The organism is Pseudomonas sp. DW-iso3 (assembly GCF_058725305.1).
The window spans coordinates 409075-523417 of record NZ_JBZXDZ010000002.1; the positions used below are offsets into that span (position 1 = coordinate 409075).

At 58.9% G+C, this 114343-nt stretch carries 96 protein-coding genes and 10 pseudogenes (2 of these 106 running past the window's edge); 42 read left to right on the forward strand and 64 right to left on the reverse strand.

The annotated features are described in order from the left end of the window. The 4 genes from AC4PS7_RS07650 to AC4PS7_RS07665 all read right to left on the reverse strand — a co-directional run. Positions 1-428 carry the 5' portion of a DUF421 domain-containing protein gene (locus AC4PS7_RS07650; RefSeq protein WP_010210444.1) on the reverse strand. 16 nt of this gene lie to the left of the window's left edge, so the window shows 428 of its 444 coding nt (coding positions 1-428); the start codon lies at positions 426-428; the stop codon falls past the left edge of the window. An 8-nt stretch (positions 429-436) separates the two neighbouring features. Then, positions 437-952 carry a hypothetical protein gene (locus tag AC4PS7_RS07655; protein ID WP_010210446.1) on the reverse strand — a complete coding sequence of 172 codons (516 nt, stop codon included), beginning with the start codon at positions 950-952 and terminating at the stop codon, positions 437-439. Positions 953-966: 14 nt separating this feature from the next. After that, positions 967-1188: a PLDc N-terminal domain-containing protein gene (locus AC4PS7_RS07660; protein WP_010210447.1), complete on the reverse strand. Its 222-nt coding sequence runs from the start codon at positions 1186-1188 to the stop codon at positions 967-969. Between the two features lie 208 nt (positions 1189-1396). After that, positions 1397-1696 (reverse strand): hypothetical protein, encoded by a 300-nt coding sequence (locus AC4PS7_RS07665; RefSeq protein ID WP_305470221.1) that lies wholly within the window; start codon positions 1694-1696, stop codon positions 1397-1399. Between the two features lie 249 nt (positions 1697-1945). Between AC4PS7_RS07665 and AC4PS7_RS07670 the strand changes: the two genes are divergently transcribed. Both AC4PS7_RS07670 and AC4PS7_RS07675 read left to right on the forward strand, forming a co-directional pair. After that, entirely contained in the window at positions 1946-2815 is an 870-nt protein-coding gene (locus AC4PS7_RS07670) for an isocitrate lyase/PEP mutase family protein (protein ID WP_042572406.1), read from the forward strand. A 357-nt stretch (positions 2816-3172) separates the two neighbouring features. Continuing rightward, entirely contained in the window at positions 3173-4495 is a 1323-nt protein-coding gene (locus AC4PS7_RS07675) for an OprD family porin (RefSeq protein ID WP_492179262.1), read from the forward strand. A gap of 110 nt (positions 4496-4605) precedes the next feature. Here the strand turns inward: AC4PS7_RS07675 and AC4PS7_RS07680 are convergent, their stop codons facing one another. From AC4PS7_RS07680 to AC4PS7_RS07690, 3 genes and pseudogenes are all read right to left on the reverse strand, one after another. After that, entirely contained in the window at positions 4606-5190 is a 585-nt protein-coding gene (locus AC4PS7_RS07680; RefSeq protein WP_370737450.1) for a methyl-accepting chemotaxis protein, read from the reverse strand. A 3-nt stretch (positions 5191-5193) separates the two neighbouring features. Beyond that, positions 5194-5961, reverse strand: a pseudogene (locus AC4PS7_RS07685) (PAS domain-containing protein); the annotation flags it as partial. A 114-nt stretch (positions 5962-6075) separates the two neighbouring features. Further along, a complete protein-coding gene (locus tag AC4PS7_RS07690) occupies positions 6076-6564 on the reverse strand; it encodes a winged helix-turn-helix transcriptional regulator (protein ID WP_010210461.1) in 489 nt (162 codons plus the stop codon). A 109-nt stretch (positions 6565-6673) separates the two neighbouring features. On the opposite strand from AC4PS7_RS07690, the gene fabF reads away from it, so the two are divergent. The 3 genes from fabF to AC4PS7_RS07705 all read left to right on the forward strand — a co-directional run bounded on the left by fabF (position 6674) and on the right by AC4PS7_RS07705 (position 10437). Next, complete coding sequence (gene fabF, locus AC4PS7_RS07695; protein WP_021493153.1) at positions 6674-7942, forward strand: beta-ketoacyl-ACP synthase II; 1269 nt, start codon at positions 6674-6676, stop codon at positions 7940-7942. A 64-nt stretch (positions 7943-8006) separates the two neighbouring features. Next, on the forward strand, positions 8007-8387 hold the full coding sequence (locus tag AC4PS7_RS07700) for a RidA family protein (protein WP_042572410.1): 381 nt from the start codon (positions 8007-8009) through the stop codon (positions 8385-8387). A gap of 70 nt (positions 8388-8457) precedes the next feature. Beyond that, positions 8458-10437 carry a peptidase U32 family protein gene (locus tag AC4PS7_RS07705; RefSeq protein WP_021493154.1) on the forward strand — a complete coding sequence of 660 codons (1980 nt, stop codon included), beginning with the start codon at positions 8458-8460 and terminating at the stop codon, positions 10435-10437. On the opposite strand, the gene AC4PS7_RS07710 is transcribed toward AC4PS7_RS07705, so the two are convergent. Further along, on the reverse strand, positions 10415-11317 hold the full coding sequence (locus AC4PS7_RS07710; protein WP_010210466.1) for a DMT family transporter: 903 nt from the start codon (positions 11315-11317) through the stop codon (positions 10415-10417). The two genes, AC4PS7_RS07705 and AC4PS7_RS07710, sit on opposite strands and share 23 nt — an antisense overlap. Before the next feature lie 109 nt (positions 11318-11426). Between AC4PS7_RS07710 and AC4PS7_RS07715 the strand changes: the two genes are divergently transcribed. Further along, a complete protein-coding gene (locus tag AC4PS7_RS07715; protein ID WP_042572411.1) occupies positions 11427-11870 on the forward strand; it encodes an Lrp/AsnC family transcriptional regulator in 444 nt (147 codons plus the stop codon). Between the two features lie 10 nt (positions 11871-11880). On the opposite strand, the gene xylB is transcribed toward AC4PS7_RS07715, so the two are convergent. The 6 genes from xylB to AC4PS7_RS07745 form a co-directional block, all read right to left on the reverse strand. Next, positions 11881-13371, reverse strand: a complete 1491-nt coding sequence (xylB, locus tag AC4PS7_RS07720; protein WP_305470218.1) for a xylulokinase — start codon at positions 13369-13371, stop codon at positions 11881-11883. A 7-nt stretch (positions 13372-13378) separates the two neighbouring features. Next, positions 13379-14380 carry a LacI family DNA-binding transcriptional regulator gene (locus AC4PS7_RS07725; protein ID WP_021493156.1) on the reverse strand — a complete coding sequence of 334 codons (1002 nt, stop codon included), beginning with the start codon at positions 14378-14380 and terminating at the stop codon, positions 13379-13381. A gap of 22 nt (positions 14381-14402) precedes the next feature. Beyond that, the gene (locus AC4PS7_RS07730; RefSeq protein WP_010210471.1) at positions 14403-15335 is read right to left on the reverse strand and encodes an ABC transporter substrate-binding protein; all 933 of its coding nucleotides are present in this window, start codon (positions 15333-15335) and stop codon (positions 14403-14405) included. Positions 15336-15365: 30 nt separating this feature from the next. Further along, entirely contained in the window at positions 15366-16343 is a 978-nt protein-coding gene (locus AC4PS7_RS07735) for an ABC transporter permease subunit (RefSeq protein WP_154846800.1), read from the reverse strand. Further along, positions 16336-17868, reverse strand: a complete 1533-nt coding sequence (locus AC4PS7_RS07740; protein WP_176332025.1) for a sugar ABC transporter ATP-binding protein — start codon at positions 17866-17868, stop codon at positions 16336-16338. Before AC4PS7_RS07740 ends, AC4PS7_RS07735 begins: the two co-directional genes overlap by 8 nt. 164 nt (positions 17869-18032) lie before the next feature. Continuing rightward, positions 18033-18575, reverse strand: a complete 543-nt coding sequence (locus AC4PS7_RS07745; RefSeq protein WP_021493159.1) for a cytochrome b — start codon at positions 18573-18575, stop codon at positions 18033-18035. A gap of 181 nt (positions 18576-18756) precedes the next feature. Between AC4PS7_RS07745 and AC4PS7_RS07750 the strand changes: the two genes are divergently transcribed. From AC4PS7_RS07750 to AC4PS7_RS07780, 7 genes are read left to right on the forward strand one after another with little or no spacing between them, the layout of a single operon-like run. After that, positions 18757-19431, forward strand: a complete 675-nt coding sequence (locus tag AC4PS7_RS07750) for a thermostable hemolysin (protein ID WP_021493160.1) — start codon at positions 18757-18759, stop codon at positions 19429-19431. Next, positions 19421-20899 carry an AMP-binding protein gene (locus AC4PS7_RS07755; protein WP_045792116.1) on the forward strand — a complete coding sequence of 493 codons (1479 nt, stop codon included), beginning with the start codon at positions 19421-19423 and terminating at the stop codon, positions 20897-20899. Before AC4PS7_RS07750 ends, AC4PS7_RS07755 begins: the two co-directional genes overlap by 11 nt. Next, positions 20896-21570 carry an iron-containing redox enzyme family protein gene (locus AC4PS7_RS07760; protein WP_042572414.1) on the forward strand — a complete coding sequence of 225 codons (675 nt, stop codon included), beginning with the start codon at positions 20896-20898 and terminating at the stop codon, positions 21568-21570. Before AC4PS7_RS07755 ends, AC4PS7_RS07760 begins: the two co-directional genes overlap by 4 nt. Continuing rightward, positions 21557-22366, forward strand: coding sequence for an SDR family oxidoreductase (locus tag AC4PS7_RS07765; RefSeq protein WP_010210479.1), 810 nt, complete (start codon positions 21557-21559; stop codon positions 22364-22366). Before AC4PS7_RS07760 ends, AC4PS7_RS07765 begins: the two co-directional genes overlap by 14 nt. Continuing rightward, positions 22363-23007 (forward strand): tetratricopeptide repeat protein, encoded by a 645-nt coding sequence (locus tag AC4PS7_RS07770; protein WP_047542020.1) that lies wholly within the window; start codon positions 22363-22365, stop codon positions 23005-23007. The genes AC4PS7_RS07765 and AC4PS7_RS07770 overlap by 4 nt, the downstream gene beginning before the upstream one ends. A 12-nt stretch (positions 23008-23019) precedes the next feature. Next, a complete protein-coding gene (locus tag AC4PS7_RS07775) occupies positions 23020-23682 on the forward strand; it encodes a response regulator (RefSeq protein WP_010210483.1) in 663 nt (220 codons plus the stop codon). Further along, positions 23679-25043 (forward strand): sensor histidine kinase, encoded by a 1365-nt coding sequence (locus AC4PS7_RS07780; protein WP_021493164.1) that lies wholly within the window; start codon positions 23679-23681, stop codon positions 25041-25043. The genes AC4PS7_RS07775 and AC4PS7_RS07780 overlap by 4 nt, the downstream gene beginning before the upstream one ends. A 200-nt stretch (positions 25044-25243) precedes the next feature. Here AC4PS7_RS07780 and AC4PS7_RS07785 read toward each other — a convergent pair whose 3' ends face one another. Next, entirely contained in the window at positions 25244-26044 is an 801-nt protein-coding gene (locus AC4PS7_RS07785; RefSeq protein WP_010210486.1) for an alpha/beta fold hydrolase, read from the reverse strand. A 143-nt stretch (positions 26045-26187) separates the two neighbouring features. Between AC4PS7_RS07785 and AC4PS7_RS07790 the strand changes: the two genes are divergently transcribed. Further along, positions 26188-27045, forward strand: a complete 858-nt coding sequence (locus tag AC4PS7_RS07790; RefSeq protein WP_010210488.1) for an AraC family transcriptional regulator — start codon at positions 26188-26190, stop codon at positions 27043-27045. On the opposite strand, the gene AC4PS7_RS07795 is transcribed toward AC4PS7_RS07790, so the two are convergent. Then, on the reverse strand, positions 27007-28005 hold the full coding sequence (locus AC4PS7_RS07795; protein WP_492179263.1) for a M14 family metallopeptidase: 999 nt from the start codon (positions 28003-28005) through the stop codon (positions 27007-27009). The two genes, AC4PS7_RS07790 and AC4PS7_RS07795, sit on opposite strands and share 39 nt — an antisense overlap. Positions 28006-28095: 90 nt before the next feature. Here AC4PS7_RS07795 and AC4PS7_RS07800 point away from each other — a divergent pair. Continuing rightward, positions 28096-28635: pseudogene (locus AC4PS7_RS07800) on the forward strand (TetR/AcrR family transcriptional regulator); the annotation flags it as partial. Here the strand turns inward: AC4PS7_RS07800 and AC4PS7_RS07805 are convergent. The 5 genes from AC4PS7_RS07805 to AC4PS7_RS07825 are packed head-to-tail and all read right to left on the reverse strand — an operon-like array spanning position 28591 to position 33873. Then, positions 28591-29589: a DMT family transporter gene (locus tag AC4PS7_RS07805; protein WP_492179264.1), complete on the reverse strand. Its 999-nt coding sequence runs from the start codon at positions 29587-29589 to the stop codon at positions 28591-28593. The pseudogene AC4PS7_RS07800 and the gene AC4PS7_RS07805 sit on opposite strands and share 45 nt — an antisense overlap. Further along, a complete protein-coding gene (locus tag AC4PS7_RS07810) occupies positions 29586-30284 on the reverse strand; it encodes an ABC transporter permease (RefSeq protein ID WP_010210492.1) in 699 nt (232 codons plus the stop codon). The genes AC4PS7_RS07805 and AC4PS7_RS07810 overlap by 4 nt, the downstream gene beginning before the upstream one ends. A gap of 7 nt (positions 30285-30291) precedes the next feature. Further along, positions 30292-30996, reverse strand: coding sequence for an ABC transporter permease (locus AC4PS7_RS07815; RefSeq protein WP_010210493.1), 705 nt, complete (start codon positions 30994-30996; stop codon positions 30292-30294). Positions 30997-30998: 2 nt separating this feature from the next. Next, positions 30999-31853: a transporter substrate-binding domain-containing protein gene (locus AC4PS7_RS07820; RefSeq protein WP_029529146.1), complete on the reverse strand. Its 855-nt coding sequence runs from the start codon at positions 31851-31853 to the stop codon at positions 30999-31001. 25 nt (positions 31854-31878) lie between these two features. Continuing rightward, positions 31879-33873, reverse strand: coding sequence for an aminotransferase class I/II-fold pyridoxal phosphate-dependent enzyme (locus AC4PS7_RS07825; protein ID WP_010210497.1), 1995 nt, complete (start codon positions 33871-33873; stop codon positions 31879-31881). Positions 33874-34206: 333 nt separating this feature from the next. On the opposite strand from AC4PS7_RS07825, the gene AC4PS7_RS07830 reads away from it, so the two are divergent. After that, positions 34207-35559: a cation:proton antiporter gene (locus tag AC4PS7_RS07830; RefSeq protein ID WP_045792119.1), complete on the forward strand. Its 1353-nt coding sequence runs from the start codon at positions 34207-34209 to the stop codon at positions 35557-35559. Here AC4PS7_RS07830 and AC4PS7_RS07835 read toward each other — a convergent pair. The 3 genes from AC4PS7_RS07835 to AC4PS7_RS07845 form a co-directional block, all read right to left on the reverse strand. Continuing rightward, positions 35550-35684, reverse strand: coding sequence for a hypothetical protein (locus tag AC4PS7_RS07835; protein ID WP_010210499.1), 135 nt, complete (start codon positions 35682-35684; stop codon positions 35550-35552). The two genes, AC4PS7_RS07830 and AC4PS7_RS07835, sit on opposite strands and share 10 nt — an antisense overlap. 11 nt (positions 35685-35695) lie before the next feature. Further along, on the reverse strand, positions 35696-35857 hold the full coding sequence (locus tag AC4PS7_RS07840; protein WP_010210501.1) for a hypothetical protein: 162 nt from the start codon (positions 35855-35857) through the stop codon (positions 35696-35698). A gap of 69 nt (positions 35858-35926) precedes the next feature. Next, positions 35927-36472, reverse strand: a complete 546-nt coding sequence (locus tag AC4PS7_RS07845) for a hypothetical protein (RefSeq protein ID WP_010210502.1) — start codon at positions 36470-36472, stop codon at positions 35927-35929. A gap of 351 nt (positions 36473-36823) precedes the next feature. Here AC4PS7_RS07845 and AC4PS7_RS07850 point away from each other — a divergent pair, with 351 nt between their 5' ends. The 3 genes from AC4PS7_RS07850 (at position 36824) to AC4PS7_RS07860 (ending at position 39722) form a co-directional block, all read left to right on the forward strand. Beyond that, positions 36824-38233, forward strand: a complete 1410-nt coding sequence (locus AC4PS7_RS07850) for a circularly permuted type 2 ATP-grasp protein (protein ID WP_010210503.1) — start codon at positions 36824-36826, stop codon at positions 38231-38233. 2 nt (positions 38234-38235) lie between these two features. Further along, positions 38236-39186, forward strand: coding sequence for an alpha-E domain-containing protein (locus tag AC4PS7_RS07855; RefSeq protein ID WP_010210504.1), 951 nt, complete (start codon positions 38236-38238; stop codon positions 39184-39186). A 107-nt stretch (positions 39187-39293) separates the two neighbouring features. Then, complete coding sequence (locus AC4PS7_RS07860; protein ID WP_021493172.1) at positions 39294-39722, forward strand: nuclear transport factor 2 family protein; 429 nt, start codon at positions 39294-39296, stop codon at positions 39720-39722. A gap of 118 nt (positions 39723-39840) precedes the next feature. On the opposite strand, the gene AC4PS7_RS07865 is transcribed toward AC4PS7_RS07860, so the two are convergent. The 3 genes from AC4PS7_RS07865 to AC4PS7_RS07875 form a co-directional block, all read right to left on the reverse strand. Further along, a complete protein-coding gene (locus tag AC4PS7_RS07865; RefSeq protein ID WP_050513970.1) occupies positions 39841-40773 on the reverse strand; it encodes an alpha/beta fold hydrolase in 933 nt (310 codons plus the stop codon). An 80-nt stretch (positions 40774-40853) separates the two neighbouring features. Beyond that, positions 40854-43109, reverse strand: coding sequence for an ATP-dependent DNA helicase (locus AC4PS7_RS07870; protein ID WP_047542033.1), 2256 nt, complete (start codon positions 43107-43109; stop codon positions 40854-40856). Continuing rightward, positions 43106-44752: a VRR-NUC domain-containing protein gene (locus tag AC4PS7_RS07875; protein WP_047542035.1), complete on the reverse strand. Its 1647-nt coding sequence runs from the start codon at positions 44750-44752 to the stop codon at positions 43106-43108. Before AC4PS7_RS07875 ends, AC4PS7_RS07870 begins: the two co-directional genes overlap by 4 nt. Positions 44753-44938: 186 nt before the next feature. Here AC4PS7_RS07875 and AC4PS7_RS07880 point away from each other — a divergent pair, with 186 nt between their 5' ends. Next, positions 44939-45163, forward strand: a complete 225-nt coding sequence (locus AC4PS7_RS07880) for a YgdI/YgdR family lipoprotein (RefSeq protein WP_010210513.1) — start codon at positions 44939-44941, stop codon at positions 45161-45163. A 40-nt stretch (positions 45164-45203) separates the two neighbouring features. Here the strand turns inward: AC4PS7_RS07880 and AC4PS7_RS07885 are convergent, their stop codons facing one another. The 10 genes from AC4PS7_RS07885 to AC4PS7_RS07930 form a co-directional block, all read right to left on the reverse strand. Beyond that, a complete protein-coding gene (locus tag AC4PS7_RS07885) occupies positions 45204-46616 on the reverse strand; it encodes a polyurethane esterase (protein ID WP_176332028.1) in 1413 nt (470 codons plus the stop codon). 49 nt (positions 46617-46665) lie between these two features. After that, positions 46666-49776 (reverse strand): autotransporter serine protease, encoded by a 3111-nt coding sequence (locus tag AC4PS7_RS07890; RefSeq protein ID WP_176332029.1) that lies wholly within the window; start codon positions 49774-49776, stop codon positions 46666-46668. 43 nt (positions 49777-49819) lie between these two features. Further along, positions 49820-52777, reverse strand: a complete 2958-nt coding sequence (gene eprS / locus AC4PS7_RS07895) for an autotransporter serine peptidase EprS (RefSeq protein WP_176332030.1) — start codon at positions 52775-52777, stop codon at positions 49820-49822. A gap of 30 nt (positions 52778-52807) precedes the next feature. After that, on the reverse strand, positions 52808-54142 hold the full coding sequence (locus AC4PS7_RS07900) for a TolC family outer membrane protein (RefSeq protein WP_021493178.1): 1335 nt from the start codon (positions 54140-54142) through the stop codon (positions 52808-52810). 2 nt (positions 54143-54144) lie between these two features. Next, positions 54145-55446: an HlyD family type I secretion periplasmic adaptor subunit gene (locus AC4PS7_RS07905; RefSeq protein WP_010210522.1), complete on the reverse strand. Its 1302-nt coding sequence runs from the start codon at positions 55444-55446 to the stop codon at positions 54145-54147. Beyond that, a complete protein-coding gene (locus AC4PS7_RS07910; RefSeq protein ID WP_044287176.1) occupies positions 55443-57194 on the reverse strand; it encodes a type I secretion system permease/ATPase in 1752 nt (583 codons plus the stop codon). The genes AC4PS7_RS07905 and AC4PS7_RS07910 overlap by 4 nt, the downstream gene beginning before the upstream one ends. Positions 57195-57297: 103 nt before the next feature. Next, positions 57298-57666, reverse strand: coding sequence for an AprI/Inh family metalloprotease inhibitor (locus AC4PS7_RS07915; protein WP_010210526.1), 369 nt, complete (start codon positions 57664-57666; stop codon positions 57298-57300). Between the two features lie 49 nt (positions 57667-57715). Further along, positions 57716-59149 carry a serralysin family metalloprotease gene (locus AC4PS7_RS07920; RefSeq protein WP_010210527.1) on the reverse strand — a complete coding sequence of 478 codons (1434 nt, stop codon included), beginning with the start codon at positions 59147-59149 and terminating at the stop codon, positions 57716-57718. 366 nt (positions 59150-59515) lie between these two features. Further along, a complete protein-coding gene (locus AC4PS7_RS07925) occupies positions 59516-60619 on the reverse strand; it encodes a DmpA family aminopeptidase (protein WP_010210529.1) in 1104 nt (367 codons plus the stop codon). Positions 60620-60628: 9 nt separating this feature from the next. Beyond that, entirely contained in the window at positions 60629-61993 is a 1365-nt protein-coding gene (locus AC4PS7_RS07930; protein WP_038850497.1) for an APC family permease, read from the reverse strand. Positions 61994-62193: 200 nt separating this feature from the next. Here AC4PS7_RS07930 and AC4PS7_RS07935 point away from each other — a divergent pair, with 200 nt between their 5' ends. Next, complete coding sequence (locus AC4PS7_RS07935; protein WP_010210532.1) at positions 62194-62979, forward strand: helix-turn-helix transcriptional regulator; 786 nt, start codon at positions 62194-62196, stop codon at positions 62977-62979. Positions 62980-63111: 132 nt separating this feature from the next. On the opposite strand, the gene AC4PS7_RS07940 is transcribed toward AC4PS7_RS07935, so the two are convergent. Genes AC4PS7_RS07940 through AC4PS7_RS07955 form a run of 4 tightly spaced genes read right to left on the reverse strand, consistent with a single transcriptional unit; the run spans position 63112 to position 66885 of the window. Then, positions 63112-64191 (reverse strand): polyamine ABC transporter substrate-binding protein, encoded by a 1080-nt coding sequence (locus AC4PS7_RS07940; protein WP_187516785.1) that lies wholly within the window; start codon positions 64189-64191, stop codon positions 63112-63114. A gap of 60 nt (positions 64192-64251) precedes the next feature. After that, complete coding sequence (locus AC4PS7_RS07945) at positions 64252-64593, reverse strand: cupin domain-containing protein (protein ID WP_187516784.1); 342 nt, start codon at positions 64591-64593, stop codon at positions 64252-64254. A gap of 26 nt (positions 64594-64619) precedes the next feature. Further along, positions 64620-66026, reverse strand: coding sequence for an NAD(P)/FAD-dependent oxidoreductase (locus AC4PS7_RS07950; RefSeq protein ID WP_305378365.1), 1407 nt, complete (start codon positions 66024-66026; stop codon positions 64620-64622). Between the two features lie 49 nt (positions 66027-66075). Beyond that, a complete protein-coding gene (locus tag AC4PS7_RS07955) occupies positions 66076-66885 on the reverse strand; it encodes a helix-turn-helix transcriptional regulator (RefSeq protein ID WP_047542048.1) in 810 nt (269 codons plus the stop codon). A gap of 257 nt (positions 66886-67142) precedes the next feature. Between AC4PS7_RS07955 and AC4PS7_RS07960 the strand changes: the two genes are divergently transcribed. Beyond that, on the forward strand, positions 67143-67415 hold the full coding sequence (locus AC4PS7_RS07960; RefSeq protein ID WP_010210537.1) for a DUF1652 domain-containing protein: 273 nt from the start codon (positions 67143-67145) through the stop codon (positions 67413-67415). 37 nt (positions 67416-67452) lie between these two features. Here AC4PS7_RS07960 and AC4PS7_RS07965 read toward each other — a convergent pair whose 3' ends face one another. Further along, positions 67453-69900: a UvrD-helicase domain-containing protein gene (locus tag AC4PS7_RS07965; RefSeq protein ID WP_176332031.1), complete on the reverse strand. Its 2448-nt coding sequence runs from the start codon at positions 69898-69900 to the stop codon at positions 67453-67455. A gap of 218 nt (positions 69901-70118) precedes the next feature. On the opposite strand from AC4PS7_RS07965, the gene AC4PS7_RS07970 reads away from it, so the two are divergent. Further along, positions 70119-70814 carry a pirin family protein gene (locus AC4PS7_RS07970; RefSeq protein ID WP_010210541.1) on the forward strand — a complete coding sequence of 232 codons (696 nt, stop codon included), beginning with the start codon at positions 70119-70121 and terminating at the stop codon, positions 70812-70814. A gap of 64 nt (positions 70815-70878) precedes the next feature. On the opposite strand, the gene pgm is transcribed toward AC4PS7_RS07970, so the two are convergent. From pgm to AC4PS7_RS07990, 4 genes are all read right to left on the reverse strand, one after another. Continuing rightward, positions 70879-72522: a phosphoglucomutase (alpha-D-glucose-1,6-bisphosphate-dependent) gene (gene pgm, locus AC4PS7_RS07975; protein ID WP_010210542.1), complete on the reverse strand. Its 1644-nt coding sequence runs from the start codon at positions 72520-72522 to the stop codon at positions 70879-70881. 107 nt (positions 72523-72629) lie between these two features. Next, positions 72630-74036 (reverse strand): aminotransferase-like domain-containing protein, encoded by a 1407-nt coding sequence (locus tag AC4PS7_RS07980; RefSeq protein ID WP_010210543.1) that lies wholly within the window; start codon positions 74034-74036, stop codon positions 72630-72632. Beyond that, positions 74033-75442 carry a hypothetical protein gene (locus tag AC4PS7_RS07985; RefSeq protein WP_176332033.1) on the reverse strand — a complete coding sequence of 470 codons (1410 nt, stop codon included), beginning with the start codon at positions 75440-75442 and terminating at the stop codon, positions 74033-74035. The genes AC4PS7_RS07980 and AC4PS7_RS07985 overlap by 4 nt, the downstream gene beginning before the upstream one ends. 705 nt (positions 75443-76147) lie before the next feature. Continuing rightward, positions 76148-77170 carry a zinc-dependent alcohol dehydrogenase family protein gene (locus tag AC4PS7_RS07990; protein ID WP_010210545.1) on the reverse strand — a complete coding sequence of 341 codons (1023 nt, stop codon included), beginning with the start codon at positions 77168-77170 and terminating at the stop codon, positions 76148-76150. A 247-nt stretch (positions 77171-77417) separates the two neighbouring features. On the opposite strand from AC4PS7_RS07990, the gene AC4PS7_RS07995 reads away from it, so the two are divergent. The 6 genes and pseudogenes from AC4PS7_RS07995 (at position 77418) to AC4PS7_RS08020 (ending at position 81295) form a co-directional block, all read left to right on the forward strand. Further along, the gene (locus AC4PS7_RS07995; RefSeq protein WP_028616088.1) at positions 77418-78332 is read left to right on the forward strand and encodes a LysR family transcriptional regulator; all 915 of its coding nucleotides are present in this window, start codon (positions 77418-77420) and stop codon (positions 78330-78332) included. A 152-nt stretch (positions 78333-78484) separates the two neighbouring features. Continuing rightward, a complete protein-coding gene (locus AC4PS7_RS08000) occupies positions 78485-79753 on the forward strand; it encodes a tyrosine-type recombinase/integrase (RefSeq protein WP_492179265.1) in 1269 nt (422 codons plus the stop codon). A 308-nt stretch (positions 79754-80061) separates the two neighbouring features. Further along, positions 80062-80289, forward strand: a pseudogene (locus AC4PS7_RS08005) (hypothetical protein); the annotation flags it as partial. Between the two features lie 380 nt (positions 80290-80669). Further along, positions 80670-80897, forward strand: a pseudogene (locus AC4PS7_RS08010) (site-specific integrase); the annotation flags it as partial. A gap of 71 nt (positions 80898-80968) precedes the next feature. Further along, positions 80969-81079, forward strand: a pseudogene (locus AC4PS7_RS08015) (RraA family protein); the annotation flags it as partial. A gap of 9 nt (positions 81080-81088) precedes the next feature. Further along, positions 81089-81295, forward strand: coding sequence for an RraA family protein (locus AC4PS7_RS08020; RefSeq protein ID WP_238786577.1), 207 nt, complete (start codon positions 81089-81091; stop codon positions 81293-81295). Here AC4PS7_RS08020 and AC4PS7_RS08025 read toward each other — a convergent pair. The 4 genes and pseudogenes from AC4PS7_RS08025 to AC4PS7_RS08040 form a co-directional block, all read right to left on the reverse strand. Then, complete coding sequence (locus AC4PS7_RS08025) at positions 81292-82146, reverse strand: methyl-accepting chemotaxis protein (protein ID WP_492179355.1); 855 nt, start codon at positions 82144-82146, stop codon at positions 81292-81294. The genes AC4PS7_RS08020 and AC4PS7_RS08025 overlap by 4 nt on opposite strands. Positions 82147-82152: 6 nt before the next feature. Further along, positions 82153-83238 (reverse strand): annotated as a pseudogene (locus AC4PS7_RS08030) (cache domain-containing protein); the annotation flags it as partial. Positions 83239-83449: 211 nt separating this feature from the next. Then, positions 83450-84685, reverse strand: coding sequence for an NAD(P)/FAD-dependent oxidoreductase (locus tag AC4PS7_RS08035; protein ID WP_159389956.1), 1236 nt, complete (start codon positions 84683-84685; stop codon positions 83450-83452). Positions 84686-84697: 12 nt separating this feature from the next. Continuing rightward, the gene (locus AC4PS7_RS08040; protein ID WP_159389957.1) at positions 84698-85045 is read right to left on the reverse strand and encodes a RidA family protein; all 348 of its coding nucleotides are present in this window, start codon (positions 85043-85045) and stop codon (positions 84698-84700) included. A gap of 737 nt (positions 85046-85782) precedes the next feature. Between AC4PS7_RS08040 and hisC the strand changes: the two genes are divergently transcribed. The 3 genes and pseudogenes from hisC to AC4PS7_RS08055 all read left to right on the forward strand — a co-directional run bounded on the left by hisC (position 85783) and on the right by AC4PS7_RS08055 (position 88919). Beyond that, positions 85783-86919 carry a histidinol-phosphate transaminase gene (gene hisC, locus AC4PS7_RS08045; protein WP_492179266.1) on the forward strand — a complete coding sequence of 379 codons (1137 nt, stop codon included), beginning with the start codon at positions 85783-85785 and terminating at the stop codon, positions 86917-86919. Next, a complete protein-coding gene (gene hutC / locus AC4PS7_RS08050) occupies positions 86919-87656 on the forward strand; it encodes a histidine utilization transcriptional repressor HutC (protein ID WP_159389959.1) in 738 nt (245 codons plus the stop codon). The genes hisC and hutC (AC4PS7_RS08050) overlap by 1 nt, the downstream gene beginning before the upstream one ends. A 41-nt stretch (positions 87657-87697) precedes the next feature. Next, positions 87698-88919: pseudogene (locus tag AC4PS7_RS08055) on the forward strand (NTP/NDP exchange transporter). Between the two features lie 361 nt (positions 88920-89280). Here AC4PS7_RS08055 and hutH read toward each other — a convergent pair. From hutH to AC4PS7_RS08090, 7 genes are all read right to left on the reverse strand, one after another. Then, complete coding sequence (gene hutH / locus AC4PS7_RS08060; protein ID WP_159389960.1) at positions 89281-90813, reverse strand: histidine ammonia-lyase; 1533 nt, start codon at positions 90811-90813, stop codon at positions 89281-89283. Beyond that, positions 90810-92501: a urocanate hydratase gene (gene hutU / locus AC4PS7_RS08065; protein ID WP_159389961.1), complete on the reverse strand. Its 1692-nt coding sequence runs from the start codon at positions 92499-92501 to the stop codon at positions 90810-90812. The genes hutH and hutU overlap by 4 nt, the downstream gene beginning before the upstream one ends. Positions 92502-92804: 303 nt before the next feature. Beyond that, complete coding sequence (hutC, locus tag AC4PS7_RS08070) at positions 92805-93557, reverse strand: histidine utilization transcriptional repressor HutC (RefSeq protein ID WP_492179267.1); 753 nt, start codon at positions 93555-93557, stop codon at positions 92805-92807. A 119-nt stretch (positions 93558-93676) separates the two neighbouring features. Continuing rightward, a complete protein-coding gene (locus tag AC4PS7_RS08075; protein ID WP_159389962.1) occupies positions 93677-94441 on the reverse strand; it encodes an ABC transporter ATP-binding protein in 765 nt (254 codons plus the stop codon). A 16-nt stretch (positions 94442-94457) separates the two neighbouring features. After that, positions 94458-95168, reverse strand: a complete 711-nt coding sequence (locus AC4PS7_RS08080; RefSeq protein ID WP_149630897.1) for an ABC transporter permease — start codon at positions 95166-95168, stop codon at positions 94458-94460. Beyond that, entirely contained in the window at positions 95165-95893 is a 729-nt protein-coding gene (locus tag AC4PS7_RS08085; protein ID WP_159389963.1) for an ABC transporter permease, read from the reverse strand. The genes AC4PS7_RS08080 and AC4PS7_RS08085 overlap by 4 nt, the downstream gene beginning before the upstream one ends. 55 nt (positions 95894-95948) lie before the next feature. Further along, on the reverse strand, positions 95949-96731 hold the full coding sequence (locus tag AC4PS7_RS08090; RefSeq protein ID WP_159389964.1) for a transporter substrate-binding domain-containing protein: 783 nt from the start codon (positions 96729-96731) through the stop codon (positions 95949-95951). 317 nt (positions 96732-97048) lie between these two features. Here AC4PS7_RS08090 and AC4PS7_RS08095 point away from each other — a divergent pair. Beyond that, positions 97049-97468, forward strand: a pseudogene (locus AC4PS7_RS08095) (NAD(P)-dependent oxidoreductase); the annotation flags it as partial. Positions 97469-97513: 45 nt separating this feature from the next. Here AC4PS7_RS08095 and AC4PS7_RS08100 read toward each other — a convergent pair. Then, positions 97514-98191: pseudogene (locus AC4PS7_RS08100) on the reverse strand (divalent metal cation transporter); the annotation flags it as partial. Positions 98192-98193: 2 nt separating this feature from the next. On the opposite strand from AC4PS7_RS08100, the gene AC4PS7_RS08105 reads away from it, so the two are divergent. From AC4PS7_RS08105 to AC4PS7_RS08115, 3 genes are all read left to right on the forward strand, one after another. Further along, complete coding sequence (locus AC4PS7_RS08105; protein ID WP_492179356.1) at positions 98194-98610, forward strand: LysR substrate-binding domain-containing protein; 417 nt, start codon at positions 98194-98196, stop codon at positions 98608-98610. 221 nt (positions 98611-98831) lie between these two features. Further along, on the forward strand, positions 98832-99221 hold the full coding sequence (locus tag AC4PS7_RS08110; protein WP_159389966.1) for a DUF2946 domain-containing protein: 390 nt from the start codon (positions 98832-98834) through the stop codon (positions 99219-99221). Positions 99222-99384: 163 nt separating this feature from the next. Next, positions 99385-101412 (forward strand): TonB-dependent receptor, encoded by a 2028-nt coding sequence (locus tag AC4PS7_RS08115; RefSeq protein WP_492179357.1) that lies wholly within the window; start codon positions 99385-99387, stop codon positions 101410-101412. A 186-nt stretch (positions 101413-101598) separates the two neighbouring features. On the opposite strand, the gene AC4PS7_RS08120 is transcribed toward AC4PS7_RS08115, so the two are convergent. Further along, positions 101599-101880, reverse strand: coding sequence for a hypothetical protein (locus AC4PS7_RS08120; protein ID WP_159389968.1), 282 nt, complete (start codon positions 101878-101880; stop codon positions 101599-101601). Between the two features lie 245 nt (positions 101881-102125). Here AC4PS7_RS08120 and AC4PS7_RS08125 point away from each other — a divergent pair, with 245 nt between their 5' ends. After that, positions 102126-103100, forward strand: a complete 975-nt coding sequence (locus AC4PS7_RS08125; protein ID WP_159389969.1) for a GlxA family transcriptional regulator — start codon at positions 102126-102128, stop codon at positions 103098-103100. Positions 103101-103283: 183 nt separating this feature from the next. On the opposite strand, the gene acuI is transcribed toward AC4PS7_RS08125, so the two are convergent. Then, complete coding sequence (gene acuI, locus AC4PS7_RS08130; protein ID WP_159389970.1) at positions 103284-104261, reverse strand: acrylyl-CoA reductase (NADPH); 978 nt, start codon at positions 104259-104261, stop codon at positions 103284-103286. 10 nt (positions 104262-104271) lie between these two features. Continuing rightward, on the reverse strand, positions 104272-104916 hold the full coding sequence (locus tag AC4PS7_RS08135) for a TetR/AcrR family transcriptional regulator (RefSeq protein ID WP_159389971.1): 645 nt from the start codon (positions 104914-104916) through the stop codon (positions 104272-104274). A 587-nt stretch (positions 104917-105503) separates the two neighbouring features. On the opposite strand from AC4PS7_RS08135, the gene AC4PS7_RS08140 reads away from it, so the two are divergent. Genes AC4PS7_RS08140 through AC4PS7_RS08150 form a run of 3 tightly spaced genes read left to right on the forward strand, consistent with a single transcriptional unit; the run spans position 105504 to position 110344 of the window. Next, on the forward strand, positions 105504-106898 hold the full coding sequence (locus tag AC4PS7_RS08140; protein WP_159389972.1) for a TIGR00366 family protein: 1395 nt from the start codon (positions 105504-105506) through the stop codon (positions 106896-106898). A gap of 24 nt (positions 106899-106922) precedes the next feature. Next, positions 106923-108425, forward strand: a complete 1503-nt coding sequence (locus AC4PS7_RS08145) for a class I adenylate-forming enzyme family protein (RefSeq protein WP_159389973.1) — start codon at positions 106923-106925, stop codon at positions 108423-108425. After that, positions 108422-110344: an acrylyl-CoA reductase family protein gene (locus AC4PS7_RS08150; RefSeq protein ID WP_492179268.1), complete on the forward strand. Its 1923-nt coding sequence runs from the start codon at positions 108422-108424 to the stop codon at positions 110342-110344. The genes AC4PS7_RS08145 and AC4PS7_RS08150 overlap by 4 nt, the downstream gene beginning before the upstream one ends. 77 nt (positions 110345-110421) lie before the next feature. Here AC4PS7_RS08150 and AC4PS7_RS08155 read toward each other — a convergent pair whose 3' ends face one another. Next, a complete protein-coding gene (locus AC4PS7_RS08155) occupies positions 110422-111408 on the reverse strand; it encodes a GlxA family transcriptional regulator (protein WP_492179269.1) in 987 nt (328 codons plus the stop codon). Between the two features lie 192 nt (positions 111409-111600). On the opposite strand from AC4PS7_RS08155, the gene AC4PS7_RS08160 reads away from it, so the two are divergent. Both AC4PS7_RS08160 and AC4PS7_RS08165 read left to right on the forward strand, forming a co-directional pair. After that, positions 111601-112491 carry an MBL fold metallo-hydrolase gene (locus AC4PS7_RS08160; RefSeq protein WP_159389975.1) on the forward strand — a complete coding sequence of 297 codons (891 nt, stop codon included), beginning with the start codon at positions 111601-111603 and terminating at the stop codon, positions 112489-112491. A 96-nt stretch (positions 112492-112587) separates the two neighbouring features. Continuing rightward, positions 112588-113133 (forward strand): cysteine hydrolase family protein, encoded by a 546-nt coding sequence (locus AC4PS7_RS08165; protein WP_159389976.1) that lies wholly within the window; start codon positions 112588-112590, stop codon positions 113131-113133. Between the two features lie 216 nt (positions 113134-113349). Here AC4PS7_RS08165 and AC4PS7_RS08170 read toward each other — a convergent pair whose 3' ends face one another. Both AC4PS7_RS08170 and AC4PS7_RS08175 read right to left on the reverse strand, forming a co-directional pair. Continuing rightward, on the reverse strand, positions 113350-114228 hold the full coding sequence (locus tag AC4PS7_RS08170; protein ID WP_492179358.1) for a methyl-accepting chemotaxis protein: 879 nt from the start codon (positions 114226-114228) through the stop codon (positions 113350-113352). After that, positions 114208-114343, reverse strand: a pseudogene (locus tag AC4PS7_RS08175) (PDC sensor domain-containing protein) (its annotated part continues 1148 nt past the right edge of the window); the annotation flags it as partial. The pseudogene AC4PS7_RS08175 and the gene AC4PS7_RS08170, both read right to left, overlap by 21 nt.

The window sequence follows — 114343 nt, forward strand, 5'->3', positions numbered from 1 at the left end:
ACGGAAATTTTTCCGTTTCGCTCAAGGATTGCGAATTTGATCTGATTGATCTCCACGATACCTTGAGCAGATCGGGCGGCTTCGAGAATATCGCTTTCATCCAATCGCGCACGCTTGAGACGCTCATGAAGGACATTGCCATGCTCGACGACTATCGTCGGGCCGCCATCAAGCACGCGGGAAAACCAGGGTGAGCGCTGTTTTACAAGCGAGAAGCCAATGTCTATGGCAATCAGCGTTACGATCACCAGTACCGCATTGGTCAGTGAAAAGTCGTCTCCCAGCAGCGCCTGCTGGGTAGCCTCGCCGATCACCATCAAAAGCACCAGGTCGAATGTGGTTAGCTCTGCGAGCGAACGTCTGCCAGCTATCTTGAACAACAGCATCAGCACCAGATAGATGGCAGCTGCTCGTAATACCGAATCCATAATACCCCCTAGGGATAGATGAACTGCGAGAAACCCAATGAGGTGCCGTTTGGCAGCGATACACGCGTCGCGAAACTGCCCACTCCGTCGCTGCGCACAGACAAGTGCACGCTCGCCTGCCCCGCTTTGTCGCTAAGCACCCACAGCTTTACGCCCTCACCTGCGGCACTCGCCTTGAGCGGCTGCGGTTGAAGGGTTTCAATTTCAAAGCCGCGCAACAATTCGCCACTGATTTCAACCTCAACAGGTTCGCGGGGCTTGCCCTGAAGGTGAACGATCAATTTATCGGAAGAGCCATTGCGCAAGAACCGCTGGTACTCGACGCGCAGTTGCCCATCGGCACTGTAAGCCTCTGCGTAGCTCAGCGGTCCTTTCGAGAACAACCCTGCCAAAGTGAGCCCAATTAAACCAACCAAGCCGTACCAGCCCAGTCGCTCGAAGCACCACACCTTGCGTTGCAGGACCATGTCTTCATCGACAGGGTAATTGCGGCTGTGCAGGTCCCGATGAACAGGCTCTTTCATACGGCCCCTTTGACTCAACCTTTACTGTGTTCTGGAGAGGACGGACCTTTGGTGACGCCCCGCGGCCCCGCAATACCCCAGATAGCCAGCCCTATAAGCGGAAATACCAAGACTAGGGCCGTCCAACCTGCCTTGCTGCCTGTGCTGTTATCGCTACGCCAAACGCTGTTGATGACCCATAGGTCCAGCAACAGCAGAATAACTATCAGGCCAATCCAGAAATAGGTAACTTGCATGGCGCACCTCCCGGTTACGGGTTATAGGTCGTTAGGTTTGTCGGGCGGCAACGAGGTTCAGATTTTTTTCAAATGGCGGAGCCTCGATCTGAAAAGACGATAATTTCAGCGCAACTGAATCGAAGAATTAATCGATATTTCAGTGAAAATCAGTTTGGTACGAGGGCATTGCCGGAAGGTCACACATCACGATGAAAACCTCCTTTTATTATTGATAAGTGCCCGTCTCCTCGGCGGGATAAAACTCGCCCTCCTTGCCTATCTTCTCCAGCTGTTCACGCAAAATTCCCTCAACATGGGCCACTGCAGCTTGATTGTCGGTGTTGACCAACTGCACGCATAGACGCCGGACATTCTGATCGTGGGTGCCCTCGCTCATCATCTCGTGGGTGAAAACCTGTTCGCCACGCCACAGACATAGTTGTGTATGAGTGCCGCCGAGCCATATTTCGTTGATTGATCTGAGGTCGGTACTAGCCAGTTGATCCACCGTGATTGTCTTATCCATCGCGCTGTACCTTACTAATGAGTAGGTAACTTTGGACTGACAGCTACTGCGAGTCGTTCCCAGTGTCGGCAGCTCAACCGCGCTGGATGAATTTTTACGGCGTCGATAAGTTAACCCAAGTCAACTGGCTGCCCCCATGCCCCACTAATGCTGAAACGTCATCATCCCGCGCGCTCCTGCATGTTAATCTCGCACCACCACGAATAGACATTGATCGTCACAAGACGATGACCAGAACCAGGAAAGCCCATGCCAAAGATTTCTCACTCAGCCCTGCGCCGCAAATTCCGTGAATTGCTTGCCACCCCAACCTGCGTTGAAACCGCTTCCGTCTTTGACCCGATGTCGGCGCGGATTGCCGCGGACCTGGGTTTTGAAGTCGGCATCCTCGGTGGCTCCGTTGCGTCGTTGCAGGTATTGGCCGCGCCCGATTTTGCGCTGATCACCCTGAGTGAGTTCGTTGAGCAAGCCACCCGTATCGGCCGTGTCGCCCAACTGCCTTTCATTGCCGATGCCGACCACGGTTACGGTAACGCGCTGAACGTGATGCGCACCGTCGAAGAACTTGAGCGTGCCGGTGTGGCCGCGTTAACGATTGAAGACACGTTGCTGCCTGCGCAATTCGGCCGCAAGTCGACTGACCTGATCTCTATTGAAGAAGGCATCGGCAAGGTCCGCGCCGCGCTGGAAGCCCGTGTTGATCCGCAGTTGTCGATCATTGCCCGGACCAATGCCGGCGTGTTGCCGACCGAAGCTGTGATCGAGCGCACCCTGGCGTATCAGCAAGCCGGCGCCGATGGAATTTGCATGGTCGGTGTGGCGGATTTCGAGCATTTGGAGAAGATCGCGAAGAACCTGACGGTGCCGCTGATGCTGGTGACTTATGGCAATCCCAAGCTCAATGATGCCAAGCGCCTGGCGAGCCTCGGCGTACGCGTGGTGGTTGCCGGTCACGGTGCTTACTTTGCGGCGATCAAGGCGACTTACGACAGCCTGCGAGCCCAGCGCCAGTTGACCCACAGCACCGATAACCTCAGTGCCACCGAGCTGACGCACACCTATACCTTGCCGGAAAGCTACGTGGCATGGGCTGAAGAATTCATGGATGTAAAAGAGTAAAGCGCCCCGCTCCGCTTTCCTTATACAAACCAGTTCCAATCAGCCGCCCACGCAAAAAAATCCGCCGCAGACTCTGCGGCGGCAACCAAAGGATTTTGTCGAAGCAGAGCGGCTAAGACAGCCCCCACGCTACACCCGCAGGCGATTAAAAAGAGTGAAGTTTAATTAATCGAGTTTCATCCGGTCCCCCGCTGCAGGCCGCGCAGACTGTGCTTAGAATCAAGCTCGGCAGCCACGCCGAACACAATAAAAAACCCTAACAGCTCACCTGCAAACATCTGCCCATACACCTTTATGCGCCAGCCAATAAGTGCAGTGTTTCTGCGCGCGCGCTCATTATTCCGGGGAAGTCACAACATGATTAAACAGTCGAGCCTGTTAGCACTGGCGGTGTGTGCCGGTATCAGTCAGATGGCGTTTGCCGAATCGGTCACCGACCAAGCGGACTCCAAGGGGTTTATCGAGGGCAGCAGCGTCACCGGGTTGTTGCGCAACTACTACATGAACCGCAATCGCGAAGGCGGACGGGCCGATAACATCGACTGGACCCAGGGCGCGATGCTCAACTACGCCTCGGGTTTCACCCAGGGCACCATCGGCTTCGGCGTTGACGCCTACGCCTATGGCGGGTTGAAACTTGACGCCACCCACGCGGACGCCGGCACCGGCAACCTGCCGACCGACCGGCATGGCGACCCCGAAGACGCCTACGGCTCCGTGGGCGCGGCGGTGAAGATCAAAGTCTCCAAGACCCAGCTCAAATTCGGCGACATGCAGCCCACCGCCCCGGTCTTCGCCACCGGCGGCACGCGTCTGTTGCCGCAGACCGCTACCGGTTTCGACCTGACCAGCAGCGAAATCGCCGGGCTGGACCTGGAAGCCGGGCACTTCACCAGCACCAACAGTGGCATGACCAGCAACCATGATCACGATATCTACGCGACCTACGCCAGTATCGCGGCCAACAGTGCAAGTTTCGTCGGGGGCAAGTACACCTTCAGCCCATCCCTCAGCGCAACGGTGTATGCCGGTGAGTTGGAAGACATCTGGCGCCAGTACTATACCAACCTCAACTACGTGATCCCGTTGGCCCATGACCAGTCACTCGCGCTGGACGGCAACCTCTACCGCACCCTCGACACCGGCAGCGCCAAGGCCGGGGCGATCAACAACACCACCTACTCGTTGGCGGCGGCGTACTCGTTCCTGCAGGCGCATACGCTGACGCTGTCGTTCCAGAAAGTGCATGGCGACACACCGTTTGACTACATCGGCACCGGCAACAACGGCGCGGGCGAAGGCGGCGACTCGGTCTACCTGGCCAACTCGGTGCAATGGGGGGACTTCAACGGGCCGGGCGAACAGTCCTGGGGGATCCGTTATGACCTGAACATGGCCAGTTATGGCGTGCCGGGACTGAGTTTCATGGGGCGCTATATCAACGGTTCGGATATCAATGGCACCCACACGCCGGATCACAGCGCCTATGCGGGCGACTACGGTGACGACGGCGCGCACCACGAAACGGACCTGGAGGCCAAGTACGTGATCCAGAGTGGTCCGGCGAAAAACCTATCGTTGCGCGTGCGTGATGCGATCGTGGCAGCAAACGCCGACCAGCGCGATGGCGACCTGAACGAGCTGCGGCTGATCGTCGACTATCCGTTTACCTTGCTATAGGTAGGCACGCGCTTGCTCGCGAATAACCTCAAGGATAACGCGTACATCCTGAATCTACGCGTTGCCCGGGCGTTTTTCGCGAGCATGCTCGCGCCTCCCATTGGGGGGCGTTAACCCACCCAACCCACTGCGGTCTTGGGAATGACTTCCGACTCATCCAGCTTCGACGCGAACATGCTCACCGCCTCCACGGCGTCACTGGTGCTGGTGCGAATCTGCAGGATCACCGAACCCGCCTGATCAGCCAGGCTGACGCCGCGTTGCGCGCCTTCCTGGGTGGCGTTCATGCTGGTCACTGCGTCACGGGTTTCCGAGAGGATCATGCCGATCATTTCGGCAATTTCCGCCGTCGAGCGGCTGGTCCGCCCGGCCAGTTGCCGGACTTCATCGGCCACCACCGCAAAGCCTCGCCCCTGATCCCCCGCGCGCGCCGCCTCGATCGCCGCATTGAGGGCCAACAAGTTGGTCTGGTCGGCGATCCCGCGAATGGTGTTGACGATGGCAGTGATCTGCTCGGAACGATCGCCCAGTTGCCCCACCAGCCGCGCAGAGGCGCCGATGTTGTCGGCGATGCGGCGCATTTCGCTGGCAGTCTCCTGGATCACCTGGGTGCCATGTTCGGCAAAGCGCTCGGTCTCGGAGGAGATATGGTAAGCCCGCGACGCACCTCGGGAGTCTTCTTCGAACTTTTCCACGCGCTCGGTGATGTCGCTGGCGAACTTGACGATCTTGGTCAGCTTGCCGTCGCCGTCATATACCGGGTTGTAGCTGGCTTCCAGCCATACCACACGCCCCTGCTTGCCCAGGCGCTTGAATTGACCAGCGAAGAATTCGCCGCTGTTCAAGCGACGCCAGAAGTCAGTGTATTCATGGCTATTGATCAGCGCCGGTTCGCAAAACAGCCGGTGATGTTTGCCTTTGATTTCCGCCAAGGTGTAACCCATCACATTGAGGAAATTCACGTTGGCGTCCAGCACTTGGCCATTCAAATCGAATTCAATCACCGCCATTGCCCGGTCCAGCGCCGTGAGTTTGCTGCGGGTGGCCGCTTCTTGCTCGACCTTGCTGGTCACGTCCAGCGCGTACTTGACCACTTTTAACACCTGGCCGCGCTCATCCAGCACCGGGTTGTAACTGGCTTCCAACCAGATGGTGTTGCCGTTGCTATCCACACGTTTGAAGGTACCCGAGACAAACTTGCCCGCCTTCAAATCACTCCAGAACTGGCTGTAGGCCGGGCTGCTGGTCAGTGCTGGCGGGCAAAAGTCACGGTGGGATTTACCCGTCAACTGACTGGCGTTGTAGCCCAGGGTCTTGAGGAAGTTGTCGTTGGCCCGCAGCACCCTGCCGTTCAGGTCGAATTCGACCACGGCCATGGAGCGTTCCAGTGCGGCGATCAGTCCTTTGAACTCGGTGACTTCGGCCGTCCTGGCCGACAGTGCTGTCTTGAGTGCTGTGTTGAACATGGACTTACCCTCAACCGTGCGGAGAACCCTGTGTCTCTATTTGCTATCGGCTCGGAAATCCGCGACTTTACGCGCGCTTGAGGGATTATTTTCTGGCGTCAACTACTCGTTTGATCAGCGCTTTGCATCAAGCAAGGCCAGGCGTTCGCGCATGCCCGAACTCGCCGCCGGGCCGGCCTGCAACATGCACTGGTCAAGTGGTACCTGCTGCCCATCCGCACGGGCCAACATTGGCTGTACTGGCGTGCCCGTCGCACGCTCCACCAACTCCACGCTGGTGCCCTCCTCGGCGTAATGCCGGTTACCCCAGGCTACCAGCGACATCAGCACCATGCGGAAATCCTCGCCCTTGGCCGTCGGCACATATTCATAGCGCGGCGGCCGCTCGCTGTAGGCCTGGCGCTCCAGCATGCCGGCCTCTACCAGGGCGTTCAGGCGGCGCGTAAGCATATTGGGCGCGATGCCCAGGCTGCGGGAAAACTCATCGAAACGGCGCAGGCCCTGCAGCGCGTCGCGCATGATCAGGATGCTCCACCACTCCCCTACCCGCTCAAGGCTGCGGGCGATGGGACATTCGTCGCGGGTAAGGGACTTGCGTTGCATGGGCGGGATTCCTTTGAGCGGTGCCTATTTGCGTGATGCCATGTTACTTTCATCATGATAGTGACGTCCATAGGGTCTGTTCCCTCAACACAACCGGAGTCGATTGATCATGAATAAACGCATCGTTGTGACAGGCATGGGCGCGCTGACGCCGCTCGGTGCTGACGTGGAGTCAACCTGGCAACGCCTGCTGGCCGGGCAGTCGGGCATTCGCCGGCTACCGGAAGAACTGATCGGAGACCTGGCCGTGAGCATCGGTGGCCAGGTACAAAGCGTGCAGCAGGATCCAGAAGCCGGCTTCGACCCCGGTCGACTGCTGGCGCCCAAGGAACAGCGCAAGATGGACCGCTTTATCTTGTTCGCCCTGGCGGCGGCGGATGAAGCCTTGAAGCAGGCCGGATGGGCGCCAGTGACGCCCGAAGCGCAGGAACGTACTGCCACCATCATCGCTTCGGGTGTCGGCGGCTTCCCAGCAATTGCCGATGCGGTACGCACCACCGATAGCAAAGGTCCACGGCGGTTGTCGCCGTTCACCATCCCCTCCTTCCTGAGCAACATGGCCGCCGGGCATGTGTCGATCAACTATGGGTTGAAAGGCCCGCTGGGCGCACCGGTGACCGCCTGTGCGGCAGGTGTGCAGGCGATTGGCGACGCGGCACGGATGATTCGTGCCGGTGAAGTCGATGTGGCGGTATGTGGCGGCGCCGAAGCGGCCATTCATCGGGTCAGCCTGGCCGGCTTTGCGGCGGCACGGGCATTGTCCAGCGACTTCAATGAAACACCCGAGCTGGCTTCGCGGCCATTCGACCAGGCACGTGACGGTTTTGTCATGGGCGAAGGCGCCGGCATCCTCGTCATCGAGGAACTCGAACACGCCCTGGCACGTGGCGCACAGCCGATTGCGGAGTTGGTGGGCTACGGCACCAGTGCTGACGCCTATCACATGACGGCCGGCCCGGAAGATGGCGACGGTGCGCGACGCGCCATGCTGCAGGCCTTGCGCCAGGCTGGAATCGATGCAACCCAGGTGCAGTACTTGAATGCTCACGCCACCTCCACTCCGGTGGGCGACAAAGGCGAACTGGCGGCGATCAACACGGTGTTCGGCGCCAAAGGCAGTCCGGCCATCAGCTCGACCAAATCCGCCACCGGTCACCTGTTGGGGGCTGCGGGCGGAATTGAAGCCATTTTCACCGTGCTCGCCCTGCGCGACCAGGTTGCCCCGGTCACCCTCAACCTGCAAAACCCCGACCCACTTGCGGATGGCCTGGATATGGTGCGCGGTGCAGCCCGCCCGATGCCGATCGAATACGCGCTGTCCAACGGCTTCGGCTTCGGCGGCGTGAATGCCAGCGTGTTGTTCCGCCGCTGGGCGTAGTTTGCCCCTGTCGTCAATTTCGGGGACCATGGGCGCCTTTCTGAACCTGCCAACAGAGGCGCCCATGGCCAACCACGACCTGCACTACACCCCGGACCCCGATGCCGACTCGATTTCCTCCGACGTGATCGGCTTCAATGGCATCCTGGTGTCCACCCAGATCCCGACCCATGCCGATGGCAGCCTGGAGCTGGGCGATATCACCCAGCAAAGCGAATGCACCTTGCAAGCCTTGAAAGTCGCCCTGGAAAAGGCCGGCAGCTCGATGGACCGGGTGATGCACCTGACCATTTATCTGACGGATATGGCCGATCGCGCGGCCTTCAACGAGGTCTACAAACGCTTCTTTGCCAAGCCCTGGCCCGTGCGCGCGGCCGTTGGCGTTGCCGCTTTGGCCGTAGAAGGCATGCGCGTGGAAGTGACTGCGATGGCCGCTCAGGCCTGAGTGGGTGCCGGTCAGGCATTTCACAGCTACAATGCCCGCCTCAACCGTGACAAGCCTGACTAAAAAAACTATGTCCTTGCCCAAGCATCACCTGGAATTGCTCAGCCCTGCCCGCGATGTCGCCATCGCGCGCGAGGCGATCCTGCATGGCGCCGACGCCGTGTACATTGGCGGCCCGAGCTTCGGCGCGCGCCATAACGCCTGTAACGACGTGAGCGATATCGCGTCCCTGGTAGAATTCGCGCGCCGGTACCACGCACGCGTGTTCACCACGATCAACACCATCTTGCATGACAACGAACTGGAACCCGCGCGCAAGCTGATCCATCAGCTCTACGACGCCGGCGTCGATGCGTTGATCGTGCAAGACCTTGGCGTGATGGAGCTGGACATTCCGCCCATCGAGCTGCACGCCAGTACCCAGACCGACATTCGCACCCTGGGCCGCGCCAAGTTTCTCGACCAGGCCGGTTTCTCGCAGTTGGTCTTGGCCCGTGAGCTGAACCTGCAGGAAATCCGCGCCATCGCCGACGAAACCGATGCCGCCATCGAGTTTTTCATCCACGGCGCCTTGTGCGTGGCGTTCTCCGGGCAGTGCAACATCTCCCACGCGCAGAACGGCCGTAGTGCCAACCGTGGAGATTGCTCCCAGGCCTGCCGTTTGCCGTACACCTTGAAAGATGATCAGGGCCGTGTCGTGGCCTTTGAAAAGCACCTGCTGTCGATGAAAGACAACAACCAGAGCGCCAACCTGCGCGCCTTGGTCGAAGCCGGCGTGCGCTCGTTCAAGATCGAAGGTCGCTATAAGGACATGGGCTATGTGAAGAACATCACCGCCTACTACCGCCAGCGCCTCGACGAGATCCTTGAAGACCGCCCGGACCTGGCTCGCGCTTCCAGCGGCCGTACCGCGCACTTCTTCCTGCCCGATCCGGAAAAGACCTTCCACCGTGGCAGCACCGACTATTTCGTCACTGACCGCAAGATCGACATCGGCGCCTTCGACACCCCGACGTTCACCGGCCTGCCGGTGGGTGTGGTGGAAAAAGCCGGCAAGCGTGACCTGCAAGTGGTCACCCATGAGCCGCTGTCCAATGGCGACGGCCTCAACGTGCTGGTCAAGCGTGAAGTGGTGGGTTTCCGCGCCAACATCGCCGAGCCTAAGGGCGAGTTCGAGGAAGACGGCGAGAAACGCTATCGCTACCGCGTCGAACCGAATGAAATGCCGGCCGGCCTGCATCAACTGCGCCCGAATCATCCGCTGAACCGCAACCTCGACCACAACTGGCAACAGGCGCTGTTGAAGACCTCGTCCGAACGCCGCATCGGCCTGACGTGGGTGGCTCGCCTGCGTGAAGAGCAGCTGGACGTGACTGCCACCAGTGAAGAAGGCATCAGCGCCAGCGTCACCCTGCCCGGCCCGTTCGGCGTGGCCAACAAGCCGGAGCAGGCGCTGGATACCTTGCGCGACCTGCTCGGCCAACTGGGCACCACCGAATACCACGCGACCGATATCCAGCTGGATGCGCCGCAAGCGTTCTTCATCCCCAACTCACAGCTCAAAGCCTTGCGCCGCGAAGTGATCGAAGCGCTGACCGCTGCCCGTGTTGCCGCACATCCACGCGGTGGACGCAAAGCCGAAACCACCCCGCCGCCGGTCTACCCGGATGCGCACCTGTCGTTCCTGGCCAACGTCTACAACCAGAAAGCCCGCGACTTCTACCACCGTCATGGGGTGAAGCTGATCGACGCCGCGTTCGAAGCCCATGAGGAAACCGGCGAAGTACCGGTGATGATCACCAAGCACTGCCTGCGCTTCTCGTTCAACCTGTGCCCTAAACAGGCGAAGGGTGTCACGGGCGTGAAGACCAAGGTCGCGCCGATGCAGTTGATCCACGGCGATGAAGTGCTGACCCTGAAGTTCGACTGCAAACCGTGCGAGATGCACGTGGTGGGCAAGATCAAGGGGCATATCCTGGGCTTGCCGCAACCGGGCAGCGCGGTGGAGCACTTCAACCCGGAAAACATCATTTTCCAGGGTACGCACTGACCGTCTGCGAGCGGGGCCACCACCAGCCCCGCTGCAACCCCGCAGCCGCCAGCAGAATCGCCGCCACACCCAACCATTGCAGCCAGCCCAGGCGATGCCCGAAGGCGATCCAATCGACGAAGATCGCCGCAATCGGGTAGATGAACGACAGCGCACCGGTAATCGCCGTGGGCAGTTTCTGGATCGCGCCGTACAGCAGCACATACATCAAACCGGTGTGCACCACGCCGAGTGTCACCAATGCCGCCCAGGCGTTGGTGGTGGCTGGCAAACTGTTCCAAGGCACCATTGGCGCGAGCAGCAGCGCGCCGGTGGTCACCTGGATCAACGCCATCAAATGCGGTGGCACTTCTTTCAAACGCTTGATGATCAGCGCCGCAATGGCATAGAGAAACGCCGCACCCAGCGCCAAGGCGATGCCGGCCAGGTAATCGTCGCCGGTCTGTTGGTCGCCATGGGCCGTGACAATCGCCAGCATCCCCAAAAACGCAATACTCAGCCACGCCAGTTTCTGCACGGTGATCTTTTCTCCGAGGAACACTGCCGCCAGCATCACCAACATGAACGGCTGGACGTTGTACACCGCTGTGCTGATGGCAATGGAGGCACGGGAATAGGATTCGAACAGCAGCAACCAATTGCCAACAATCGCCACGCCACTGAGCATCGCCAGGCCGAGCTTGGCCCCGTTCAGCAGGTCCAGGCGCAAATAACCCAGCAGCGCGCACACCAGCAAGAGCGTCAGCCCACCGATCACGCAGCGCCAGAACACCACTTCGATCACCGACACGCCAGAGACCAGTACAAACCAGCCAATGGTGCCCGAGATGAGCATGGCGGCGATCATTTCCCACGAACCACGACGGATGGATGTGTCCATGATTGAAGCTCCTCAAGTGAGGCTCAATTATGGCAATCTGTTCGGGAGCGGCTCCAGCGCCTAAAAAAGGCCAAACCACTGGATTGCCTTTACTTATTAGGTGGAAACCATGATTGACACCATCGACCAGCAACTCATCGCCGCTTTGATGGACGACTCACGCCTGTCCCTCAAGACCCTGGCCGGCATTACCGGGCTGTCCTCGCCGAGTGTCAGCGAACGCCTGCGCCGTCTTGAAGAGCGCGGCGTGCTAACCCACTACACCGTCGACATCGACCCCAAGCACTTCGGCTACCTGCTGCAAGCCATCGTGCGCATCCGCCCCCTGCCCGGCAAACTGCATGAGGTGGAACGCCAGATCCAGGCGATCCCCGAATTCACCGAGTGCGACAAAGTGACCGGCGATGATTGCTTCATCGCACGGCTGCATGTGCGCACCATGGATCATCTGGACAGCCTGCTCGACAAGCTGAATGCCTATGCCGAAACCAACACCGCGATCGTCAAGAAAACCCCGGTGAAACGGCGTTTGCCGCCGCTGTCGGATGAGTGATCGTGAGTCATCAGCGCGATGCCTGACACGGCTGCGTGGCCTGTTCGTGCAGTGCTTTTGCCGCTCCCAGTAAACCCTGAAACAGGCGATAACGCGCTGCCAGTACTGCCTGCTGTGAGGGGGCCGGCCTATACCGGGCCTTCACCGGCATTCCCGCTTGCAACAACGCGTCCCCTTCCCCGATCGACAGGAAGCCCAGTTTCGCCGCCCCGATGCAGGCGCTCAATTCACTGCCGTGCAACGTGTATATCTCCCGCTGGAGGATGTTGGCCAGCAACTGCGCCCAGTATTCGCTGCGCGCCCCGCCGCCCACCAAGGCGCAGGCATCAACGTTGGCACCGGCCGATTGCACGGCGCGCAGCGCATCCAGCAAACCGAAACCCACCCCTTCCATCACCGCATAACCGAGCATAGCGGGTGTGCAGTCATGGCCCAGGCCCATGAATCCGCCGCGCAGCAGCGGATCGTTGTGGGGCGTGCGTTCGCCGGCGAGGTACGGCAGAAACAACGGGGTACTGAGGGGCACTGCCTGCTCAATCGGCAATTGCGCCTGCACCTGGTCCAACAAGGTCTGTTCATCCGGCATCCCCGTCAGCCGCGTGACCCAACGCAGGCAACTGGCCCCGGCCAGCATGGCGCCCATGGTGTACCAACGGTCAGGCAGTGCGTGGCAAAAGCTGTGTACCGCGCTGGCCGGGTTGCCGGCAGCGTGGTCGGTGATGGCGACGATGGCCGCGCTGGTGCCGAGGGTGATAAAAGCGTCCCCTGCCTTGATCGCACCGATACCGACAGCCGCGACCGGGTTGTCACCGCCGCCGCCGGCAATCACGACGGAGGAAGACAAACCCAGCCCGTCCGCCGTCAACACCGCGCTCGCGGCACCGCCCTCGACCAACCTGGGCATCTGCGCAGGCGACAGCCCCGTCGCGCGCAACATCGGGACGAACCACTCACGCCGTGCCACATCCAGCCACAATGTGCCGGCGGCATCCGACATCTCGCTGATGCGCTCGCCACTCAAACGCAAGCGCAGGTAGTCCTTGGGTGACAGCACACAATCGATGGCCTTGAACACCTGCGGCTCATGCTGTTTCAGCCACAACAGTTTCGGCGCTGTCAGCCCCGCCATGGGCAGGCTGCCGGTGACGTCGGCAAACGCCGTTCCCAACCGTTCAGCCTCGGCGACCGCACGCGAGTCATCCCACAGGATCGCCGGATACAACACGCGATTATCCGCCCCCAGCAACACCGCGCCATGCATCTGCCCAGACAGGCCGATACAGGCCACACGGGCAAATGCCTCATGCGTGCGCAACTGGGCCAGCGCCTGCAAACAGGCCTGCCACCAATCCTGCGGGTCTTGCTCGGACCAGCCGCTATGACGCCGCGACACGCTCAGGCGCACGCCGGCATGGGCCAGGACTGAACCGTCGAGGTCCATGAGGATCGCTTTGAGTTCCGAGGTGCCGAGGTCGATGCCGAGGGAAACAGGGTTGCGCATACGGAGGTCATTCCAATCCAATACAGCCACATGAATTACGCACTTGCAGGGTCGGCGTCAGGCGCACGCTGTGGGGCGGCGCGTCAGGCGAGGCCATGCGTTGCAACAACAGGTGCACGGCCTGGGCGCCGAGTGCCTGGACCGGCTGCGCGATCAGGGTCAGGCGTGGCTCGAAAAAGTCCGCCCAGTCAAAATCATCGAAACCGACCAGGGCCATCTGCCCCGGCACGGTAATCTGCGCGTCACGCAGGGCCTGCATGGCGCCGAGGGTCATCAGGTTATTACCGGCCATAATCGCCGTAGGCGGTGCTGCCAGCCCCAGCAACTGCACCGTTGCCTTGCGCGCCGGTTCAGTGTTGGAGCCGCCGTTGACCAGCAGTTGCGGATCAAACGCCAGCCCCGCCGCGAGCAATGCCGCGCGATAACCCGCGACACGCTCGTCCGTGGTACTGAACCCCTCCCGCCCGGCGATAAAGCCAATCCGCCGGTGCCCATGGGCGATCAGGTGCTGGATAAGGGCCTGGGTCGGCTGGGCGTTGTCCACCCCGATCTGGTCAAATTGATCGCTCATCATGCGGTCAACCAGCACTGCTGGAATCTCGTTGGCCCGCAGGTACTCCAGCGCCTTGGAGCCATTGGAGGGCGCCAGCACAATCCCATCCACCCGCCGATGATGCAGCGCCGTGACCACCCGCAATTCCTGCTCCGGATCATCATGGGTGTCGACAAACAGCATCATGTAGCCGTGCTTGGCGCACTCGGTTTCAATCGCGTGCACCGTTTCGCTGAAGTAGTGGTTGGACAACGCCGAGATCGCCACACCCATGGTATTGGTGCTTGACCGGGCCAGCGAGCGCGCCAGCGTGTTGGGGATGTAGCCCAACGCCTGGATCGCCTGCTGCACCGCCAGCACGGTGGCCGGGCTGACCTTGCGGGTGCCGTTCAACACGTGCGACACCGTCGATGTCGACACCCCGGCCCGGCTTGCCACGTCATCCATGGTGACCACGGCGTTGTTCCTTCTCAATGGATCAATGTTTACTCGACCAACCGCTGTACGTACCGATGTTGTCGCGGGTGATCAGTTTGGGCGTGAGCAGGGTAACCGCTTCGGCCGGGGCTTTGTCGTTGAGAATGTCATTGCCCACGTTTACCGCGGTCTGCGCCATGGCCCATGGGTCCTGGCTGGAAGACGCCTGTATCTGGGAGTCGGTCTTCAGCGCATTCTCGATATCCGGCGCGCCATCCACCGAGGTGATGATGAGGCCGCTGCGCTTGAGCTGCTTGGCCGCCAGGTCGCTGCCGACGGCTTGCGGGTCGTTGATCGCGAACAAGCCGTCGATTTTCGGGAAGCGCGTGAGATAACCCTGCATCACGTTCAAGCCACCTTCGCGGGAGCCTTTGCCGTCCTGATCATCGGACAGCACCTTGATGTCGGGCGCAGCAGCGAGTGCGGCCTTGCAGCCTTTGACGCGGTCGGTCACGGCGGTCACTTGCGGGCCGTTCTGGATGATCACGTTGCCCTTGCCGGAGAGCTTGTCCACCAGGTACTGGCAGGCCAGCTTGCCGGCTTCGACGTTGTCGGTCTGCACGGTGGCGTTGACGCCCTTGGCGTCCACATCCACAGCGACCACGACGATCCCGGCATCGCGGGCTTTCTTGATCGCCGAGGCCATGGCAGACGGGTCGACGGCGTTGATCAGGATCAGGTCGACCTTGGATGAAATGAAGTTATCGATCTGCGAAAACTGCTTGCTCAGGTCATAGTCAGCCGACACCGAGGTGACCTTGACATTGGGGTTCAGCTCCTTGGCCCGCGCCGTGGCGCCATCGGCCAGGGTCACAAAGTACGGGTTGCCCAGGGAACCCATGCTGATGCCGAGGGCTTTCAACTCACGGGCTTCGACGGCTTGGGACATCAGGGCAGCCAAGGCAATGACGGGAAACATGCGTTTAAGGTTCATGCGGGTCTCTCTTGTGATTGTTGTATGAAATCAGGTCCGCGCACCGGACTGGCGATAACGATCCAGCGCCACCGCGCCGATGATCACAATGCCCTTGATGATGTATTGCCAGATATCCGACACGCCCAGCAGCACCAGCCCATTGGTGAGCACTGCAATGATCAGCGCACCGATCAGTGTGCCGCCGATGGTGCCGACGCCGCCGGTGAAACTGGTGCCACCGAGGATCACCGCCGCAATCGCATCCAGCTCGTAGGATTGCCCCAGTTGCAAACCATTGGCAGCGAATAGACGCGAAGCGCTCATCACCGCGCCCAGCCCGGCCAGCGCGCCGGACATGGCGTAGACGAACAGCAGCACCTTCCACACCTTGATCCCCGACAACCGCGCCGCTTCCGGGTTGCCGCCGACCGAGTAGATCTGCACGCCCATCACCGTGCGGCGCAGGATGAACCACGACAGCGCCACCACGGCCACGGCAATGATCACCAACCAGGGCACGCCGAGTAACGAGTCATTGCCGATGAAGGCAAATGGCAGGTCCGGGTTGAACACGGTCTTGTCGTCCGCCAAAAGCCGCGCCAGCCCGCGCATGGCCGTCAGTGCGCCAAGGGTGACGATAAACGGCGGCAGGCGCATAAAAGCGATCAACCCGCCATTGACCAGCCCGAGCAACAGCCCGAAGCCGATACCCGCGGCAATCCCGAACATGCCGAACTGCGGCGACATCGACGCCTGCAACGCCACCACCGCCGAGGCCGCCAGGATCGCGCCCACTGACAAGTCGATACCGGCGGTGAGGATCACAAACGTCATGCCCGCCGCCAGCACCACGTTCACCGACGCCTGTTGGGAGATGATCGACAGGTTCTGCATCGTCAGGAAGTTCTCGCTGGCCAGGGCAAAGCCCACCAACAGCAAGATCAGCACGGGCAACATGCCTACCGTGCGCATCAGCTCGCGTGCGCGTTCCGCTGTGTTTGTCGTTGCGATATTCAACTCAGCCATGGGCAACCACCTGATCGCCACCGGTGGCGAGGTCAATAATGCGTTCTTGGGAAATAGCCTGGCCGGAGGCACCGCCGACTTCAGCGACGAGTTGGCCTTCGCGCATGATCAACACGCGGTCGCAAGTGCCGATGATTTCCGGCAACTCGCTGGAAATCACCACGATGCCGATGCCGGCCTGGGCCAATTGATTGATGATGCGGTAGATCTCGGACTTGGAGCCGATGTCGACGCCGCGTGTGGGCTCGTCGAGGATCAGCACGTGGGGTTTGACCTCCAGCAGCCGTGCCAGAAGCACCTTCTGCTGATTGCCGCCGGACAAGGCGCCAGCATTGACCTTGCCTGACGCCACGCGAATCGACAGCGACTTGATCGCATCATTGGAACGCTGCAACGCATGGTCGCGGTCCAGTACTCCGCCGGCATGGGCATCCGGCACACAGGCGCAGACGTTGATGTTGTCCGCCACGCTCATGTCGAGGAACAGGCCCTGAGCCTTGCGGTCTTCGGTGAGGTAGACGACGCCTGCGCGAATCGCATCCGCCGGGGTGCGCAGTGGGGTAACGGCCTTGCCGACCACTTCCAGGGTGCCCGAGGTGCGTGGGTCGGCCGCAAAGATCAGCCGCGCCAGCTCGGTGCGCCCTGCCCCGACCAGGCCGGCAATGCCCAGTACTTCGCCGGCATGCACGTCGAAACTGCAGTGGCGCACGCGCTTGCCGTCGGCCATGTCGCGCACCCGCATCACCACGTTGCCGGGGTTATACGCGGCGTGTTCCTTCTTGTAGAACCCTGACAGGTCGCGGCCCACCATCATTTTCACCAACGCTTCGGCGGACAGTGCATCGCGGGTCAACTCGCCGATGTACTGGCCGTCACGCAGCACCGAGACGCGGTCCGATAACGCGTAGATTTCGGCCATGCGGTGGCTGATGTAGATGATCGCCAAGCCCTGGCTGCGCAGTTGCTTGATCAGCGCGAACAAGCGGTCGGTCTCGCGGGATGACAAGGGCGTGGTGGGTTCGTCCATCACCAGGATCTTGGCGTGGGCATGCAGGGCGCGGGCGATTTCCACCAACTGACGCTCGGCGATCGACAGGCTGCTGACTCGCGTGGCCGGGGCGAACTCAGCGCCCAGGCGCTGCAACACTTCGATGCAACCGGCCTCCATGCCCTTACGATCGATGGTCCAGCCGCGCCGCAATTCGCGGCCCAGGTAAATGTTCTCGGCCACGCTCAGGTTGGGGCACAGGCTCAATTCCTGATAGATCACGGCGATGCCAAGGGCTTTGGCGGTGGCGGGGTCGAAGGTGGGGATGAGCTGACCGGCAATGCGGATTTCACCGCCTGGGTCGGCTTGGTAGGCACCGGAGAGAATCTTCATCAGCGTCGATTTGCCGGCGCCGTTCTCCCCCATCAAGGCGTGGATTTCGCCGGGGTAGACCTTCAGGCCGACCGTCTTGAGCACGCGCAAACCATTGAAGGTTTTGCTGATGCCCTGCATCTCAAGCAAGGGTTCAAGGCTCATGGATGAGCTCCTGGATTTTTTTATTTTTGTATTCGAGCCCCTTGGATCAGAGCCGATTGCCACCGACTCTAATCAGATACATTTACTTACGCAAGCGCTTGCGTGAGCCGTTTATCGCAAGATGAAACGTTTCATCAGGCACGTTATTCGCGATTTGTGTGGTTCTAGCGTTTTGGCAACATGCGCATCAGGGTGTTGTCTCGCACCCAGTAATGATGGAAAAGCCCAGCCACCGCATGCAGGCCGATCAACCAATAACCGGCACTGCCCAGCCATTCGTGCCAATGCTTGAATTGCTTGGCCAGGACCGGGTCTGGCGCTACCAGCGAGGGCAAGGCAAATTCAAAATACGGCACGGGCTTGCCGCCGGCGTTGAGCATCAACCAGGCCAATATCGGCGTGATGATCATCAGGCCGTACAACGCCAGGTGCATAAGGTGCGACACGCCGGTCTGCCAGGCCGGCGGGCGCGGCACGATCGGTGGCCGAGGTGCCAGGCGCCCGAGCAAGCGCAACCACACCAGCAGGAAAATCCCGCTGCCGAACAGTGCGTGGCCGCCAAGGAGCAGGCTTTTGAGCGCATGGCCGCGGGGCAACAGGCCTTTGAGTTCGATGCAGCCATAGACGCCAACAAACAGCGCCAGCATCAGCCAATGCAGGGTCATCGATAACCGTGTGTAGCGCTGTGTGGTCTGGGTTTCGCTCATGAAAAAGACACCTTGTGGGGAAGGGATGGCCGAACGTGGCTTGGAAGAGTCGACGCCACCCTCCCCGAGGAGTCTTAAGGCAGTCTGAAGATCGCCAAATCGATCATTTTCGCCACCTTCAGACTTCGTTAAGAAATGCCTTCGATACTGCCCCCAACTTCACTTGGGAGGCGTACCGCCAATGCCCGATATCGATTGGAACATTCCCTTGCCCCTGCTATTCGGCCAGGCAAACAGTGCACCGCTGCGCCTCTGCCGCGCCCTGCCCCAAGACCCTCAGCGACCTGCCTTCGAGGCATTTATCCAACAGCGTTTCCGCGTCGCACACGGCGCTGACATTCGCCACTTCATGCCGCAGTTGTTTGGCGTGAGCCACGCCAACGATGAGCTCTGCGCGGTCGCCGGCGTCCGCCTGGCGAGCGCCGAGCCGTTGTTCCTGGAACGCTACCTCGACCATCCGATCGACCCGCTGATCAGTGCCGCCGCCGAACAACCGGTGGAGCGCAGCGTCATCGCCGAAGTCGGCAACCTTGCGGCCAGCGACACCGGCAGTGCGCGCTTGAGCATCATCGCCATTACCTGGCTGCTGGCCATGGGAGGGCTGGAGTGGGTGGCGTTCACCGGCAACATCGGTCTGGTCAACAGCTTCCACCGCCTCGGCTTGAAGCCCGTCACTCTCTGCGCGGCCGACCCGCAGCGCCTGGGCGATGAGCGCCAGCACTGGGGCAGCTACTACGAGAGCCAGCCTTGGGTGCATGTCGGCAATATCCGCGCCGGGTTCATTCATTTGCGCAACATGGGCCTGTTCTCACGCCTGGGGTTGCCTACGAACGAGGACGCCAGCAATGTCGCCTGAAACCCGTCGTTTCCACGCCATGCTGCGCGGCCATGCCGAACGCAACGATGGTGCTATCGCCCTGTGGGGTGACAGTTGGAAAATGGACTACACCTCCCTGTTCGCCGAAGTCGCTTATCGCCAGGAGCGCCTGCGCGACGAAGGCGTCAAGGTGGTGGCCCTGGCCCTGGACAATGGCGTCGACGCGATGCTGTGGGACCTGGCAGTGCTGTTCGAAGGCTTGACCTGCCTGACACTGCCTCCGTTCTTCAGCCCGGCCCAGCGCGCCCATTGCCTGGAACAGAGTCACGCCGAACGGGTGATCGCCGAGCCCCACCTGGCGGCAGAACTGCAGGCTGGCGGTTACCGCCAAGCCGGCGAGTTCTGGTGCCGCACCTTTGAAGGCCGGCCAGCGATGCCGTCAAATACCGCCAAGCTGACGTTCACGTCCGGCACCACCGGGGCCCCCAAAGGTGTCTGCCTGAGCGCCGACAGCTTGCTGCGGGTTACCCGCGAGTTGCATCAGGCCAGCCATTCCAGGGACCCGCGGCACCACCTGGCGTTGTTGCCCATCGCGATATTGCTGGAAAACCTCGGCTGCTACGCCGCCTTGTATGCCGGCGCCACTTTGAGCTTGCCCAGCCAGAAAAGCCTGGGCATTCAGGGCGCCAGCGCGGTGGACGCCGCCCAATTGCTCGGTTGCCTGGCAACGCGCCAGCCCCACAGCCTGATCCTGGTGCCGCAATTGTTGTTGATGCTGGTAATCGCCGCCGAGCAAAAGGCGTTCAACCCCAAGAGCCTGCGATTTGCTGCCGTCGGCGGCGCACGCGTATCCAAGGCCTTGCTGCAACGTGCACAGCAATTGGGCATGACGGTTTACGAGGGTTACGGGCTGTCGGAATGCGCGTCTGTGGTGTGCCTCAATCATCCTGAGGCACACCGTCCGGGCAGTGTCGGTCGACCGCTGCCCCACGTTGAAATCCGCCTGGCGGAAGACGGCGAAGTGCTGGTCAAGGGACCGATGCTGCTCGGTTACCTGGACCAGCCCGACCTGCACGCGCCATGGTGGCCCACCGGCGACCTGGGTGACGTTGATGAAGACGGTTTTCTCTACCTCAAGGGCCGCAAGAAGCATCAGTTCGTCACCAGTTACGGGCGCAATGTCAACCCCGACTGGGTCGAGGCCGAGTTGACCCAGGGCGGCATCATCGCCCAGGCATTCGTCTATGGCGAAGCCCTGCCGGAGAACCACGCCCTGCTCTGGCCCCTGCGCGCCGACTGCAGCGCCGCCCAACTGGCCGCCGCCGTGGCCGAGGCCAACACCGGCCTGCCCGACTACGCCCAGGTGCATCGCTGGACGCGCCTGGCAGAACCGTTTACCACCGCCAACGGCCTGCTTACCGCCAATGGTCGACCAAAGCGCGACGCCATCGTCGCCCGTTATCAATCCGATCTCACCCCCGAACTGAATGAGGAATCCTCATCGTGAATTTTTTCGACACCCTGCAAGACGCCACCCAACACGAACGCCAGGCCCTGTTCAATTTGCCGATCATCCGGGACGCCCTGGAAGGCAAGGTCAGCCTGGAAAGCTATCGTGCGTTCCTGGCCCAGGCCTACTATCACGTCCGCCACACGGTGCCATTGATGATGGCCTGCGGTGCGCGCCTGCCGTCACGCCTGGAATGGCTGCGCAAGGCCGTCTGCGAGTACATCGAGGACGAATATGGCCACGAACACTGGGTGCTCAATGACATCGCCGCCTGCGGTGGAGACAAAGACGCGGTGCGCGATGGACGCCCAGGTTTGCCTATCGAGCTGATGGTCAGCTACCTCTATGACCTGATCGCCCGTGACAACCCGGTCGGCCTGTTTGGCATGGTCAATGTGCTGGAAGGCACCAGCATCGCCCTGGCTACCCATGCGGCCGGTAGCATCCGTGAGCGCCTGCAACTGCCGGCCACCGCGTTCAGCTACCTGAGCTCTCACGGTTCCCTGGACATCGGTCACATGGAAACCTACCGCCGCTTGATGAACAGCCTGGAAGACCCCGACGACCAGGCCGCGGTGATCCGTGCATCAAAGGTGGTGTACGCCCTTTACACCGACATGTTCCGCAGCCTGCCGCGTATCGGGGAGACGCCCCATGCGCCTGTCTGATGCTCGCGTGGTGCTGACCGGCGCCAGCGGTGGCATCGGCTTGGCCATCGCCTCTGCCCTGTGCGCCAGTGGTGCGCAGGTGCTCGCCGTAGCCCGCCACCGCGTGCCGCTGGAGGGCTTGCTTGAGCGCTATCCGCAGCAACTGTGCTGGGTCAGTGCCGACCTGACCTTCCTCACCGACCGCCGTAAAGTACTGGCCGCCGCCGAGGCCATCGGTGGCGTCAACCTGTTGATCAACGCAGCCGGCATCAACCACTTTGCCATGTTGGAACAGTTAGACGACAACGAGATCAACAGCATGCTGGCGCTCAACATCACCGCGCCAATCTGCCTGACCAAGCTGCTGCTGCCGCTGCTCAAGCAGGCACCGACCGCCATGGTGGTGAATGTCGGCTCAACGTATGGCTCTATCGGTTACCCCGGCTATGCGACCTACTGCGCCACCAAGTTTGCCTTGCGCGGGTTTTCCGAAGCCCTGCGCCGGGAACTGGCCGACACGCGTGTCGGCGTACTGTACGTAGCGCCGCGCGCGACCCGGACCCAGATGAACAGCCCGGCGGCGCAGGCCTTGAACGATGCACTCAAGTCTAACGTCGACGACCCGAACACCGTGGCGTCCGCGGTGATCCAGGCGATCGCCAACGAACGCCGCGACCTTTACCTGGGCTGGCCAGAACGCTTCTTCGTGCGCCTCAACAGCCTGTTGCCGAACCTGGTCGACCGCGGCTTGCGCAAACAACTGCCGCTGGTCCGCCGCTTGAGCGTTAAACCCGTGAATAAGGATCTGAACCCATGAAACAATTGTTCGCCGCGCTGTTGCTCAGCGCCTTGAGCCCCTTCACCTGGGCGTTGGACTCCATCGACCAGCAGCGCCTGAATGACATCCAGACGCGCTGGGCCCATATCCAATACAACCTGCCGGAGGAGCAGCGTACCCAAGCGTTCGAACGACTGGCCTCCCAGGCGACAGCGTTCACACAGGATCGCCCTCAGGTCGCCGAAGCGTGGATCTGGTCGGGGATTGTCACCAGCAGTTGGGCCGGCGCTCAGGGCGGGCTCGGCGCGTTGAGCAAGGTCAAGGTGGCCAAGGCCGACCTGGAAACCGCCCTCGCCCTTGACCCCAAGGCCCTGCAAGGTTCGGCTTACACCAGCCTGGCGGCACTGTACGACCGGGTACCTGGCTGGCCGATCGGTTTCGGCGATGCCGACAAAGCTGAGCAGTTGCTCAAACAGGCCTTGCAACTTAACCCGACGGGCATTGATAGTCTTTACTTCTGGGGTGAACACCTCTACCGGCAAAAACGTTATGGCGAAGCCCGTGATGCCTTGCAAAAAGCCCTGCTGGCCGCGCCACGGCCCGGTCGGGAAACCGCCGATGCCGGGCGGCGCAAGGAAATCGAAAGCCTGCTGGCCGACACCCATAAAAAACTCAACTGACAAGGGGTCTGCGTGCGTCTATTACTGATCGAGGATGACGTGGCGCTGGGGGAAGGTATTCACCAGGCGCTGGCTCGCGAAGGGTACACCGTCGATTGGCTGCAAGACGGCAGCAGTGCCCTGCACGCGCTGCTCAGCGAAACCTTTGACGCCGTGGTGCTGGACCTTGGCCTGCCACGCATGGACGGGCTGGAAGTGCTGCGTCGCCTGCGCGACAGTGGCGCCACGGTGCCCGTGTTGATCCTCACGGCACGCGATGCCACCGAGGACCGCATCGCCGGGCTCGATGCCGGTGCCGATGACTACCTGATCAAACCCTTCGACCTGGCCGAACTCAAGGCGCGCTTGCGCGCCTTGCTGCGCCGCAGCGCCGGCCGTGCACGGGTGGTGATCGAACACGCAGGCATCTGCCTTGACCCGAGCACGCAGCACGTCAGTTACCATGGCCAACCCGTGCTGCTGACTCCCAAGGAATATCAACTACTGCACGAATTGCTGTCACCGCCCGGCCGCGTCATGACCCGTGACCAATTGATGCAGTTGCTCTACGGCTGGAACGAAGAAGCCGAAAGCAACACGCTGGAAGTGCATATCCATCACCTGCGCAAGAAGTTCACCAGCGATCTGATCCGTACCATTCGAGGCGTTGGCTACCTGGTGGAGGAGCGCCGATGACCTCGATCCGGCGGCGCACCCTGACGCTGATCATCGGCCTGTTGCTCACCGGTTTGCTGGTGATCAGCGTGCTGAACCTGCATGACAGCAATCACGAAATTGCCGAAGTCTACGATGCACAACTGGCGCAGAATGCGCGCCTGCTCCAAGGTGTCATGAGCCTGCCACTGGCAAGCAAAGACCAGGCCGACCTGTATCGCGCCTTTAACAAAGCCCTGGGCGAGGCCATTCCCAAGGTGGATGGGCACCCTTACGAAAGCAAGATCGCCTTTCAGGTGTGGAGCCCAAAAGGCGAACTGCTGGTATTTACCGCCAGCGCGCCATCATTCGCCGTGCCCCCGGCACAACCGGGGTACAGCAATATCGACGACCTGAACGGCCGGGAATGGCGCGGTTTCGTGCTCAAGGACAAGGACAATGGCCTGCGCATCTGGGTGGGTGAGCGTGACGACGTGCGCTCCGACCTGGTGCAACGCATCGTGCGGCATACTTTATGGCCCAATGTGTTGGGTAGCCTGATCCTGGCAGCAATGGTCTGGCTGGCCATCGGCTGGGGTCTCAAGCCGCTGGCCGATATGGCCGCCACGTTGCGGGCGCGGCACTCAGGCTCACTGGAACCGATGCAATTGACGCCCTTGCCCACCGAGCTGGAGCCGATGCAGGCGGCATTGAACCGGATGCTCGCGCAGATCCAGGAGATGCTCGGCCGTGAGCGGCGCTTTATCGCCGACGCTGCCCACGAGATGCGCACGCCCCTGGCGGTATTGCGCGTGCACGCGCAAAACCTGCTGGAGGCCGGCACCGAAGCCGAACGACGCGAATCACTGGCCTTTCTGATCACAGGCGTCGACCGCACCAGCCGGCTGGTCAGCCAATTGCTGACCATGGCGCGCCTGGAACCCAGCGCCGGGCAACTAACACTTCAGACGATCGACCTCGCGACAACCGTGCGTGAAACGCTGATCCAGCTGACACCCTGGCTGCTGAGCAAAGGCCTGGAACTGGTGTTCAATGCCGACGATGCCCCGTACCGCGTGACGACCGATCCTGGCGCGATCAACATTGCCCTGACCAACCTGGTGACCAACGCGGCGAATTTCTCTCCAGAACATGGGGTCATCACCGTGAAGCTGAGCCAGGACGCCAAACGCTTCGTACTGACCGTGGACGACCAGGGGCCGGGCATCGACGAGAGTCAGCGCGAACGTCTCTTCGAGCTGTTCTACAGCCGGGGCAATCCCGAAGGCGCTGGCTTGGGCCTGACCATCGTGCACACCATCGCTCAGCACTTGGGCGGCCGGGTACACCTGGAAAACCTGGCGTCCGGTGGCCTGAGAGCGACACTGGAGATACCTAGGTGAAGTCTGCGCCGGCGGGCACTTTGGAGCGCCTGTTGCTGGAGCGCTTAGAGAACCCTTGAGGTCTCCTGCAATCGGAAAGCCGATCTCGATCAAATGTGGGAGCTGGCTTGCCTGCGATGGCATCACCTGGCTATGCCTGATGTGCCGAGTACCTGCATCGCCGGCGAGCCAGCTCCTATCGTCGAGTGGTATCAGCGCTGTTATTGCGCGTTAGCCTTCGCCGCATCGTTGATGATCGCCACCACCCGCGCCGGGTTCGACACCATCACCACGTGGGAAGCCCCCTTCACATCCACGGTTTCTTTCGAACCCGCACGGTCGGCCATGAATTTAAGCGCGGCCTCGGGAATATTTTTGTCAGCTGAGCCGTATATGAAGTAGGACGGCACGCTTTTCCAGGCTGGATCACCCGACGGCTCCTTCAGCGCGGCTTCGGTGATCGGACGTTGCCCGGCTGCCATCAACTGGGCTTCCTTGGGTGCCACGTCGGCGGCGAACTGGCTGTTGAACTTGTCTTGCTGGATATACAGGTCGGTCACGCCGTCCTTGGAGACCACCGGTTTGTCGAGGGTCGGACCCAGGGTGCCGCCAGGGTAGCGGCCGGACAGTTCGAACGCGGTCTCGCCTTTTTCCGGGGCGAAAGCGGCCACGTACACCAGCGCCTTGACCTTGTCGCTGCCATGCACGGCGTTGGTAATGACCGAGCCTCCGTAGGAGTGGCCGACCAGGATCACCGGCCCCGGGGTATGTGCGACGATGTCGGCGACGTAGTCCGAGTCGGTCTTGACGCTGCGCAGCGGGTTGGCCACAGCGACCACCGGGTAGCCTTCGGCCTTGAGTCCGGCGATCACGCCGTTCCAGCTGGAGGCGTCGGCGAACGCGCCATGCACCAATACCACGGTGGCTTTCTGTGGCGCGGCAAAGCTGGCGGTGGCGGCACCGAAGGCCAATGCACCAGTGATCAGGGCGGCGGCGACGCGGGAGAACTTGAAGGTTTTCATAGACGTTTGCTCCGTTAGGGTAGGCGCTCAAGGCGTTGAACGTGAGGCCATGATGCCGAAGCGCGTTTTACAAATGGAGGCTAATAGTCGACGATATAGCGCAGATCGTCTAAAACTATTGTTTATTTGCTATCAGGTGAGTCATGGATCGCTTGTCCACACTGCTGGTGCACTTCGGCATCGGTGCCGATACCTTTCACAGCGGGCCCCTGCACGGCGCCCTCGACACCCGCGATCTGCAGCAGCGCGGCCGGGTTTACTTGCTCAAGGAAGGCCAGGCCAGCCTGGAAATGCCCGACGGCACCCTGCGTATTCCCGAGCCCAGCCTGGTGCTGGTGCCGCGCCCCCTGCCCCATCGGTTGGTCGCGGCAAAAGCCGAGCGCGCCCAGGTGGTGGCGGCTTCGCTGCGCTTTGATGGGGGGATCGATAACCCATTGTCCGTGGCGCTGACCGACACCATCGTGATGCCGCTGCAGCAGATCCCAATGATCGCCGGCACGCTGGACTGGCTGTTCGACGAAGCCTTTGCCGAACATTGCGGTCGCGAGGCGGTGATGAACCGGCTGTTTGAGCTGATGGTGATTCAGTTCCTGCGCCACATGATGGCCTATCACAGCATGACCACCGGCATGATGTCTGGCCTGGCTGACTTGCGCCTGGCGCGGGCCATGACCTTATTGCACAACAACCCCGAACGCCCATGGACCGTGCAGGAAATGGCCGTTGAGTCGAACATGTCCCGTGCCAGTTTCGCCGCGCATTTCCATAAAGTGGTCGGCCAGACTCCAGCCGACTACGTGCTGAGCTGGCGCGTGAGCCTGGCACAGAAACGCCTGCGTGAAGGTCGCCCCATCGCCCTGATCGCCGATGAAGTCGGTTATGAAAGCCCCTCGGCGCTGGCCCGTGCGTTTCGCCGCAAGATCGGCACCAGCCCGCGGGAGTGGCTGCAGTTGCAGGCGCCGCTACGGGTCGAGCACGCCGCCGCTGTAGCTGGCGGATAACCGTGTGCCAGTGAACTTGGCGACCACCGAGCCCTGGGCCACCAGGCGCTCGCGGTGCGCGGTGACCATGCGTCCGGCCTGGGCAGCGTGCAAGGTCACTTCGGAGGTCGGATCACCGGGGCGGCCGATAATGCGCGCGAAACACGTGCCTTCGTCCACGTAGTCGCCCAGGCTTTTCTCGAACACCAATATCCCGGCGCAGGGGGCGAGGATGGTTTCCATGCAGCCCATGTCGACCACGTCGCCTGGCCATTCGGCGATGCTCGCCACCTCGTCGATCACGCCGTGGACGCACAACCACGCCCACAAGCCATCGGCATCCTGTTGCGCCAGGGCGTCGCTGACGTCTGCCTGCCCGCGCAGCTCAATGGTGGCGGCCAGTTGCGGCGATGCGTGATTGATGATGGTTTCTTCAAAGGAGCCATCGCCGCCTTCATCCCAGACAATCACCAGCTCCACCTGCAACGCTGCTGCCAGCGCCAGGCCTTGGTCGGGCCAGAAACGGCGATGGATGTACAGGTACGGCAACGCCTCGTCATCGGTGTGCAGGTCCAGCACCAGGTCAGCCTCGGCAGCCAACTGCACCAGGCGTTTCTGCCATTGCGCCAGGTTGCTCGCCGGGCGCTCCATGGCCAGGGAATGGTCGAAGGCACGGTTGAAATTCTGCCCGGTGGCTTCGTGAAACCGTCCGAGCAAGCGGCCCTGGCGAAACTGGCTGATGCCGAAGGGATTGGCTTGGGGCACCACGGTGACCGTCCCCTTGAGTCGCCCCTGATCGGCACATGCCTGCAAGCGCGGCAGCAATTGATGCAATACCAGCATCCCGGCGATTTCGTCGGCATGCACGCCCGCCTGCAGGTGCACCTTCGGCCCAGTGCCGTCGCCGTCAAAACGCCAGGCCCCGATATTCAGCACATTGCCGGCGTCGCCGGTTTCCTGCCACGAAAGGTCTTTCGCCATGCCTTGCCCTCCTCTGATCAATTAATCGGTAGAGATTGAACACACGTTCAACTAATCTGAGCGCTGTGCTGTTTCATCCAAGGCCTGCCCATGACCTCCGACCTGCCCAAACTGCGCCGCGCCGACCCCGACGAACGCCGGGACCTGCTGATTGCCGCCACCCTTACCTGCCTGGCCCGTGATGGGCATGCCGGGATATCCGTGCGCCGCATCGCCTCCGAGGCCGGGGTGTCAGTGGGGTTGCTCAACCACCATTTCGGCAGCATTGACGCGCTGATCGCCGAGACCTACCACAAGCTGGCCAACGAGCTGACCAGCGCCCTCTGGGCACATGTGGAACAGGCCGAAGGCGCTGCGGCACGCCTGGACGCGTTTCTCAGCGCCTCATTCTCGCCCAGGGTCATGGACCCCGATCTGCTCGGCGTGTGGGTGGTGTTCTGGAGCCTGATCCGCCACTCGCCCCACGTGAACCAGTCCCACGAAAACAGCTATCACGCCTACCTGGCATTGATCCGACAACTGCTGGACGACTTGGCCAACAGCGAAAACCTGGTAATCCACGACAGTCACCTGGCCGCCATCGGCTTATCGGCGATGCTTGATGGACTCTGGCTCGAGGGGTGCCTCAACCCCGGCACCTTCAGCCCCGCCAACGGGCTGCACATCTGTCGCTGCTGGGTACAGGGGTTGCGTCACGGCGCATTCGGCGCCGACCACGTCCTGTGACACCGGGTGCCGAGCGCTGAGCATGGCCAGGGTGCCGCTGATGGCAATCAACACCGCGCCGATGATCAGCGAGCCATCCATCAGCGTGCCCCACACCAGGCTCGAGAGAATGAACGCCCAGATCAGCCCTGTGTACTCGAACGGCGCGAGTAACGTCGCCGTGGCGCGGCGGAAGCTGGCAAACAGCAGGAACTGTCCGATACCGCCCACCAAACCCGCCGCCAACATGCCCAGCCAGGCCAGTGCAGGGGCCGGTGTGTGGGTCCACGGCAAGGTCATGCCCATGCACACGACAAACACCACGTTGGTGATCAACATCTGCTCCAGCACCGTGCTGCTCGGGTCGACCTGGCGCAACTGGATATAGGTAAACGCCCAGCACAACGCCGCCCCCAAGGTCAGGGCGATGGGCCACGGGTCGAGCATATGGGTGGGACGGCACGCGATGATCACCCCGACAAACCCGATGATCAACGCGATCCACTGTCCACGGCTGGCGCGCTCCTTGAGGATCAGCGCTGCCAGCAGCGTGACCATGATCGGCGCGGAGAAATACAGGGTGGTCATTTCCGCCAGGCTCAGGTCCTTGGCGGCGGTGTAGTAGAGCAACCACGCCAGCAACGACAACAGACCGCGAATGATCAGCATGCGGCGGCTGACCGATACCCAGGCCCGCCGCAACAAGCCCATGCGCCCAGCCACCAGACACACGATCACCACCACCAGGCTGCGCCAGAACAGAATGGTGAACACCGAATAATCCGCCACCAGCCACTTGACCACCGCGTCCTGCAACGCCAGGAACAAGTAGGCCAGCGAACACAGGGCAATCCCTTGCAACCCGCGGTCCTGTGTCATCCGGCCGACCTGCGCAGCGGTGTGCCGCGCCGTTCGGCAATGGCGTAGACGCCTTCGATGAGGAAGGTCAGACACAGGTAGACCGCCGCCACCAGCAACAGCGGCTGATAGATCTGCAAGGTCTGTGCGCGTACCACGTTGGCCGCACCCAACAGGTCGACCACGGCAATGGTCGAGGCCAGCGCGGTGGATTTGAGCAACATCACCGTCTCCCCCGCCAGCGTCGGCAACAACAGGCGCATCGCCCGTGGCAGCCGCACCCGCAACAAGGCTTGGCGCGGCGTCATGCCGAATGCTGACGCGGCTTCCATTTCGCCCTTGGGCACTGCCAACAGGCCACCGCGAATCACTTCGCCGACATAGGCGCCGACTGACAACACCAGCGCAAACACGATGTACCAGTAACCGTCACGCAGGTAGGGCCAGAGAAAACTGCCACGAATCATCGGAAACTGCGCGAACAGGCTGCCCAGCCCGTAGTAGAAAATGTAGATCTGAATCAGCAGCGGCGTGCCACGCAACACGCTGGTGTAGGCCTGCGCGCCACGGGCCAGCCATTTGCGTCGCGACAACCGCGCCAACGCCACCAGCACCGCCAGGGCAAAACCCAGCAGCGCCGAAATCACCAGCAGCGACAAGGTGGTCTGCAAGCCTTTGGCGATCAGCCCCGCGTAGTAACTTATCCAATCAGGCATGGGCCGCTCACTCGACAACCGGCATCCAGCGACGGATTCGTCGCTCCAGGCGCCCGGACAGGTAGTTGGAAGCCAGCGTCACCAGGTAATACAAGGCGGCGGCCGTGAGGTAGAACAGCAGGTATTGACGGGTCGAGCCCGCCGCCTGCTTGGCGGTGTACAGCAACTCGTTGGTGCCGACCACGCTGATCAAGGCGCTGTCCTTGATCAGGTTGATCCACAGGTTGGACATGCCGGCCAGGGCGAACGGCGCCATGATCGGCAAGGTCACCCGGCGGAACAGGCCAAACCCGCTCAAGCCAAACGCCCGTGCCGCTTCGATCTGGCCGTGGGGAATCGCCAGGATTGCCGCGCGGAAGATCTCCGAAGCATAGGCGCCTTGCACCAGGCCCAACACCAGAATCGCCACCAGCGGGCCGCTGATGTTCATCTGCGCGAAGCCCATCCACAGCATCAGGGCGTTGAGGCCCATGGAGCCGGCGTAATACAGCAACAGGATCAACAGCAGCTCCGGCACTGCGCGAAACACCGTGGTGTAGCCGCGCATCAACAGCGCGATGGGCCTCGGCGCACTGAGCTTGAGGCAAGCCACCACCAGGCCGATCAACACGCCCACCGCAAACGAGCCGGCGGAGATCTGCAGGGTCATCCATAACCCTTTGAGCAACGCATTGCCCCACCCTTGTTCGTCGAAGCTGAGAAGGTCGAACATGGTTATTCGGTCTTCTGGGCGATTTGCGGGTAGGGGCTGTCACAGGTCTTGCTCACAAACGCCGGGGTATCGGTGCGCTTGCACGGGCTGACCGACAGGCCGAAATAGTGCTGCGACAGGTCGTCGTAGTCCTTGCTCACCAGCAACTCGCCAATGGCCTTGTCCAGCCGGGCCTTGAGCGCGGTGTCTTCCTTGCGCAGGCCGGCGCCGACCCCACGGCCGATGATCGGGTCGTAGGGCACGCTGGCGATATGGGCCAGGCCACTGGCTTCCGGGGTCTTGACCATCATCGCGATGGCGGTGTCGTCGGCCATCATGTAGTCGATACGCCCGGCGATCAGGTCGGCGTTGGCCGATTCCTGGGTGTCGTAGTACTTCAGGTCAGCGATGTTTTCGTAGTACTTCTTCAGGTAGTTGGCGCTGACGGTGGAGATCTGCACGCCGATCAACTTGCCCTTGAGGCCCGCCGGGGAGATCTCGACTTCGCTGCCTTTTGGCCCGGCCACGCCTAACAGGGAATCGTAGTAAGCACGGCTGAAAGCAATCTGTTTTTCACGCTCATCGGTCACCGACATCGACGAGAAAATCACGTCGATCTTCTTCGCCAGCAACGAGGGAATGATGCCGTCCCACGCCACTTCCTTGATCTGGCATTCGGCTTTCATGCCTTCGCAGAGCTTGTGGATCAGGTCCACCTCAAAGCCGGACCACTGGCCATTGCCGCCTTTCACGGTAAACGGCGGATAAGGTTCTGCGGCAACCGCGAACACGATGGGTTTCTCCGCCGCCCAGCTGAAACCGGCGGCCAACATCAACACTGCACTGCCCAACCACGTTGCCATTCGCTTGGATTTCATGATGTTGCCCCGTCTTGTTATGGAATTAGCGAGTTTGATGCGCGTTGACGAACTGTCGGCAACGTTCACTGCGTGGATCGATAAACACCGCATCCGGCGAGCCGGTTTCTTCGATCATGCCTTGGTGCAGAAACGCCACTTTTGACGACACATCCCGGGCGAAGGCCATTTCATGGGTGACCAGGATCATGGTGCGGCCTTCCTCGGCCAGGGAGCGGATCACCCGCAGCACTTCGCCCACCAATTCCGGGTCGAGGGCCGAGGTGGGTTCGTCAAACAGCATGACTTTGGGGCGCATGGCCAACGCGCGGGCAATCGCCACCCGCTGCTGCTGGCCGCCGGACAGGAACGCCGGGTATTCGTTGCGTTTAGCCGCGAGGCCGACACGTTCGAGCAAGGCTTCGGCGCGTTCGATGGCCTCGGCGCGGCTTTCGCGCAGGACCTGGGTGGGGGCTTCGATGAGGTTTTCCAGCACGGTGCGGTGCGGCCACAGGTTGAAGTTCTGGAACACCATGCCCAGGGTCGAGCGGATACGCACCAGTTGCCTGGCATCCGCGACCAGGGGCGCGCCGGGACGGCCGTAGTTGAGTTTGATGCTTTCGCCGTCCACATGGATGCTGCCCTGGTCCGGCACTTCGAGCATGTTGATGCAGCGCAGCAGGGTGCTTTTGCCGGAGCCGCTGGCGCCGATCAGCGAGATCACGTCGCCTTCGTGGGCCGTCAGGGAAATGCCCTTGAGCACTTCGATATTGCCGAAGCGCTTGTGCAGGTCGATGACCTCGATCATCTTTTTGGCTTCGGCCGCTGGCACCTCTTCGATCCTGGGCGCTGCCGCAATACGCGGTTCACCGGCGAGCTTGGCGACAAAGTGCGCGATGCGTTGGCAGGCTTCAGACAGGCGCTCCTCGCCCAAGGTGAAAGACAAGCGAACGAAACCCTGGGCCGGCGCCCCAAACGCGGCGGCGTCGAGTACCGAAACGCCGGCTTCACGAAACAGGCGCCAGGCAAAGTCAAGGGAGCCCAGGCCGGTGCCGCGCACATCCACCAGCACAAACATCCCGGCTTGCGGCGCCTGTACCTTGATGCCAGGGCATGCACTGAGCCCCGCCATCACCAAGTCGCGACGGCGCCGATAAATCTCGCGCATGCCCTGAGTCACGTCGTCATGGGCCAGCACCGCGGCGGTGGCGGCTTCCATCACGAAACCCGGCAGTCCGTAGAGCATGCTGAGCACCAAGGTTTCGGCGTGTGCGACCATCTGCGGCGTGGCGATGATCCAGCCGATACGCCAGCCGGTCATGGCATGGGACTTGGACAAACTGCCAATCACCACGCAACGCTCGGCCATGCCCGGCAGCGCAGCGAGGCTGTGGTACTCACCGTCGAACACCAGGCTTTCATAGACCTCATCCACCACCACCCACAGGTCGCGGGCAATCGCCAGGTCGGCAATGGCTTGCAGCTCTTGCAGGTTGAGCACCACGCCGGTCGGGTTGTTCGGGTTGGAGAAGAAAATCGCCCGCGTACGCGGTGTGATGGCTGCGCCGAGCAACTGGGCATCGAGGCGAAAACCGGATTCCGGGGAACAGGGCACGCGCACCAACGTCGCGCCGCTGGCCTTCAGCGTGGCCTCGTAGGTGACGTACATCGGGTCGAGCACCAGCACTTCATCACCGGCCTGCAACAGACACAGAGAGGTCACGAACAAAGCGTTCTGCGCACCCGCCACGGTGATCACGTTCTCGGCGCTCAACGCACGTGCCAGCGTTTTGCTGTAGCGCGCGGCAATGGCCTCGCGCAGTGCCGGGCGACCGGGGATTTCGGTGTAGTGGGTGTCACCTTCGCGCAAGGCACTCACAGCGGCGTCGGTGATGAACGATGGCGTGGCGAAATCCGGGTCGCCGACGCTGAGGATGATGATGTCTTCCCCCTGGCTGGCCGCCTGGAACGCGGCGTGGTGGATGTCCCAGGCGGCTACGCCCTGCCCTGCAATTCGTTCGACGAAGGGGGAAAACCGCATGCCAGAGCCTCTTATTCAAGAAGAAACAGCGCGAACCCGTCCGGTGACAAACGGGTGGATGCGGTCAACATAGTTCAAACTGAACAGTCGTTCAATGGGTAAGTTTGCGACCGTGTCGTTTATGGTCCAAAGAGGTCGTTGTGGCGATTTTTATCGATTGGCAGCGGTGACAGTCCTGCAATTCGCCGGCTGAGCCGAAGTTCAGCTCGCTCAACGTGACGTGGGTGGAGAGCAGCATGAATTCCCATCGGTTCGCAATTGACCCAATCACATTGAACCGGTGACCCGCCACAGTCCTCCAAGCTGAATAGACCACGGCCCGGTACACCTTCGATGACTTTTATTCTATGGATGGCCGTACTGGGCGCCGTATTGCTCACCCTCGCCCTCACCTCTTCCTATCTGCGCTGGATGCCGGTCACCACCTCGGCAGTGTGTCTGCTGCTGGGTGTGGGGATTGGCCCCCTGGGTGTTGACCTGCTGCACCTGGATATCAAGCACTCGGCACGCTGGATGGAGCACCTCACGGAAGTCGCGGTGCTGTTTTCGCTGTTTGTCAGCGGCCTGAAACTGCGCCTGCCGCTCAAGCACCGTACCTGGCGCATCGCGTTTGGCATGGCCGGGCCGGTGATGTTGCTGACCATCCTGGGGATCAGCCTCGCGCTGCACTACCTGTTTACGCTGTCGTGGGGCGTGTCGCTGCTGGTGGGCGCGATACTGGCGCCAACGGATCCGGTGCTGGCAGGCCTGGTGCAGGTCAATAACGCTCAGGATTACGACGCGCTGCGCTTCGGACTGTCCGGCGAAGCGGGCTTGAACGATGGCACCGCCTTCCCCTTTGTGATTTTTGCCCTGCTGTTCATGCAACACGGCGGGTTTGACGGCGATTGGCTGGGCGGTTGGGTGTTGAAGAATTTGCTGTGGGCAGTGCCGGCCGGGTTGTTGATCGGCTACTGGATGGGCCGGGGCATTGGCCGCGTGACGTTGTGGCTGCGCATCACCAACAGTGACAGCACGCTCTCGCCCAATGATTACCTGACCCTCGCTCTGATTGCGCTGGCCTATGTGGTCGCCGAAGCGGTGGGCGGTTATGGCTTTCTGTCCGTGTTTGCGGCGGGCCTTGGTTTGCGCCAGGCGGAATTCCGCTCCACCGGAAACTCACAAACGCCTTCGGAGCATCTGGCATTGCCAGTGGTGGGCCATTTGGAAGTCGAGCCAGACCGGGCGTTGCAAGGGGATGTGAGCGAACTGAAGGACACCCAGATCGCCGCCGGCGTCATGATGGGCGACATGCTCTCATTCGGCAGCCTGGTGGAACGCTCGATGGAGGTGTTCCTGGTGACCGTGTTGGGGATTGTGCTGATAAGCCATTGGGATTGGCGGGCATTACCGATGGCGGCGCTGTTGTTTTGCGTGATTCGGCCGATCAGTGTGCTGGCGATGCCTTGGGGGCGTCTGATTGATCGTCAACAACGCGGCCTGATGGGCTGGTTCGGTATTCGCGGAATCGGCAGCATTTACTACCTGTTTTACGCGCTCAATCATGGCCTGATCGGCACCAGCAGCGCGGTGGCGGTGAACCTCACCTTATCGGTGATCGCCCTGAGCATCGTCGTTCATGGCCTCAGTACCCAACCGATGCTGGTGTGGTATGAACGACGTGCCCGGGTGAATACTCAGTCCTGACGCTCGGTATTACCCACATCCGCCGCGTCATCCAGATCGTTGAGCGGCACCTCTGCATCATCCATCAACGAACCCGGGTCTTCATTGCCGGGGTCGTTGAGTTCATCGTCGAGTTCTTTGGACATGACCGTCTCCTCTAACCACCTTGGGTGTCGATATCGGCATCGGTTTCAGGCTTGGGCTCAGGCTTGGGCTTGAAGTCTGGACTGTAGTCGTTTTCCTTGGCCTTGGGGTCTTTCGCCGGAACCGGGTCTTTGGGCGCATCCGCACCGGTGGCGGGTTGTTTGTCTGTGCTCATGGTTACCTCTCGGAAAATATCGCCTGGGTAGAGTTAAGGTCATGCCCGGTGCGATGAAGTTCCATCGGCTTACGACCCTGGATTGTCGACCTGGATGTAAAACGCGTAAGCGGCGAGCATTACCCAGAACACCATGAACAACCAAGGTGCGCGCATGGAGAACAGCAGCGACTTGCGATACCCCTTGTGGGACGACTCCATCTCGGAAAACAGCGGCGACTCGTCATACGCCATGCCCATCACCGGCTCGCTGCGCAACAGCTCGCTTTGCTTGAAGTGCCAGTGATCGATGATGTCATACGCCGCACGGATCCCAGGCCATGCGTTGAGGGAACTGAGGATGCCCAACACTGCGAGAAAGATCGGCACCACCAAGGTGAACAGCTTGCCCCATTCGGGGTTGAGGTTCCCCATGCCCGACACAAAGGCAATCACCAGGAACGACTGCGCGGTGAGATAAGCGTCAGTACGGTTGGCGAGGATGGAGGTTTCGTATTGGATTTCGCGCCGATAGAAGTCGAGGCGGTCCTTGGGCGAGCCGAAAATCTTGGCGTTGTGTTCACTGTGATCGATCAGGCTCGATTCCGGAGTGTCCGGTGAGATGATTCTGGGCACATCGATGCTCCATGCGGGTTCGTGCCCTGTTAGAAGAATCAGGTACGGATGAAGTTCAAGTTTGTTCACGCACCAAATCGGAACAGAGCGTGCACCATGAATGGGAGCACTGGCCTGTTGGAATCGCCCCATACCCAACAAATCGAGGGTTTCCGGCATTCCGGCACAGGCATTGCTTTATCCATTCATCTGCCCGGATACAGGAGCATTGGTTACCCCCCGACCCAGAGCCGACCCCATAAGAAAGTAAGGACCAGGCCCATTGGCACCCATCGCCACGGGCTCATAAAAAATGCGTTTTTTGAAACGGCAGTGCCCCCCCTGCTTCCTCGGCACTGACAAGGTACTGGAATGGCTCGATCTTTCTTTGATGAAATGAATGACGCAAACGGCGTGTGCCGTGCGCATTACCAGGATTTCTCCCGCTGGCTGGCGAACACGCCGCCGGAGCTGCTGGCCCAGCGTCGCCGTGAAGCCGACTTGCTGTTCCACCGCGCCGGTATCACCTTCACCTTGTATGGCGACGAGCAAGACACCGAGCGCCTGATTCCCTTCGACATCATCCCCCGCAGCATCCCCGCCAGTGAGTGGAGCGTGATCGAACGCGGCTGTATCCAGCGCGTCAATGCACTGAACATGTTTCTTGCCGACATCTACCATGACCAGCGCATCATCAAAGCCGGGATCATTCCGGCGGACCAGGTGCTGGGCAACGAGGGTTACCAGAAGGCCATGGTCGGCCTGGACCTGCACCGCGACATCTATTCGCACATTTCCGGCGTGGACCTGGTGCGCGATGGCGACGGCACCTATTACGTGCTTGAAGACAACCTGCGCACCCCCAGCGGCGTGAGCTACATGCTCGAAGACCGCAAGATGATGATGCGCCTGTTCCCCGAAGTGTTCGCCAAGCAGCGCATCGCGCCGGTGGACCACTACCCCAACCTGCTGCTCAAGACCCTGAAGAGCTCAAGCCGCCTGGACAACCCCAACGTGGTGGTGCTGACGCCGGGTCGCTTCAACAGTGCGTTTTTCGAGCATGCGTTCCTGGCCCGTGAAATGGGCGTTGAGCTGGTAGAGGGCGCGGACCTGTTTGTGCAGGACCTCAAGGTGTTTATGCGCACCACCGACGGCCCCAAACCGGTGGATGTGATTTACCGGCGTATCGACGACGCCTTCCTCGACCCCAAGGCGTTCAACCCCGAGTCGATGCTTGGCGTGCCCGGCCTGGTCGCCGCTTATTGCGCCGGCAACGTGGTGCTGGCCAACGCCATCGGCACCGGCGTGGCCGACGACAAATCAATCTACCCCTACGTGCCGGAAATGATCCGTTTCTACCTGGATGAAGAGCCGGTGTTACAGAACGTACCGACCTTCCAGTGCCGCAAGCCCGACGAACTGTCCCACGTCCTGGCCAACCTGCCGCAACTGGTGGTCAAGGAAACCCAGGGCTCCGGCGGCTACGGCATGCTGGTAGGGCCGGCGTCCAGCGCGGCCGAGATCGAGGATTTTCGCCAACGCATCAAGGCCAGGCCCCATGCCTACATCGCCCAGCCGACCCTGAGCCTGTCCACCTGCCCCACGTTTGTCGAAAACGGCATCGCCCCACGGCATATCGACCTGCGGCCCTTTGTGCTCTCGGGCAAGGAAACCCGCCTGGTGCCGGGCGGCCTCACCCGCGTGGCGCTGAAGGAAGGCTCATTGATCGTCAACTCGTCGCAAGGCGGCGGAACCAAGGACACCTGGGTGGTGGAGGGCTGAGTATGTTGAGTAGAACCGCCGCAGATCTGTACTGGATGTCCCGTTACCTGGAACGTGCCGAGAACCTGGCACGCATGCTGGAAGTCAGTTATTCGCTGTCATTGATGCCCCAGGCCGGGCGCAGTGACGGACTGGATGAATTGGCCATGTCGTTGCTCAGCAGCGGCACCCTGGACAGTTACCTGGAACGCCATAAACAGCTGGACGCCGAGCGTATGCTGCACTTTTTCGCCCTCGACGAAGAAAACCCCGCCAGCATCTACAACTGCCTACGTGCCGCCCGTGGCAATGCCCACGCGGTACGCGGGCGCATCACTGCCGATATGTGGGAAAACCTCAACGCCACCTGGCTGGAAATGCGCAGCATCGCCGCCGGCGGCCTGGCGCGACATGGCATCAGCCACTTCTGTGATTGGGTCAAGCAGCGCTCGCACCTGTTCCGGGGGGCTACCTCCGGGACGATCATGCGCAACGACGCCTATCGGTTTATCCGCCTGGGCACCTTTGTCGAGCGCGCCGATAACACCCTGCGCCTGCTGGATGCGCGCTACGAGATGTTTGGCGAGGAGTCGGAAGAAGTCAGCGACTTGTCGGCACGCGGTTACTACCAGTGGAGTGCCCTGCTCCGCGCGTTGTCGTCGTTCGAGGCCTACACCGAGCTGTACCCGAACGCACTGAATGCCCGTTCCGTGTCCGAGTTGCTGCTGTTGCGCAGTGATGTGCCGCGTTCGTTGCATGCCTGCATCGAGGAACTGAGCCATATTCTGGCAGACCTGCCCGGCAGTTATGGGCGCACGGCGCAGCGGCTGGCGGCGGAGTTCGAGGCGCGGCTGAGGTATACCGGGATTGATGAGATTCTTGAAGAGGGATTGCACAGCCGTCTGACGGACTTTATCGACACCGTGCGCGAGTTGGCGCGGGCGATTCAAAGTTCCTACCTGGAAATGGTCTGAGTGCATGTCGGGCACCTAACTGTCAGTTAGGGTGATTGACCCTGCTTGGATACCGCTCTTATGTTGGGCAGGTGAACGCCTTCCCATCATAAGAACAGGTACAGCGCATGTCCGAACTCAACCTCACCCCTACCGCCGCCAAAACCCTGCAACGCTGGCACGCCATGTTAGCCAATCGTGACCTCAAGGCCCTGCCCGACCTGCTGGCGCCCGACGCTGTTTTCCGCTCGCCCATGGCCCATACACCGTACCCTGGCGCGCCGGTCGTCTCGATGATCCTCAATACGGTGATCAACGTGTTCGAGGACTTCACCTATCACCGCGAACTTGCCACCGGCGATGGCTTGAGTGTCGTGCTGGAATTCAGCGCGCGTGTGGGCGACAAGCAACTCAAGGGCATCGACCTGATCCGTTTCAACGAACAAGGGCAGATCATCGAGTTTGAAGTGATGATCCGCCCGTTGAGCGGGCTGCAAGCCCTGGGTGAGGAAATGGGCCGGCGCCTGGCGCCTTACCTGGCCAAGGCCAAGGGCTGATTAGCGACGTCGGTGCCAACGGTGCTGGCGGACGTGAGCCTGCGCCTCGTGCACCGCACCCTGCAATTGCATGGGCGCAGCATCCGCTTGGTGGATCAACCGGGTCGAGGCGCGACCTTTAGATTTTTCCTAGAAACCCGAGCATCAGCGCGTTGACCTGTCGGGCTTGTTCGTTCTGAATCCAGTGACCACAGTTCGCCAGTACGTGCTGCTCAAGCTGTGGCACTGAATCCGGCATGCGCTTGAGCGTGTGGGCTTCGAAGACCCCCACCGGATCGCGGTCGCCGATCAGAAACAGCGTGGGTTGCAGCACTTGCTGTCCCGCCAGGAACTCAGTGCGCTGCCAGTTGCGTTCGAAATTGCGATACCAATTCAGCGGGCCGCGGAAACCCTGGTCAGCGAACGTGCCCACATAAACGTCCAGATCCGCCTGGGAGCACCAGTGTGGTAATGGACCGGGCGCCGGAATGCCTTCAAGCAAGGTGGCGCTGGCCGGTTTCTGTTGCAAAAACACATCCTGGTCCTGCATGAACAGACGCAGTGTGCGTTCGACATCGGCGTCCAACTCCTGCTCGGCAACGCCCGGTGTCTGGAAATACAGGATGTAGTTGAAACGGTCGGCGTACAACTCGCGCATGATCTCGATCACTGGCCGCCGTGCACGTCCGGCGAATGGCACGGACAGCGTGATCAAGCGTGTGACACGCTCAGGCTCAAGCAGCGCCAGGTGCCAGGCCACCACGGCGCCCCAGTCATGGCCGACCATCACCACCTGGGTATGGTCGAAGTGGTCCATGGCCTGCTGGATATCGCCGCATAGCGTCAACAGGTCATAGTCGGTTATTTCAGGCGGTGAACAGGTGCGGCCATAACCGCGCATTTCCGGGGCAAACACCCGATAACCCGCCGCTGCCAGTACGGGAATCTGTTCGCGCCAGGAGTGCCAGCACTCCGGGAAACCGTGAAGCAGCCAGACCGGTACGCCCTGTTCGGGCCCCGCAATATGAACACTTAACTCGATACCGTTGACGCTGATGAGGTGCTGGCTCATGGGCATGACCTGTTTGACGGTTTTGCCCAGCGTGGACCCTTGCTGTTCAAGCCGCCAGCATCATTGACGCCAGGAATGACTCAAGCCACCGTCCACCAGCGCGGCAACAATTGACGTACCCGTGCCTCGCCAAACCGGTCATCGATCAGCATCACCACGCCCTGATCCTGTTGGCTGCGGATCACCCGGCCTGCGGCCTGCACGACTTTCTGGATACCAGGGTACAGGTAGGTGTAGTCGTAACCCGCGCCGAAGATCGCGCCCATGCGCAGCTTCATCTGTTCGTTGACCGGGTTTAGCTGGGGTAAGCCGAGGGTGGCAATGAATGCGCCGATCAGGCGGGCACCGGGTAGGTCGATGCCTTCGCCGAATGCGCCGCCCAATACCGCGAAACCGATACCCTGACTGTGCTCGGTGAATTGGTCGAGAAAGGCCTGGCGCTCGGCTTCGGCCATGCCGCGAGACTGTTGCCACAGCGTGATCGTTGGGTGCTTCTCGGCCAGTAACTGCGCCACTTGTTGCAGATAATCGAAACTGCTGAAGAATGCCAGGTAATTGCCAGGTTGCTGGGTGTACTGGCGAGCGATCAGCTCGACGATAGGTTCCAACGAGGCGTGGCGATGGACGAAACGGGTGGATATTTCATCAACGATGCGCACGTGTAATTGCTCGGCCTTGAACGGCGATTCCACATCGATCCATGCCGTATCCGCCGGCAAGCCGAGCAAGTCCGCGTAGTAATGTCGGGGGCTCAGGGTCGCGGAAAACAGCACGCTGCTGCGGGCTGCCGTCAACCGTGGGCGGATGAACTCGGCGGGCACCACGTTGCGCAGGCACAGGGTCGAGCTGCTGCGCTTGCCGCTGAGCTGGCGCTTGCTGATGTCGAAAATGAAGTGTTCGTTGAACAGCTCGGCGACCTTGCCGAACTGCAGCACCTCGAAATAGAAGCGTTGCAGGTCGCCGCTGAGGGATTCGGGGTGATCGTTGAAGTATTCACCCATGGCGCTGGTGCACAGGCTCAGGGCCTGCAACAGCTTCTCGGGGCGGGCGGTGTAGGCCTGGTACGGCGCGAGTTGGTCCTTGTGCAGTGCGTTCCACGCGCGGTTAAGCCGCTGCAAGGGTTGCTTCAAGGGCTCGGGGGCGGTCTCGCGCACTGTCTTGAGGTGGTACTGGTCGAGACTGGCGCTGTACATCGAGCGAGCCCGCTCGACCAGGTTGTGCGCCTCGTCCACCAGCACGGCTGCGCGCCATTGGTTGAGCTGGGCCAGGCCGAACAGCATGGCGCCAAAATCGAAGTAGTAGTTGTAGTCGGCGACCACCAGGTCGGCCCAGCGTGCCATTTCCTGGCTCAGGTAATACGGGCAGACATCATGGGCCAACGCCACGTCGCGCAGGTTGCGCTGGTCCAGCAGGCGCACCTTGGCGGCGGCGATGCGCGCGGCGGGCAGACGGTCGTAGAAGCCCTTGGCCAGCGGGCAGGCGTCACCGTGACACGCTTTGTCCAGGTGCTCGCAGGCTTTGTCCCGCGCCACCAGTTCCAGCACTCGCAGTGGCTGGTCAGGACTGCTGGCATGCAGCACCTGGGCGGCATCCAGGGCGAGCTTGCGGCCGGGGGTCTTGGCGGTGAGGAAGAACAGCTTGTCCAGTCGCTGAGGCGCCAATGCCTTGAGCAAGGGGAAAATCGTACCGATGGTCTTGCCAATGCCGGTCGGTGCCTGGGCCATCAGACAACGGCCGGTACTGACCGCCTTGTACACCGACTCGGCAAGCGAACGCTGTCCAGGACGGAAACCGGCATGGGGAAACGCCAGGGTTTGCGCGGCGCTGTTGCGCGCTTCGCGGTGTGCCATTTCCTGCTGGGCCCAACCGAGGAACAGCGCGCATTGCTGGTTGAAGAAGGGTTCCAGCTCGGCGGCTTGAAAGCGTTGGTTGAGCACCGTCTCGCCTTCACCGACGATGTCGAAGTACACCAGCGCCAGGTTGATGTGCGAGAGGTTGAGTTTCTGGCACATCAACCAGCCATACACTTTGACCTGAGCCCAGTGTAATTGACGATGGTTGGCGGGCTGGGCATCGAGGTCACCGCGATAGGTCTTCACTTCTTCCAGACGGTTGGCGTCCGGGTCGTAGCCGTCCGCCCTGCCCCGCACCTTGAGTTGTTGGTACTCGCCTTCTAGCGCCACTTCATTCTGGTAGTGCGCGCTGCGCCGCGAAGCGACGGTGCGGTGGCCGATGATGCCTTCCTGAGCACTGGGCGACGGTGTGAAGCGCAGGTCGAGGTCACCTACTTTGGCCGTGAACTCGCACAGCGCGCGCACGGCAACGCTGTAGCTCAAGCCGACTCTGCCCAGCGCACATAGCAGACCGTTACCGGCATCTGGTATTCGCTGCAGAACTCCAGCCAGCGCAACTGGTTATCCTGCAGGCGATCGCCAGGTCCCTTGACCTCGATCATGCGGTAGGTTTTTTGCGTCGGCCAGAACTGGATCAGGTCCGGCATGCCGGCGCGGTTGGCGCGAATGTCCAGTAACAGCCGTTCGAACCAGTAGCGCAGGTGTTCGGCGGGCAGGCAGGCTAGGGCCTGTTCCAGCAGGTCTTCGCTCAGCAGGTTCCAGAACACGAAGGGCGACTGGATCCCCCATTTGTCGCTGTAACGCTGGCGAATCGTGGTTTTGTAGCGTTCGTCCTGCAACTGCTCGAAACACGCAGCGAACAGCGGTGCACGGCGCGGGCGGAAGTCCTCGCTGTGCAGGTCCGCCGGGCCACGTTGAAACGGATGGAAGAATGAGCCCGGCAGCGGCGCAAAGATTACGTCCCAGCACAGCAGGCCGAACAGTGAATTGATCAGCCCGTTTTCAACGTAGTGCACCGGCCCATCAGGCTCGCTGAGGTGCGCCTGCACGCAGTACTCCACCGACATCAGCGGCTCGGGTAGCGCAAGGGCCAGGTCCAGGCGCGTGACCGCACGAGGCTGCGCTTTGGGCAAGGCCGGCTTACCCAGTTTGCGGCGCAGCCGTGGCACCACACGCAATAAGTGCTGCTGCTCGGCGGCGCTTTCCGGAGCCTGTTGAGCGGCGTTCGCCAAGGCCATGGCTTGGCCGTAGTCCTCCTGGCGCTCCAGCACCCGTATCAACCTGGAGCGGGCACCGGGATAGGCGCACGTGCGATAGATCTGTTCCGCCAATGCCAGTTCAGCAATGCGCTCGCACTGTTGACCGACCTGGAACAACAATTTGGCCCGCCGCTTTTCCAGCCAAGGATTGTCGGTACTCAAGGTTGCGATCTGCGCCAGTACCTGCTCCAGCGTTTCACCGGCCTCAAAAGCCTGCTGGCATTGGTGCAGGAACAGAAAACCATGCACATCGTCACGGCTGCGCAGGCCGCGGGATTCTGCGCAGAATTCGACTTTTTCGTAGGTGTAGATGCCCAGGTCTGCCAGCACGAATTCCGACCAGTCCTGATGCAGGTTGCCGAAGAACATCAGGCGCAGGCGGTCGCACAGCTCCATGATCGAGAGGCTGTACAGCGTGTCGGCAAGCTCCGGACACCAGCCAGCAAAACTGCGGCGGTCGGTAAAGTGTGCCGACAGCCCTTGCAGCCAATCGGACTTCCTGCCTTTGGGCTGGTCGATCCAGGGCTTGAACGCGCCGAGGATTTCGCCCTTTTGCAGCAAGGCAAACAGCTCTTCAAAGGCCAGTAAGAACTGAGTGTCGACCCAGCCCAATTCAAGCAACGGCGCAGCAGCGGTGTGGGTGCAGCCGATCTCCACGTAGTTGAGTTTGCCCGCCCGGAAATGCACGCCCTTGCGCATCACCATGCGCACCAAAAGCGCCTGGGATGGCTGCGGCAACCTGTCAAATTGCTGAATGAAATGCTGTTCGTCCGCATCGAGCAGATCCGCATAACGTAGCCCCAGCCAATGCAGGACCTGGCGGAAGTTATGCAGGTAATAGAGCGGGTCTTCGAGGGGATTGGCCATGGTACGCAGCGATCAAATACTGGTTATGCATACAGAGTGCCGTCGCAAAGACCAGGTTGCAATCGCTAATAGATAAATGGCGGCTGCAACTTTTTGCATAAAAGTGATCAGATGGTGAAGTCGATGGCGTAACATTTGTTGCCCGCGGCCTCTGGCGCGGGACTTTTAAGGGTTAAGGTAAGGGTTATGAACATGAAGAATTTGGGTCTGCCGCTGGTTGCACTCACTTTTCTGGTATTGGCCGGTTGCGCGACGCAAACCGTAGTGACGCTGCAAAATGGCACGCAGTATTTGACCAAGGACACCCCGAAAACCCAGACCGCCGATGGCTTTTACGAGTTCACCGACATCGCCGGCAAGCGTGTACGGGTCAAGGCTGCCGATGTGGCCACCGTGCGTAAGGAAGGCTGATCGAATAGGTCAGTGGGGGCCGGGCCCCCACTGACCCTCTTCAACCGATGGCAATGCCCTCCCCCGACCACCCGTTGACCCCCACCAATGTCACCGAATCTGCGCCGAAGCTGATCACTGTGTCCCCTCCGTGCTCACGGTATTGAGCACTCCCCTCTACCTCCTTGAATACCAGTTGATCGCTTGGCTGATAGCCGATGATCCGGTCCTGGCCAAACTGACCGCTGAACAAAAAGGTGTTGTGCCCGCTGTTGTCACGAATCGTGTCATTGCCTTTGCCGCCTTCGATAAAGTCCGCACCCTTGCCGCCCTGGATCAGGTCGTTGCCGTCGCTGCCGATGATGAAGGTATTGCCCTTATGCGGCTCGGCATTGCGGTTGAGGTCCTGCACCCAGGTGGTGGCCCGTGCCGGGTCGGACAGGTTGGCGACGATCACGGTGGAGTCGCGGGTCATTTGCTCATAGAACCCGGAGTCGAGCACGCGACTCAGGCCATCGCCGTACCCGGTAGGCAGGTGCGAAACCCAAGTCGGCAGATTGACAATGGAAAACGGCAGCACATTCCACAGCGTCGAGGCGTAGTGGTCGTTGAAACTGACAATATTGTCGGTGGTGGACTCATGGGGGGTGTCGTGCACACCCAGGGAAGACAGGGTGAAGGATGAGCCATCCAGCGCACGGAACACCGGGTCATTCTCGTAGCCGATGTTGAGCACCTTGTCGCTGGCACTCTGGGTCGGCGAGGCGTAGGCCACGTAGTTCGCGTCCTTGTAGAACCCCGACCACTTGCTGTTGCTCAGGTCGGCCATGCTGTTGACTGCCAGCCCGCCCAGGCTGTGGCCGCTGACCACTACATCGTGACCGCTCAAGCCTTGGGCGCTGGCGTAGTCGGCCACATTCTTGAGCAACCCGCCGAAGGCTTCCCCGGCGTAATTCTTCGCGTAATCCTTGGGGCCCAGGGCGGCCAGCAGGTCGCTGACCAGGTCACCGATGGAATCGCTGATCAAGGTTTCCCGAGGCCCCGAAGTGCCGCGAAAACCAATGCCGATTTCCAGCAGTTTTCCGGCGTCATCGTACTTGCCCAGCACCTCGACCTGGGCCGTGGTGTAGCCCGTCTTCTCGCCAAAGAAGGTGCCTCGCGCATCGACGTTGCCACTGTAACTCAGGGTGCTGGCGCTGATGGGCGTCCAACCGGCCTTGTGTACCGCGTCCAGCGCGGCTTTTTCGGAGTCCGGGTTCCAGGGGATGCCGGGGATTACGCCCTGGGAGTCCGTGCTGCCCAACAGCGCCCCGACCAACGTAGCCGGCAAGCCCAGTCCCAGGCCGTTGTGCTGGTACCCCACGGCAAAGCCGTTATCCAGGTTGTGATAGGAATACAACGTGATCGCCATGGCATCGGCGAACAATGCTTTTGAGCCCTCGGTCCCGAGGTTTTTATAATCAAAGATACCCATGGTGCCGCCTCTCTTGTTGTTGAATGTCGAGAAAGCCAAGTAGCAATCATCAGAACGCCCAATCGAGGCTCAAGCCCACCCCATGGACTTTGTCCTTGCTGGACAGCAGGCCGTTGTAGTCGAAGTTCACCCGCGCTTCCTTGCTTAACGCCAGACTCACCCGTGCACCGACCAACGCGGCATCACGCGCCATCGGCGCACTTTCGACGGCAAACGAAGGTCCGCCCGAGGCGAAGGCCAGGTGCTGCTCCGAGTCAGTGCTGCTCAGGGTGTGCTGCCAGCCCAGGGTGCCGGACACCTCCAACTGCTGGTGGTCATTCACATTGAAGGTTTTCAGGGCGCGCATACCCAGGGTGCTCAGCACCAGGTCGCGGGTATCGTCGCGACTTTCAAGCGCCGCAGCGTCACCTTTTTCGGTGAAACCATCGCTGTCCAAGTGCACATAGGCCAGGTTGGCGAATGGCTCCAGCGCCAACGGTTGCACGTTGATGCGATAGGCCGCCTCGGTGAACACCTGGGTGCTGCGTGCATCAACCTTGGCTTTCTGCTTGCCGGAGACGTCGCCGTATTGCAGGTCGCGCTTCACGTCTGCGCGGTGCCAGCTGTAGGTGGCACCCCCGCTCAAGCGCCAGGCGCCGATCTCATGCCCGGCATAGGCGCCGAAGTGGTAGCTGTCGACCGACGCACGTGAATGCGTGCCGCTGCCCATGTTCAGTGAGGTATCGCTGTAGCCCGCGACCAGGCCGATGCGCGTGGACTCGTCGAGTGCACCGTCCACCCCGGCGAGCATGCCGCCGATGGAGGTCGTATAGCCTGCAGTGTCGCTGCGGCTGTCGGTCTTGCCCCAGGCGCCCAAGGCCTTCACCCACACGTTGCCACGGGTGTCGACGGTCTCGCTGGTCGCACCCATCTCTCCATTGCGCAGGCGCTCGCCGACGGCTTCGCGTACATAGCGGCTGTCATTGACCAGGGCGGTTTCCAGTGCCGGGTAGATCTCCCCCGACAGTTGCTGGAAAGCACCTTGCGCCGAAGCAGCATCCGGCGCCAGCAGCAGGCTCTCATACACGGCATTGCCCGCGCCCAACTGCTCGGCGGAGGCGGCCACGGCTCGCTGGTTGTCCGTGGCACCCACGCTGGCAAAACTGTTGGCGTTACGCGCCACGTCCAGTTGCACGCCGTTGGCCGCATAGTTCAGATTGCCGCCAAGGAACAGGTAGTTGGGCAGCACCGCGCCAAAGCTGCCGCTAACTCCGCCGGCGGCTTGCAGGATGTTGTACTGGCGCCCGATCAGGCTTTGCGCCTGTGCGCCACTGAGCAGCGTCGGGCTGTTTTCCAGCGCGAGGGTCACCGTGCCGCCGTTCAACGTGGCGGTGCCTCCCGCCACAATACGATCGCTGTTGGTGGGCGACAGCTCCACGGCGTAGGTCGACCCGGCCTCAAACGTCACATCCCCCGCCACGTTCAAGGTGCCGATGGAGTTGCCCGGCGCTACCGTGCCGCCGGCTTTCGCCAGCAGTGAACCGATGCGCCCTGAGCCTGCGACCACGCCACTTTGGCTCACGGTCACCGGCGAGGTGACCGAACCATTGATCGCCAGCAGGCCCTGGTTGACCAACGTCGGGCCGCTGTAGGTATTGGTGCCGGTGAGTATCAGCGTGCCAATGCCCTGTTTGGTCAGGCCGCCGTGCCCGGCGATGTCATTGCTCCACAGGTCCAGCCCGCAATGCACATCGTTGCAGGTGCGCTGAGTCGGCTTGCCGGCATCGACAATCGCGCCTACACCCGGCAAATCCGCGACAAACTGCCCGCTGCCATAGGCGCCGTCGATGCGGAACTCGGCCGGAATGTCCTCGGCCGTGACAAACATCCCCGGGCCATTGATCGCCTTGCCCAGGTTGATCATGCCCCAGCCGTACAGCGAGTCGATACCCGGTGCGCCGAGATCGGTGGCGGTAGTCTTGAGCAGCGTCGAAATCTGGTCGCCGCTCATGTACGGGAAACGCTCCATCAGCACGGCCGCGCTGCCGGCCACATGGGGCGCCGCCATGGACGTGCCGTTGAAGTTGGCGTAATCGGTGGTGAGATTGTCCAGGTTGGTGCCGTTGATGACGGAACTGTAGATCTTGGTACCGGGGGCCGACACGCAAAAGCTCGCCGCATAACCGCAACGTGAAGAGAACGTACTGATCACATACGGATCGGCGCTTGCGGTGTCCGGGTTCTGTTGCAAGGCCGCGACGGACAGCCAGTTGGGTGCAATCTCCGGCACAAAGTACGCCAGCCCCGAAATCGCGTCCGGGTTATTGCGGTTGTAGTCATTACCGGCGGCGAAGATCGTCAGCACGCCGCTGCGGGCCGCGTCGATCGCGCCCTGGTAGGCGCCACCGGCGATCGTTCCGAGGATCGGCCGGATGTTATTGAACTGCGCCTGCGCTTCATTGACCGTGAAATTCGGGAAAGCCGGGTCGCGCCCGCCCTTGGCGTACTGGTCACCGATGCCGATGCCCCAGCTGTTGTTGATGATCCGCGCGCCGCTGGCGACCAAGGCGTCCCAGCCGGCCTTGTACACCGCGCCATCGTTGCCGAGGATGATGCCGTCTTCCGGACCTGGGTCACCGTTCTCGGCGCTGATGATTTGCGCATCAAAGGCCACGCCGTGCATCGGCCCGCCATCGCGGTTACCCGCGGCGATTCCGCCGACGTGGGTTCCGTGGTTGCCGAGCTTGCCATTGGAACCGAGGGACGGTGTGCCGTCATAACGAAACGCATCGCCGGCCTTCACCGGAATGTACGGGTCGGTGTATTGGCGAATACCCTCGGTGACAATCGTCACCACCTTGCCGGGGCTGGCGAACTCCGGATGCTGGGCATACACCGGCTGATCGAAGATCCCCAGCTTGACGCCCTTGCCGGTGTAGCCGGCGGCATACGCGGTATCCGCATGCACAGCGCCCAGGCCCCAGTCGGCCTTGAACTCATTGCTGCGCCAGCTGGCGGCATCGCCCAGCTTGCCGGTTTCCACATAGGGTGCGGCCTGGGCGGTACCCAGGCTTGCCAGGCAACACAGCAACGCACCGTATGGCACGCTGCGGTTGGCCTTGAGCGGATAGCCCAAGGCGGTGCGGATGGCGGTAGTTAACCCTGACTTGCGTGTATTCACGGTGACCTTCCTTAGTTTTCTTATTGCACGTGTGTAAATCGCTTCAGAATTGCCAGTTGAGGCTCAGCCCCACACCCTGGGTTTTCTCCCGGCCACCCAATTGGCCGTTGTAATCGAGGTTGACCCGCGTGACCGGGCTCAGCGCCAAGCTGGCCTGCACGCCCACCAGCGCGGCGTCGCGCAGCAAGGGCGAACTGCGCACGGCGAATGAAGGCCCGCCGGCAACAAACGCCAGGTGTTCTTCGGATTCAATGGCGGTGAGGCTGTGCTGCCACCCCAGCGAGCCAGAAAGCTGCAGCTGTTGGTGATCATTGAGGGCAACGGTTTTCAGTGCGCGCATGCCAAGCGTGCTGAGCACGGCGTCCCGGCGATCGCTGCCACGCTCCAGCGCCGCAGCAGCGCCTTTTTCATGGAACGCCTCACTGTCCAGGTGCACATATGCCAGGTTGGCGAACGGCTCCAGTGCCAAGGGTTGCAGGTGTATCCGGTAGGCCGCTTCGGTAAAGAGTTGCGCCGTGTGCGCATCCAGCTTGGCGTTCTGTTTACCGCTGACAGCGCCGTAGTGCAGATCACGCTTTACGTCACCGCGATGCCAGCTGTAGGCGCCACCGGCACTGACGCGCCAATCGCCCAGCTCGCGCCCGGCATACGCGCCGAGGTGATAACTGTCGATGGACGCAGAGGAATGTGTACCGCTGCCCATGTTCAATGAGCTATCGCTGTAACCGGCGACCAGCCCCACGCGAGTCTGCTCGTCCAGCGCACCCTCCACGCCGCCCAGCAAACCACCGAGGGACGTGGTTGAACCCGCCGTCTCACTGCGGCTGTCGGCCTTGCCCCAGGCGCCAAGTGCCTTGAGCCACAGGTTGCTTTCAGCGTTGACCGGCACATGGCGCAAACGCTCGCCCACGGCGTCACGTAGCGACTGGCTGTCGTTGATCAGCATGGCGCCAATCGCCGGGTAGATCTCCCCGGACAGTTGCTGCAAGCCTTGTTGCGCGACCGCAATGGAATCCGACTGCAGCACGCTTTCATACACGGGGTTGCCCGCGCCCAATTGCTCGGCGGCAGCGGCTACGTTGCGTTGGTTGCGGGTCGCCGCCACGCTGGCGAAGGTGGCGTCATTGCGGACCACGTCCAACTGCACGCCGTCGGTGGCGTAAGCGAGGGTGCCCCCGAGGAACAGATAGTCGGGCAACACCTGGCCAAATTGGCCCTGGATACCCCCCACCGCCTGCAGGATGGTGTACTGGCGGCCGATCAGGCTTTGCGCCTGCGCGCCGCTAAGCAGGGTCGGGCTATTTTCCAGAGCCAGGGTGACGTTGCCGCCGCCCAGGATTGCCCTGCCGCCGGCGACGATACGGTCGCTGTCGGTGGGCGTGAGTTCCACCGCATAGGTCGAACCTGCCCCCAGGTTCACGTCACCCGCCACCTGCAAGGTGCCCACGGAGTTGCCCGGTGCTACGCGGCCACCCGGGTGAACCGACAGCGCGGCAATCCGCCCGGAGCCGCCCAGTGTGCCGCTGTCGTTGACCGTCACCGCAGAGGTCAGCGAGCCGTTGACTGCCAGCAACCCGCCGTTGACGGTGGTCGCCCCGCGATAGGTGCTGTCGCCGCTGAGTACCAGCGTACCCGCGCCGGACTTGATCAGGCTGCCTTCATAGATCCGCGTCGCGGCCGCTTGATCGCGTGCCGTGCCGACAGCGTAGTCCGTTTGGTCCTGCTGGCTGGCACTGGCGCCCACGCCGTTTTGCCAGCCCTTGTCGATCAGGGTCTGCTGCCAAGCGCTGTGCTCGATAGCGTCCTCGGCCTGGCGCCGCAGCAAGGCCTGGTCGGAGATGCCGTTGCTCCATACATCGCCCTGCCCGGCCGCGAGGCTGACGTTCATAGGCCCGAGTAACTGCCCCGGGCCGTGCATCGCCCGTCCCAGGTCCGGCACACCCCAACCTACGGTGGTCGTGGGCGCCTGGGTGAGGGAACCATCGAGCTGCGTGGCGGTGGTCAACAACACCTGCAACGCCTGCTCGTTGGTCATATAGGGGTAGCGCTCCATCACCAGCGCCAACGCGCCGGTAGCATGGGGCGCCGACATCGAAGTGCCGGATTTGACGCCATAACCGCCGTCGGGGATGGTGCTGTTGATCAACGCACCGGGGGTGGAAATGCACCAGTATTTGGCAATGCCACACTGGTTGTATTTCTGGTTGTTGGCCTTGTCCAGGCCCGACACCGCCAGCCAGTGTCCTTCCAATTCCGGCTGGAAATACGGCAACGCCGAGCGCACGCTGGCGTTCGCGTAACCACTGTTGCCGGCGCTGAAGACGTTGATGACACCGGCTTTGGCCACGTCCGCCGCCGCATCCAGCCAAGTGCCCTGGTTGTAGTGCTGGGCGTAGGCCGCATGCAGGTCAGCGAGGGTGCGGTAACTGACATCCTTGGGTTGGCTGCCCCAGCTGTTGTTGATTGCCCGCACACCGGAATCCACCAGGGCGCTGTACACCGCCTTGAAGTATTTGGGATCGGGCGTCGGGCCAAACAGGAAGCTGTCGTTGGCGTTGGTATTGCCCACGTAGAGTTGTGCATTGTACGCCACGCCGTGCATGCCCACGCCGTCGCGGGCTGCGCCCATCGTGCCGGTGACATGGGTACCGTGAGAATCATTGTTAGGGTTAAGCGCACCAGTGGTGCTGAAGGCGCTGCCATCGACGTAACTGCCGCTGGCGCTGACGGCGTGATAACGATCCCTGGAGGCCTCCGGATGGTTGGGATCGAAGCCTGAGTCCAGTGCGCCGATCTTTACCCCGCTGCCGGTAATGCCGGCAGCGTAGGCTTCATCCGCCTTCATGCGTCCCAACCCCCAGTCGCTCTGGAACTCGCTGGAACGCCAACTGGCGGCGTTCCCTGGCTGGCCGTTCTCGGTGTAGGCCGCTTGCGCCGCAACGGACAACAGCAGCAAGGAGGTGGCGGTAAACGGTTTGAAACGCGGCGAATCGGTGATCATAGAAACCATCCTTATTGTTGTTATAGAGGCCTACTTCATGGGGCCGAAGGCCTCATCGACTTTTGCCAGGTCGGTGTCCCGCAGGTTGCCGGCGTAGTAATGCAATTTGGTCCAGGCCATCAGGTAGTCATACCGTGCCTGTGCCAGGTCGCGGCGGGTGCTGTAGAGCTGCTGCTCGGCGTTCAACGCATCCAGGTTGACCCGCTCGCCGCCGAGGATGCTTTGCTGGGTCGACACCACCAGCGCTTCGGCAGACACCAGTGCCTTTTGATACGCACGCAACTTGCTCACCCCCGACAGGCAGGCGCTGAACTGCCGACGCAGTTCGATCAGGGTTTCGCGGGTCTTGCCCTCCAGTTCGTACTCGGCCTGCTCCATGGCGCGGCTGGCCTGGCGCGTGGACGCGGAGATACCGCCACCGGCATACAGCGGCAGGCTGACTTCGACGCCGATGGTGTTGGTGTCATAGCGCTGGTTGTAGGTGTTGCCGCTGTCGGACTCCTGTTGTCGCGAGCTGGCATAGGCCGTGACCTTGGGCAAATGCCCGGCGCGATTGCGCTCAACTTCATAACGCGCCACTTCCAGAGCCTGGCGCTGGGAGGCCAGCGTGGGGTTGTTGCTGATCGCCAGCTCATGCCAGGTGTCATAGTTGGCCGGCGTCAGGGTGAACGCGGCAAACCCCTGGTTCAGCGGGGCCAGGTCATGGATGTTGACGCTCTGCACGCCGATCAAGGCGCCCAGTTCCCGCAGGGACGCATCCTGTTCGTCCAAGGCTTGGATCTCTTCGGCGGTGGCCAATTCGTAGCGTGATTCGGCTTCCAGAATGTCCGTGCGAGTCCCCTCGCCTTGCTGGAACAAATGCTGGTTCTGCTGGAATTGCTGTTCGAACGCCTTCTTCTTGGCACGCGCGATGTCGATCTGGTCCTGGGCGAACAACGCCTGGGTGTAATACGTCAGCACCCGCACCAGCAGCGCCTGGCTCTTGTCGCGAAAGCTTTCATCGGCGAACAATGCCTGGGCCACGCCCTTGCGGTAATTGGCATAGGCCTCGTAGTCGAACAGCGGCTGTTGCAGGCTGAAGGTAGAGCCGTAGCTGTTGTAGTTGCGGTCGTCGTGGTAATTGCCACCTCGCCCGTCCGGCAAGGTCGCTTGGGAATTGTTGCGGCCCTTGTTGTAGTTGTACGAGAGCCTCGGCAATAGCCCGGCGCGGCCGATGGCGCGGTTTTCCAGACCGGCGTCGCGCTCCTTGATGGCGCCAAGGAAAACGGGATCGTTACGCAAGGCCTGCTCATAGACATCGAACGGGCCCATGGCGGCCTGGGCACTCGCGCTGGTCAACAGCAAGGCGATAAACATGTGCTTCATGCCTACTCCTCGGTCAACGCGGAGCCGGCACGGTCGAGCAGCGGCTTGAACAGGTAATTGAGCAACGAGCGCTCGCCGGTGCGCACGAACATCTCGGCGGGCATGCCCGGCTTGATCACCAGCCCGTGGAGTTTTTCCAAGGCCGCTTCGCTGACCGTGGTGCGCAGCACGTAATAGGGCGCGCCGGTTTTTTCGTCGAGCATCTGGTCAGCGGAAATCAGGCTGACCTCCCCCGGCACACGCGGTGTGCGGCTCTGGTTGAAGGCGGTGAACAGGATGTCGACCGGCAGGTGGGTGCCAACCTTGTCGACCAAATGCACCGGCAAGTGCCCTTCCACCTCCAGGCGCGTGTCCTGGGGCACGATTTCCAGCAGGGTTTCACCGGCACGCACCACGGCGCCTTCGGTGTGCACGCTGAGATTGACCGCGATGCCATCTGCCGGCGCGTTGATTTCGCTGTGCTGCAGGTCGAACCCCGCCGAGGTAAGTTGCTGCTCCAGGGTCAGGCTACGCAGTTGCGAATCGGCCAACTGGCTGCGCACCTCCTTTTGGTATTCCTCACTGTGCTGCTGCAGTTTCAACCGCGATTCGAGAATGCCCTGCTCTACCCGGCCACTTTCGCCGGTGTTCTGCGCCAGGTCCTGTTGCACCTGAGACAACTGCCGCTGGTAGTCCATCAGCCGATTGCGCGGGATGTAGCCATTGTCGGCCAAGGGTTGCAGATTGCTCAGTTGATCGCGCAGGGATTGGGCCTGGGCGGTCAGGTCGCTGCGGGCACGGCGCATGCCGTTCAACTGTGCGGTGGCGCCGTCGATATTGGCGCGGATACCGGCCTGCTCCCGGGCAAAGGCTTCGCGACGGCTGCTGAACAATTGACGCTGACCTTCCAGCACCAGCGCCAGGGCGGGGTCGGGATTGGCGCTCAGTTCAGGCGGAAAGAGGATGCTGGCCCGGTTGTCGCGCTCGCTCTGCCAGCGTGCCACGCTGGCCCAGGCCATGCGGTACTGGGCTTGCAGGGACTGCACATCGGCCTGGTGCTGAGTCTGGTCGAGACGAAACAGCGGCTGGCCTTGCTTCACCCGTTCGCCCTCCTTCACCAAAATCCGGCTGACCACGCCGGGGCTCAGGGTTTGCACCGCCTTGCGCTTGCCCGATACTACTACGGTGCCCTGCACCGGAATCCCCTGGTCCAACGGCGCCAGGCTGGCCCACAGGAAAAAACCGCCAGCCCCGACCACCGTCAGCAGCCAGCCCATACGCGCGAAGAAGTTCGCGTCGCGTTGTTCAAAAGTGATGCTGCTCATGCGCCTGGATTCCTTCCGGCCTGGTACTGACGACTGAAACTCACGCCCGGTTTCTCTCTAGGCGGCTCCTGCTGGCCGGACAACGCCCGCAGCACTTCCTGACTCGGCCCGAATGCCTGCAAATGCCCCTCGCTGAGCACCAGCAGCTTGTCGGCCTGGGCCAGCGCGGACGAGCGATGGGTGACCAGCACCACGCTGCTGCCCTGGGCTTTCATCTGCACAATGGCGCTGGCCAGGGCCGCTTCGCCAACGGTATCGAGGTTAGAGTTGGGCTCGTCCAGCACGATCAGGCGCGGCCCGCCGTACAGGGCGCGCGCTAACGCCACCCGTTGTTTCTGACCGCCCGACAGGCCGCCGCCGTTGTCGCCCAGCACCGTGTCGTAGCCTTGAGGTAAACGCAGGATCAGTTCATGCACGCCGGCCTGCTGCGCGGCACGTACCACGGATTCAGGATCAGCCTGGCGAAAACGCGCGATATTGTCGGCAATGCTGCCGCTGAACAGTTCGATGTCCTGGGGCAGGTAGCCGATGTGGGGGCCGAGGTCGTCGCGGTCCCAGCGGTGAATGTCCGCACCATCCAGGCGCACGGTGCCCGCCAGGGTCGGCCATACCCCCACCAACACACGGGCCAGGGTCGATTTGCCGGAGCCCGATGCCCCCAGAACGCCGAGCACTTCACCGGCGACCAGGTTGAAACTGACTTGATGCAAGGTCGCCACACGCCGGCCGGGCGGGCCCGCGCTGACCTGTTCGAAACTGACCTGACCTTTGGGCGCCGGCAGCTTCATCTGCTCCACTTCCGGCGGAAATTCGCGCAACAGATCATCCAGCCGCTGGTAGGCCAGCTTGGCCGAACTCCATTGCTTCCACACCGCAATCAACTGGTCGATGGGGCTGAGCACTCGCCCCATCAGAATGGAACCGGCGATCATCATCCCGGCGGTCATATCGCCCTTGATCACCAGCAATGCCCCCAAGCCCAGCACCAGCGATTGCAGGCACAGGCGCAGGCATTTGCTCAGCGAGGTCACGACTGAGCCGGTATCACTGGCTTGGTTCTGCAAGCCGAGAAACTGCGAATGCACTGCAAACCAACGTTGGCGCAGCGCACCGAGCATGCCCATGGCCTGGATGGTTTCGGCATTGTGCAAGTGGCTGGTGGCCAATTGCGTGGATTGCTGGGAATAACCACTGGCCTCGCCCAACGGCTTTTTGGTCAGGTATTCATTCAGGCACGCCAGGCCGATCAACAGCACTGCGCCCGCGGTGGCCAGCACGCCCAGCCATACGTTGAACAGGAAGATCACAAACAGGTAGAGGGGAAACCACGGCGCATCGAAAAACGCGAACAGCGCCGGTCCCGTGATGAATTGGCGGATATGGGTCAAATCGCCAAGGGATTGCCCGGCATGTCCCTGCCCACGTTGCAGGTTGCGCTCAAACGCGGCCTTGTACACACGCAGGTTGAAACGCCGCTCCAACTGGCTGCCGATACGGATAACGATAAAACTGCGGATCGCCTCAAGCGTGCCAATAAACGCAAAGAACCCCACGACCATCAGTGTCAACATCACCAGGGTGGTTTCATTCTGGGAGGACAGCACGCGGTCATACACTTGCAGCATATAAATCGACGGCACCAGCATCAGCAGGTTAATCAATGCCGTAAAACAGCCAACACTGATCAAAATACGTTTGTATTCACCCAGCGCCTTGAATAACGGCGCGACGGCATGGGACTTCGCCATGTTTTCTGATCTTCCCTGAAACAAATTGCGCGCAATAGTTGCCCCAGCCCCACATAACGGAGCGGCCAACTAATATATTCAAGTTATAAGCTTATAACGGCAACTAAGGTGCGCGTTGCAATACAACTTCAAGACCGGTGGGTGTGCGACCGGTATATTCACCCTCTTTCTGCCGATTGAGGTGAGTAATGCCGCTGCCTTCGGCGTTCATCAGCCAGATGCCATCCGGCGTCGGCGACCAAGTCAAGGGTTTATCACCGAGCCACTGCGCCACACAGGCCACATCGCCAGCCAAGGCATTCGCTTGCTCCAGCAGGTCCAGCGCACACACCTGATCGTGTTGATGCAATTGCCAGTGGCCCGCCAATTGGGCGGTGGTGGGTAATACAAGACTGCTCGCCATTGCGTGGGCTCCTGCCGACACGAACATCACCTGCAATACGCCGGTGATCATTTTGAAAAAACGCTGCATGTTCACGCTCCATCGGTAAAGCGCGGCGCCGAAGCGCCGCGCCCGTGCATCACGCCACGATGTCGCTGACCGCAGCCTGGCCGACGGTGGTGACGAGGAAGTCCGCCACGCCGTGACCGGAGAAGTCCACTGCCAAGGTGCCCAGGTTGGTGCCTGCGGCGTAGGTCAGCACAGCGTCGCCGGCATGCCCGGTGAAGGCATTGACGAAGGTCAGGCCTGCGCCCTTGGTGATGCCGGACAGGTCGATCTTGTCGGAACCGGAGGCAAAGTCAAAGATCTTGTCCGCCGCCCCAGGCTTGGAGTCGGAACTGGCACCGAACACAAAGGTGTCACTGCCCGCGCCGCCCCACAGCTGGTCCGCTCCGCCGCCGCCGTAGATGAGGTCGTTGCCGGCCCCGCCTTTGATCACGTTGGCCGCGTTGTTACCAATGATCAAGTCATTGCCGGCGCCGCCGAAAGCGTTCTCGATGGTCACGCCCTTGGCGATGGACACGTTGCCCACCAGGCCGCCCACGTCGGAGAACGACGCTTCATTGAGGTTGATCTTCTGGTTCTGGGTGAAGCCGGAGAAGTCCAGGGTGTCGTTGCCGCCACCGTCCCACACCGAGAACACCAGCTTGTCGGCGTTTGACGTTGCGCTAAGGAAATCACGCCCGGTGTTGGAGTTGAACCCGTAGGTGGTGTCGCTGGCACGGGTGCTGTAGTTGGCGCCGTAGAGCTTCTGGATCGCCGCAATGTCGTCGATCAGCGGGCCGGAGGCGTAAGCTTCGACGCCGCCTTTGCTGAAGTTCTGATTGGTATTGCTCTCGCTCCAGTAGCTCATCAGGCTGTAGCCACGCGTGTCCTGTCCATAGGTCGCGTCGTTGTAGGTCGGGTTGCCATTCCCGGCGTTGTAGTCGCCAGGGTGAGCCAGGCCCAGGGTGTGGCCGATTTCGTGGGTGAGGGTCTGCCGGCCGTAGTTGTTCAGGTCCGGGGTCTTGTTCGGCGTGTAGCTGTTGTTGGTCAGGTACCACGACGTGCCATCGTAGCCTGCGCCGGTGCCGGGCAGGTAGGCGAAGGCCGCTGCGCCGTCCTGGCCGCTGCTGTAGTTGCCGAAGGTCATGTGCCCGTCACCGCCGGTGGCTTTCTCGGTGAAGGTGACCTTGGCTACGTCCGCCCAGGATTGCATGGCCAGTACGGCCTGTGCTTTCTGCTGTGCGTTGAACTGGCTGAAGCCCGAGATGCCATGTTTGTTCATGGTGCTCGAAGAGGCCGAGGTCAGGAAGGTGTAGGTCAGGTCGATCTTGCCGTTGCCGTCAAAGTCCCGGTACGCGGCGCCGTCGCGCAGCAGCTGGGTGGCTGCCTGATCAACGGTGTAGGAGGGTTTGCCATTGACCGTGAGGTTGCCGCCACGGTCGTACAGATGGCTGAAGCTATCGATTTGCGAGTAAGCGGTGCTGGCTTGCGCCGCCGATACGATAGCCTTGTCTTTTACTTTTGACATAAACGTACTTCCTTGTGTGCAAGTGCATCAGTCTTTTTTCGATAGGAACCTCGCGGGCGAGATCGTCCTATCACTCGCCTCTTTTGAAGGCGTAAGAAAACTGACACAACTTGAAATCTTTCGTCTACATCTTTTCCAGCGGCAAAACCTGACTCATCATCAACCCAAATAAAGTTCCGCGCCGTGTTTGCTGGGTTAACTTGGTTTTGCCCGCCGGAAAACCACCTCCACTTATTTAAATATTAAATAGCACTAATGCCGCTCAACTAGAGCGGCGCTGTTAATTGTGGATCCAATATATTGACAGGGTGTCATTGGCAACATTAAACAGCCACTACTTGAATTAATAACTTAAGGTGCCCCCGATTACCGGGACACACTCCACCCCGTCTTGTGCAAGGCCGCCAACAGCGTTTCACCCTCCAGTCCGGGCACCAGGACACCTTGATCGGTGAGCATGTCCTCTCCGGCCAAGATCGCATTGATGATGGCCTCTTCCACCGCCTCCGCCGCAGCGCTGAACAGCGGCGAAATATGGTCGTTATTGACCATCTGCAACGCGCTGCTGAAAGGCAGGCCCTTGCGCCCGTAATCCGCCGCTGGCAAATCGCGGTTACCGGTGGCAAACGCCAGGAACAGATCGCCGCTGGAGTCCTCGGTACCGCCGCCGGTACGTGCAATGCCGATGGACGCGCGTTGCGCCAGGCGCTGGCATTGGTGCGGCAACAACGGCGCGTCGGTAGCAAGGATCACCACGATCGAGCCCATGCCTGGCGTACCCTGTTCGGCAAAGGGCGACGCAATCTCCATCAACCGGCGCCCCACCGGGTAGCCATCCACCCGCAGTTCCTGGCGCTTGCCATGGTTGGCCTGCACCAGCACGCCGATGGTCCAACCGCCCTGCTCTGCCGGCAAGCATCGCGAAGCCGTGCCAATGCCGCCTTTGAACTCATGGCAGATCATGCCGGTTCCGCCGCCGACTGCGCCTTCCTGCACCGGACCGGTTTCGGCGTTGTCCACGGCTTCACGCACATGCTCGGGGCCGACGTGCTGACCCCAGATGTCATTGAGCAGACCGTCATAGGTTTCCATCACCACCGGCATGCACCAGTACACCGCCGGGTCCGCCACGCGTTCGCGCTCCAGGGCGATCAGGCTGTCGCGCACAACGCCAATGCTGTGGGTGTTGGTGATGGCCAGCGGCGTGGTCAACAGCCCTGCTTCGTTGATCCACTCAAGGCCGGTGGCATCACCATTGCCATTGAGCACGTGATAGCCGGCAAAGCACGGTTGCTGGCGCGCCTCGCCAGCGCGCGGTTGGATCACACTGACGCCGGTACGCACGTGCTTGCCGTCGACAAGCGTCTTGATCGTGCTGTGGCCGACCCGGATTCCCGGCACATCGGTGATGGCGTTCCACTCACCGGGCGTACCCAGTCCCAACGTGATGCCCAATTGACGTGCGCGCATAACCACTCCTTACAATTTCTGGAAGACCGGACTCAACCGGCCACTGATGCAATACAGAATCACCGACAGGGCCAGCAAGCCGATAATGATCATGATGTCGCGGATCGAGGCCGCCGCCACCAAGGTGACCAATAGATAGCCCGCGCCCAGTACCGCGACCAACGCCGGCAGGGGCCACAGCGGCATGCGATAGGGATGCTCGCGATCACGCAGCAGCACCCGGCTCATCAACGCACTCAACGCCACCACCAGGTACACCAGCATGATCAGCAAGACGCTGAACGAGGTCAGGTCGGCCAGGTTGGAGCTGAAACTGAGCAGCGCCGAAGGAATCGCCAGGAACAGCGTAGCCAACCACGGCGAATCCCAGCGCGGGTGAATGCGCGTGAACAGTTTGTTGATGCTCGGCGTCCACAGCGCATCGCGGCCGCTGCTGAACACTACGCGGCCGATCTGGATCACGATGGCGACGATGGCATTGAACACCGACAGGAAGATCCCGGCGCTGACCAACCGCGAGAGGGTTTCATTGCCGTGGCTGGTCAACAGATAGCCGATAGGGTCCGGGCTGCTGATCATTTCACTGAGCGACGGCGCGCCGATCAACAACGCGGTGATGGGCACCAGTTCGATGATCACCACCAGCCCCAGGGACCACAGCACCGCCTTGTGCACGCCTTTGCCGCCGCACTTCATGTCCTCGGCAAGCAACACCGCCGGACCATAGCCATTGTAGGAAAACAGACCGATGCCCACCGCGCCGATCACCAGGGCCCAGGGCGCCAGGTGCAGCACGCCGTTTTCGACGATCTGCGGCTGGAACAGCACGCTGGCCGGTTGCACCGGGTTGCCGAAACCGATCACCACGATCACCAGCAGCGCCGCCACTTCAAGCAGCAGGCAGGTGCCGGTGATCCAGGCATTCAGCTTGATATTGAGGATGCCCAGGGCGTAGCTGCACACCACGATCACCAGCGCCACGGTTTGCGAGTCAAACTTCGTGCCCAGCGCGTTGTTCAGGTAAGTCGCGGCTCCCGTGGCGAGTACCGGCGGGATAAACAGCAACATCACCAGCACGGTCAGGAACGTCGCATAACCCGCCATGCCACCAAACACGCGCTTGGCGTACACATACTCGCCCCCGGCGCTGTTGTGTGCACGGCCCAGCTCGGCGTAGCAAAAGGCAAACATCAAGGCAAGCAGACCGGCCATCACGAACGCCAGGAACACCCCGCTACCCGCCTGCTGGATGGCAAAGGGCGCAATCACAAACACGGAACTGGCCGGCGTCACCGCCGATACGGTAATGGCGACTACATCGAAGACACTCAAGGTGGGTTTCAGCACGCCATCGGGCGTGGGGGAAGTGCTCATATCGTTATCCTCTGTCGTTGTTCTTGGTGTGAGGCAGAAACGAAAAGTCTGATGAGTCACGGGCTATGTTTCCCGCTGAATGATGGCGACGATAAACGCGACGTTCATATCAGCCAATTCCCCTATTGGCGTACTCCCCTTGACGCCACCCGGCAAAAGCCGAACCCTTGGCCGATGTTTTGTGGGTGGGAGCCTGTCACATGAGCCTGTTTCGCGAAGTCGGCATGCACGCCGGCCTGGGCCGCACCGTCGCGCACATCGGCACCGAGCGCTTCTGGAAACAGCTGGTGTTGTTGCTGCACCAGTGCCTGCCCTTCGATAACGCCCTGGCGATCTTCTACCCATTGGAGGGGCCGCCCCAGGCCCTCGAAGAATACGACGCCCAGCCCAGCAGCAAACCAGCGTCGATGCTGGTGTACCTCAATGGCTTGTATTTGCTCGACCCCTTTTTCCAGGCCTGCCGTGAGGGGTATGCCAGCGGTGTGTATCGCCTGGAGGAAGTGGCGCCGGACCACTTTCGCCAGAGTGAATACTTCCTCAATTACTTCCACGACAACGTGCTGGAAGACGAGGTGCAGTTCATTCTGCAATTGCCGGGTGCGGGGACCTTATCGCTGTCGCTGGGCATGCAGCGACGCTTCAGCCTTGAAGAGACCGGGCTGATGACCACCGTGGCGGCCTGGGTACTGCCGTTGATGCAGCAGCACTGGCAGCAAAGCACCCAGCGAGCGCCGGCGATGGACAGCCAGATCAGGGATGCATTGAGTCAGTTTGGCTGCGGCGTGCTATCGGAGCGCGAATTGGAAATCGCCCGCCTGGTGCTGCGCGGGTTCTCGTCCAAGGCCATGGCTGAGCGCCTGAACATCTCGCCGGATACGGTGAAGGTGCACCGTCGGCATTTGTACGCGAAGCTGGATATCTCATCACAGCCGGAGCTGTTTTCGTTGTTTATCCAGTCGTTGGGGCATGACCTGGAAAACCCCTGAGCCCGAGGTTGTACTCGGTTTAAATGTGGAAGCGGGCTTGCCCGCGAATGCAGTACACCAGTCGCCCGATCTATTGACTGACATTCCGTATTCGCGGGCAAGCCCGCACCCACAGGGGGGCGGGCGTCGCACTTACTTACCGGTGCGAATGGTGTTCCACACGCGCGTGCGCACCCGGTCGATATTCAGCGGCATGGCTTCCAGCGCGAACAGCTTGCCCATCATCTCGGGGCTCGGGTAGATCTTGGTGTCGGCCTTGATCGCCGGGTCCACCAGGCTGTCGGCGGCCTGGTTGCCGTTGGCGTAGTGCACGTAGTTGGTGATGCTGGCCATCACTTGCGGGCGCAACAGGTAGTTCATGAACGCATAGCCAGCTTTCTCGTTGGGCGCATCGGCGGGCATGGCGACCATGTCGAACCAGATCGCGGCGCCTTCCTTGGGAATGTTGTAGCCGATGTTCACGCCGTTCTTGGCTTCTTTGGCACGGCTTTCAGCCTGCAGGATGTCGCCGGAGAACCCAACCGCCACGCAGATATCGCCGTTTGCCAGGTCCGCGGTGTATTTCGAGGAATGGAAGTACGCCACATAAGGCCTGACTTTCATCAGCAGGTCTTCCGCTTTCTTGTAGTCCTCGGGCTTCTTGCTGTGGTGCGGCAAGCCCAGGTAGTTGAGCGCGGCCGGCAGCAGCTCCGGGCCGTTATCCAGAATCGCCACCCCGCATTTCTGCAGCTTGGCCATGTTCTCCGGCTTGAAGATCAAGTCCCAGGAATCGACCGGCGCGTTGTCACCCAAGACCGCCTTGACCTTATCGATGTTGTAGCCGATGCCGGTGCTGCCCCACAGGTACGGGAAGCCATGGGCATTGCCCGGATCGTTGTTTTCCAGGGCCTTGAGCAGCACCGGGTTGAGGTTCTTCCAGTTGGACAACTGGCTCTTGTCGAGCTTCTTCAACGCGCCGCCCTGGATCTGCCGGGCCATGAAATGGTTGGACGGGAACACCACGTCGTAGCCGGATTGACCGGTCATCAACTTGCCGTCCAGGGTTTCATTGCTGTCGTACACATCGTAGGTGAAACCGATGCCGGTTTCTTTCTGGAAGTTCTTGGTGGTGTCCGGCGCAATGTAGTCCGACCAGTTGTAGATTTTCACCGTCTCGGCGGCCTGGCCGATAGAGGCCACCAACATCAAGGGCAACAGGGCAATGGCTTTCATGGTTCGATTTCCTGGCGGTTTTAGGGCTGTTGTTATGGCAGGCGATCAAGGATCAAAGCGTTACAGAATCAACACGTAGGTCTTGCGCACGGTCTCCTGGATATCCCAGATACCGGTGCTGTTGGCCGGCAACATCAGTGCATCACCGGCTTCTATGTGGACGACTTCACCGCTGTCAGGGGTAAAGGTGCAGCGGCCCTGGATAAAGTGACAAAACTCCTGGGAGTTGATCTGTCGACGCCAGACGCCTGGGGTGCATTCCCAGATGCCGGTCTCGACACCGTCGTTGCGCTCGACGCTCAGGGTCGAGGCCACGGCGATGGGCTCACCCAGGGGCACGGCGACGGGCGACGAGTCCGGCAGGTGGGCGTTCAGCGTGTCTTTGAATTGAGTGATGCTCATGGGTTTTCCCGTGTAAGTGAAACGACTTAGTGCATGAAACCTTCCATGAACCCGGCCACGCCGGTCGCCAGCTTGCGGCGCCAAGGGGCGGTATTGGGGTTGGCCAACACCTGGTCTTCATGGACGAAACTGCGAATGATCGCGTTGTAGCCCAACCAGCGGCAGGGTTCGGGTTCCCAGGGCTTGAGTGCGTCCAGGCCACGGTCGCGGATCACCCAGGGTTGATGGATCAGCGCAGTGTCGCGGCCCAGGATCAGGTCGGCCAGGGTGCGGCCACCCAGGTTGGTGGCGCCGACGCCCTCGCCGCCATACCCGCCCGAGAGCGCGATGCCGGTTTTGTGGTCGCACAGCATGTGCGGTCGGAAATTGCGCGACATGCCCAGGTTGCCGCCCCAGGAATGGGTAATGTTCACGTGCTTGAGCTGTGGGAAAAGCTCACCGAACAGGTAGCGACGCAGCTCGACCTCGCTGTCAGTCAGATCGAAGTCGTGGCGCAGCTTCCCGGCAAACTGGTAACCGCCACGGGCGCCGAACACCAGGCGGTTGTCCGCCGTACGCTGGCCATAGGTAACCTGGCGGCTGCTTTCGCCAAAGGCTTGGCCATGGCTCAGGCCGATTGCCTCCCAGGTACTGGCCGGCAACGGCTCGGTGGCGACGATCAAGCTTTGCACGGGCAGTTGGTAACGGCCCAAAAGCGGCAAGGTGTTGGCATAGCCCTCCACTGCCGGCACCACCCAGGCAGCACGAACACTGGCCTTGGCCGTGCGCACACTGCCCGACTGCCAGTGCGTGGCCGGGCTGTTTTCGTAGATCGTCACGCCCATGCGCTCGACCACCCGCGCCAGCCCGCGCACCAGCTTGGCGGGGTTGATAGTCGCTACGTGCGGCGCATAGATACCGCCATAAGGCTTGGCGATGCGAATCTGTTCGGCCAGTTGTGGCGGACTGAGCCAGCGATAGTCGGCTTCGGTCAGGCCCTGGGCGTAGAGCTTGTCCAAGTAGCGACGCAGGCTGACTTCCTGCTCAGGGTAACGCGCGGCGCAGTAAAGGGCGCCGCCCTTGCGGTAGTCGCAGTCGATGCCTTCACGCGCCAGCACCTGGGCCACTTCATCGGGGATGGCATGCAGCAGGTCAAACGAGGCGCGGCGTTGTTCTGGCCTCAGGCCGGCCAACAGGCGGTCTTCACCCAGCACGTTACCCATCAACCAGCCACCGTTACGTCCGGAGGCACCAAAGCCGGCGGTCTGGGCTTCGATGATCGCGATGTTCAGTTCGGGCGCCTGGCGTTTCAGGTAGTACGCGGTCCACAGCCCGGTATAGCCGGCGCCGATAATGGCCACGTTGAAGTCCAGGTCATGTTCCAGCGACGGCCGCGCGTGCAGCGGCTCGTCCAACTGGTCCATCCATAAGCTGATGTTGCGCCATGCCGGCATGCCGGGATCCCCTACCTCGTTTCGATAGGTTGGATCCTAGAGCGCGGTGTCAGGGCCTGTCTTGCGCGCGTGCACGCAGGGAAATTTGTTTGACGTAGGCCTTGGGCGACTGGCCGGTGTGCTGGCGGAACGCGCTGTAGAACGCCGACAGCGAGTTGAAACCCGCGGCGAATGCCAGGTCGTCGACCTTTATCGGCGGGACGGCCTTGTCCAGCGCCGCCAGCAAGTGCTGGAGCCTGGCCTGGTTGACGTAGCGATAGAAGCTTTGCCCCAGCACCTGGTTCAGCAGGTAGGAAATCTGATTGCGGCTGTAGCCACATTCCTTTGAAACCCGCTGCAGGTCCAGTTCCGGGTCCAGGTAGGGTTGTTTGTGCTGGAAGTACTGCTGCAGGTCATTGGCCATGTGCCCCAACTGCTGGGGCGACAAGCCCAGGCGGCTGACCGAAGGCCGCGCGGCCTGGGCGGGCTGCTCATGCACCAGGGACGCGTATTCATTGACCCGCCAGATCAGCCCGTCACGTACCGTGATGGCTTCGCTGGTGCGGAATGACACCAGCCCGTGACCGCCACGCAAGGTGATGCGGTACTGGATGAACGCGGTGTCGCCATCGGCGCGGATGCGATCACTGTGCTCGATCGCTTCGTCGGCCTCGCGCGGCATGCTGGCTTGCAGGTATTCACGCAACTCGGCGTAACCGACGACACGGTTCTGGAAAAAGTCGTGGTACTGGATGTCCGGATGGTAGTAGGACATTACGCCCTCCAGGTCCCGATGGCGCCAACACAGGTGGTGGCGTAGCACCAGCTCGCGTGTGGCGTGGGATTGCTGGGAATCATCGTCTGGAGCGATGTCAGGCATGGAGGGCTCTGCGGCGGGTAAACCGTGAAGATTGCCGAATTTTGCCGGAGTCTTCAATGGCCAGTGGGCTCTTCTGACTAATGGCCTATTGCCCAACCTCAAGCAGGACATGACCTGTATCAACCTAACGCAAAACAACCGCCAGACGGGGCCGAAAAAGTCACCTTGCGATTGCGAACGGATGCTATTTTGAATGCTTGAACGCCATGACCAGTGAAGGTCATGGCCCCCCTGCCACGAGCTAAAGGAAGCGCTCTATGAACAAGGTGGGCAACATGAACAAAGTGACGTTCCCCAACGCCTGCCAGTTGATGCGCTGGCATTTCCATCCAATGGGCTTTGAGGGCAGCATGGACGCGCCCGGCAGCATGATCGTTCGATTGTTCAACCGCGCCAGCGGCGAGACGCTGATCGCCATCGCCGGCATCCCCTGCGCCACAGTAATGAATGCCGCCGATGTGGAACGCATCATCGAAGCGGTGGAGGATGAGCTGGAGTCGTTTGTGCCGCCGCAGTCCCTGAGGGCCTGACTCGCAAGCCCGCTCACAGGCTAGCTGCGGTGCACCCTCAGTTGCGTTGATCATCGAAGAAGGCTTTTTTGCCATCCACCCGCTCCGACGCCTTGGGCACATTCACTGCCTGGCCTTCGGGCTTTTCCACGTACCAATAGCAATGGCTCACGGCGCGGGTGATGCCCACATAGGCCAGGCGCAGCACTTCGTCCTTTTGCGCATTGTCATAGGGCTCGCTGTCGCCAGCATTGCCCAGGCCCGCCATCCGGTATACTTGGTTTTTATACGGCGAGCTGGTGACATGCTGGCAATCCCCAAGCATAAACACCGCGTCCGCCTGCAGGCCCTTCGCACTGTGATAGGTCAATTGCTTCAGCCTGCGTGCCTGGGGCGGCAAGCTAGAATCCACATTAACTACAGAGCTAATATGCTCTTGAATCAATGACTTATCGCCACTTTTTCGATAAATCATCAAGATCGAATCGCCCTTTTGGTAATGCTCCGACAGCTGCCGACCCAATGCCGCGTCGTCCCGTTCCAGCACCTTGACCGGCACCAAGGCCTGGGGCGCGCCACTGGCCTTGGCTTTCTTGCCAGGAATCGCCGGTGCGGCGCGCACGATGTGCTCGGCCGCATCAATGATGTGTTGGTGACTGCGGTAGTTCTCGCCCAACATCACGCGGGTAGTAGACGGCGATGGGAACTCCTTGTCGAAGGCCATGAAGTACTTGGGCGAACTGCCCCGCCAGCCATAGATCGACTGCCAGTCATCCCCTACACACAGCAACGATGAGCGCTGGGCGCCGCGCCCGATATGCATCGAAGGGCCACGGCTGCGGATCTCGCGCAGGCTGGCGCGGATCCACGAGACAATCTGCGGCGAAATGTCCTGGAATTCGTCGATCATGAGGTGCGACAGCGGCCGCAGCAGCGGATCACTGAGCAGCTTGAGGTTTTCCGGGGTGTTTTCGCCGAACAGCGAGAACATCCGGTTATAGGTCATGATCGGTGGCGATTGGTCCAGCAGGTGATCTTCCAAGGCCTTCCAGAAGATGCTCAAGGCTTCAAAGAAGAAGCGGTCCGGGTCATCCTTGGCAAAGCTCATCTGCCCGACAGCGGTGGGTACGTCCAGGCCGAGGTTCTCGATAAATCCGGCGGCCGCGACGAAACTGTCCAGCAGCGGCGCTGACGCCAACTCGCCTTTGACCTTGTAATCAAAGCCGGGACCGGCCATGGCGTCACCGGCCACACTGCTCAGCAAACGCTTTGATGATTCATAACTATCCAGCCATATCAATGGCTTATGACAGAAAGCTTGAAACAACGTGCGCTTTACCGCCCACTCTGCGCGCACCGAAAGCTTTGAGTGAGGTCGGCTGGTCTGCGGGTTTTCCCGTGAATCGAAGCCCAGCACTACCCAGGCATCCAGCTCGGGGATATAGCCATGGCAGTGAAATTGCGCGCCGTTGATTTCTATGGTCTGGCGGTTGGGTTCAATGCCCTTGATCGGCCACGCACCTGCACGGAACCACAGGTCCTCAATCACATCGCAGAGTTCTTCATCGCGCTTGGCGGCCAGCTCAGTAACAGCCACGCGTTTTTGCACATCCGGGTGATCGCGCTCCAACGCCTTTAGCTGCAGGCCGTGGCGCGCCAGCGGCGCAATCAGCTCACGGAACCGTGGGTGTTCCCTGTGCAGCCGGTGATAGCAGGCATTCATCTGCTGGCGCTGGGCTTCGTTGATACGCAGGTCGAAGGGGTTGCTGTCGGCGTCTTCAAAACCCGAGTTCAGGTTTTCGAAGGCTTGCAGGCGCTCAAAGCCCGGGAGACTGCGCACCATGGGCAGAATGCGCGAGTGAAAGGTACGCACCACGGCTTGGGCTTCTTTCACACCCAGGGGTTGGCCCCACAGGTTGAGAATTTCCATGAGTTTGTTGATGAAGTCCTTGCGCGATTCACGGGTGAAGGTCACCACCGTCATCGAGCTCAGCTCAAAGCCCAGGTAATGGGTGAGCAGCAAAATGCGCAACACCAGCGACGTGGATTTGCCGGCACCGGCCCCGGCGATCACTGAGGTTGAAGGCGTTTCGCTGAAAATCATCTTCCATTGCGCCGCGCTGGGCTGGGCATGAGCCGGCAGCAATCGCGCAACGTCGGCCTTCATGCGTTTCTTCAGCTCGGCGGTAAGCGGCAGGCGCCAATCATCGAACAGACTGTCATCCACGCCCGGCGCTCGGTGTTCATCCGGGCGGAAGTCACGAATCAATAGCACCTGACGACCTTCCTCGATGCCCTCGGCCTTACCTTCGCGGTAGCCATACTCCACGCCCGCCTCATGCCCGCTGCGAAAACCGTCGGCCTGCCCGTGCAGCCAGGAGAACCGGTGCTGGGCGCGCAGACGCGTCAGACCATGGCCAAACAGGCGTGCAGCCAAGCGTTTGAATAGCGGCATCTCAGCCAAAGGGCGCAGTTCGGGAGGAAGATCAGGCTTTTGTTGCGACACGCGGACTCCTGCGATGAGCTGGGTTCAGACAAGTGCGCCATGGTCGCCGGAATCGACGCCGAGTTCCAGCCAATTGCTTTGCAGTCATGCAGTTAGGCGATGAACTGAAAGTCAAAACCCCAGCGACCAATCTAATTAGCCGATAGGAATAAGGCAGTTTTTACGCTTTTTATCGATTATGAGCTGCAGGATCATAGAGCCATTCACAGGAGACGATCATGCTTGAACTTCGACCTTTCAAATCCCTGGGCGGCGCCCACCACGGATGGCTTGACGCTCATCACCACTTCTCGTTTGCCGAGTACCACGACCCCGAGCGCATGCACTGGGGCAACCTGCGGGTATGGAACGATGACATTATCGCGCCGGGCACTGGCTTCGCGCAGCATCCGCACCGCGACATGGAAATCATCACCTACGTGCGTGAAGGCGCGATCAGCCATGCCGACAACCTCGGCAACAAGGGTCGCACCGAAGCCGGTGATGTACAGGTGATGAGCGCAGGCACCGGGATCGCCCACAGCGAGTACAACCTGGAAGACACGCCGACCCAGATTTTCCAGATCTGGATCATTCCGAACGAGGCCGGCTTACCGCCGTCTTGGGGTGCCAAGCCGTTTCCCAAGGGTGAACGCGAGGGCTTTGTGACGCTGGCCAGTGGCAAGGCCGGGGACAGCGAGAGCTTGCGCATTCGTGCGGATGCACGGCTGGTGGCGGCGAACCTGAGGGCTGGAGAAACTGCCGAATACCGGCTGGACAACGGGCGTCGGGCGTATCTGGTGCCGGCGACCGGACTCATTGAAGTCAATGGCTTGCGTGCACAAGCTCGAGATGGTGTGGCGGTTGAAGACGAGCAGGTGTTGCGAGTGACAGCGGTTGAAGACAGCGAAATTGTCTTGGTCGACCTCGCCTGACCCTGTTGGAGCTGGGGAACGTCGAGTGCTTGCCGACGTCCCCCAAGTTCCTACACAGGATCAGTTATTGGCTGATAGCACCGTCTACCAACACCTGCGCCTCTTCCACCAATTGCTTGAGGTGATCCTCACCGATAAAGCTCTCGGCGTAGATCTTGTAGATATCCTCGGTGCCGGATGGGCGCGCGGCGAACCAGCCGTTTTCGGTCATCACCTTCAACCCGCCGATCGCTTGGTCATTGCCCGGCGCATGGCTGAGGATCTGCTGGATGCTCTCCCCGGCCAATTCGGTAGACGTGACCTGGTCCGGCGACAACTTGCCCAGCAGGGCTTTCTGCGCGGGAGTAGCCTTGGCATCCACACGAATCGCGAACGGTTCGCCCAGGGCGTCCGTCAGGCCGCGGTAGATCTGGCTCGGGTCCTGGCCTTTGCGCGAGGTCATTTCCGCGGCCAACAGCGCCGGGATCAAGCCGTCTTTGTCCGTGCTCCAGACCGTGCCGTCCTTGCGCAGGAACGAAGCACCGGCGCTTTCTTCGCCACCAAAGCCCAACGAACCGTCGAACAGGCCATCGGCAAACCACTTGAAGCCTACTGGCACTTCGTACAAACGACGGCCAATGCGGGCGGCAACGCGATCGATCAAGCCGCTGCTGACGACAGTCTTGCCCACGGCGGCGTCCGCGCGCCAGTCAGGACGGTTCTGGAACAGATAGTCGATGGACACCGCCAGGTAATTGTTCGGCGCCAACAGGCCGCCGGACGGGGTGACGATGCCGTGGCGATCGTGGTCCGGGTCGCAGGCGAAGGCAACGTCGAAACGCTCCTTGAGACCAATCAGGCCTTGCATGGCGTAGCTGGAGGACGGGTCCATGCGGATCTGGCCGTCCCAGTCAACACACATGAACCGGAAAGTCGCGTCGACCTCGGTATTCACCACCTCCAGGTTCAGCCGGTAGTGTTCGGCAATCGCCGACCAGTAGCGCACCCCTGCTCCGCCCAGCGGATCCACGCCCAGGCGCAGGTCGGCGCTACGAATGGCATCCATGTCGATCACATTGACCAGATCAGCCACATAGGTGTTGAGGTAGTCATGACGATGGGTGGTGTCAGCCTTGAGGGCCTGGGCGTGGGTGATGCGTTTGACCCCGGCCAGTTTTTTGGCCAGCAACTCATTGGCCTTGGCTTCGATCCACTTGGTGACGTGGGTGTCGGCCGGCCCACCATTGGGCGGGTTGTACTTGTAACCGCCACTCTGCGGCGGGTTGTGCGACGGCGTGATGACGATGCCGTCGGCCAGGCCGCTGGTGCGGCCACGGTTGTAGCAAATGATCGCGTGGGAAATCGCCGGCGTCGGCGTGTACTCATCGCCCTCAGCCAGCATCACGTGCACGCCATTGGCGGCCAGCACTTCCAGCGCGCTGGCACCGGCAGGTGTCGACAGTGCGTGGGTGTCCAGCCCCACAAACAGCGGGCCGTTGATGCCTTGGGCTTCGCGGTACAGGCAGATAGCCTGGCTGATGGCGAGTACATGCCATTCGTTGAAGCTCAGTTCAAACGAGTTGCCACGGTGGCCGGAGGTACCGAACGCCACGCGTTGGGTGGAGATTGCTGCATCAGGCTGGCCAGTGTAGTAGGCCGTGACCAGTCGCGGGATATCCACCAGCAACTGGGCTGGCGCCGGCTTGCCCGCAAAAGGACTGATTGTCATGCATAAACCTCGGAAAGAAGGATTCGGGAAAAAAACGGCAGTTTACTGAGTGTTGGACTGCTTCGCGACGTTATCGATCCTACAACAGTCAAAGAAACTTCACGCAATCATCCCATCTGTGCCTGACGCAATGCTTCGCTTAGCGCCGCCAGGACGACATTCAGGTCCGGTTGCCCCTGAAAGGTGTGGCTCAGGCGCAAATGCTGCTGATGCAGGCCATTGACACTGAACAGTTCGCCGGGGGCAATCACCACTTGCTGGGAAAGCAGGCGCTGGAATACCTGGCGCATATCGACGGTTCTTATGGAGCGCAACCAGAACGCTGCGCCGGCAGCTGGCGCACGGTAGGTCATTTGGTCGCTCAGGTCCCGGTCCAGGCGCTCGCACATTTCGTCCGCCTGCAGGCGTAACTGCAGGCGCAGCCCACGCAGGTGCTGGTCGATCCGCCCGCTGTGATAAAGGCGCGCAATGGCGCGCTGACGGATCGGTGATAAACGAAAGGAGCGCAGCAGGAAATGGCGCTGCAATTCGTTGTTCATACGCCGAGACAGCAGATAGCCATAGGGCGCTTCCGAACCCAACACTTTCTCGAAGGAGGAAAACACCATCAATCGTTCAGGGTTCACCAGCTCGCGTAGTGCAGCCTGCGGCTCGTCGAAACCCAACTCGCCAAAGGTGTCGTTTTCCAGCAGCCAGCAACCGTATTGATCGAGCAATTGTGCAAGGGCCAGGCGATCTTGGGGTGGCATGGAAACCCCGGCCGGCAAGCTGACCCTTGATGACAGCAACACCAGACGCACCGACTCAGCGCTTAACAAGTGATCGAGGTTCACCAGATCCAGTCGCCCGTCCGGTGTCCAGGGCAGCTCGATAACACGCACCCCGGCATCCTGGAGCAGGCGCAGGACCAACCAATCGCAAGGCGATTCCACAATCACCGGCGCCCCCCTCAGGCCCAATACTTCGATGAGGATGTCCAATACACCGCGCAGGTCGGGACCGATGTAGACATCATCGGCCTGCCAGCAGCGGGTGGGCGACGACGTATAGCGCGCCGCCAACGCCGCGCGCAGCTCCCAGACACCGCAAGGCTGGGACCAGGGTTGCAGATACCGCGGATATTGGCGGACGAGTTCGCGCTCCAGACGCAACAGCGTGCCATCCAGCGAGGCCAGCAGCGCGGGTTCATCTCCGCTGAGCACCACCATGCCAGGGCGCCGCGCCGCTGCGTAGAGCCGATCAAGCGGATCACCGCTGGTGCCCGCCAGCGGATTTGCCGAGAGTGGCCAGGCGTAATAACCCGATTTAGCCACCGAATAAACCCTGCCCTCTTTTTCAAGCAACGAGTAGGCATACTGGACCGTCGAGATCGACACGTTCAAGCGTCCCGCCAATTGCCGCAGGGATGGCAGTTTTACTCGTGTATCGGTACTGACTTCGTTGATCAGGTTGATCATGTAGCGATAGACCGCCTGATACGCGAAATCCGCCTGTCGTTCGCCGCGCAGCGTCATCGCCCGGACGATTGACAGGCCTGCGCGCTGCCCTCTGCCATGGTGTCAGCACTGCGCAGTTTGCCACTTGAGTAGCCCAGCGCACGCTTGCGATAGAGGTGTTGCAACAAAGGCATCGGTAAACCGCTGGTATCGGTGACCCACTGTTGCAGCATGTCGGCAGACGGTTTGCCCTGCAGGGCTTTGTGCAGTTCAGGCAAGGCCACCAGCATGCCCGGATGGCATTGTCGCAAATAGCCTTCCAGCCGTTCACCATGATGGACAAAAGGTGAAAACAACAGGCAAATCAATTGCGTCTCGTCCAAGCCAAAGAACTGTTGAGCGTAGGTGCTCGACAGGCTGCGCCCTTCACTGCTCCTCACCTGCGCGAGCAACGCCTCGGGCATATGGCGTGCGGCCTGCCGCATAAACTCTTGCACGCCCTCTTGATAATCCAGGTCCCGTAGACATTGGGCCTGCAACCCACGCAGGTGCGCCATCAGCAGGGGATTGGAATAGGAAGGATGGCTGAAGTGAAAACCCTGCGGGTCAGGCGTGAAGGCCATGAACTCGTTGAGCATGGGCGAAGATGGCAGGTCGACGTCGTCCAGCAAATCGGCAACACCAATGTAAGCCAAGTGACGATGGCCGTTCTTGCTGGGGTCGTCACTCACCCCATAGTGCTCTCCGTAGACGTCACCGTAATAAGCGGTACTCCATTCGTCCATGCGCGCGAACAGCCCGGTGAGCGACGACGGCCAAGTGTCCGAGATCGCGATACCCGCGCCGCGTGCTGTGTTCTTGAGCCAGGCAAGAAGCTGACTTTGTTTACGCGGGGAATCGCCACTGACCAGTGCATGGACCCCGCCATCCCAGGCAGTGACGCGTTGGTAGAAATCCCCAAGCGCCAAGTAGGTATCACTGCTTAATGTCGCACGGCAGTCACCGGCGCTCAGGTGGCCGATCATCAACATGTTGCGCTGGCTGATTTCTCGCCCAATCGTAGACGCAGGTCGCAAATGGTTGAAGGGTGTCACTTCCTGGTTGTCTACCATCAGCAGCTCAACCCTTGGATCATCATGCAGAAACAGGCGCCCATAGCCCTGATTGAGGTCGTCGAGCATGCCCTGGGTCATTCCCGCATGCCGCAATGTCGCGACCCGCAAGTGAAAGGTTCGCGGGGCTCGGCCGGCGATGGTCAATTGGGCAGCCCGCAGCAAGGCCAATGTGTAGCTACTCACTTTGCCGCCACCATGGGCCACCAGCACTTTGTAACCCCCCACTTGCTCCATGCCGCCTGCCGCCACCACGATTCGCTGGACCAATAACTGGAGTGCCGTTCGCTCTGCACGAGAAAAGTGCCCGATCAGGCGTTGTAGAACTTGCTGATAAACATACGTCATAGCTTGTTCGTGAATAGTGCTCATCATTCTATTACCTGAGTTTGGATATCAGTTTCAAGCAACTGCTGACAGTATTTGCTCGACCTATTACGCGTGTAAGAAATTCGCGCGCAGCCCTGTGCGCTAATGACTAGACACTAGCACCACGCAACAAAATGACATCAGGTCCATCGTATTAGGATCGCCCCCTGAAAAGGCTTAAAAACCCCGTATTTACTGGCCCTCGGCAAACTGGATCGCGACCCTAGGATGTTTCCGACAAACTCTTACACATACCTGAGCAACCAGTTAAGGAAGCGTCTTACAAATAACTGCGACCAACTTTCAAACTTATTGTATTGAGGTTTTACATGGGCAAATGTATTCCCCTGGCGTCCTGCGCTTGCTGCGAGATCAGTCTCAACTACTCGCAATAGCGGTATCGGATATTCAATCATTGCTCAGTCCTTGAGATGAAAGTGAAGGCGCAATTATCAGTGTTGGAATAATGATTAATAGATACAGAACCCTGCCGAAAAGCAGTGCAGATGAATAACTACCGGCCTATAAGTCACGCGCACACAAAGACGCCGCACTGGATTTCAGGGCGGCGTGAGTGAAAAGATCAGATTTCAGGGGTTAAAGTACCCGTCTTGCAGCTGAAGGGTAACACCGCTGCAGCCTGTCAAATGGCGCTTTTGCCCCATGCGACAGGTGTAAGAAATACTTTTTTGAGAATATTCCTACAGGCTAAACAGCCTCAACCTGCAACGCAACGCGCTCGCGGCACGGGCACTCGTCCATGTAGCGATGCGCTTCCACGAACTGATTGAACGGAAACACGGTGGTTTTCAACGGTACCAGCACACGGTCGGCAGTCAGTTGGTTGATGTCCCTCAGCGCTCGCTGCAAGGCGACCTGGTCCTGGATGATGCCCAGTTCAGGCTTGCCGGTGAAATTGCCGATACAGTGCACAAAGAACTGAATGTTCTTCTGGAACGCTGCACAGGCCGGGAACGGTGTCTGGTTGCCGCCCTGCAAGCCATACAGCACCAGACTGCCACGCGGTGCGAGCACATCGCCCAGCAACGACATCTGCGGGCCGCCCAAACCGTCAAACACCACGTCAACACCACGGTTGTCGGTGAACTTGTTGATCTGCATCAGCAAGTCCTGCTCTTCGGTGACGATGACTTTCTCCGCACCGAGGGACAGCAGGTATTCACGCTCATCACTGTCTTTGGTGGCGGCAATCACCCGTATGCCCAGCGCTTTGCCCAGTTGCACAAAGGACGGCCCGGCGCAGTGACTGGCGTCCGTCACCAGGGCAAATTGCCCAGGCTTGACCCGCGCCAGATCCACGTACGCGAAGTAGGCAATCAATAGCGGCGTGTAGTGCACGCTCGCCTCGATAGGGCTCAAGACATCCGGATACCGGGTCAAGGCCGAACGGGGCAGGACGATCTGCTCGCCATACACCGGGTAATCATTGGGGCTCTCGGCCGGAAAACTGGCCACCTTATCGCCCACAGCCAAATCATCCACGCCATCGCCTACAGCGACCACGACACCGGCCATCTCATGACCAAGGCCGGACGGCAGGCGTGCATGGGAAGACGCCAGGTTCTGGCGCCACAGGATGTCATACCAGCTGATGCCAATCGCTTCGACACGCACCTGCACTTCGCCCGGTGCGGGCTGCGCGGCTGCATGCTCTTCGCATTTGAGCACCTCGGCCGGACCAAACTTGTGAAAACGGATCGTGCGGGACATCGCAAACCTCGTCAAAGTAACCTCTAATGCCATGAACTCTATCTGGGCTTTCCGGCTAAGGCCACCGGTCGCCATTAATAGTCGACATGCCTGTCATTGATTCCGCATGTGAGGGATAGACCTCAGCTATCGTAGGAAAACTCAATTATCCTGTGCAGAGTACCAGCCTTTCCCCGTAAGATTCATGCCGGCCATTGTTTACATATGGCCGCTCTCGTCAAGTTTGCTGACTCTTCCAGGACACAAGATGAACCGTAACGACCTGCGTCGTGTCGACCTTAACCTCTTGATCGTATTCGAAACCTTGATGCATGAGCGCAGTGTGACCCGCGCTGCCGAGAAATTGTTCCTCGGCCAGCCGGCCATCAGCGCGGCCTTGTCACGCCTGCGCGGGCTGTTTGATGACCCCTTGTTCGTGCGCACCGGCCGCAGCATGGAGCCATCGGCCCGGGCAGTGGAAATCTTCGCCCTGCTCTCCCCGGCGCTGGACTCTATTTCCACCGCCGTCAGCCGCGCCGCCGAGTTCGACCCGGCCACCAGCACTGCGGTGTTCCGCATCGGCCTTTCCGATGACGTTGAATTCGCGCTGCTGCCCCAACTGCTCAAACGCCTGCGCGCCGAAGCCCCCGGCATTGTGCTGGTAGTACGCCGCGTCAACTACATCCTGATGCCCGGCCTGCTGGCGTCCGGCGAAATCTCCATCGGCGTCAGCTACACCGCCGACCTGCCGGCCAACGCCAAACGCAAAGTGTTGCGCCGCAGCCTGCCCAAACTGCTGCGCGCCGACAGCGTACCGGGCTCCCTGAGCCTGGACGACTTCTGCGCCCGCCCCCATGCGCTGGTGTCGTTTGCCGGTGACTTGAGCGGGTTTATCGATGAAGAACTGGAGAAACTCGACCGCAAACGCCATGTAGTACTGGCCGTGCCGCAGTTCAACGGCCTGGGTACTTTGCTGGCAGGCACGGATATTCTGGCAACCGTGCCGGATTATGCGGCCGAGGCGCTGACCTCGGCGGGAGGCCTGCGGGCGGAGGACCCGCCGTTGCCGGTGCGCAGCTTTGAGCTGCATATGGCGTGGCGTGGGTCGCAGGATAACGATCCGGGTGAGCGGTGGTTGCGGTCACGGATTCAGATGTTTTTTGGGGACCCCGATAGCTTGTAATGGAATTCCACTAAATTCCACAAAACTGTTTTATAACAACAGCTTAATTTAATTATCAGTCTACTGCCGCCTGTCTAAATCCAATGGATTCCAGAGCTTATGGGGGCATAATTGGGGGCAAATTTCGGTTCTTAAAACGGATGCCCCCACCGATGCCCCCAGATAATGCGGATGTTTTCAAACGAAAACTCAGCGACGCCTTGATCCGCTCGCTGACCGAACCCGGCAAACACGCTGACGGCGAAGTCCCTGGTCTCTACTTGGAGGTGAGGGCCTCGAGCAAGGTCGGCAAATCCCCTTCCAAGGTTTGGCGATTGAAGTATCGGCTGCATGGCAAGGAAAACCGCTTCTCCATCGGCGCTTACCCCGACATTGGTCTCAAAGAAGCGCGCGACATTGCCCGCGGCGCACGCCACGACGTGGCTAACCACACCGCACCGCTCAAGGCCAAGACCGCCAAGATCGAAGCACACCTGCTCAACGAGGTGCGTACCTTCGAGTACGTAGCCAAGCAATGGTTGGTATTCAAGTCTGCCGACCTGGTGACCAAATCCATCTCGGGGTTTAACGGAGCGCTGAACAACCACATCTTGCCCGCGATTGGTAAAAAACCGGTCAGCGAGATCAAGCTGGAGCACATCACCACAATCATTACGGAGTTGCGTCGCCAGCGCACCATGGCCATGGCCCGGCGCGTGCGTACCATCATCCGTGCCGTCCTGGGCTTTGCCGAGGGACGAGGCTGGGTGGAGCGCAATGTGGCGCTTAGCAACATTGAGGAGTTGAAGATCCGCCATGTCGTAACCAGCAACCCAGCGATCGAAAGGCCAGCCGACCTAGGCAGGTTTCTCCTGCGTCTGGATGACTGCAACGACGGCAGCGTTGCCGCCGCGATGCGTCTGCTGGTTATGTTGCCGGTCCGTCCAGGCGAACTGGTGCAGATGCGCTGGGAGGACGTCGACTTGGTGGGCGCCGATTGGCGCTACGTGGTCAGCAAGACCAAGCACCTGGACAAGAGCAAGCACATCGTGCCGCTGCCCGAGCAAGCCCTGGTCCTGCTGCGCAAGCTACGCAAAACCTGTGTGGTGGATGCAGACGGCAAGGGTTGGGTGTTCGTCTCGCCGGTCTATCCGGGACGCCCCATAAACCCGACCTCCATGCTCAACTCCTTTCAGCGTATTTGGCCAGAGTACGACATCACTGCCCACGGCTTTCGCGCGACCTACAGGACCATTGCCCATGAGCATCTGGGCATTGACCCCATTGTGCTCGAGCTGTCGCTGTCGCACCGCATGCCAGGCGCGCTGGGCGCCGTGTATGCCCGTGCGCAGCTGCTGGTACAGCGGCGGGAGGCGGCCCAGCAATGGGCCGACTACCTGGACCAATTGCGGAAAAACGCGGCGTTTGACGTAGCAAATTGACCATTTTGGTAATACTCGCTCGCCATCAGTGCAGCCACCGATCAAGCACCCGGCAATGAAGTTGGATCTATCGCTTCAAGCTCAATGGGAAGACGCGAGACATGGGACTAGACACAGTCGACGATACTGGACTTGCCCGATGCTCGAGACTCGGCAGCGCAAGCTCGCATACTTGTGAAAAGTGGCTCTGACCCATTCAACTCCGTCAGCTTCTGAGTGATCCACCGTAGGAAGACAGCGAAACAGTTGTCAAAACGTTCAGAGAAGTCGCCGAAGACTACATAGAAGCTCACTGACCTGGCTGGAAAAATGCAAAACACGCCCAGCAATTGACCAATACACTGACCACTTATGCGTATCCCATCATCGGTGATAAGCAGGTGAACGAGGTTGAGAAGCGAAGCCGGAATCGAACCTTTCTCTTTGTTATTGAAAATAAAGGGAAATTTTTAGTTCGAAATTTTTTCTACCTATGTGTACCCTCAGTCTGCAAGCAGCCTCAGTTTCGAGCGTTGCTACCGGTTTCCACCGAGTAATCGCCATGGAAAATTCGGGTGTGGTCATCCACACGGAAGGGTCCTTCGGTGAGTGGACTTTTCCAATGGTACGACTGGAACGCAGTAGAGCACCGCATGAACGACAGCGAACCTAACTCCGGTTGGACCAGAAACGGGTCGCAGACCACCGATTTCATCGGATTTGATCAGCAGGGAACGACCCAATACTGTCGATGGCGACAGGCAGCATCACGATAAATGCAGTCGATCGGTTTGGCGAAAACCTTCAAACCACCTGATTTAGAAACCCAAGACCACCCAGCTTTCGTGGACTGAATGGTCTTGGGGGCTGTCTTGCGAGAACTCTTTCAGGGCTGTACCTATAACTCACAAGGACAACCCTTGTGCAATTCGGCCACCACCACGTGTTCCTATCTGCGTTTGGAGCCCACTATTTCAGCAAGCTTCGTCAGCTCACAGGACACTCTCAATGGTGCTTCCCCGCAAAGCATCATAATGGGCATGTCGATCTCAAGGTCGTCAGCAAACAGGTTGGGGACCGCCAATCACGTTTCAATAATCGCAAGCCGCTAGCACGTCGCCGACATGATGACACCCTGGTGCTGTCTGGTGGTTTGAATGGGGAATGAACACCTCATGACTTGAGATCGCCCATGCGATCCGTCGCAAACTCGGCGGGCTGGTCATATCAGGCGCCATCCGTAACAGCGAAGAATTGCTGGCTGGCAGTTTTCCAGTTTTCGCCTTGGGTGTTACCCATAGAGGGCCTTTCCGGGATGGACCTGGAGAAGTCAATCTACCGATCGCCTTGAGCGGAATGGTGATTCTCCCAGGTGATTTGGTTTGCGGCGATGCCGACGGCGTGGTCAGCGTGCCGCGTCATGAGGTTGAGGAAGTCCATGCGCTGGCGCTGAAAAAACATGATGATGAATTGAGGTTGATGGCGCAAATTAAAGCCGGCACGTCAGACCGCCGCTGGGTGGACGAACTGCTGATTCGCAACGGCTGTTCAATTGAAAGCTAGAACTTGAAACGTCCCACTAACCCCTTCAGTTGCCCTGAAATATTCGTCAAGTGGCCCGATCCCGCATGCGCCGAGCGTGCGAATTCTTCGACCAGTTGGGCATCGGCATGAATCTGCGCGATATGCCGGTTGATGTCTTCGGCGACCTGATGCTGTTCTTCTGCTGCCGTGGCGATCTGAGCATTCTGGTCACGGATCAAGTCCACCGAACCAAGAATCTTGTCGAAGCTGTCGCGCGCTTGCTGGATAGATTCAACACTGCCTTGAGACGCCTGTAGACTCTTCTGCATCTGTTGTGTCACTTCCTGCGTTCGTCGCGCCAGATTGCCGAGCAAGCTGTCGATCTCGCCAGTTGAGTCGGCAGTACGTCGCGCAAGGGCACGTACTTCGTCGGCCACCACCGCAAATCCGCGACCCTGATCGCCGGCGCGGGCAGCCTCAATGGCGGCATTGAGCGCCAACAGGTTGGTTTGTTCGGCGATAGAGCGAATGGTATCGAGGATGGCGTTGATGTTCTTGCTGTCCTGCTCGAGCATCTGCATGGTCCGCGCCGACTGTTGCAGATCATCGCTCAGTTTAAGGACGCTACCCGTGGCTTCGCCGATGTGCTTTTGTCCGTCGTGCACTTCTCGATAACCAACGTCCGCACTTGAAGCCGCTTGACTGCAAGAGCGCGCCACTTCATTGGAGGTCGCGACCATCTCGTTGAACGCAGTACTTACCAACTCAACCGCTTCGCGTTGTCGAACGGCAGCGTTGTTCATGTTGCTGGCCACTTGACTGGTGTCCGCCGCAACCTCTTGCAGATCTGAAGAAGCGCTGCCGATTCGCCGCATCAGTTGCGCAATCATTCCGAGGAACTGGTTGAACAAACCCGCCAATGTCGCCGTTTCATCCTTCCCCCGCACTTCCAGTTCGCGAGTCAGGTCGCCTTCCCCCTCGGCTATTTCTTGCAGGCCATTCGCAACGCCACGTATCGGTCGAACAATCATGCTCGCGAAACTCGCGCCGACGATGGCAAAGATGACGGCTAACACGGCGGCAATCAGCGCGATCAATCCTGTCAGGCTGGTGGCCTGAGCCATGACTTCATCGCGCTTGATCAGACCAATAAAGCGCCAGCCCAGGCTTTCGGAACTGACCACATTAACCATGTACGGCACCCCATCGATCTCCACCTGGGTCATGCCATCGCCACTCTTTGCCAGCTCGGTATAGCCAGGGCCCAGGTCGGCTAGGGGCTTGAAACTATTTTTGGCATTGGCGGGATCGACCAGAACGTTACCATTGGCTTCGACCATCATCAGGTATCCGCTGTCGCCCAGTTTGATGGTTTTAACCAGTTCAGTCAGTTGTTTGAGCGAGACATCCACGCCGACAACACCCACCGGGTTGCCGCTGGCATCGGCGAAAGCGCGAACCGTGCTGACCAGCACCATGTCATCAGGCGCCCAGTAGTAAGCGCCCGTGCGCACAGTTGAGCCTGGCGCGGCCGCCATGGCGGTCTTGTACCAAGGACGCACTCGGGGATCGTAGCTGGCCATTTTCTGGTCGTCGGGCCAACCGGTAAAACCGCCGTCGTTGAGCCCCAAGGAAATGGAAGCGGTGGTCGGATGGGTCTCGGCAAATTGATCAAAAACAGCCTGGAGTCGCTGATCGGCTTCGGTCACAGGGGTTTGCTCAGCATTGGCAGCGGTATAGTTTTTCAATCCCTTGACGGTGGCAATTCGAGGATCCTTGGCAAGGTATTCGACGTTTTGGCGGATGCTTTCAAAGAACTGCTTCATGCCGTTGTCGATCTGACGAATTTCACGGCCGCTGCTATCCAGGAAATTCGCTTGTGCTGCGCTGCGCAAGTTCAATACGACGAGCACAGCGACCAGAATCACCGGAAGGCAGGCGACGGCAGCAAATACCCATGTCAGCTTTTGTTTGATGTTCATGACTTCTCCAGCGGGTATTTATAGGTAGTCAGGGCGAGCCGATAGAACGGATATACCGAATGAAATCAAAACAACGCCCACGACGAATGCCACGAAATCTGCGAGTGCAGCGTCCGTAGATAAAAATCAGTGTTTTATTTTCATGAAAGTTAGGTTCTCGCCCACTACTCCGAGGGAGATGGGCGAGAACATTCATGCACAGCTACTGAGCTCAGAAACGCCCTGGAGCAAAGGGTGCCGGATCGACCACTGGTGTCTCGCCCATAATTAACTCTGCTAGAAGTCGACCGCTGACCGGGCCGAGCGTGAACCCCTGATGGGCATGGCCGAAATTGAACCAGAGTCCTTTATGCAAGGGCGCTGCGCCGATCACCGGCTTCATGTCTACCGTGCAGGGTCGGGCGCCGCTCCAAGGCGTGCGCTCCACTTGGGGGCCTAACGCTAATACCTGCCGTGCGGCCCGCTCGGCCTTGGCTAGTTGCACCGGTGTTGGAGGCGCACTCAAGCTGGCGAATTCCGCCCCCGTTGACAGGCGGATACCGCGCTTCATCGGCGCCAGCATGTAGCCTTGTTCAGTATCCAGCACCGGGCGGCTCAATGTCGCGCCATCGGCAAAGTGAGCGTGGTAACCGCGCTTGACGAACAACGGAATGCGGTAGCCCAACTCGCCAAGCAGTTCGTGAGCCCAAGGGCCCAACGCCACGACCACCTGCGACGCGCCGACCGATCCAGAATCGGTGTCGACGCTCCAACCGGCTCCCGACTGACGCAACGATCGCGCATCGCCGCGCAAAATCTCCCCACCTTCACGCACGAACAGATCGGCATAACGCTGCACCAACTCACCCGGCTCAATGCACGTCCAGGGTTGCAGCCAATGAATGCCCCCCACCAATGCATCGCTCAACGCTGGTTCCGCCAGTCTGAGCGCGACACCGTCCAGATGCTCGGACAACACGCCGTATGCACTCACGCGTACCGCACGCTCCACCGCCTCATCGAATTGCTGTGGGCTACGAAAAGCCTGGATCCACCCTTTGCGCACGATCAGGTTTTGCGAACCGCTTTGCTCAATCAACTCCGAGTGCTCGCTGATCGAGTGCTCAATCAGCGTGCGAAAGGCATCTGCAATGGCCTGGTAATGCCTAGGTGCGGAGTTGGCCCAATACCTGACCAAGGCAGGCACGTATTCAGGCATCGCGCGCAGATGGTAGTTGACGCCAATGTCGCGCTTGGCTGCAACGTTTATCAGGCTGACAAAATCCCTTGGGAACGCATAGGGCTCAATGGCCTCACGCTGAATGATGCCTGCGTTGCCGAACGACGTTTCACGCCCCGGCAAACCTTTGTCCACCAGCGTCACCGCGCAGCCACGGCGTTGCAAATGCAACGCCGTGCATACGCCGACAATACCGGCCCCCAGTACCACCACTTGTTTTTCGTTCACGCTGCCTCCGAATCAAGCACGCTGTTGCGCGATGACACTGATCTCGACCAATGCATCGACCACAAGGCCGGCGCAGACAGTCGCGCGCACTGGCAGGTTGGTCGTGAAGAATGATGCATAAGCCCGATTGAATTCGGCAAATTTACTCCGGTCGGTCAGGTACACGGTAACGCTGACAACATCGTCCAGCGACAGCGATTCGGCTTCCAGCGTTTGGGCAATACGCGTCAAGGTCAAACGCGTTTGCGCTTCGATACCTTCAGGAAAGCTACCGTCCTCACCAAACGGCAATTCGCCAGACAAAAAAACCAGGCCCTGGCTGTGGCGGACTTTGGAAAAGGGCAGATTGCTAACGGTCATGGCAGTTCTCTCTTGGGTATTTCAAGGAGGCGCCCATCAACGAGCACCGGTTGTGAATCATCGATTCGACTTCAGCGGTTTTTACGGTAGGCCATTGAGTCATGCATACGCTTGAGCATGTAATCCCCCTCGCGGACACCCGACACATAGATCAGGAGCGAACAGCTTCTTGAGATCATGTCGACTCGTTGCTTCATACGTTCAGGAGGGGTGAATGTATGTTTTAGCCTGAAATACTAAACCTGTATATACACGATTATGCATTTACCATGCCGCTCGATCAAAAATACGCCATGGGCCTGAGGTAGAGCGACTTACCCTCCTCTAGCGATTAGGACACCTTAGGTGCCCCGATACTCAAGGTTTCGTTTTCCCCCACCAGGCATCACGGGTAACACTCTAGCGCAACCATTGGTTACACAAAGCTAAAAGGCAGCGATCATCAGCCTGATCTACTCCGCTAGAAACAGGCCTGTACTTTGGAATCAAGAGCAGCTCAGACATTTTGGCCTGCATTTTGCCTTACTGGTATATACAGGCACATACAGATGTCTGCTGCGTAATCATCCTGATTCCCAAGGATGTTACTCATGAATGTACTGATACCGCTCAGACCCATTCAACTAACAGCCGTACGAGATCAGCCATAACGCCGAATAGCCGCGTCTGCAGCAACTCCTGCAGAACCACCTAGATCGTAATGCCTTCCAGCAAGACACTAATGAGGTTAGCCCTGTATGAATGCCAATGACTTGAACCTGCTCGCCCGCGCAGAAGTGCGCGAACTGGCCAGCTACAACGCCGGCCTTGCCTCGGATACTGTGCGCAAGCGTTTCGGCCTGACTCGCGTTGCCAAACTAGGCAGCAACGAAAACCCGATGGGCACAGCACCCGCCGTTAGCGCCGCAACGGCTCGAGCTTGCGGCGAAATTGCGCTATACCCCGATGCTGGCTGCCAGGCATTACGCTCTGCACTCTCGGAAAAACTCGACGTACCCGAGAATCAATTGGTGTTCGGCAACGGCTCGGAAGATTTGTTGAGCGTCATCAGCCGGGTGTTTTTAGACCACGATGACGAAGTAGTTACCGTGGTGCCATCTTTCGGGTTGCACTTCATATACCCAATGGCAGCCGGTGCCAGGGTGGTAGGTGTTCCCATGACCGACAGAGGCACCTTCGACGTAGCGGCAATGATCGCTGCACTCACCCCCCACACCCATGTGCTGATGTTTTCATGCCCGTCAAATCCGGTCGGCTGCACCTTAAGCGCCGACGAGTTGCAGCAGCTGCTCGACGCATTGCCCTCGAAGTGTCTACTGGTGTTTGATGAGGCCTATTACGAATACGCGCAGTGGGAGGCCGAGTACCCGGATTGCCTCGGTTTGATTCAGGCCAGCGGCAAACCGTTTATCCTGCTGCGGACTTTCTCCAAGGCTTATTCCTTGGCAGGTTTGCGCATCGGCTACGGTATCGTCAGCGATCCACTGCTGGCAGATCTTATTAACCGCCTGCGCACCCCGTTCAACGTCAACAGCGTGGCACAAGCTGCAGCGATTGCGGCGCTGGCAGATGATGGTCATCTAAACGCCTGCCTATCCCATGTCGCCAGCGAACGCCGGCGGCTGGAAGTGGCACTGCACGAGCAAGGCATTACGACCGCACCGTCCTTGGCCAACTTTCTGTTTTTTAGCACGCCTTATCCGGCCGAAGTAATCAACCAAGCACTGCTGCGTGAAGGGGTTATCATCAAACCGTGGCGCGAAGTTGGATACACTGAGTACTTGCGCGTCTCTGTCGGAAGCTGTGAGGATAACGACCTTTTCCTCCAAGCACTGGCAAGCGTCCTTGCCGCACTAGAGACACGGGCTGACTAATGATCAAAAATGCACCACAAGCGCTCTACCGGCGTGCAAAGGATTATGTGCAAGACCAACTTCGCGCGGGCGTTTGGAAACCTGGTGACCTGATTTCTTCAGAAAATCAGCTGGTGCAAGAACTGGGCATTTCGCGCATGACCGTCAACCGGGCCTTACGCGAACTGACCGAAGAGGGTCATCTTGTCAGGATTTCAGGCGTTGGCACGTTCGTAGCCGAAAGCAAACCGCAATCAAACTTGCTGCGTATCACCAACATTGCCGACGAAATCCTTGCTCGAGGTCACAGTTACACCTGCCGTGTCCTGCACCTGGGGCGCGAATCGGCCTCAATGCCGGTGGCGTCCGCATTGGGCCTGACCACCGGTTCTTCAGTTTTCCACCTGATCTGTGTTCACAGCGAAGAAGGCGTGCCCGTGCAACTCGAGGATCGTTACGTCAATCCCGAGCTGGTGCCTGAATTTCTGAAGCAAGACTTTGGCGAGCACCTGCAACCGGCCAAGTACCTGTTGCGGGTCATCAAGCCCGACGAGATGGAACACATCGTCGAAGCCTGTCACCCCAGCAACGAGGAAAGCAAACACATGCAAATCGATGCTAATGAACCTTGCCTCGTGCTCATACGCCGAACCTGGAGTCAGAGCAAAATCGTCACCTATGTGCGTTTAGTACACCCGTCCTCACGCTATCGCCTAGGCAGCCGCCTGCCAGTAAATGGGGCGCACAGAGACAGTTGAGGCCTGAAGGCACTTGATGAATTGAACCATCATGATTTGGGATGAACACCTCATTCCTGCAGCTTCGTTTGAGCCAAGGTATCAACGCCGAATCTCAGGAGTTGCTCCCCGCGACTTCAGGCTTCCTGCTATTTTTTTGCTTGTTCACCGGCTGCTTCAAGCTGCGTCCGATCCGCGAATCCATGGGCATAATGGTGGGGGTGGAGAATTTGCAATGGCTGTTCACCGCAACTTTCTTCGTTATGCTCGCCGTAGCTCCCATGTTTGCCTGGCTCAGTTCCCGGGGGGCACACCTGCACTTTGTCGATTGGGTCTATGGGTTCATCAGCGTTAACTTGATGATTCTCGCCGCACTCTTCCAAGTGCAAAGCGAAAACCCGTGGATGGCACGTGTTTTCTACGTCTGGATCTCTGCCTACAACTTATTTGTCGTCTCGGTCGCCTGACGCCTGTTGGCGGACGTATTCGACGGCGTGCAACCCGGACGCTTGTTTGCCTTTATTGCGGCCTGCGCCAGTGTCGGTGGGCTGGTGGGGCCTGCACTCAGCGCGTTGTTTGTCGGTCAACCGGGAGAGACAGGTCTGATGCTGCTGGCGGGTCTATTACTTGGCGCAGCACTGGCACTAAAATACCCGTTAATGCGCTGGCATGAGATCGGCGGTGCAGGACGCCCCGGAGCCACATCGATAGACAGTCCGAGCATCCTCCTTTCAGCGGCTTGACGCGAGCCCTGAAGTCGACCTACCTACTGGGTATATCCAGCTTTATGATGCTGCTCGCAACTATCACGACATTTTTACTGCGAACAAGCACGTTTGATGGCCGAGCTTTTTCCTGACCGTCTGACTCAGATTCGCGTATTCGGAATCATCGACTTCATTGTCCAGGCTGGCGCCCTATTCTCGCAGCTATTCCTGACTGGCCGCTTGGCGGAGAGGTTGGGGGGGGCGCATGCTTCTGGCGATCGTGCCGCTGCTGATATGCATCGGCTTGATTGAGCTCGCGCTGGCGCCAAGTTTTATCATCCTCACTGTCCTAATGACCGTGCGTCGCATCGGCGAATATGCCTTCGCCCGTCCGGGCTGGGAGATGCTCTTCGCGCCACTCGACGCCGAGAGTAAATACAAGGCCAACAGCGTCATCGATACCGTCGTTTATCGCGCAGTCGATGCCATTAGCGGTTGGGTCAATAGTGCGCTTGATATGCTGGGACAAGTTGGCGGCCTGCTTGCAGTTGTCAGTAGAGTGCGCGCATTGCTCTGAGGCTGCCTGGGATGGAGGCTTGGCAAGCAGGCAGATGAAACTAATGCCAAGAGCTCCGATCTTGCTGCCGACAATCCGACGCAAGGTTTGCCGGTGGAACGGGCAGGCGTTTAGAGATTCTGTAACAGCGCTTCAGCGAAAATGCGGCCGTCATAGGCATCTCCCTGAGACTCAAAATCTCAGGCCATGACTGTCGTGAATTTTCATGTACTACAAACGCAAAAAAAGCTCCACAGCTACAACGACTGCCTGTCGCCAATAGCTGTAGAGCAAAAAACTGCATAAACATTCTAGCTAATGTGTGGAATGACTCGACAAATTCAGCTCACCCGAGACAGGGGCCAAAGGCCCCTCCCCACGATTACAAGCTTGGCAGCAACTTCGGCAACACCAGTTCGTTCAAGCAACGGGAAGCCAACAGCTCGCTCGCCGCGTTGATATCCGGCGCGAAGAAGCGATCTTTCTCGTAGTAGGCCACTTTGCTGCGCAGACTGGTGCGGGCAAGCTCCAGCTTCGCCGAGGTCTTCAGACCTTCGCGCAAGTCTAGGCCCTGGCAGGCAGCTAGCCACTCTACAGCGAGCACGGCACGGGTGTTTTCAGCCATTTCCCACAACCGCTTGCCGGCTGCTGGAGCCATGGACACGTGGTCTTCCTGATTCGCGGAAGTCGGCAGGCTATCTACCGAATGCGGGTGCGCCAGTGCCTTGTTCTCACTGGCCAGCGCCGCTGCGGTGACTTGGGAGATCATGAAACCGGAGTTCACGCCGCCATTAGCCACCAGGAACGGCGGCAGTTGCGACATATGCTTGTCCATCATCAGCGAAATGCGACGCTCGCTCAGGGAACCGATTTCAGCGATGGCCAATGCCATGTTGTCAGCAGCCATGGCCACAGGCTCGGCGTGGAAGTTACCACCGGAGATCACATCGCCTTCGGCAGCGAAGACCAACGGGTTGTCGGAGACGGCGTTAGCTTCGACGACCAACACTTCGGCGGCTTGACGGAACTGGGTCAGACACGCGCCCATGACTTGTGGCTGGCAACGCAGGGAGTACGGATCCTGAACCTTGCCGCAGTTCTGGTGCGAGTCAGAGACTTCACTGCGCTCGCCCAGCAAGTCACGGTAAGCGCTAGCGGTGTCGATCTGGCTTTTTTGTCCACGAGCGGCGTGGATGCGAGCGTCGAACGGCGAGCGCGAGCCCAAGACTGCTTCAACTGTCAAACCACCAATGGCCAGTGCGCCAGCGAACAGATCTTCGCCCTCGAACAAACCACGCAATGCGTATGCGGTAGACACCTGCGTGCCGTTGAGCAACGCCAGACCTTCTTTGGCGGCCAGTGTCAGTGGAGTCAGACCGGCGATTTTTAGCGCCTCGGTCGCCTCCAGCCATTCGCCTTTGTAGCGGGCCTTGCCTTCGCCCAGCAGCACCAGCGACATGTGCGCCAAAGGCGCCAGGTCGCCGGATGCGCCGACCGAACCTTTCAATGGAATGTGCGGATAAACCTCGGCGTTGATCAACGCGATCAGCGCTTCGATAACGACGCGGCGAATGCCGGAGAAGCCACGGCTCAGGCTGTTGACCTTGAGCACCATAACCAGTCGGACTAGCGCATCGCTGATCGGCTCGCCAACACCGGCAGCGTGGGACAGAACCAACGAGCGCTGGAGGTTTTCCAGGTCTTCGGTGGCGATGCGGGTCGAGGCCAGCAGGCCGAAACCGGTATTGATACCGTAGGCGGTGCGGTTCTCGGCGAGTATCTGTTCCACGCAGGCAACGCTGGCTTCAATCTGGGCCGAAGCGCTGTTGTCGAGTGTGATTTTCACCGGGTTCTGGTAGACATCACGCAGTTGGGCAAGGCTCAGTTGGCCTGGGATAATGTTGAGTGTGTTCATGCTTTGGCTCCTTTAACAGGGGTGATCATTGGCAGGTTCAAGCCTTGCTCTTTAGCGCAATCTATTGCGATCTGGTAACCCGCATCGGCGTGACGCATTACGCCGGTCGCCGGGTCGTTGTGCAGCACGCGAGCGATACGCTCGGCCGCTTCGTCCGTACCGTCGCAGACAATCACCATGCCCGAGTGCTGCGAAAAACCCATGCCGACGCCGCCGCCGTGGTGCAGGGAAACCCAGGTCGCGCCGCTCGCGGTGTTGAGCAGAGCGTTGAGCAGTGGCCAGTCGGACACAGCGTCGGAACCGTCCTGCATCGATTCGGTTTCCCGGTTAGGGCTGGCGACCGAACCGGAATCGAGGTGGTCGCGACCGATCACGATTGGCGCAGACAATTCACCGCTGCGAACCATTTCGTTGAAGGCCAGACCGAGCTTGGCGCGCAGGCCCAGTCCAACCCAGCAGATACGTGCCGGCAGACCCTGGAAACTAATGCGCTCGCGGGCCATGTCCAGCCAGTTGTGCAGGTGGGCGTCGTCCGGGATCAGCTCTTTGACCTTGGCGTCGGTTTTGTAGATGTCTTGCGGATCACCCGACAGCGCCGCCCAGCGGAACGGGCCGATGCCGCGGCAGAACAGAGGACGGATGTACGCCGGTACGAAGCCTGGGAAGTCGAATGCGTTCTCGACGCCTTCTTCCTGGGCCATCTGACGGATGTTGTTGCCGTAGTCGAAGGTTGGAATACCCATTTTCTGGAATTCGAGCATCGCTTTAACGTGCACGGCCATGGATTGCTTGGCGGCTTTCACCACTGCAGCAGGCTCGGTCTTGGCGCGAGCGCGGTACTCTTCCCAAGTCCAGCCGGCTGGCAGGTAACCGTTGAGCGGGTCGTGGGCGCTGGTCTGGTCGGTGACCATGTCCGGGCGCACGCCGCGCTTGACCAGTTCTGGAAGGATTTCAGCGGCGTTGCCCAGCAGCGCGATGGAAATCGCCTTGCCTTCAGCGGTGTATTTGGCGATGCGGGCCAGAGCGTCGTCGAGGTCAGTAGCCTGCTCGTCGACATAACGGCTGTTCAAACGGAAGTCGATGCTGACCTGCTGGCATTCGATGCTCAGCGAGCAGGCACCGGCCAGTGTTGCGGCCAGGGGCTGAGCGCCGCCCATGCCGCCGAGGCCGGCGGTCAGGACCCAGCGACCTTTCAAGTCATCGTTGTAATGCTGGCGACCGGCTTCGACGAAGGTTTCGTAGGTGCCCTGGACGATGCCCTGGCTGCCGATGTAGATCCAGCTACCGGCGGTCATCTGGCCGTACATGGCCAAGCCTTTGGCGTCGAGTTCGTTGAAGTGTTCCCAGCTCGCCCAGTGCGGCACCAGGTTGGAGTTGGCGATCAGTACGCGCGGGGCATTGGTGTGGGTCTTGAACACGCCGACCGGCTTGCCGGATTGCACCAGCAGGGTCTCGTCGTCGTTCAGGTTGGTCAGGCTTTCGACGATCTTGTCGTAGCACTCCCAGTTACGCGCCGCACGCCCGATACCACCGTAAACCACCAGTTCTTTAGGGTTCTCGGCGACTTCCGGGTCGAGGTTGTTCATCAACATGCGCAGCGGCGCTTCAGTCAGCCAGCTTTTGGCGGTCAGCTTATTACCACGCGCGGCGCGGATTTCGACATTACGGAAATGGGATGGCTTGCTCACCGGTAATCCTCTCGAAATGACTTTCTCAGCCTATTTATTGGTTTAGCGCTACAGATCGCACATAAATATAATCATGTATATACAACCATAATCAAGCAAAATTTTACTCACCTGTAATTTGTCTTTTGTGACCCGTTCATCCAGCGGGGTTGTGCCTATTGCGGATGAAGGGCAAGGCTATTTGAAAAGGTGGTTAAGACAGCGAAGCAATGGAATTCAGCAATTCGACAGTCCTGCGCTGTCGCAGGTTATGGCAGGGAATTGACGCGCGCGACCGCTGAGCGCGACAAGGTCAGCCCCACGTTATGCACCGAATCGCCCCTCCAGACGGTGCCGTGAACCCGGCAGAATCAGGCGCGCAGACGTGACAGACTGATAGCCAGACCAAGTTCGCCGACGAATCAACAAGCACGCCTCATGACGCGTGATCTGCAACAGCCTGCACTCCTCCTCGTCGGCTAGGATCGCCTCGACCACATGCTCACCTTCAGTCAGAAGAGCAACCTTCGAAAGATAGGCATAGGGCGTCTGCATCACGAAACTCTGCCGCAGATAATCCGGAGCCACTGCCGCGTTCACGTAGCGATCCTCCAATTGCACCGCCACATTATTCTCGTAGTGCACGATCAGAGAATGAAACACCCGCTGCCCTTCGCGCATCTCCAGCGACAAGGCGTGGTCAGCGCTAGCCCCCTCCTCGCATAGGAGAATCACCTTGCAGTGGTGGTAATGGTCACGCTCGCTGATTTCATCAGCAATGTTGTTGAGGGCAAATAAAGCCGATTGACCTTTGCGTTCGGCTACGAACGTCCCCACTCCTTGCATGCGCACTAACACACCATCGGCGGTGAGCTCACTAAGAGCGCGACTTATAGTCATGCGACTCAATCCAAGTTCCTGAGCCAGTTCACTTTCCGAAGGGATACGCTCGTGAGCCGACCAGGTGCCACTCAAGATCAATTGGGTGATCATCTGCTTGACTTGTGCATAGAGCGGCGCGGGGGAATCACTGAGCTGATCGACCCGCAAAGGAAAATTCCTGGATTTCTTCGGCACGTGGCTCTCCTCCTCAAACTGGACAGCGGCCTCCTCCCACCGCAAACGCACGACCGAGTGGGCAGAGCGCGTGCGAAGGAGCATCTGAGCGACCGAACAGTCGCTCGAAGGCATTCCGGTTACTTCAGGTTGCCACTGAGGAACTGCTGAAGGCGCTCGCTTTTGGGATTGCCCAGGACATCTTCAGGGCAACCCTGCTCTTCCACGAGACCTTGATGGAGGAACAAAACCTGGTTCGACACCTTGCGCGCGAAGCTCATCTCATGGGTCACCATGATCATGGTTCGGCCTTCTTCGGCCAGCCCCTGGATAACCTTAAGCACCTCGCCCACCAACTCCGGATCCAGTGCCGAAGTCGGCTCGTCGAACAACATGATCTCCGGCTCCATGGCCAGCGCCCGGGCAATAGCAACCCGCTGTTGCTGCCCGCCGGAGAGAAAGGCCGGGTATTGATCGGCGACGCGGGACGGCAAACCTACCTTGTCCAGGTAACGCCGAGCCCGCTCCTCTGCATCCTTCTTACTAACACCCAGTACCCGGCGCGGGGCCATGGTGATGTTGTCGAGCACTGTCATGTGGCTCCACAGGTTAAAATGCTGAAACACCATCGCAAGGCGCGTGCGCAGACGCTGCAGTTCATCTGCGTCGGCCACATGCATGCCGTGGCGGTCATGGATCATGCGAATTGGCTGGTTATCCAGGCCCATGGCACCGTCGTTGGGCGTTTCCAAAAAGTTGATACAACGTAAGAAGGTGCTCTTGCCCGATCCACTGGCGCCGATCAGGCTAATCACATCGCCTGTCTTGGCATTGAGCGAAACGCCCTTGAGCACTTCGTGGTTGCCATAGCTTTTATGCAGGTTTTCAACGGTCAATTTGTACATGTTCAAACATCCTGAATTAATGAGCCGGGCCGAGGAAAGACAGCCAACGGCGTTCAGCCAAACGGAACAGGCCAACCAGAGAGAAAGTGACTGCGAGGTAAATCGCGGCGGCGATACCGAACGACTGGAAAGTCAGGAACGTTGCCGAGTTGGCATCCCGGGCGACCTTGAGAATGTCCGGCACAGTGGCGGTGAACGCTACGGTGGTCGAGTGCAGCATCAGTATCACTTCGTTGCTGTAGTTCGGCAGCGAACGGCGTAGTGCAGACGGCATGATGATGTAGGCATATAGCTTCCAGCCGCGCAGCCCAAAGGCCTTGGCTGCTTCGACTTCACCGTGGTTCATGTTGCGGATCGCCCCGGCGAAAATCTCCGTGGTGTAGGCGCAAGTGTTCAGGGCGAAGGCCAGGATGGTGCAGTTCAATGCATCGCGGAAGAATGCGTCGAGCATGGGCTGGGAACGCACCGCTGCGATGCTGTAAATGCCGGTGTAGCAGATCAGCAGCTGTATATACAGTGGCGTGCCACGGAACAAATAGGTATAGAACTGCACCGGCCAGCGCACCCAAACGCAGGTCGAAACCCTGGCAATCGACAACGGAACCGACATCACGAAACCGAAGAAGAGCGAGGCACTGAGCAGCCACAGCGTCATCGCCAACCCGGTGATGTGGTAGCCATCGTTATAGAGGAAGGGTTTCCAGTATTCCTGCAGTAGCTCGATCATCGCACGGCCTCCCGAGTGCCTGCGGCGTAGAAGATTTCCAGCCGGCGCAAGACGTAGTTCGATGCGGTGGTGATGACCAGATAAATCAAGGCAGCCAGCACCAGGAAAAAGAACAGTTGATAGGAGCTCTTGCCCGCGTCCTGAGCCACCTTGACCAGGTCGGCCAGACCAATGATCGAGACCAGCGCGGTAGCCTTGAGAATGACCATCCAGTTGTTGCCAATACCCGGCAAAGCAAAACGCATCATCTGCGGGAACAGCACGAAGCGGAAACGCTGGGCACGGGTCAGGCCGTAAGCAGTGGCCGCCTCCATCTGGCCACGGGGCACAGCGAGGATCGCGCCACGGAAAGTCTCGGTGAAGTACGCCCCGTAGATAAAGCCTAGAGTTATCACACCGGCACTGAACGGATTGATCTCAATGTAATCCCAGCCCATGGCTGTGGTCAGATTGGTCAACCAGGTTTGCAGGCTGTAGAAGATCAACAGCATCAGAACCAGATCCGGCACTCCACGGATCAGCGTGGTGTAAGCCTGCGCGGGGACGCGAAAGAGTGCCGACCTTGAAAGCTTGGCACTGGCACCGATCAGGCCCAAGACCACGCTTAGCAGCAAGCAAAGGAAGGATAACTTGACAGTCATCCAGGAGCCTTGCAGCAACAGTGGGCCGAAGCCCTTGAGACTGAAGCCTGACAGCCCCAGCATCTGCAATATGTTTTCTAACATTGGGGAGCCCTTCGTAAATCAGGAAAACGCCCATCCGCGAATGGGCGCAGCGTCGTTATTTGCCGCTGTAAATATTCTGATCACCGAAGTGTTTCTTTTGGATGGCCGCGTACGTGCCATTGTCATGCAGCGCCTGTATGCCTTTGTCCACCAGGGTTTTTAGCTCGGCATTGCCTTTGAGCAGACCGATCGCCGTTTTTGCTGGCAGCAGTTCGTGATGGACTGGATTGCTCACTTCAAAGTCGGCGCCTTGCGGGGACTTCAGGAAACCCATTTCAGCTTGCAGCATGTTCTGAATCGAAGCATCGAGGCGACCCGTGACCAGGTCAGCATAAACCTGATCCTGGTTGGCGTAGGCCTGGGTTTTTACCCCGGACTTGTTCAGCACGGCCTTGGCGTAGGCCTCCTCGGTGGTGCCTTGTTCATAGCCCACAGTTTTGCCAGCCAGCGTCGTAATGTCTTCGCTTAGGCCAGAGCCCTTCTTGAACACGAAGGACGTGGGCACCGAAAACAATTCACTGGAGAAATCGATGACTTTTTCCCGCGAAGAAGTCACGGTCATGGCAGAAATTACGCCGTCGAATTTGTTCGCCCTTAGGCCGGGGATCATGCCGTCAAAATCGCTCTCTACCCACTTGCACTTGACCTTGAGTTCAGCGCAAATCGCGTTACCCAGGTCTATATCAAAGCCCATGAGGCTACCGTCGGCGGCTTTGGATTCGAAGGGCGCGTAAGAGGGATCGACACCAAAGCGCAACTCCTTGTACTCCTTGGCGATGGCAGCGCCAGCAGCCACGCAAAGAGCCAATACTGAGAGGGTCAAAATAGATTTTTTCATTGTTTTTATTCCTAATAACCAACAGAAGCGCTTGTGGCGCACGAGTACAGTTATGGAGCACGCGTGTCGTTACACAGAACACACAAAACCTAATTCGCGGATAAACGTGTCGAGACGCCTGGTCGACTCTAACGCGCAAATACATACTTGTACATACAGGAATAGGTAATCAGTCAGAAATTTAACTGACCGACTGCTTTAGGAAGCACGATAGAGGTTTAATGGAGCTTAAATACGGACAATTGAAGCATCTACAACAGGAGCCAGAACCTGACAGTCAACTATCTCTCAGCGCCCCGATCGCCAGTGGGCGGCTTCTGCAGCCGATGAGTGATGTGTACAACACTTTAATCGCAGATCTGATGCAGCTGAGCAGCAACAGTGATGCGCTGATTCTCGCGGCCGCTGCCGACAAGGTTGGAGCCATCATCAATGCCGATGTGCTGCAGGCGCCGGGCGAGGACAGGTCTCTGATCAACGTGGCACGCGGCAAGCTGGTCAATGACGCCGATCTGGTGACGGCCCATGCTGCTGGCGAGATCGTGGGAACGGCGCTAGATGTGTTTGTCGATGAACCGAACGTCACCGAGACTCTGTTTGGTAACGAGAACGTGGTCCTGCAGCCCCATCGCGCGAGTGCGACGCTACAAACCCGCACGCGGATGGGAGAGAAAGTGGTGGCGAGCCTGGTGGACAGTTTCGCTGGGAGACTACCGAAGGGCTCTCTGACTGACTGAACATTGGCCGCCGAGGAGACGTTGAGTACCCTCGGCGGCAGGATGTCAGGTAAACAGATCGACGACCAACAGGAAGGCAACCCACAACGCGAGGCCTGTAGCAAAGAGCAGTGCGAGGTTTTCAAACAGGTTGTTGCGATACTTCTTGTCCAGCAGCTTCGTCTGGTTGGATATGATCAGCAGGCCCAGGGAAATGACTGGCAAGCCAATGATGTTCAACGGGCTGACACCAATGGTCAGGGTCACGAAATCCGGCGTGCCTGGCAGCGACCAAACCAACGGTGTCAAGAGGATGAATAGCATGAACCATTTATGCATCGGATCATGATGAAACTCCTTACCGTATTTTTCGCGACGTTCAGGGCGAACGTGTTGGAAGGCATCGGTAATCAGCATCGGGAACGCGGTGGTCTTGCCTGAAATACTGGCAAACAGTGTCGCGAATACGCCGATGAAGTACTCTTACCAACCGATTGGACCAAAGAAGATTTCCAGCGCCTTGCCCATGTCGCCCAGGGTTTTTACCTCGATGCCATTGGGCCGCAGAATTTCCGCACCGATGATCCAGATAGCCAGGTTGATGACGATCCCGACGAACACCGCAAACAGCAAATCGTTACGTTGAACACGCTTGTGTTGCGGCCCTACCCAGCCCTTTTGGCGCATAACATACGGATGCACGAAGTTCGCGATGGAGCCTGCGACCGCGCCGATAACCGATGCGCCTGTTCTCACATGACCTTGTGTGCATGGTCAGGGCCGGACATCCACTCAAAAGCAAACGCCTGTCACTGCAGGCATTTTGCGAAGCAGAGCACTTGCAGGTAAGGGACGGCAGTCGAAGTCAGGAAATGTTCGAGGCGTATCTGACAGAGCAGCAAGTGCAGCGCAAGATTGCGCTACAGATCTCGCATTACATGAGTGTTCCAGCGATTATCGAACACTTAGATCTGGTGGTGGTATTACCGCGCACCGTCGCCAGCTTGTACGCCAATGAGGCCAAGGTGCGCTCCACGGAGGCGCCGCTAGAGCTTCCCACTTATGACCTCAAGCAATACTGGCATGGGCGTTTACATCACTCTGCGGTGAATGTATGGCTGCGCCATGTGGTTGCAGACATATTCGTCTCGTCCTCCAGCTGATCATGAGTGAAAAGCGGGCCTCGACCTAAGTGTCTTGCCCTCAATCGATGACTGACGACCGCACGGCGAGACCATAGGGATTCAGAACTGCAACGTACTGTCTCGTCAAAATCAGTAACGTGTGCGACAACTTGTCCGCGGCAATATGGCGCATTTGCGACGCTTTTACATCGTTACCGATTCCGGCTAAATGCCATCCCCACTTTGCGGCGATTTCATTAATGAGTTCGTTGACACGCATCAGCCCCTGGATTGCGTGCCTGGCCGTCTTGCTTAACCTGTTCGCCATGCCGCTGAGTAGTGCGATGCAGACGTCAGACGTACGCCTGATACTTTGGGGTGGGTTCTGTTCAGGTGGGAACTCGAGTGCCCTGCCTAAAGACCTGGGCAAGGTGATTGACGCCTTGCAGAAGCCCCAGTCGAAATCTGTCATGCAACACGGCGCCTGCTGCTGTGGTCATGCAGGATCAGCAGCATTGCCCTCCAATTACTACCGGCATTTCCTGCCGCAGTACACACCCGACACCGCTCTCGAAAGTCCTGAACTACCCACGCTGCACCCAAGGATTCGTTGGCCCAGTCTAAGTCCACGCGCTTCTCCCTTCGCTTGATCACAACACCGCTGACATCTTGCGGTGCTGCCATCTTTAAATCCATTTAGCGGCCTGCGATGGACGCTAAACGCCCTTAAAGTTTCTTGATCATCAGGAAGTGCGTGCTATGCCTGCTCCATTTACTTTGCGTCATGCAAAGCGTTTGTCTGTGTCCCGTTCCATGTGGCCGATGATGTCGGCTGGTCTATTCGCAATGAGCCCCTTGTGCTCTGCGCTGGCCGACGTTGCCAAAGTTGAAGACTCGACTTTGATCCTCGGTACGGTAAATGTTCAGGGTGCGGCCAGTGGCCCATTAAGCGCCAGCAGCGTACTCAGCTCGGTGGATATTCTAGGGGGAGGTATCCTGGAAAAGATGCCGGTCAATTACAGCTGGGAGCTGTTCAGCCGTGCACCGGGGGTGATGCTGACTGAGTTCAATCAGGGCACCACCTCCGGCAAAATTTCCTTTCGAGGCTTCAACGGCGAAGGAGAAGTGAATGCTGTCAAATTGCTGATCGATGGAATCCCAAGCAACAGCAACGACGGCAACATGCCGTACATGGACATGATTTTTCCCATGGAGCTGGACAGCATCGAGATTGTGCGCGGCACCAGTGATGCTCGCTACGGACTCAATAATATTGCCGGCAACGTGAATATGCTGACTCGTACAGGAGGTGAGTACACCAAAGCGCGAGTTCGTTACGGCAGCTTCAACACGCAAGAGACACAACTGACCAAGGGCATCGAAAGTAGCAACTGGACTCAGAACTACTTCTTCGTCTACCAAAAATCCGATGGCTATCGCGACCACTCCGAAGCCAATAGATTTTCGATGTCTGGCAAGTTGTTCTATACCCCGGACGACGACAGTTACCGCATTGGCCTTATCGCGCGGCACTACGAAACCGAGGCTCAAGAGCCCGGCTATTTGACTGAAGACGATGCCCGTCATCATCCGCGCATGACCAACAGCTACAACGCTACGGGCAAAGGCACTCGGCGTATGAATCAAGTTAGTCTGCATTTCGATACGGACTTGAATGAGGACCTCGTCTGGTCGGCGAAGACCTACGTCAACACCTTCGACGATCGACGCTGGACACAGTATTGGCGCATCAGCGCCCAGCAGGAACGCGATGCCTATGAAACCCAATACGGCGCCCTCTCCTCCCTGACATGGCGACCGGAGGTCAGCTGGTTGTATGACTTCGCACTGGAAGGCGGAGCAGACGTCCAACAGCAGCAGAACACGAGCGAGCGCTATCGCACCAAAGACCGTGCGCGCCTGGCAGCGACCCGCGACCAGCAGTTCGATTTCGATACCTACGGCGCTTACGTTCAGGCAGAAATCAAACCTTTCGAGTCGCTGAAGATCGTACCGGCCTACCGGGTCGACAAGATTCAGGGCGACTTCACCAATGAACTCACCGACACGGACTACGACATCAACGACTACGGTCCGATCAAGCAGCCGAAGATTAGCGTTGTCTATTCCCCATGGGACGTCGCCAGCTTCTACGCGAACTGGGGACGTACCTTTCAAGTGGGCGCTGGTGCCGCGGCTTATAAAATTCCGCCCAGGGATACCGATTTGGCAGCTTCGATAAACGAAGGCTGGGAAACCGGGATCAAGTTCACGCCGGCTGACTGGATAGATGGACGTGTTGCCTATTGGCAGCAAGAGGCCTCAGGGGAAGTCAGTCGCAGGCTGAACGACCCGAGCGGCGAGTCCGATAACGTGGGGGAAACCCGGCGGTGGGGTTATGACTTGCAGATGAACCTGCACCCTAACGACCGCACTGACCTATGGATGGCCTACTCGTGGCAGTATTCGAAAATACTCCAGCCGAGTGCCACGCTGCCCAACAGCAAAGGTCAGGAAATCGATCACATTCCGCATCACCTTTACAACGCCGGCATCAGCTATGACGCTACACCTGCGTTAAAGCTGACTGCCTGGATGAACGGCCAGACAAACTATTACCTGGAGCGGGAGAACACGAAGGGAACTTATGGCGGTTACGTGCTGATGAACCTTGGTACTACGTACAAGGTGACGCAGGCAGTGAGCGTCGACCTGCAGCTGAAAAACCTCATCAACCGATATTATGAATACGTCTGGTACGACCCGGACGGTGCCCAGGTATCCCTGCATTCCCCAGGTGATGGCCGCGCGCTTTACGCCGGAGTGACTGTGGACTTCTGATTCAGATATTGCTGAGGCCATTTTGGTCTCAGCAGTTTTTTTTGGGGGGGTGAGGTGGCGTACCAATCGTCACCCATCATCTCAGATGACAAAGGAGGTAGGTATTTTGCGGCTTTTGAGATAGTTGGGAAGTAATACATATTGCCTGTCACTGTTCTAACTACTGAACCAGGACATCAACGGGCCTCATTCACTGTCGCACTTAAACACAATTTTACGCGATTTCGAAACTACTAAGCCTATTAGATCTTGAAGTTGACAGGACAAGAAATGAGCGTGCATTGCTTGGTGGTCGTGCCACAAACATTCGATGACCCAGCTATTTGTCTCAGCCACCCTTTTCAACTCACACTTGGCGACACCCAAAGCGTTGCGTTCGACCAATCCAAGGATGTTGGAGATCTTGCGCTCAAAATCATCATCCATACTAACTTCAAATCCCATAGCGCTTTTCATAAGACCAGACATCGAATTGACTCCAAGCTAAAGCCGTTGATTAAGCTGCGCTATCTACCAAGGCAGGACAAAAGGATGCTTAAGTATTGCTTTAGTCGATGCCAAGAAGCTCCTGTGTGCCATTGTGCTCTCGTACAGCTATTCAGATTAAAATCACAATAGACCATAATTGACAAAAAAAAATGCCAAAACGTTGACGATTTCTGCCAAAATCAGCGAAATCCAAGCGGCGCTCTCTTAGGATGGAGTAGCTCTAAATGCCAGTTAAATCTATACAGTTCATTACCTACCCTGAAGTTAGCCTGCTCGATCTGGCCGGCCCCCTGGATGTATTTATTGCTGCTAACTATTTTGCACCCCCTAATCATCCGCCATACTCCCTATCAATCCTCGCGTTAAATCCAACAACGGAAGTACTCTCTAACGTCTCGTTAAGCGCTGAGGTTTTGGTAGATAAAACACCGGCTGCGCATACACTTATCGTTCCAGGTGGGCCTGGGATACATAAGTTTTGTGATGATCCAAAATTTTTTACAAACTTCGTGAATCACGCCGAAAAAGCCAAGCGTCTGGTTTCCGTCTGCACAGGGATATTTGCGCTAGCGACGGCGGGGAAGTTAAACGGGCGCAACGTGACGACCCATTGGTCGGCCTATGACAAGTTGGAACTTGACTTCCCTTCCATAAATGTAAGGCGCGGGCCTATATTCATTAACGATGGCGACTTATGGACTTCGGCAGGAGTCACTTCGGGTATCGACTTGGCTCTCGCAATGGTTGAAGCTGACTTGGGGCACTCTGCTGCGCTCGAAGTTGCACGGCACTTGGTTGTTTTTCTCAAGCGTCCCGGGGATCAAAATCAGTTCAGCTCGTCATTAACACTACAATCAAAAAGCAGTCAATTCTCGGACCTTCACGCTTGGCTAAACAACAACCTTGGTGGCGATCTATCGGTTTCTTCGTTAGCAAATTTCATGAACATGAGTGAAAGAACATTTGCGCGTAAATACAGTGAAATCACAGGTTTTACGCCGAGAAAGATGGTCGAACAGCTCCGCTTGGAAGCTGCCCGCCATTTGCTAGCCACTTCAAACTCCCCGCTTAAAACAGTGGCCCAAAAATGCGGCCTGGGTAACGAATCAACCTTTATCCGTAGCTTTATAAAAAACTATGCCGTCAAACCCAGCGAGTATCGAGCACGCTTCAAGCCAAGTCAGGAAACAGAACTCTAAAGAGCTTAAGAGCACGGACTGATCTGACATTAGACAGGCAGGGTTTTAACTTCATATTATCATTGAACTTTCACGCCTCACGACATTAAGCCGTTTGTGAGGTCCGGGATATGAACGCGCAACTAAAATGCGCAGTATGTGATCGTGGACCAAGTCGGAATGGGTCACACGGGCAAGCGTAGATCAGACCTCCACGACAATGCGCCCTCGCACTTCACCTGCAAGCAGCTCTTGCGCTAGTTGGCCGATTTGCGTGAGGCTAACCTTGCGCGTAATTTGCTTGAGTTGCTCAGGGTCAACAAGCTGTGCAAGTCGGTCCCAAGCCTTGATTCGTTTTTCACGCGAGAGCATGACACTGTCGATGCCAACGAGGGTAACACCCCGTAAAATGAATGGCGCCACAGTCGCTGGGAAGTCCATACCCTGAGCTAGGCCGCATGCAGCGACGACCCCGCCGTACTGAGTGGAGGCGCAGGCATTGACAAGGGTATGGCTTCCAACGGAATCGACCACTCCTATCCAACGCTCCTTCGCCAACGGTTTCCCTGGGCTACTCAGTTCATTGCGATCAATGATTTCAGAGGCCCCGAGAGCCTTAAGGTATCTGAATTCTTGCGGTCGACCTGTACTGGCCACGACTTCGTATCCGAGCTTGTTCAGCAGTGCGATGGCAAAACTACCTACGCCGCCATTTGCCCCAGTCACAAGAACAGGACCGCTGCTGGGTGTAACGCCGTTACGTTCCAGAGCGATTACACAGAGCATCGCGGTGTAGCCTGCAGTACCAATAGCCATTGCCTGTTCGGCAGTAATCCCAGACGGAATCGGGATCAACCAATCGCCATTGACCCGTGCACGAGAAGCCAAGCCACCCCAATGTGTTTCGCCCACCCCCCACCCATTGAGTAAGACCAAATCGCCTGGTGCGTAATTGGGGTTGTCGCTTTGCTCCACAATGCCGGCAAAATCAATCCCCGGCACCATCGGAAACTTGCGCACAACCGGTCCTCTGCCAGTGATGGCCATAGCATCCTTATAATTTAGGGTGCTGTATTGAACCTTAACGGTGACGTCGCCAGCCGGCAACGAATTATCATCAAGGTCCTGCAGCGTCGCCGTATAGCCCGCATCATCTTTGTTTACGAGCAATGCTTTAAACATTACAACCTCCTTAGGACCGAACTTGAACCAGGGAAAAAAATGCGTCGCGAGCCAAGTCCAGAGCAGCTCGAGACTTATCGAGCTTGGTGTACAGCACCGCACCTTCCCAAGCATTCCAGAAGAACTTGCTGAGTGCCGCCGTATCAGCGTTTGGACTGATTTCGCCAACCTGTTTAGCTTCGTCCAGACAGTCCTGGATCTTCTTGCACCAGCTATTGATAACGTCTCGAAGGACAACTCGATAGTTCTCATCGAGTGCCGCCAGCTCCTGACCTAGGTTGCCCACAAGACAACCTCGCTTGAAGTCGTACTTCGCCAGCCCCTCACCTGCGTCCTCCGTCCAGCTACGAATACGATTCAAAGGTGACTGCTCGTGGTTGTACAGGTGCTTGTCGAGCTTTCTAATGAAATAGTTCGAGTACGCTTCGATCACCGCTATTGTGTAAATGTCTTTGCTTTTGAAGTAGTAGTAGAACGAACCCTTCGGTACACCTGCGATCTTGACGATCTCGTCCAAAGGAGTGTTGTAAAAGCCTTTCTCAGTAAGAATCGCTACACCAATTCGAATGAGTTCCGCACGTTTTCCCGTATTTCGTTGTTTTTGCTCATCTGGAGAAGCGGCGGTGCTTGAAGCGGAGTCTGGTAGATTAGTCATAGAGGGATTTTCCATCCTGGCTTGCGGGATAATAGTGGGCGCATTGCTATCTGGCCGAGTAGAAAACCTTCTAGCAATCGCCAACGAAGGTTGGCTGCCATAAATTCATAAAGGCCAGTTGTAACGAATATTGCACAGGCAGAAATCCCCACGTAACGAGAAGTCCGCCCCCCAACCAAACACCCAACCGCGCCAGCGTCGATATCCAAAGCGCTGGGACTCCGCGCACGCTGCACCTCAGGCATCACGCTGTCGGCACTGAACCATAGAGGCGCACCAAACCGCGGTGCCAGAGCAATCGTCCGGACTGCTTTGCTCGCCCTTGACGATGAGGCGCTAGTGGGTACAAAAGTTTGCGTTTCCAAATTCAGGGCCGCTTATTTTTGACGTGATCGAGAGCGTTCCCACCGAAACCAGTGCCCTCTGTTGCCTCTACTTTAGTCAAAACGCGCTGATAGTCAACCAGTCAACTATCCTCCAAAAGGTACTAGACAACCAGTCAACTACTGACTATATCTTAATCGCCGGACTGATCAGCACCGCAAAAACAACAATAAAAATTGGCCTCATGGCCAGTGGAGGCTCTTATGCCCAAGTCAAATCTGAGCGCGACCAATGCAAGGTCCACCGTGTTGTTTTCTGTTGGAGTGAAGCGTTTCACTCGGTTATGCGTCTTGATTGTCGAAAAAGCGGTTCCTGACCCATTCGTAATCGCCATTCTTCTCACCCTTCTAACCGCCCTACTCGCGTTCCTTTTTGCTCCAGCCGCTTCAGCACCGCAGGTAGTGACAAGCTGGTACGACGGTGTATTCAAGATCTCAAGCTTCGCCTTTCTGGTTGCACTTACGCTGGTGACAGGCCATGCGCTCTCAACCTCACGGCCCATCGCCAGATTGTTGAAGTACTTCGCGTCTTTACCGAAGACTGCGGCGGGCGCGATGACCTTGACCTTCTTTGTGTCGATGGCAGCGGGACTTCTCAACTGGGCAGTCGGATTGGTCGTGGCAGGGCTGTTCGCACGGGAGGTGGCGAAACGCGTTCACGTCGATTTTGCCTGGCTGGTGGCGGCGTCCTACGCCGGCTGGTCATTCTACGTATGCGGTATATCCAGCTCGATTGCTCTGGTCAGCGCTACTTCGGGATCACCAATGAACATCATTGAGTCGGTCACCGGCAAGGTGCTTCCCATGAGCGAGTTCCTGACCTCACCTTTGAATTTTGTCCCTCTGCTGCTGCTGGCAATTCTACTTCCGATGATCCTTCGGATGATGATGCCGACTCCAGACCAAACCGTTGCAGCTGATCCTCAGCGATTGATCGAAGAGGATACTGTTGTGCCAGAAACGCGCCCTGACACCTTAGCCGGACGCCTGGATCATGGGTTCTGGATAAGCATGATTCTTATCGCGGCAGGTGTCGGTTATATCGGCGTGAAGCTAGCTGAAGGTGCTTTCAAAATGGATCTGAACATGCTGGTTCTGGTGTTCTTACTTTCCGGCATGGCCTTGCATAGAACCCCGAAAGCCTACCTGCGAGCCATCGAAAATGCGGCACGCATCGCTGGGCCGATTCTCCTGCAGTTCCCGCTGTATGGCGGGATCATGGGAATCATGTCCGCAACAGGGCTCGCTGACGTGATTTCAAAATGGTTCATCACTTTCTCGACTACCGAGACCCTGCCCTTCTGGTCATATGCTTCTTCGGTACTGATTAGCCTCTTCGTACCGAGTGCTGGCGGCCACTGGATAGTCCAGGCGCCTTTTGTCGTTCCGGCTGCAGAGCACCTGGGTGTCCACCAATCAGCCGTCGCCATAGCCGTAGCTCTGGGTGAAGGTGCAGCCAATATGATCCAGCCGATGTGGGTCATCCCATTGCTAGCCATTGCAAGGGTAGGAATGGGGCGGGTCATGGGCTTCACCGTCGTCATCTTCTTAGCAATGTTCGCCGTGTCGGGGACGTGCATGCTGTTGCTAAGCCTCTGAACTGTAAACGGAGACAATAATAAAATGAATTCATCTCTGAACCTGGGCGACCTAATAACTACAGCCTGTAATCGAGAGCCTCGGTCTATCGCTATCGACGCAGACGATTGCGTCGTCAGTCGAGCAGAACTGTTCGAACAGGCAGGAATCGTAAAATCAGCATTGTTAGCCGCAGGCGCAACGGCGAACGAACCTGTTCACGTTCGTGTCTCAAACTTGCCAAGTGATTTTTCGGCAGTACTGGGCATCTGGCTTGCCGGCTGCGTCGCAGTGCCCATCCACCGTACTACTCCGTTACCCGCATGCGATGCAATGCAAGAAAAGACAAAGGCACGGTTTCAGATAAACATCACAGACTCTTCCGTTTCGGGTGAGGACTTACTGACAAGCTTGTGTATCGATGCTCCCGAGTTTCGTCCGCAGCTGGATGGCGCCGCATTCGTATTGTTCACGTCCGGATCTACCGGCAGCCCCAAAGGCGTAATCATCGGTCACCACGCTTTTGCTATGAAGCTGATGGCGATAGATGCCATGACGCATTTCAAATCCGCAGAACGAACGCTTCTTGTGTTGAACATCACGTTTGTATTCGGGATCTGGATGTCGCTACTCACCCTCATCAGCGGCGGCACGCTAGTAATCACCAAAAAGCTCGGATCGGCAGAGCTTTTAGATCGGCTTCAAGAACACCCTATCGATCGTGTAGGAGTGGTTCCCACCATGCTGCGAGGCATATTGGCACTTGTTACCCAGGGACATGGCATGAAGCCCTGCGCCCGTCTGCGCCAGATCTTCACTGGCGGAGAGCAATTGAGTGAGCTCCTCGCCGACCAGGTCGAGGCCGTTTTTCCAAATGCCGACCTGATCAACATTTACGGCCTGACCGAAACGCTCAGTTGCGACTTCTTCCAGTTGCCAAATTTTAGGCGTATCAAGCCGTTTGCCCTGGGACTTCCGGCAAGCGGAGTGAGCTACCGTATCGTCGACGAACTCGGCCTACCTGTGAAACCAGGCCAACAGGGCGAACTACAGATCCGTAGCCCCTACCTCATGACCGGATATCTTGACGACCCTGATTTGACAGTCGCGGCCCACAGCGACGGGTTTTTCAGAACAGGGGATTTAGCGTTCATTAATTCCGAAGGCGATGTTCAATTCCGAGGCCGTCAGAAAGAGATCATCGTTCGTGGAGGAAACAAAGTCACACCGATGGAAATTGAACAAGCAGTGCTCATGTTCCCAGGTATCACTACTGCAATGGCAACTGGCGTCGAGGACGCGATGCTCGGCGAAAAGATCCACGTTCTGATCGTTCCCTCTCTCCCCTCGTCAGTGGACTTTGAACGTCTACAGGATTTCCTCATGGAGAAGCTGGAGAAGTACAAAGTTCCGGACGTTTTCTACACGGCAGAGTGCTTACCACTGGGGCGCACAGGCAAAGCCGATAGACGCGAATTGAAAATGATGATCGTCGGCGGAACGTTGACTCCAGCCTCGATCAAACAAAGTGGGAGAACAGTGGCATGAATAATTTTACAACCCTGAGCTACGAAGTGGATGGTGGTATCGGGCAACTGATGCTTGATCGTCCTGAAAGACTCAATGCGCTGGGCAAGATGGCGCTGGAGGAGATCAATCTTGCCATGGACTTAGCTGAGGAAGATCCTTCAGTAAAGGCCATTGTCATCAGCGGAAAAGGCAAAGCGTTCTCCTCCGGATTCGACCTCAAAGAACAAATGAACAATCGCCCGGAAGGAGCAGCTGCGTGGCGCGAAATTCTGGCGAGGGATTTCTCCACCACCATGCGATTCTGGGATTGCCCTAAGCCCACAATCGCTGCGGTACATGGATCTTGCCTGGCGGGGGCATTTGAAATAGCGCTCGCATGTGACATCACCATCGCTTCCGAGGACGCCACCTTCGGCGAACCTGAACTGAAGTTCGGAGCAGGTATTGTGACAATGCTGCTGCCTTGGATGATTGGAACCAAGCACGCTAAAGAAATCATCCTTTGCGGCATTGATAATATCCCTGCGGAAGAAGCCAGGCGTCTAGGGATGGTCAATAGAGTTGTACCGATCGGAAAGCACTTGGAGGAGGCCATAAAAGTCGCACAGACCATTGCTGTGATGGATCCTGAATTGATGAAGTTAACCAAGATAGCGATCAATCAGAGTGTCGAGGCAATGGGACTCAAAGGAGCCCTTCAACGGGCGCTTGATATAGACCACGCTATCGAATCGAAGGGTTCGCCAGACAAACGAGCTTTTATGGATATTGCACGTGAGGATGGACTGAAAGCGGCCTTGGTCTGGCGGGATCAACGATTTCAATCCCCTCACAAGTCTTTGCTCAAAAACAGCTCGGTGGCTGACTCTTTGGGCACTGCTAATGAGACGTTTCAGGCACTGGTTTTAAGAAAAGACGCTGACGGATTCAACGCAAATCTCGAGCAGATAACGTTCGCAGATCTGCCGGACGAAGACACGCTGGTGCAACTTGAATATTCGACTCTGAACTACAAGGATGCGCTGGCCATTACGGGCAGTGGACCGATCGTGAAGAGTTGGCCTATGGTGCCCGGCATCGACTTCGCTGGTACGGTCGTGGAGACGTCCCATCCTCGTCTTAAGCCTGGGCAGAGAGTAGTTCTAACGGGCTGGGGCGTGGGTGAGAAATACTGGGGTGGTCATAGTCAATACCAAAGGGTCAAGGGTGATTGGCTGGTCCCCCTTCCTGAAAATCTCAGCAGCAAGCAGGCGATGATGTTCGGAACTGCCGGCCTGACCGCAATGTTATGTGTTAACGCTTTACGCGATGCCGGCGTGAAACCAGAGTCTGGACCTGTCTTGGTGACCGGAGCGGCGGGTGGTGTTGGCAGCGTTGCCATAGCGATTCTTACCCATCTTGGCTATTCGGTCACAGCGCTGATCAATACCCCCGAAAAAATGGATTATGTTCGCAGGCTTGGTGCCATAGCAGTCATTGACAATGCTAACTGGGCGGATGAGCGCAAGGCATTGGAATCACAGTGCTGGGCGGGAGCTATTGATGCAGTCGGATCCGGAGTGCTAGCCCGCGTACTGTCACAGATGAACTATGGGGGCGTTGTTGCTGCTTGTGGATTGGCTGGGGGGGCGGACTTACCGACTTCAGTAATGCCATTTATCTTGCGAGGCGTGCGCTTGATCGGAATAGACTCTGTCTCGATCAACTACGAGACCCGACTGAAAGCCTGGGCAGATGCAGTCGAATCGATGCCAACGCCATTGCTCAATTTGATCAGCGCAAAGGTGGTTCCCCTGCTGAATCTCAAAACGTCGGCAGAAGAAATGCTGGCTGGAAAGCTGGTCGGGCGTATCGTCATTGATGTGAATGCCCGATCGAATGAGGGCCAGGAAGCAACAAAAACGCCACGCTCAATCTTGGCTGCTGTAAAAGGCTGAACCCTGCGTTAACGAAGCCCAGGCACCCAACCTGGGCTTTCGTTTTTTTGCCAAGACCTGCGTGAAATCCCACACCGCTAATTGCCGCTCACTTTTCGACTCAGGGTAATTTGGCGAGAAAACGTACGCCGATATTCAGAAGGCGACGTGCCGAGGTGAACCCCGAATTGTAGCCTCAACGACAAGGGCGTCCCAAAACCTGCCTCGCCCGCAATACATTCGATAGGAAGGTCTGTGGTTTCCAACAGCTGTTGCGCTCTGACGACGCGCTGAGCATTCAACCATTTTGAAACGGTACTGCCCGTCGCTTCCTTGAATCGCCGGGTAAATGTACGCCTGCTCATTTTGGCCATGTCCGCCAGCACGTCGAGCGAAAGATCACTGGCAAGGTTTACTCGGGCCCACGCCAGTACATCAGACAAATGCGTCTCGCTGGACAGTTGCGGCACAGGATGCTCAACGTATTGAGCTTGCCCACCTTGCCGATGAGGCGGCGTCACCAGCATCTTCGCGGTGCGATTCGCAACGTCAGCACCAAGTCGCTCGCGTACCAAATGAAGGCAGCAATCGATTGCCGCCACAGTTCCCGCAGAGGTCATGATATTTCCAGCACTGACGTAGAGCACCTCGGGCTTGAAACGAACCTCAGGGAAACGTTGCGCGAACTCTTCTCGTGCTGCCCAATGAGTGGTTGCTTCTTTCCCATTAAGCAGCCCGGCATCTCCAAGCACAAACGCGCCTAAGCATAGCCCTACTATGAGCTTACCTTCGCAGTTCGCGGCCTGTAGCGCTTTCACGAGTTGTGCAGATGCGGTGATCAGTTGATCCCCCCAGGCGGGAATAACGATTACATCAGATGCTTCCATCAGCTCCAGGCCATTAACAACCGCTAAGTCGATGCCTTGGTCGCAAGTCACCATTCCCGGCATCTCCGCGCAGTAGCTGACCTCGTATTGAGGTTCACCAGGTGCAGAATGAGCCGTACCCAACACCATTCCAGGCACGGAAAGATGGAACAGACTTACGCCATTAAAAGCCAGAACAGCAACACGTATGGATTGCATCAGATAGCCTCGGGTTGCCGGTTGACCGTTTCATAGGATCGCTTTTGCAGAGTGGACGCTTGCTCTAGGCCTCTCTCATACCTACGCTGATCGACTGGCCTGATTATATCGAAATATGTCATTCAGGCCACTGTTGCGATGTAGAGCACTCGGGAAGAATGCTCTTCTCGATGTATTAACAGGATCAATCCCATGAATTTCAGAACGCTTCCTCTTGCCCTCAGCCTCGCTTGCGCTGCTACCAGCACATGGGTATTCGCGGATACAAATGTCTCGTCCGCACCGACCGCAGCCCACAAAGTGGACTTGCAGCAAATTCGTAATGCAACGGTGAAAATCACCTATGGCGACACGACGTTCCTCGTCGATCCGATGCTCGCGAAAAAAGGAACCTACCCTGGATTTGAAAATACTTACCGAAGCAACCTCCGTAACCCAATGGTCGATCTCACTGAATCACCTGCCGAGGTAATCGCTGGCGTAGACGCCGTCATCCTCACACACACGCATCTTGACCACTGGGACGATGCCGCGCAGAAAGCGCTACCTAAAGACATTCCGCTGTTCACTCAAGATGAGGAAGACGCGAAACTGGTTCGCTCCCAAGGCTTCAAGAATGTGCGCGTACTGACTGACGAAGTTGAGTTTGGCGGAGTCAAAATCACTAAGGCCGGTGGCCAGCACGGCACAGACGAGATGTATGCCGTGCCCCCCCTCGCGAAACTTTTGGGCGAGGCCATGGGCGTTGTGTTCCAAGCCCCAGGCTACAAAACTCTCTACCTTGCCGGTGACACTATCTGGCGTAAAGAGGTAGACCAGACCATTGAAAAATATCATCCCGAAGTCATCGTACTCAACACTGGGAAAGCGAAGGTGAATGGGTTCGATAGCGCAATCATCATGGGTGAGGACGACGTCCTACACGCATCCCAAGCCGCAAAAAACGCGAAAATAGTCGCCGTGCATATGAATGCAATCAACCATACGTCCCTAACACGTGAAGCGCTCCGCACCTACGTTAAGAAGCAAGGTATCGAGAGTCGCGTGGATATTCCGGAAGACGGCGCTTCCCTGGAGTTCTGACTTAAACCTTTCTGAGTCGGCGTAAAGACAGGTTCTTTACTCCCCGATCTCAGATTTAACCTCCATATCATTGGATAAATCGACCGGAGATCGTTCATGAAACGAGGTCTTGTAGTAGTTGATCTGCAAAACGAATACCTGCCCACTGGCAAATTGCCGTTGACCGGAATAGAAGCGGCTGTCGCGAATGCCATCCGAGTAATCAGCCACTCGCGCGAAACAGGTATCCCAGTTTTTCACATACGGCATGAGTCGGATAATGAAGGCGCTCCAATTTTCATTAAGGGATCTACCGGCGCGGAAATCCAACCAGCTGTAGCACCTAAAGGTGACGAGTGCGTGATTGTGAAAAAGCACATCAACGCCTTCAAGGAAACTGATCTCAAAGAACAGTTGAATGCTGCTGATATCCAGGAGGTCGTGGTCATAGGTGCAATGAGCCACATGTGCATCGACGCCGTAGTACGCGCTGCAGCAGACATGGGCTATCCCGTTACCGTGCTGCATGATGCCTGCGCCACCTTGGATCTGACGTTTCACGGCGCGACTGTTCCTGCTGCTCAAGCGCATGCAACGGTGATGGCCGCATTTGAGTTCGGCTATGCGACCGTTAAATCAGTAGACGAATACCTGTCGGCGTAAGCGGCTTATTTTTAGTCGGGGAGCCCTAATCGCCCGCCGTAGGCCAGCTCCAGTTCGGCAAAGGAATAGGTGCTTTTAGGGCAAGGCCAATGCCAAAAATTAGGTCATTGTCAGCTACACCATGAGAGCCCGGCGTGACAAAGCCGGGTCATCTGGAGGGAGGACTCAATGCGACCTACTTTTTCGGCAGGACATAACCAGGAAATACTGCTGACCCTAGGTCAAAAATTGGTTGGCAAGCGCTTGCTGCTTGATGGCCAATGAATTAATAGATCTGCTTACTTTCTGAGACTCCTGCGCCTGCGCTGAAAGCGACTCAGTGACATCCCGAATCGTCACCACGTTCTGGCTAACCTCCTCCGCTACCCTACTCTGCTCCTCAACCGCTGCAGCAATCTGGAAATTCATTTCGCTAATGATTCCCACAGACTCTTTGATTCGATCGAATGCGTCTGAAGCTTGGTTAACATGCTTTACAGCGACGCCGGCCTGAGCAGAACCTTTTTTCATTGCGCTAACAGTCTCAAGGGTATTTCTCTGCAACTGCTGAATAACGTCACGAATTTCTTCAATGGAATCACTGGTGTTGCTGGCAAGATTGCGAACTTCGTCAGCCACTACTGCGAAACCACGCCCTGCCTCTCCCGCCCTAGCAGCCTCGATTGCAGCATTGAGCGCGAGAAGGTTGGTTTGCTCAGCAACTGCCTGAATCACCCCGAGGACGTTACCGATGCGCTCGCTACTGCCGGTTAAACCCTCAATCTTCGACATTGCAATCGAGAGATCCTCAGCCAAACCTTCAATCGTTTCAGAAGTCAACCTAATAACCCGCAGGCCATCCTGAGTTGCAATACTAGCCACTCCCGTAGCGTCAGCCGCTCTAGCAGCGCCACATGCCACTTCCTGAGCTGATGAGCTCATTTCATTTGAGGCTGTCGCCGCCTGGTCGATTTCTCGGTATTGTTGCTGCATTTCCGTGCTGATTTTACTGGAGATGATTGCAGATCGATCAGCATTAGTGTGCGCGTCTAAAACCAGCCGCTTAAGCTCAGACATCATTGGCTGTAACTTATCGAGAAAAGCGTTAAACCACATCACCAACATTCCCAGCTCATCGTTGCGGGAATACTGCAATCGTTTTGTAAGATCACCTCCACTACCCGCAACCTCTCTTAACATTTCAGAAATGCGGTGAATCGGAACTGTTATT

What these genes read in the sequence shown, in the direction of transcription:
- AC4PS7_RS07670 (WP_042572406.1), top strand. Translation starts at nt 1,946, where the DNA reads ATGCCAAAGATTTCTCACTCAGCCCTGCGCCGCAAATTCCGTGAATTG.
- AC4PS7_RS08085 (WP_159389963.1), bottom strand. Translation starts at nt 95,893, where the DNA reads ATGTTAGAAAACATATTGCAGATGCTGGGGCTGTCAGGCTTCAGTCTC.
- AC4PS7_RS08080 (WP_149630897.1), bottom strand. Translation starts at nt 95,168, where the DNA reads ATGATCGAGCTACTGCAGGAATACTGGAAACCCTTCCTCTATAACGAT.
- AC4PS7_RS08135 (WP_159389971.1), bottom strand. Translation starts at nt 104,916, where the DNA reads ATGACTAATCTACCAGACTCCGCTTCAAGCACCGCCGCTTCTCCAGAT.
- AC4PS7_RS07710 (WP_010210466.1), bottom strand. Translation starts at nt 11,317, where the DNA reads ATGGACACATCCATCCGTCGTGGTTCGTGGGAAATGATCGCCGCCATG.
- AC4PS7_RS07665 (WP_305470221.1), bottom strand. Translation starts at nt 1,696, where the DNA reads ATGGATAAGACAATCACGGTGGATCAACTGGCTAGTACCGACCTCAGA.
- AC4PS7_RS07700 (WP_042572410.1), top strand. Translation starts at nt 8,007, where the DNA reads ATGGCCAACCACGACCTGCACTACACCCCGGACCCCGATGCCGACTCG.
- AC4PS7_RS07960 (WP_010210537.1), top strand. Translation starts at nt 67,143, where the DNA reads ATGAACAAGGTGGGCAACATGAACAAAGTGACGTTCCCCAACGCCTGC.
- AC4PS7_RS08020 (WP_238786577.1), top strand. Translation starts at nt 81,089, where the DNA reads ATGGTGATTCTCCCAGGTGATTTGGTTTGCGGCGATGCCGACGGCGTG.
- AC4PS7_RS07880 (WP_010210513.1), top strand. Translation starts at nt 44,939, where the DNA reads ATGAACATGAAGAATTTGGGTCTGCCGCTGGTTGCACTCACTTTTCTG.
- AC4PS7_RS07995 (WP_028616088.1), top strand. Translation starts at nt 77,418, where the DNA reads ATGAACCGTAACGACCTGCGTCGTGTCGACCTTAACCTCTTGATCGTA.
- AC4PS7_RS07690 (WP_010210461.1), bottom strand. Translation starts at nt 6,564, where the DNA reads ATGCAACGCAAGTCCCTTACCCGCGACGAATGTCCCATCGCCCGCAGC.
- AC4PS7_RS08000 (WP_492179265.1), top strand. Translation starts at nt 78,485, where the DNA reads ATGCCCCCAGATAATGCGGATGTTTTCAAACGAAAACTCAGCGACGCC.
- AC4PS7_RS07860 (WP_021493172.1), top strand. Translation starts at nt 39,294, where the DNA reads ATGTCCGAACTCAACCTCACCCCTACCGCCGCCAAAACCCTGCAACGC.
- AC4PS7_RS07910 (WP_044287176.1), bottom strand. Translation starts at nt 57,194, where the DNA reads ATGGCGAAGTCCCATGCCGTCGCGCCGTTATTCAAGGCGCTGGGTGAA.
- AC4PS7_RS08155 (WP_492179269.1), bottom strand. Translation starts at nt 111,408, where the DNA reads ATGCAATCCATACGTGTTGCTGTTCTGGCTTTTAATGGCGTAAGTCTG.
- AC4PS7_RS07850 (WP_010210503.1), top strand. Translation starts at nt 36,824, where the DNA reads ATGGCTCGATCTTTCTTTGATGAAATGAATGACGCAAACGGCGTGTGC.
- AC4PS7_RS08115 (WP_492179357.1), top strand. Translation starts at nt 99,385, where the DNA reads ATGTGGCCGATGATGTCGGCTGGTCTATTCGCAATGAGCCCCTTGTGC.
- fabF (WP_021493153.1), top strand. Translation starts at nt 6,674, where the DNA reads ATGAATAAACGCATCGTTGTGACAGGCATGGGCGCGCTGACGCCGCTC.
- AC4PS7_RS07735 (WP_154846800.1), bottom strand. Translation starts at nt 16,343, where the DNA reads ATGGCTGAGTTGAATATCGCAACGACAAACACAGCGGAACGCGCACGC.
- AC4PS7_RS07810 (WP_010210492.1), bottom strand. Translation starts at nt 30,284, where the DNA reads ATGCCTGATTGGATAAGTTACTACGCGGGGCTGATCGCCAAAGGCTTG.
- AC4PS7_RS07820 (WP_029529146.1), bottom strand. Translation starts at nt 31,853, where the DNA reads ATGAAATCCAAGCGAATGGCAACGTGGTTGGGCAGTGCAGTGTTGATG.
- AC4PS7_RS07825 (WP_010210497.1), bottom strand. Translation starts at nt 33,873, where the DNA reads ATGCGGTTTTCCCCCTTCGTCGAACGAATTGCAGGGCAGGGCGTAGCC.
- acuI (WP_159389970.1), bottom strand. Translation starts at nt 104,261, where the DNA reads ATGTTTAAAGCATTGCTCGTAAACAAAGATGATGCGGGCTATACGGCG.
- AC4PS7_RS08040 (WP_159389957.1), bottom strand. Translation starts at nt 85,045, where the DNA reads ATGACCGTTAGCAATCTGCCCTTTTCCAAAGTCCGCCACAGCCAGGGC.
- AC4PS7_RS07830 (WP_045792119.1), top strand. Translation starts at nt 34,207, where the DNA reads ATGACTTTTATTCTATGGATGGCCGTACTGGGCGCCGTATTGCTCACC.
- AC4PS7_RS07940 (WP_187516785.1), bottom strand. Translation starts at nt 64,191, where the DNA reads ATGAAAGCCATTGCCCTGTTGCCCTTGATGTTGGTGGCCTCTATCGGC.
- AC4PS7_RS07920 (WP_010210527.1), bottom strand. Translation starts at nt 59,149, where the DNA reads ATGTCAAAAGTAAAAGACAAGGCTATCGTATCGGCGGCGCAAGCCAGC.
- AC4PS7_RS08125 (WP_159389969.1), top strand. Translation starts at nt 102,126, where the DNA reads ATGCCAGTTAAATCTATACAGTTCATTACCTACCCTGAAGTTAGCCTG.
- AC4PS7_RS07875 (WP_047542035.1), bottom strand. Translation starts at nt 44,752, where the DNA reads ATGGCCAATCCCCTCGAAGACCCGCTCTATTACCTGCATAACTTCCGC.
- hisC (WP_492179266.1), top strand. Translation starts at nt 85,783, where the DNA reads ATGAATGCCAATGACTTGAACCTGCTCGCCCGCGCAGAAGTGCGCGAA.
- AC4PS7_RS08110 (WP_159389966.1), top strand. Translation starts at nt 98,832, where the DNA reads ATGAGTTCGTTGACACGCATCAGCCCCTGGATTGCGTGCCTGGCCGTC.
- AC4PS7_RS08075 (WP_159389962.1), bottom strand. Translation starts at nt 94,441, where the DNA reads ATGTACAAATTGACCGTTGAAAACCTGCATAAAAGCTATGGCAACCAC.
- AC4PS7_RS07750 (WP_021493160.1), top strand. Translation starts at nt 18,757, where the DNA reads ATGCCCGATATCGATTGGAACATTCCCTTGCCCCTGCTATTCGGCCAG.
- AC4PS7_RS07915 (WP_010210526.1), bottom strand. Translation starts at nt 57,666, where the DNA reads ATGCAGCGTTTTTTCAAAATGATCACCGGCGTATTGCAGGTGATGTTC.
- AC4PS7_RS07835 (WP_010210499.1), bottom strand. Translation starts at nt 35,684, where the DNA reads ATGTCCAAAGAACTCGACGATGAACTCAACGACCCCGGCAATGAAGAC.
- AC4PS7_RS07935 (WP_010210532.1), top strand. Translation starts at nt 62,194, where the DNA reads ATGAGCCTGTTTCGCGAAGTCGGCATGCACGCCGGCCTGGGCCGCACC.
- AC4PS7_RS07655 (WP_010210446.1), bottom strand. Translation starts at nt 952, where the DNA reads ATGAAAGAGCCTGTTCATCGGGACCTGCACAGCCGCAATTACCCTGTC.
- AC4PS7_RS07815 (WP_010210493.1), bottom strand. Translation starts at nt 30,996, where the DNA reads ATGTTCGACCTTCTCAGCTTCGACGAACAAGGGTGGGGCAATGCGTTG.
- AC4PS7_RS08140 (WP_159389972.1), top strand. Translation starts at nt 105,504, where the DNA reads ATGCCCAAGTCAAATCTGAGCGCGACCAATGCAAGGTCCACCGTGTTG.
- AC4PS7_RS07930 (WP_038850497.1), bottom strand. Translation starts at nt 61,993, where the DNA reads ATGAGCACTTCCCCCACGCCCGATGGCGTGCTGAAACCCACCTTGAGT.
- AC4PS7_RS07990 (WP_010210545.1), bottom strand. Translation starts at nt 77,170, where the DNA reads ATGTCCCGCACGATCCGTTTTCACAAGTTTGGTCCGGCCGAGGTGCTC.
- AC4PS7_RS07925 (WP_010210529.1), bottom strand. Translation starts at nt 60,619, where the DNA reads ATGCGCGCACGTCAATTGGGCATCACGTTGGGACTGGGTACGCCCGGT.
- AC4PS7_RS07780 (WP_021493164.1), top strand. Translation starts at nt 23,679, where the DNA reads ATGACCTCGATCCGGCGGCGCACCCTGACGCTGATCATCGGCCTGTTG.
- AC4PS7_RS07740 (WP_176332025.1), bottom strand. Translation starts at nt 17,868, where the DNA reads ATGAGCCTTGAACCCTTGCTTGAGATGCAGGGCATCAGCAAAACCTTC.
- AC4PS7_RS07885 (WP_176332028.1), bottom strand. Translation starts at nt 46,616, where the DNA reads ATGGGTATCTTTGATTATAAAAACCTCGGGACCGAGGGCTCAAAAGCA.
- AC4PS7_RS07705 (WP_021493154.1), top strand. Translation starts at nt 8,458, where the DNA reads ATGTCCTTGCCCAAGCATCACCTGGAATTGCTCAGCCCTGCCCGCGAT.
- AC4PS7_RS07745 (WP_021493159.1), bottom strand. Translation starts at nt 18,575, where the DNA reads ATGAGCGAAACCCAGACCACACAGCGCTACACACGGTTATCGATGACC.
- AC4PS7_RS07855 (WP_010210504.1), top strand. Translation starts at nt 38,236, where the DNA reads ATGTTGAGTAGAACCGCCGCAGATCTGTACTGGATGTCCCGTTACCTG.
- eprS (WP_176332030.1), bottom strand. Translation starts at nt 52,777, where the DNA reads ATGATCACCGATTCGCCGCGTTTCAAACCGTTTACCGCCACCTCCTTG.
- AC4PS7_RS07950 (WP_305378365.1), bottom strand. Translation starts at nt 66,026, where the DNA reads ATGCCGGCATGGCGCAACATCAGCTTATGGATGGACCAGTTGGACGAG.
- AC4PS7_RS08145 (WP_159389973.1), top strand. Translation starts at nt 106,923, where the DNA reads ATGAATTCATCTCTGAACCTGGGCGACCTAATAACTACAGCCTGTAAT.
- AC4PS7_RS07980 (WP_010210543.1), bottom strand. Translation starts at nt 74,036, where the DNA reads ATGACGCTGCGCGGCGAACGACAGGCGGATTTCGCGTATCAGGCGGTC.
- AC4PS7_RS08120 (WP_159389968.1), bottom strand. Translation starts at nt 101,880, where the DNA reads ATGTCTGGTCTTATGAAAAGCGCTATGGGATTTGAAGTTAGTATGGAT.
- AC4PS7_RS07790 (WP_010210488.1), top strand. Translation starts at nt 26,188, where the DNA reads ATGGATCGCTTGTCCACACTGCTGGTGCACTTCGGCATCGGTGCCGAT.
- hutH (WP_159389960.1), bottom strand. Translation starts at nt 90,813, where the DNA reads ATGAACACACTCAACATTATCCCAGGCCAACTGAGCCTTGCCCAACTG.
- AC4PS7_RS07730 (WP_010210471.1), bottom strand. Translation starts at nt 15,335, where the DNA reads ATGAACCTTAAACGCATGTTTCCCGTCATTGCCTTGGCTGCCCTGATG.
- AC4PS7_RS07970 (WP_010210541.1), top strand. Translation starts at nt 70,119, where the DNA reads ATGCTTGAACTTCGACCTTTCAAATCCCTGGGCGGCGCCCACCACGGA.
- AC4PS7_RS07755 (WP_045792116.1), top strand. Translation starts at nt 19,421, where the DNA reads ATGTCGCCTGAAACCCGTCGTTTCCACGCCATGCTGCGCGGCCATGCC.
- AC4PS7_RS08160 (WP_159389975.1), top strand. Translation starts at nt 111,601, where the DNA reads ATGAATTTCAGAACGCTTCCTCTTGCCCTCAGCCTCGCTTGCGCTGCT.
- AC4PS7_RS07955 (WP_047542048.1), bottom strand. Translation starts at nt 66,885, where the DNA reads ATGCCTGACATCGCTCCAGACGATGATTCCCAGCAATCCCACGCCACA.
- AC4PS7_RS07675 (WP_492179262.1), top strand. Translation starts at nt 3,173, where the DNA reads ATGATTAAACAGTCGAGCCTGTTAGCACTGGCGGTGTGTGCCGGTATC.
- hutC (WP_159389959.1), top strand. Translation starts at nt 86,919, where the DNA reads ATGATCAAAAATGCACCACAAGCGCTCTACCGGCGTGCAAAGGATTAT.
- AC4PS7_RS07865 (WP_050513970.1), bottom strand. Translation starts at nt 40,773, where the DNA reads ATGAGCCAGCACCTCATCAGCGTCAACGGTATCGAGTTAAGTGTTCAT.
- AC4PS7_RS08090 (WP_159389964.1), bottom strand. Translation starts at nt 96,731, where the DNA reads ATGAAAAAATCTATTTTGACCCTCTCAGTATTGGCTCTTTGCGTGGCT.
- xylB (WP_305470218.1), bottom strand. Translation starts at nt 13,371, where the DNA reads ATGCGCAACCCTGTTTCCCTCGGCATCGACCTCGGCACCTCGGAACTC.
- AC4PS7_RS07985 (WP_176332033.1), bottom strand. Translation starts at nt 75,442, where the DNA reads ATGAGCACTATTCACGAACAAGCTATGACGTATGTTTATCAGCAAGTT.
- AC4PS7_RS07765 (WP_010210479.1), top strand. Translation starts at nt 21,557, where the DNA reads ATGCGCCTGTCTGATGCTCGCGTGGTGCTGACCGGCGCCAGCGGTGGC.
- AC4PS7_RS08165 (WP_159389976.1), top strand. Translation starts at nt 112,588, where the DNA reads ATGAAACGAGGTCTTGTAGTAGTTGATCTGCAAAACGAATACCTGCCC.
- AC4PS7_RS08150 (WP_492179268.1), top strand. Translation starts at nt 108,422, where the DNA reads ATGAATAATTTTACAACCCTGAGCTACGAAGTGGATGGTGGTATCGGG.
- AC4PS7_RS07660 (WP_010210447.1), bottom strand. Translation starts at nt 1,188, where the DNA reads ATGCAAGTTACCTATTTCTGGATTGGCCTGATAGTTATTCTGCTGTTG.
- AC4PS7_RS07715 (WP_042572411.1), top strand. Translation starts at nt 11,427, where the DNA reads ATGATTGACACCATCGACCAGCAACTCATCGCCGCTTTGATGGACGAC.
- AC4PS7_RS07805 (WP_492179264.1), bottom strand. Translation starts at nt 29,589, where the DNA reads ATGACACAGGACCGCGGGTTGCAAGGGATTGCCCTGTGTTCGCTGGCC.
- AC4PS7_RS08025 (WP_492179355.1), bottom strand. Translation starts at nt 82,146, where the DNA reads ATGATTGCGCAACTGATGCGGCGAATCGGCAGCGCTTCTTCAGATCTG.
- AC4PS7_RS07770 (WP_047542020.1), top strand. Translation starts at nt 22,363, where the DNA reads ATGAAACAATTGTTCGCCGCGCTGTTGCTCAGCGCCTTGAGCCCCTTC.
- pgm (WP_010210542.1), bottom strand. Translation starts at nt 72,522, where the DNA reads ATGACAATCAGTCCTTTTGCGGGCAAGCCGGCGCCAGCCCAGTTGCTG.
- AC4PS7_RS08170 (WP_492179358.1), bottom strand. Translation starts at nt 114,228, where the DNA reads ATGTGGTTTAACGCTTTTCTCGATAAGTTACAGCCAATGATGTCTGAG.
- AC4PS7_RS07795 (WP_492179263.1), bottom strand. Translation starts at nt 28,005, where the DNA reads ATGGCGAAAGACCTTTCGTGGCAGGAAACCGGCGACGCCGGCAATGTG.
- AC4PS7_RS07905 (WP_010210522.1), bottom strand. Translation starts at nt 55,446, where the DNA reads ATGAGCAGCATCACTTTTGAACAACGCGACGCGAACTTCTTCGCGCGT.
- AC4PS7_RS07900 (WP_021493178.1), bottom strand. Translation starts at nt 54,142, where the DNA reads ATGAAGCACATGTTTATCGCCTTGCTGTTGACCAGCGCGAGTGCCCAG.
- AC4PS7_RS07785 (WP_010210486.1), bottom strand. Translation starts at nt 26,044, where the DNA reads ATGAAAACCTTCAAGTTCTCCCGCGTCGCCGCCGCCCTGATCACTGGT.
- AC4PS7_RS07840 (WP_010210501.1), bottom strand. Translation starts at nt 35,857, where the DNA reads ATGAGCACAGACAAACAACCCGCCACCGGTGCGGATGCGCCCAAAGAC.
- AC4PS7_RS07945 (WP_187516784.1), bottom strand. Translation starts at nt 64,593, where the DNA reads ATGAGCATCACTCAATTCAAAGACACGCTGAACGCCCACCTGCCGGAC.